The organism is Streptomyces sp. NPDC003943, assembly GCF_053605265.1.
Map to the genome: position 1 here is coordinate 1 of NZ_JBSGIW010000003.1, position 114040 is coordinate 114040.

Sequence of the window (114040 nt, forward strand, 5' to 3'; positions counted from 1 at the left end):
CGGGGGGGGGGGGGGGGCCCCCCCCCGCCCCGGGCCCCCCCCCCGGGGCGCGCGCCGGGCCCCCCGCCGCCCCGCCCGCCCCACCCCCGTTTCGCGGTGCGGTCAGGCCCGGCGGGCGGCCAGGGCCAGGACGCGGCGGGCGCGCGTGACGACGGCGGCGTCCACGAAGCGGCCGTCGGCGAGTGCCAGGGCGCCCGCCCGGGCCTCGGCGGCCTTGACGACCTCCTCGGCCGCCGCGAGCTCGTCGGAGGTGGGGAGGTAGGCCCGCTCGATGACCGGCAGCTGCCGGGGATGGATCGCGGCCCGGCCCAGGAAGCCCAGGGCCCGGCCCCGGGCGCAGCTCTCGGCCAGGGCGTCGAGGTCGCGGACGTCCGGGTGCACGGACTGGACCGGGGGAGGGAGCGCGGCCGCCCGGGCGGCGACCACGACCCGGCTGCGCGGCCAGTCGAGGCCGCGGTCCTCCCGTACCCCCAGGTCGGCGGCGAGATCGGCCTCGCCGAGGGCGATGCCGTGGACCGAGCGGTGGGCGGTGGCGATGGCGAAGGCGTGCTCCACGGCCAGGGCGTTCTCCAGGAGCGGGTAGAGCGGGAGCCCCGCGGAGACCTCGGCGATCCGGGCGATGTCAGTGGCGTGTGTCACCTTGGGAACACGGAGAGCGACGAGTCCGGGGAGGGAGACCAGGGATGGGATGTCGCGAGGTGTGTGGACGCGGACGTGGACCGGTACGGGCTGGGGGTCGGCGAGCAGTTCGGCGGTGGCGGCCAGGGCGTAGGCCCGGCGGTCCGGCGCCACCGAGTCCTCCAGGTCGACGATGACGACGTCGGCGCCGGAGACGAGCGCCTTCCGTACCACGGCGGGCCGGTCGCCCGGCGCGTAGAGCCAGGTGAGGGGCGGCGCGGCGGTCATACGGCTCCTTGCGCGCGCAGGGTGTCGATCTCGGTGCCGGTGAGGCCGAGTTCGGCGAGGAGTTCGGTGGTGTCGGCGCCGTGCGGCCGGCCGGCCCAGCGGATCGCGCCGGGGGTCTCGGAGAGCCGGAAGAGGACGTTCTGCATGCGGAGCGGCCCGAGTTCGGGGTCCGGGACCTCGGTGACGGTGCCGAGGGCCCGGAACTGGGGGTCGTCGAGGACGTCCCGGACGTCGTAGACGGGGGCGATGGCCGCCTCCGCCTTCTCGAAGGCGGTCATGGCCTCCTCGCGGGTGTGCCGGGCGATCCAGGAGCCGACGGCCTCGTCGAGGACCTCGGCGTGCGCGGCCCGGCCGGTGCCGTCGGCGAACCAGGGCTCGTCGATCAGGTCCGGCCGGCCGACCAGGCGCAGCACGCGCTCGGCGATCGACTGGGCGGAGGTGGACACGGCGACCCAGGAGCCGTCGGAGGTCCGGTACGTGTTGCGCGGGGCGTTGTTGCGGGAGCGATTTCCGGTGCGCGGCTGGACGTAGCCGAGCTGGTCGTACCAGAGGGGGTGAGGGCCGATGACGGAGAGCATCGGTTCGATGATGGCCATGTCGACGACCTGGCCGTGGCCGGTGGTGTGCCTCGCGGTGACCGCGGTCATCACGGCGTACGCGGTGGCGAGCGCCGCGATGGAGTCGGCGAGGCCGAAGGGCGGCAGCGTCGGCGGGCCGTCCGGTTCGCCGGTGATGGCGGCGAAGCCGCTCATCGCCTCGGCCAGCGTGCCGAAGCCGGGCCGGTGGGCGTACGGGCCGAACTGGCCGAAGCCGGTGACCCGGGCCAGGACCAGGCGCGGGTTGACGGCCGACAGCTCCTCCCAGCCGAGCCCCCAGCGCTCCAGCGTGCCGGGCCGGAAGTTCTCCACGACCACGTCCGCGCCGGCCGCCAGCCGCAGCAGCGTGTCGCGGCCGCCCGGCGTGGACAGGTCCAGGGTCATCGTGCGCTTGTTGCGGCCGAGGACCTTCCACCACAGACCGACGCCGTCCTTGGCGGGGCCGTGGCCGCGGGACGGGTCGGGCTTGCGGGGGTGCTCGATCTTGACCACGTCCGCGCCGAAGTCGCCGAGCATAGTCGCGGCGAGCGGGCCCGCGAAGAGGGTGGCGAGGTCGAGGACCCGCAGTCCGTGCAGGGGCGGGGCCGGCGTCTGTGCCGGGGCGTCGGTGCCGGTGTTCATGCGGGCTCGGCCTCCGGGTTCCCGGCGGCGCCGAGGGCCGCCTCGATCTCGGTGCGGTACGGCATCGAGGTGGACGCACCCGCGCGCTGGACCGACAGCGCGGCGGCCGCCGACGCCCAGGCCAGCGCCTCCGGCATCGGCCTGCCCTCGGTGACCGCAACGGCCAGCGCGCCGACGAACGTGTCACCGGCGGCGGTGGTGTCCACGGCCTTCACCCCGGGCGCGGGCACGGCCACCGGCTCCCGGCCGCGCGCCAGATACAGACAGCCGGCCGCGCCCAGGGTGACCACCACCTCGGGCACGGCGTCGAGCAGGGCGAGGCCGGCGGCGCGCGGGTCGGCGAGGTCGGTGAGGGCGGCGGCCTCGTGCTCGTTCGGCACCAACAGATCGGTGAAGGAGAGGAGTTCGGGCGGTAGCGGCCCGGCCGGCGCCGGGGTGAGGACGGTCCGCACGCCGTGCTCCCGGGCGTAGCGGGCGCCCTCGACCACCACGGAGAGGGGGAGTTCGAGCTGGAGCAGCAGGGCGTCGGCGGTCGCGATCAGCGCCTCGTCGCCATGGTCGAGGGAGGTGACGGTGCCGTTCGCGCCGGGGACGACGACGATCGCGTTGCCGCCCTCGTCGTCCACGACGATGTGCGCGGTGCCCGACGCGCCTTCCACCGTGCGCAGCAGGTCCGTGTCGACCGAGCTGTGGTCGAGTGCGGCCCGCAGCCGCGTGCCGAAGTCGTCGGTGCCCACCGCGCCGATCATCGACACCTCCGCGCCCGCCCGCGCGGCGGCCACCGCCTGGTTGGCGCCCTTGCCGCCGGGGACGGTGCGGAACTCGCGGCCGGTGACCGTCTCTCCGCGGGCGGGGGCCCTGGACACATAGGCCACGAGGTCCATGTTGGTGCTGCCGAGCACGACGATGCCGGGCGGATTGCTGGGGGCGGTGGGGCTGGTCATGGGCGTACTGCCTCCGAGTGCGTCAGTGCGGCCAGGGTGTCGAAGCCGATGCCGTCGAAGGACGGCACCGAGGTCGCGAGCCGGTTCTTGAGAGGGGAGGTCCAGCGCTCGGGCAGCCGGTCGGGGTGGCCGGCGAGCAGCCCGGCGACCGAGCCGGCGGTGGCGCCGTTGGAGTCGGTGTCCCAGCCGCCGGAGACCGCCGCGCAGATCGAGCGAGTGAAGTCGCCGTCGGCGTGGGTGAGCGCGGCGGCGAGCAGAGCGGCGTTGGGGACGACATGGACCCAGTGATACCCGCCGAACTCGGCATGGAGCCGGTCCACGACGGCGTCGAAGTCGCGGTCGGCGCGGGCGGCGGCGACGCCGAAGCGGACGGCGTGCGCCAGCCGTGACTCCGGTGGTACGACCGCGAGCCCGGCCGCCAGCGCACGGTGCACGTCCGCCGTGCCGCTCGCGGCCTCCGCGAGGCTCGCCGCGACGAACATCGCGCCGTACACCCCGTTCCCGGTGTGCGTCAGGACCGCGTCCCGGTGCGCCTGGCGAGCCGCCCCCGCTGGGTCTCCCGGGTGCGTCAAGCCGTGCACATCCGCCCTGATCAGCGCGCCGATCCACTCCCGGAACGGGTTGCGGCGGGTGGCGGTGTGCGGGGGTTCGACGCCGTCGAGGAGGTTGCGGTACGCGACCCGCTCGGCGGTGAACGTCCGCCCCGCGGGCAGCTCGTCGAGCCAGAGCCGGGCGACGTCGGCGGTGGTGAAGGCGCGGCCGTGGCGCCGCAGGAGGAGCAGGTTGAGGAGCGGGTAGTTGAGGTCGTCGTCCTCGGGCATGCCGTCGATGTTCTCGGCGAGGGAGGTGTGGGCGGAGCGACGGTTCCACGGGTGCGCGGCGAGGAGGTGCGGGTCGACGCCGCGGGCCGTGAACCAGTCGGAGAGCGGCCAGTTGCCGGTGGCGCGGGCGAGGGCGCGGATGGCGGCGAGGGGCAGTTTCTCGACGGGCTTGCCGAGGAGGCAGCCGGCGGCGCGGCCGAGCCAGGCGGCGTGCAGGCGGTTGAGAAGGGCGCCGGATTCCTCCATCCCTCCCTCTGCGCCTGGCGTCGTGGCGGGGCCGGACGGCCAGTCGGGGCAGGCGGCGGTGATCGCCGCCAGATCGGTGGGCTCCTGAGCGGTCAGGGGACCGGGGAGTTCGGCCAGGGCGTCGAGGATGTCCTCGGCCAGGGGGCGCAGGCCGGGCGCGGGGGTGGGGGAGGCGCCGGCGGTGGCCGGGGCGGGGCGGCCACCGGCGGCGTACCAGCGGGCGGCCAGTTGGCGGGCGTCGCGGCCGTCCTCGGCGGCCTGGCGGAGTTCGTGGCCGACCAGGTCCTCGGGCTGGACCCAGGTGAGGCGGACCCGGTCGACGGCGGCCGAGCGGTCCGGCGGCCCGGCGCCGTTGCCTTCCGCCCGGGCGGCCCCGTCGGGGGAGGGGCCTGTGTCGTGGGTCATCGTGTCGTGCCCGTCAGCGTCGCGTACGCCGACTCGTGGGCGCGGCGGCGGGCGGTGTCGCGGGTGAAGACCTCGTGGGCGACGGCGGTGAGGGTGGTCGCCGGGGCGTGGAGGTCGAGGCGGCTGGCCTCGGCGACCTGCTTGGCCCAGTCGCGCGGGACGGCGGATTCGCCGTGCAGCGCGCCCGCGAGCGCGCCCGCCATGGTGGCGATGGAGTCGCAGTCGCGGCCGTAGTTGACCGAGCCCAGGACCGTACGGCGGTAGTCGCCCGCGCCGACGAGGAGCATGCCGAGGGCGATGGGCAGCTCCTCGATGGCGTGGACGCGGGAAGGGCGGCGGGCGTCGAGGGAGGGGGCGCGGTAGTCGGGGCCGACAGAGTCGAAGGGGGCGACGGCGCGGCGGAGCGGGGTGAGCGCGGGCTCGAAGTCCTGGTGGGCGTCGGCGACTTCGGCGACCGCCTCGATCGCCGCGCGGGTGCCGTCCTTGGCCAGGGCGAGCGCCGTGTCGACGACCGAGCGCGGGGTCGCGCCCGGGACGCAGGCCGCCGCCACGGCCGCCGCGAAGACGCCGGCCGCCTCGCGTCCGTACGAGGACTGGTGGGCGCCCGCGATGTCGAGGGCCTCGGCGTAGGCGGCGGCCGGGTTGGCGGCGTTGACCAGGCCGACGGGCGCCATGTACATCGCGGCACCGCAGTTGACGATGTTTCCGGTGCCGGCCTCGCGCGGGTCGGCGTGGCCGTAGTGGAGCCGGGTGACGATCCACTTCTCGGCGAGGAAGACGCGCTGGAGGGGCAGGGCCTCGGCCTCCAGTTCGGGGATCCAGACCGTGCGGTCCATGAGTTCGGGGACGAGGTGCTCGGCGACCGCGTACGCGTCGAGGTGGTCGCGGACCTTGTCGTACACCCTGATCAGCGCATGTGTCATCAGGGTGTCGTCGGTGACGTGTCCGTCGCCCTTGTGGTACGGGGCGATGGGGCGGGCGGTGCGCCAGGCGTCGCCGTTCCAGGGGCCGACGATGCCGGTGACGCGGCCGCCGTGGCGTTCGAGGATCTGCTCGGGGGTGTAGCCCTCGACCGGGCCGCCGAGGGCGTCGCCCACGGCGGCCCCGACCAGGCTGCCGGTGATCCGGTCATCCAGCGGGGGTGTGAGGGGTGTCATGTCGGAATTGTCCACCCGGGGCGGCCGGTTCCGTGGCTGCGAGGAGCCCGGCGAGTTCGACCAGGTCGGTGCCCGCGAGCCGGGGCAGCGCGCAGCCCGCGAGGGTCCGGCACGCCTCCCGCCAGGTCGCCGGGACCGCCGTACCGCCGCCCAGCGCGCCGGTGAGCGCGCCCACCAGCGCCGGGGCCGAGTCGGCGACCCGGGAGAGACAGGCCGCGGCGGGCACGGCGAGGGTGACGTCGCCGCGGGCGGCGAGGGTGAGCGCGAGAGCGACGGGGACGGTCTCGGCGGCGGCGATGCCGTAGCTGTAGACGTGGTCCACGATCTGGTGCTCCAGGAGCGGGACCAGCTCGAAGGCGGTGGCGGCGGTACGGGCCAGCTTGACCGCGTGGCGGCCGTTGCGGCCGATCTCCGTGGCGGGCGGGAGCTGCTCCAGGGCCGCCTCCACCGCACCGTCCGGGCCGGCCCCGCCGATCGCGGCCGCCGTGGCCGCCGCCATCGCGCGGGCGCCGTGGACGCCGTCGCCGTCCTGGGTGTACCGGGCGTCGAACTCGGCGAGTTCGGCGGCCGTGACCGGGTCCCCGGGGTGGACGAGGGCGAGCACGGCGGCGCGTACGCAGGCGGCGTCGTCGAAGTAGTGCGGGTTGTCGTGGCCGGTGGCGGGCGGCCGCAGCCCGGCGGCGAGGTTGCCGAGACCGGCACGCACCGAGATCCGGGCGCGCAGCGGCAGGACGGCGGACTCCACCTCGGGCGCGCGGTCGGCCGCGGCGGCGACCTGGCTCGCGAGGGAGTTCCAGGCGAGGTCGACGGCGGCGCGCAGCCGGCGCTCGGGCGTGAGCGTACGGAACAGGGGCCCCGGGCCGGTGGCGGCGAGCAGCGCCTCCGCGGTGAACACCGCCCACTCGGCGTCGTCGGAGGGGCCGAGGCGCAGGGGCTCGGGAGGCTGGTTGAGGGCGATGGGCACGGGCAGGGTCGTGGTCGCGTTCTCCTCCGCGAAGGTGTCGAGCTCGCGGGTGAGGCGGCGGGTCCACTCGGGCATCCGGGCGGCCCGGTGCCGGGCGGCGGGCCAGCCGGCGGCGTCGCCCGCCGCGAGACCGAGCAGGAGGCCCTCGATCCTGTCGCGGCGGGCGGCCGCGGAGCGGGTGCGGTCGCGGGTGTGCGTGGCGGTGCCGAGTACCGGGGCGCGGCGCCCGCCCTGTACCGCGGGCGGGTCCGCGGACGCGCCGTCCGTCGTATCGGCACCCGCCGTCGTGGGCTGTGCCCACCCTCCCCCAGACTCCGTCCGGGGGTACCCCCATCGCCCAGCGGAGCGATTGCCCACAGCACTCATCGGTCTTCCTCCTCTTCCGGGCTCAGCAGGTCCGCGATGTCGAGCACGTGGTAGCCACGCATCGACGGCAGGCAGCTCCCCCTCAGCGGCCCGATCGCCGCCCCCCACTCCTCCGGGATCGCCGCCGTCCCGCCCAGCGCCCCCGCGAGCGCGCCCGCCACCGCCGCCGTCGTGTCGGCGTCGCGGCCCATGTTGACGGCGGTGAGGACGGCGGTGCGGAAGTCGCCGCGGGCCGCGGCGAAGGCACCGAAGGCGAGGGCGACGGCCTCGGGGGCGAGGTCGGTCCAGGGGTAGCCGCCGATCACGACGGCCGAGCGGACGGCGCGTTCGCGTTCGAGGGGGTCGGGGATGACGCGCCGGGCGGCGACGACCGCGCGCCGCATGGAGCGGGCGGTCCAGGAGTCCATGGGGACGACGGACAGCGCGGCGGCGATGACGGAGGTGACGGACGCGCCGCCCATCGCCGCCGCCACTCCCGCGGCGACGGCCTGGCCGCCGTAGATGCCCTCGCCGTCGTGGCTGACGGTGCCGTCGACGGCGACGAGCCGGGCCGCCTCGGCGGGGCGGCCGGCGGCGAAGACGCCGAAGGGGGCGGCGCGCATGGCGAGGCCGTCGCTCCAGGCGTGCCGGTGCTGGGCGGAGATGGGCGCGGCGAGACCCCGGCGGAGGTTCTCCAGGGTGCCGCGTTCGGAGAAGCCGGCGCCGCGGAAGGGGCCCTCGTCGAGGTCGGCGATCCAGTGGTGCCAGGCCTGTTCGACATGGGCGACGGTGAGGGCGGAGCCGTGCCGGGCGAGCAGCAGACCGGAGAAGACGGCGTACTCGGTGTCGTCGGTGCCGGCCGGACTGTCCGTCACGAAGCCCTCGATCCGGCCCCAGCGGGCCCGGATCTGCGAGGGGCGCAGGTTTTCGGCGGGCGCGCCGAGCGCGTCCCCCACCGCGAGTCCGAGCAGCGCGCCCCGCGCCCGCCCGCGCAGATCGGCCAGCGTCGTTCCGACCATCTTCACTCCCCTTTCGCGCTCCTCTTCGCGCTCCTCCGATCTGTGCCACGCGGGCGGCCCGAGCCTTCACAGAAACGTTTCTGTCACCCGGGTGACGCCACGTCAGACACGAGGTAAGGCAGTCCTCAGACAGGTACGCCTCACTAAGACGAGCCTTACTAAGTACGGCCTACCTTGCTGGCGCGCCCCTTACATCGGGCGTATTTTCGATGAGGTCAGGAGGGGGCGGGCACGCCGAACCCGCAGGAATGACAGGGGAGAAGCATGTCCATCATCGAAGCCGTCGCACCGCTCCACGAGGCCCACCGCGACAACCACACCCACCGCGACGTCAACGGCGGCTGGCTGCGCCCCGCGGTCTTCGGCGCGATGGACGGACTCGTCTCCAACCTGGCGCTCATGACCGGTGTCGCCGGCGGCGCCGTCTCCTCGCAGACCATCGTCATCACCGGCCTCGCCGGACTCGCGGCCGGCGCCTTCTCGATGGCCGCCGGCGAGTACACCTCGGTCGCCTCGCAGCGCGAGCTCGTCCAGGCCGAACTCGACGTAGAGCGGCGCCAGTTGCGCAAGCACCCGGTCGACGAGATGGAGGAGCTGGCCGCGCTCTACGTCTCCCGGGGCGTCGAGCCCGCGCTCGCCCGCGAGGTCGCCATGCAGCTGTCCCGCGACCCGGAGCAGGCGCTGGAGATCCACGCCCGCGAGGAGCTGGGCATCGACCCCGACGACCTGCCGTCGCCGACGGTCGCCGCGGTGTCCTCGTTCGGCTCCTTCGCGCTCGGCGCGCTGCTTCCCGTACTGCCGTACCTGCTCGGCGCCACCGCCCTGTGGCCGGCGCTGCTGCTCGCGCTCTTCGGGCTCTTCGCCTGCGGCGCGCTCGTGGCCCGGGTGACCGCCCGCAGCTGGTGGTTCAGCGGGCTCCGCCAGCTCGTCCTCGGCGGCGCCGCGGCGGCCGTCACGTACGGGCTCGGCATGCTCTTCGGCGCGGCTCTGTAGCGCTGCCGCCCCGCTCCGCACCCAAGGCCCCCGGATCCTCCGGGGGCCTTTCCCGTACCCGCCGGGCCGGGGTGTGTCGCTGTGACGTATCTCCCTGAGCGGATTCCGCGATCCAGTGGGACAATATGCGGGCCGCCACATATCTAGCCGATTACCTGGCGGTTTCGAACGCCCGACCACCGGGCATGAGGCACAAGCGCCGCGGGCAATGAGGCCCGCCCCTGCGACGGGTCGCCGGAGATCCCCGGATCCCATCCCGGATCCCCCGGAACCCCTGACCCGTCCCCCGCGGGAACGCCGTAGTTCCCGCCCCCACGCCTGAACCAACGCTGCGCCGATTGCCGCAGCACACCATCACCGCCCGTATCGGCGGTGTCCGCATGCTGGAATGAGCTATCCACTTCGCGAGAAGCCAGCCATCATGTAACCTGCACGAAATTTCGCGGAGGGCCAGCGTCGTCCCTCGGCTTTCGCTCCCCCGGACCCCGTCCGGGAGACGCCCCCAGCCACTACGACGACGGGAGAGCCGATGCGTTCCGACGCCTGGTCGCCCATGGACGGTCGCCCCGCCCCGCAGGGGATGTACGACCCCCGTAACGAACACGACGCCTGTGGTGTCGGGTTCGTGGCCACCCTCACCGGTGTTGCCAGCCACGAGCTGGTCGAGCAGGCGCTGACCGTACTGCGCAATCTCGAGCACCGCGGCGCCACCGGCTCCGAGCCCGACTCCGGAGACGGCGCCGGCATCCTGCTCCAGGTCCCGGACGCCTTCCTCCGAGAGGTGGCCGGATTCGAACTCCCCGCCGCCGGCTCGTACGCGGTCGGCATCGCCTTCCTCCCTGCAGACGGCTCCGCACAGGCTGTCTCGCAGATCGAGACGATCGCGTCCGAGGAGGGTCTGAACGTCCTCGGCTGGCGCGAGGTCCCCGTCGCCCCCGAGCTGCTCGGCGCCTCCGCGCGCGCCACCATGCCGGTCTTCCGCCAGCTCTTCGTCGCGGACGGCACGAGCAGCGGCATCGCGCTCGACCGCAAGGCCTTCGTCCTGCGCAAGCGCGCCGAGCGCGAGGCCGGGACGTACTTCCCGTCGCTCTCCGCCCGCACCATCGTCTACAAGGGCATGCTGACCACCGGCCAGCTGGAGCCCTTCTTCCCGGACCTGTCGGACCGCCGCTGCGCCACCGCCGTGGCCCTGGTCCACTCCCGGTTCTCCACGAACACCTTCCCGAGCTGGCCGCTCGCCCACCCGTACCGCTTCGTCGCCCACAACGGCGAGATCAACACGGTCAAGGGCAACCGCAACTGGATGACGGCCCGCGAGGCCCAGCTCGCCGGCGACGTCTTCGGCACCGGCGCCGACGGCCGGGGCATCGAGCGGATCTTCCCGGTCTGCACCCCGGACGCCTCCGACTCCGCCTCCTTCGACGAGGTCCTGGAGCTGCTCCACCTCGGCGGCCGCTCGCTGCCGCACAGCGTGCTGATGATGATCCCCGAGGCGTGGGAGAACCACACCTCCATGGACCCGGCCCGCAAGGCCTTCTACCAGTACCACTCCACCCTGATGGAGCCCTGGGACGGCCCGGCCTGCGTCACCTTCACCGACGGCGTCCAGGTCGGCGCGGTCCTCGACCGCAACGGTCTGCGCCCCGGCCGCTACTGGGTCACCGACGAGGGCCTCGTCGTGCTCTCCTCCGAGGTCGGCGTCCTCGACATCGACCCCGCCAAGGTCGTCCGCAAGGGCCGGCTGCAGCCGGGCAAGATGTTCCTCGTCGACACCGCCGAGCACCGCATCATCGAGGACGACGAGATCAAGGCCGCCCTCGCCGCCGAGCAGCCGTACGCGGAGTGGCTGGAGACCGGCGAGATCGAGCTCTCCGACCTCCCCGAGCGCGAGCACATCGTGCACACCCACGCCTCGGTCACCCGCCGCCAGCAGACCTTCGGCTACACCGAGGAAGAGCTCCGCGTCATCCTCGCCCCGATGGCCCGCACCGGCGCAGAGCCGATCGGCTCCATGGGCACGGACTCGCCGATCGCCGCCCTGTCCGAGCGGCCCCGGCTGCTCTTCGACTACTTCACCCAGCTCTTCGCGCAGGTCACCAACCCGCCGCTGGACGCCATCCGCGAGGAGCTCGTCACCTCGCTGCTGTCCTCGCTCGGCCCGGGCAGCAACCTGCTCGACCCGACCGCGGCCTCCTGTCGCAGCGTCACGCTGCCGTTCCCGGTGATCGACAACGACGAGCTGGCCAAGCTCATCCACATCAACGCCGACGGCGACATGCCCGGCATGAAGGCCGTGACCCTCTCCGGCCTGTACCGGGTCTCCGGCGGCGGCGACACGCTCGCCGCCCGCATCGAGGAGATCTGCGCCGAGGCCGACGCGGCGATCGAGGGCGGCGCCCGCCTGATCGTCCTGTCCGACCGGCACTCCGACGCCGAGCACGCGCCGATCCCGTCGCTGCTGCTCACCGCGGCCGTCCACCACCACCTCATCCGCACCAAGCAGCGCACCATGGTGGGTCTGCTGGTCGAGGCCGGTGACGTCCGCGAGGTCCACCACGTGGCCCTGCTCATCGGCTACGGCGCCGCCGCCGTCAACCCGTACCTGGCCATGGAGTCCGTCGAGGACCTGCTCCGCGCCGGCACCTTCCTGTCGGACATCGAGCCCGAGCAGGCCATCCGGAACCTGATCTACGCCCTCGGCAAGGGCGTCCTCAAGGTCATGTCCAAGATGGGCATCTCCACCGTCGCCTCCTACCGCGGCGCCCAGGTCTTCGAGGCCGTCGGCCTCGACACCGCCTTCGTCGAGAAGTACTTCAACGGCACCGCCACCAAGATCGGCGGCGCCGGCCTCGACGTGATCGCCAAGGAGGTCGCCGCCCGGCACGCCAAGGCGTACCCCGCCACCGGCATCGCCTCGGCGCACCGCGCCCTGGACATCGGCGGCGAGTACCAGTGGCGCCGCGAGGGCGAGCCGCACCTCTTCGACCCGGAGACGGTCTTCCGCCTCCAGCACGCCACGCGCTCCAAGCGGTACGACATCTTCAAGAAGTACACGGAGCGGGTGAACGAGCAGTCCGAGCGCCTGATGACGCTCCGCGGCCTGTTCGGCTTCACCTCCGACCGCCCGTCGATCTCCGTCGACGAGGTCGAGCCGGTCTCCGAGATCGTCAAGCGCTTCTCCACCGGCGCCATGTCGTACGGCTCCATCTCCCGCGAGGCCCACGAGACCCTCGCCATCGCCATGAACCAGCTGGGCGGCAAGTCCAACACCGGTGAGGGCGGCGAGGACCCGGACCGCCTCTACGACCCGGCGCGCCGCTCCGCGATCAAGCAGGTCGCCTCCGGCCGCTTCGGCGTCACCTCCGAGTACCTGGTCAACGCGGACGACATCCAGATCAAGATGGCCCAGGGCGCCAAGCCCGGCGAGGGCGGCCAGCTGCCCGGCCACAAGGTCTACCCGTGGGTCGCCAAGACCCGGCACTCGACGCCCGGCGTCGGCCTGATCTCCCCGCCGCCGCACCACGACATCTACTCCATCGAGGACCTGGCCCAGCTGATCCACGACCTCAAGAACGCCAACCCGGACGCCCGCATCCACGTGAAGCTGGTCTCCGAGGTCGGCGTCGGCACGGTCGCGGCCGGTGTGTCGAAGGCCCACGCGGACGTCGTGCTCATCTCCGGCCACGACGGCGGTACGGGCGCCTCGCCGCTCACCTCGCTGAAGCACGCGGGCGGCCCCTGGGAGCTCGGTCTCGCCGAGACCCAGCAGACCCTGCTGCTCAACGGCCTGCGCGACCGGATCGTCGTCCAGACCGACGGCCAGCTCAAGACCGGCCGTGACGTCGTCATCGCCGCGCTGCTCGGCGCCGAGGAGTTCGGCTTCGCGACCGCGCCGCTCGTCGTCTCCGGCTGCGTCATGATGCGCGTCTGCCACCTGGACACCTGCCCGGTCGGCATCGCCACCCAGAACCCGGTCCTGCGCGACCGCTTCTCCGGCAAGGCCGAGTACGTCGTCAACTTCTTCGAGTTCATCGCCCAGGAGGTGCGCGAGCTCCTCGCCGAGCTGGGCTTCCGCTCCATCGAGGAGGCCGTCGGCCACGCCGAGCTGCTCGACACCAGCCGCGCCGTCTCCCACTGGAAGGCGCAGGGCCTGGACCTGGAGCCGCTGTTCCACGTGCCCGAGCTGCCCGCCGGCGCGGTCCGCCACGCCCTGATCGAGCAGGACCACGGCCTGGAGAAGGCCCTCGACAACGAGCTGATCGAGCTCGCCGCCGAGGCCCTGAACGCCGAGTCCGCCGAGGCCGCCCAGCCGGTCCGCGCCCAGGTCGCGATCCGGAACATCAACCGGACCGTCGGCACCATGCTCGGCCACCACGTGACGAAGAGGTTCGGTGGCGCGGGCCTGCCCGCCGACACCATCGACATCACCTTCACGGGCTCCGCCGGCCAGTCCTTCGGCGCCTTCCTGCCGGCCGGTGTCACCCTGCGCCTGGAGGGCGACGCCAACGACTACGTCGGCAAGGGCCTCTCCGGCGGCCGCGTGATCGTCCGCCCGGACCGGGGCGCCGACCACCTGGCCGAGTACTCCACCATCGCGGGCAACACCATCGGCTACGGAGCCACCGGCGGCGAGCTGTTCCTGCGCGGCCGCACCGGCGAGCGCTTCTGCGTCCGCAACTCCGGCGCCCTGGTCGTCTCCGAGGGCGTGGGCGACCACGGCTGCGAGTACATGACCGGCGGCACGGCGGTCGTCCTCGGCGAGACCGGCCGCAACTTCGCGGCCGGCATGTCCGGCGGCGTCGCCTACGTGATCGACCTGGACCGGAACAACGTCAACTCCGGCAACCTGGGTGCGATCGAGGCCCTCTCGGACTCCGACAAGACGTGGCTGCACGACGTCGTGCGCCGCCACCAGGAGGAGACCGGCTCCACGGTCGCCGAGAAGCTGCTGGCCGACTGGGACGCGGCCGCGGCCCGGTTCAGCAAGATCATCCCCACCACGTACAAGGCAGTGCTCGCCGCCAAGGACGCCGCTGAGCTCGCCGGTCTCTCCGAGGCCGAGACCACCGAGAAGATGATGGAGGCGGCGACCAATGGCTGACCCCAAGGGCTTCCTGACCACCGGGCGCGAGGTCGCCAAGACCCGGCCGGTGAGCGAGCGCGTCAAGGACTGGAACGAGGTCTACGTCCCCGGCTCCCTGCTGCCGATCATCAGCAAGCAGGCCGGCCGCTGCATGGACTGCGGCATCCCGTTCTGCCACAACGGCTGTCCGCTGGGGAACCTCATCCCCGAGTGGAACGACTACGCCTACCGCGAGGACTGGCAGGCGGCGTCGGAGCGGCTGCACGCGACCAACAACTTCCCGGAGTTCACCGGCCGCCTGTGCCCGGCTCCGTGCGAGGCCGCGTGCGTGCTCGGCATCAACCAGCCGGCCGTCACCATCAAGAACGTCGAGGTCTCCATCATCGACAAGGCGTGGGACGGCGGTGACGTGCGGCCGCAGGCGCCCGAGCGCCTCTCCGGCAAGACCGTCGCCGTCATCGGCTCGGGCCCGGCGGGTCTCGCCGCCGCCCAGCAGCTGACCCGGGCCGGCCACACCGTGGTCGTGTACGAGCGGGCCGACCGCATCGGCGGTCTGCTGCGCTACGGCATCCCCGAGTTCAAGATGGAGAAGCGGCACATCAACCGGCGCATCGAGCAGATGCGCGCGGAGGGTACGAAGTTCCGCACCGGCGTCGAGGTCGGCCGCGACATCACCGCCACCGACCTGCGCAAGCGATTCGACGCGGTCGTCGTCGCCGCCGGCGCCACCACGGCCCGCGACCTGCCCGTGCCGGGCCGCGAGCTGGCGGGCATCCACCAGGCGATGGAGTACCTGCCGCTCGCCAACAAGGTGCAGGAGGGCGACTTCGTCACCCCGCCGATCACCGCCGAGGGCAAGCACGTCGTCGTCATCGGCGGCGGCGACACCGGCGCGGACTGCGTCGGCACGGCGCACCGGCAGGGCGCGGCCTCGGTCACCCAGCTGGAGATCATGCCGAGGCCGGGCGAGGAGCGGAACGCGGGCCAGCCCTGGCCGACCTTCCCGATGCTCTACAAGGTCACCTCGGCCCACGAGGAGGGCGGCGAGCGGGTCTACTCCGTCTCCACCACCCACTTCGAGGGCGACGAGGACGGCAACGTCCAGTTCCTGCACCTCGTCGAGGTCGAGTTCGTCGACGGCAAGCTGACCCAGAAGCCGGGCACCGAGCGGAAGATCCCCGCCCAGCTGGTCACGCTCGCCATGGGCTTCACCGGCACGGACGTGGAGAACGGCCTGGTCGCGCAATTTGGTCTAGACCTCGATGAGCGAGGTAACATCGCGCGTGACGCGGACTTCGCCACCAACGTCGATGGCGTCTTCGTCGCCGGTGACGCCGGCCGTGGCCAGTCGCTGATCGTCTGGGCCATCGCCGAGGGCCGCTCGGCCGCCCGCGGCGTCGACCGCCACCTCACGGGCGCCAGCTCCCTGCCGGCCCCGATCCGCCCGACGGACCGTTCCCTGACGGTCTGATCCGGCCGGGCCCGCTCTCGGGCGGGCCCCCACCAAGACGTCCCGTACAACGACGTACGGAACTGAGCGCGGCGCTTGCCCCACTGTCCCCGACCTGGACGACTGGGCGAGCGCCGGTGCGCGTTTCAGACGAGGGACGTCAGCCAGGCCGCCGCCGCGTCCAGGGCCGCGTCCGCCTCCGGCAGTACGCCGAGCCCGCCCAGGAAGCCGTGGAACATGCCCGTGTGGAGCTGGACGTGGGCCGGGACGCCGGACGTCGAGAGGCGGCGGGCGTAGGCGAGGCCCTCGTCGCGCAGGGGGTCGCAGTCGGCGAGGACGATCAGGGTCGGCGGCAGGCCGGAGACGTCGTCCGCCAGGCCGGGGGAGGCCGCGACCGGGTCGCCGTCGGGCCCCAGGTACTGCTGCCAGTACCAGCGCGTATGGGCCGTGGTGTGGAAGAAGCCCTCCGCGTACGTGTCGGCCGACCCGCCGTCCAGGCGGTGGTCCAGGACCGGGTAGACGAGCAGCTGGCCCGCGAGGGCCGGGCCGTGGTGGTCGCGGGCGCGCAGGGCGCAGGCCGCGGCCAGGTTGCCGCCGGAGGAGTCGCCGGCCAGGACCAGCGGCCGGCCGGGATACTTCGCCGCCGCCCACTCCAGGGCCGTCCAGACGTCGTCCTCGGCCGCCGGGAAACGGTGCTCGGGAGCCCGGCGGTAGCCGACCGAGACGACCGTCGCGCCGGTACGGGCGGCCAGCGCCCGGCACAGCCGGTCGTGGGTGTCGAGGTCGCACAGGACCCAGCCGCCGCCGTGCGCGAAGATGACGACCGGGCCGGCCTCGCCCTCGTATACACGGACGGGGACATCCTTCGCGTACGTGTCGGTGGCATCGGGCGGGACCTCTCCCAGGTGCGCCCGCGCCGCCGCCCGCAGTGCCGCCGCGCCCGCCTCGGGGCGCGGGAAGCCCGCCGACATCGCGTCGCACAGGGCCCGGGCCGCGGGAGTGAGCGGATCCGTCGTCATGCGGTGAGCCCTCCGTCCACCGTGAACTCCGCGCCCGTCACGTACGAGGCCGCGTCCGACAGCAGGAAGGCGACGAGCTCCCCGACCTCCTGCGGCCGGCCCATCCGGCCCAGCGGCACGTGCGACCAGTCCTTGTCCGCGACCGCCGCCGTCATGGGCGTGTCGACGGCGCCCGGATGGACCGTGTTGACGCGGATGCCGTACGGCGCGAGGTCCCGGGCGGCCGAGCGGCTCAGCCCGCGCAGCCCGAACTTGCCCGCCCCGTAAGCCGCGTGGCCCGGGACGCCGACGAGCCCTGCCGTCGACGACACGTTCACGACCGAGCCCCCGCCCGCCTCGCGCAGTACCGGCAGCACCGCCTGCATGCCGAGGAACGGCCCCAGGAGGTTGACCCGCAGCAGGAGTTCGAAGTTCTCGTACGTCTCCGACCCGACCGGCGCGGTCCGCCACAGAGCCGCGTTGTTGACCAGGCCGTCGAGGCGTCCGTACGAGGCGAGGGCCGTGTCCACGACCGTCGTCCAGCCTTCCGGAGACGTCACGTCGTGCCGTACGAACACGCCCTGGTCCGCGCCGAGTTCGGCCGCGACCGCCCGGCCCTCCTCCTCCCGTACGTCGGTGAGGACGACCCGCGCCCCGGCCGCCGCCAGGAGCCGCGCCTCCGCGGCTCCCTGGCCCCGGGCCGCGCCGGTGACGACGACGGTCTTCCCGTCGAGGGCGCTCACGCGGTCGCCTCGCGGGCGCGGAAGTGCGGGATGACCTTCTCGCCCCACTGCCGGATGGTCTCCAGGCACACCTCCTGCGGCACCGTGCCCATCTGGATGAGGCACATCACCTCGTCGACCCCGGTCTCCCGCAGCCGCTCCACGTACGCGACGGCCGTGTCGGCGTCCCCGTAGGCGTGGTCGGCGTTGTACGTGCCGGTGTCGACCGGGCGGGCCGGGATGTTCGCCTCGTGCAGCCGGGCCACCAGCTCCTCCCGCTCCCGGGCGAGCGCGGCGACGTGGTCCTCGTCCTCGGCGTAGCCGGTGGGCGCGGGCGCGTTGCCGTACCAGTGCGCGATGGACTCGGCGAAGAAGCGCTGGCCGCGGGTGCCGAGCCGGAGCGCGCGGGCCGCGTCGTCCAGGACGATCGTCGGGCAGAGCGCCGAGAAGTGGTCGTTGACCTCGGTCGAGACGAGCCGGGAGCCGTCGCGCACGGCGATGGCCTCGTCGTACACCTTGCGCATCGCGCGCACGTCGTCGGCGCCCGCGAAGCCCATCACCAGCGCGCCGATGCCGAGTTCGGCGGCCAGCTTGAGGGTGTCGTGCTTGGAGCAGGCCATGAAGAGCGGCGGGTGCGGGTCCTGCACGGGCCGGGGCAGGATCGCGCCGGGGCCGATGTCGAGCGAGCCGTGCCACTCGAAGTCCGGCTCGCGCCAGGCGGCGGAGAAGATCCGCAGCGCCTCCTCCATCTGCGGATACGTGTCGTCGGGGCGCACCCCGAACATGCGCATCTCCTGCTTGGTCGCCCCGCGCCCGGCCCCGATGTCGACCCGGCCGCCGGACAGCACGTCGAGCATGGCGGCCCGCTCGGCGACCCGGACCGGGTGCTGGTAGCCGAAGGGCATGGTGACCACGCCGTGGCCGATGCGGATGTGCTTCGTCCGGGCGGCGACCCAGGTCAGGAAGATCTCGGACGCGCTCATGTGGGCGTACTGGGTGAGGGAGTGGTGCTCGACCGCCCAGATCCGGTCGAAGCCCATCTCCTCGGCGAGAACGGCCTGTTCGACGCAGTCGTGGATGACCTGGCGTTCGCGCTCGGGGGTGGGGTCGACGAGCTGGGCCTCGAAGATCATCGAGAACTTCATGCTGAGCTCTCCTTCGCTCCGGGTTCTTCGAACCCTGGGAAGCTATTTCGAATAGGAATACTTCTAGCAGGCATACATAGACCCTGGAAGGGGGTCGTAGACTTCGGTCCGTGGCGGACGACAAGACAGAGGAACCGGTGGAGCTGCCCGGGCTCCCGGCGACCAGCTGGGCGGTGCTCGGGCTGCTCTCCTTCGGGCGGGAGCTGTCCGGCTACGACCTGAAGAAGTGGTCGGACTGGTCGCTGCGCTTCTTCTACTGGAGCCCGTCGTTCAGCCAGATCTACGGCGAGCTCAAGCGCCTGGAGAAGGCCGGCTACGCCACCTCGCGGCTCGTCGCGCCCGAGGTCGGCACGCGGGACAAGCGGGTCTACCGCATCACCGACGAGGGCCTGGCCGCCGTGCGCACCTGGGCCCGCACCGCGCCGCTCGACCCGCCGGTGCTCAAGCACGGGCCGATGCTGCGGCTCTGGCTCGGCCACCTCCTCGAACCCGAGCAGATGCGCGAGATCCTCGCCGGGCACCGGGAGTTCGCCGAGACCATGCGGCAGCGCGCCGAGGCGGACGTCGAGGGCGCCAAGGCGGACGAGGCGTGGGCGTACCCGACGCTCACCCTGAAGTGGGCCGAGCGGTACTACGCCTCCGAGCGCGACCTCGCCGACGCCATGCTCGCCGACATCGAGGAGCTGGAGTCGGAGCGGGAGCGGCGGCGCGGCAAGCGCCCGTAACCGCGCCGGAAGTAGAGCAGGGGGCCGGCGCCGGAGCGGTGCGCGGTCAGAGCCGTGACCCGTCCGAGGGTGATGGCGTGGTCGCCGCCGTCCAGGACGTCGTCGAGCGCGCACTCGACCGTCGCGAGCGCGCCGTCGAGCAGCGGGGCGCCGTTGCCGCCCGGCCGCCAGGCCGTGCCCGCGAACTTGTCGCCGCCCGTCACCGCGAACCGCCGGCACAACTCCTCCTGGTCGGCGGCGAGGGCGTTGACCGCGAAGGCGCCGGCCGCCCGGATGCGCGGCCAGGTCGTCGAGGTGTGCGCCGGACAGAAGCAGACGAGTGGCGGGTCGAGCGAGACGGACGAGAAGGACTGCACGGCCATGCCGACGGGCTGTCCGTCGGGTGTGACGGCCGTGATCACGGCGACGCCTGTGCAGTGGCCGGCCAGGGCGTTCTTGATGTCGCCGATGTCGATGGGTTCCATGGGAAGACCTCCCGAGAATGTTCCTACTAGGTATATGCCTAACCGAAACGCCTGTGATTGGATACCGGCCACGCCCGTACGTCAAGTAGGGAGGAAGCTTCCTTGCAAGGCCGTACACCCCCTCACCGGGCAGCCCAACAGCTGCCGCTGCTCGCGGCGGCCGCACGGTCCGCCGCCTCGGAGGCGTACCGGCGGGCGGCGTCCGAGATGGTCCAGCTCCACGGCGGCATCGGTATCACCTGGGAGCACCCGGCCCACGACCACCTCAAACGCGCCCACGCCGCCGCCTGTCTGCTCGGCGCCCCCGCCGCGCACCGGGGCCGCATCGCCGCCGGAATCGGCCTGGCCTAAACGGATGGTCAGGGGCGCCGCAGGTGGGCGAACATGACCGCATGACCTCTCTCGTGCGACACGTCACCATCGACTGCTCCGACGCCTACGCCCTGGCCTCCTTCTGGGCCCAGGTGCTCGACGGCCGCCTCGCCGACGACGACAACCCCGGCGACCCCGAGGCGACCGTCGACTCGGCCGGCGCGTGCCTGCTCTTCGTCCGGGTGCCCGACAAGAAGTCGGTCAAGAACCGCGTCCACCTCGACCTCCAGCCGCAGGACCGCACGCGGGACGAGGAGGTCGAGCGGGTGATCGGACTCGGCGCGAGCCTCGTCGACGACCGGCGCCGGCCGGACGGCACGGGGTGGGCCACCATGGCCGACCCCGAGGGGAACGAGTTCTGCATCGAGCGCAGCAAGGCCGAGCGCGCGGCGACCGAGCGTGCGGAGTAGTCCGGAGTAATCCAGACAGAAGGCGTCGGGTTTCCGGTGTTCCCTGGAGGCATGGGAGACAACGGAAACACCCCGACCGCCGGCTGGGCGGCCTTCGAGGCCGCCGAACCCGATCTCGCGGCCACCGTCCGCGAGCGCTTCGGCCAGTACACCCACCACGCCCTCGCCACCCTCCGCAGGGACGGCTCGCCGCGGCTGAGCGGGATCGAGGCGGAGTTCCGGGACGGTGAGCTGTGGCTCGGCATGATGCCGAACTCGCTCAAGGCCCGGGATGTGCGCCGCGACCCGCGCTTCTCGCTGCTCGCCAACCCGGGCGAGGGCACGGGCATGGGCGGCGGCGACGTCCGCGTCTCCGGGCGCGCGGTCGAGGTCACGGACCCGCGGACCCTGGACTGGTACGCGAAGGTGGCCGGCGCGCCGCAGCCCTTCCACCTCTTCCGGGTCGAACTGACGGAGGTCGTGCGGACCTCGGTGGAGGGCGAGGAGATCGTCTTCCGGACGTGGGCGCCGGGACGGGCGGTGCGCACGCTCCGGCGTGGGAACGACGACTCCCCGACCCGGGAGGATGCCGTCTAGCGGTCCGTCAGCACCCGGGCCCGGCACCAGGACGGACTGCCCCAGGCGTCCCTCAGGGGCCGGGCCCTGCGCAGCCAGAGGGAGAGGTCGAGCTCCTCGGTGTAGCCGATCGCGCCGTGGACCTGGAGGGCGGTGGCGGCGGCCGCGTGGGCGGCCTCGCCGGCCGTCACCTTCGCCGCCGCGAGATCGCCGCTCTCGAAGGTGAGCGCCGCTCCGAAGAGCAGCGGCCGGGCGAACTCCAGGCCGATCAGGGTGTCCGCGAGCCGGTGCTTGACCGCCTGGAACGAGCCGATCGGCACTCCGAACTGGGTGCGCTGCCTCGCGTACGCCACCGTTCGGTCGAGCAGCGCGAGCCCGAGCCCGAGGGACTGCGCCGCCGTCGCGAGCAGCGCCCACTCCCGTGCCCGCCCGGCCGCCGCGACGACCTCCGGCCCGGCCGCGAGCAGCTCCCCGCCGGGCGCCGGCCGGGCGAGCCGCCGTACCGGATCGGCCGAGACCCGGACCTCCTCGTGCCCGGGCGCGATCCGCAGCTCCTCGCCCCGGACGGCGAGCACGAGATCGGCGGCGTCCGCGTCCAGGGCGTACGGCGATGCGCCGTCGAGCGCCAGCGTCGCCACCGTCCCGCCCGTCACGAGCCCTGGCAGCAGCCGTTTCGCCGGTCCCGGCTCGCCCCGTTCGGCGAGCTCCGCGAGCAGCGCCGTCGCCGCGACCGTCTCCACGACCGGCCCCGGGACGGCGTGGCGGCCCAACTCGACGAAGGCGTGGGCGAGTTCGACGGGAAGCGGTCCCATCCCCTCGTACGCCTCGGGCGCGGCGAGCGCGAACACGCCCGCCTCGCCGAGCCGGGCCCACAGCGCCCGCCCGGGCCCGGGATCGCCCGCGGCCCAGGCACGTATCGCCGTCGGGGTGCCGGCGGCGGTCAGCATCGCGTCGAGCGAGCGCGCGAAGTCGCGCTGTTCGTCGGTCGGCAGGAAACGCATCAGCGGCGGCCCTTCGGGAGGCCGAGCAGGCGCTCGGCGATGATGTCGCGCTGGATCTCGTTGGTGCCGGCGTAGATCGGCCCGGCGAGCGAGAAGACATGGCCCTCGGCCCACTCGCCGTCCGACAGCTCGCCCTCCGCGCCCAGCAGGTCGAGTGCCGTCTCGTGCAGGGCGATGTCGTACGTCGACCAGAACACCTTGTTGAGGCTCGACTCGGCGCCGACGGTCGCCCCCGCCGCGAAGCGCGAGGCTCCGGCCGCGGTGAACAGCTGGTACGCCCGCGCGCCGATCACCGCGTCCGCGACCCGGTCGCGCAGCGCCGTGTCGGCCGGGTCCGCCCGGTCCCGCCACAGCCGTACGAGACGGTCGGCGGCGGCCAGGAAGCGGCCGGGGGAGCGGAGGGTGAGCCCGCGCTCGTTGCCGGTGGTGGACATGGCGATCCGCCAGCCCTGGCCGGGCTCGCCGATCACGTCCTCGTCCGGCACGAACACCTCGTCCAGGAACAGCTCGGCGAAGGCCGGCTTGCCGTCGAGCCGCCCGATCGGCCGCACGGTCACGCCCGGCGCCCGCAGGTCGAACATCAGGTACGTCAGGCCCCGGTGCGGCCGGCCCTCCGACGCCGGGCCCGGGTCGGTGCGGAAGATCCCGAAGGCCCGGTCGGCGAACGCCGCCCGCGACGACCAGGTCTTCTGCCCGGAGAGCAGCCAGCCGCCCGCCGTCCGCACCGCCCGCGAGCTGAGCGAGGCCAGGTCGGACCCGGCCTCCGGCTCCGACCACGCCTGCGCCCAGACCGTCTCGCCGGTCGCCATGGACGGCAGGATCCGGACCCGCTGCTCCTCGGTGGCGTGGTCGAAGAGGGTGGGGGCGAGCAGGTTGATGCCGTTCTGCGAGACCCGGCCGGGCGCCCCCGCCGCGTAGTACTCCTCCTCGAAGGCCAGCCAGCGGAAGATGTCGGCGCCCCGGCCGCCGTACCGCTCCGGCCAGGAGACCACCGACCAGCGGTCGGCGGCGAGTTCGGCCTCCCAGGCGCGGTGGGCGGCGAAGCCCTCCGCCGTCTCCAGGGACGGCAGCGGCTCGGCGGGCACATGGGCGCGCAGCCAGGCCCGGGCCTCGGCCCGGAACTCCTCCTCGGCGCTCGAACAGGCCAGATCCATCAGCGCGCCGCCTCCTTCATCCCCGCGACGTCCATCCCGCCGAGGGAGTCCGCCGCCGTCTCCGCGTTGTGCGCGTGGGCCAGGTGGTGCAGGCCGAAGACCGAGTCGAGGCCGGAGTGCAGGCCCTGGAGGTCCTCGGCCTGGTTCACCGCGCGCTTGGTCAGCGCGAGCCCGAACTGCGGCATCTCCGCGACGCGCAGCGCCAGCCGCTCGGTGGTGGCGTCCAGTTCGTGGCGCGGCACGACCCGGTTGACCATGCCGAGCTCGTACGCCCGCCCGGCCGGCATCCGGTCGCCGGTGTAGAGGAACTCCTTGGCGATCCGCGGCGGCATCACCCACGGGTGCGCGAAGTACTCGACGCCCGGGATCCCCATCCGCACCACCGGGTCGGCGAAGAAGGCGTCCTCGCTGGCCACGATCAGGTCGCAGACCCAGGCGAGCATCAGGCCGCCCGCCACACAGGCCCCCTGGACCGAGGCGATCACCGGCTTCGGCAGCTCGCGCCAGCGCCGGCACATGCCCAGGTACACCTCCGACTCGCGGGCGAAGCGCGACTCGCCGCCGCGCCGCTCCGAGTGGTCCCACCACAGCCCGGCGCGCCGCTCGAACGGCAGGTGCGCGTCGCGCTCGGGGGTGCCGATGTCGTGCCCGGCGGAGAAGTGGTCGCCCGCCCCGGCGAGCACCACGACCTTCACCCCGGGGTCCTCGGCGGCCCGGTAGAAGGCGGCGTCGAGGGCGTAGGTCATGGCCGAGTTCTGGGCGTTGCGATAGCGGGGGCGGTTCATCGTCACGTACACGACCGGGCCGCGCCGCTCGTACAGGACAGGGGTGCCAGACAATGTCTCATCCTTCCCTAACAAGTGTTTGGTAGGTTACCGTGCAGCCATGAGCAGCGCCATGAGCAGCGTCGAGGAGTTCCGCACCGAGATACGCGACTGGCTGAAGGTCCGGCTCGGCGGGGAGTTCGCCGCGCTGAAGGGCCTCGGCGGCCCCGGCCGGGAGCACGAGGCCTTCGCCGAACGGCTCGCCTGGGAACGGCACATGGCCGCCCACGGCTGGACCTGCGTCGGCTGGCCGAAGGAGTACGGCGGGCGCGGCGCGAGCATCGAGGAGCAGATCGCCTTCCACGAGGAGTACGCCCTCGCCGACGCCCCCGCCCGGGTCAACCACATCGGCGAACAGCTCCTCGGCCCCACCCTCATCGACCACGGCACCGAGCAGCAGAAAGCCCGCTTCCTGCCCGCCATCAGGGCCGTCGAGGAGCTGTGGTGCCAGGGCTACAGCGAACCCGGCGCCGGCTCCGACCTCGCCGCCGTGCGCACCCGGGCCGTACGGGAGGGCGACGAGTGGGTCGTGCACGGCCAGAAGATCTGGACCTCGCTCGCCCACGAGTCCCAGTGGTGCTTCGTCCTCGCCCGGACGGAGTCACGCGCCCCCGGCGCCCGACCGCACGCCGGGCTCTCCTACCTCCTCGTCCCGCTCGACCAGCCCGGCGTCGAGATCCGGCCGATCACCCAGCTCACCGGCACCAGCGAGTTCAACGAGGTCTTCTTCGACGGCGCCCGCACCCCGGCCGGCCACGTCGTCGGCGCCCCCGGCGACGGCTGGCGGATCGCCATGGCCACCCTCGGCTACGAGCGCGGCGTCTCCACCCTCGGCCAGCAGGTCGGCTTCCGCCGCGAGTTCGAGGCGCTCCTCGACCTCGCCCGCGCCAACGGCGCCGCCGCCGACCCGCTGATCCGCGACCGGCTCGTCCGCGCCTGGATCGGCCTGCGCACCATGCGCGCCAACGCCCGGTACGGCGCCGACCCCTCCATGGCCAAGCTCTACTGGTCCCACTGGCACCGCGACCTCGGCGAACTCGCCATGGACGTCCGCGGCGCCGCCGGCACCCTCGCCGCCGGAGCGCCGTACGAACTCGACGACTGGCAGCGCCTGTTCCTGTTCTCCCGCGCCGACACCATCTACGCCGGGTCGAGCGAGATCCAGCGGAACATCATCGCCGAGCGGGTGCTCGGCCTCCCGAAGGAGCCCCGCGCATGAGCCCCCGTACCCCGCCGCCGCCCTACGTCGCAGGCCACGGCCTGCTCGCCGGGCGCACCGCCCTCGTCACCGCCGCCGCCGGCGCCGGCATCGGCGGCGCCACCGCCCGCCGCCTCCTGGAGGAGGGCGCCCGCGTGCTGATCAGCGACGCCCACGCCCGCCGCCTCAAGGAGACCGAGACCGCGCTCGCCGCCGAGTTCGGCGCCGGCAAGGTCGCCGCCCTGCCCTGCGACGTCACCGACGAGAGCCAGGTCCAGGCCCTGTACGACACGGCCGTACGGCTCCACGGCGGCCTCGACGTCCTCGTCCACAACGCCGGCCTCGGCGGCACCGCCGAGCTCGCCGACATGACCGACGAACAGTGGCACCGGGTCGTCGACGTCACCCTGAACGGCACCTTCCGCTGCACCCGCGCCGCGCTGCGCCACTTCCGCGACACCGGCCGCAAGGGCGTCATCGTCAACAACGCGTCCGTCATCGGCTGGCGCGCCCAGGCAGGCCAGGCCCACTACGCCGCCGCCAAGGCCGGCGTCATGGCCCTCACCCGCTGCGCCGCGGTCGAGGCCGCCGCCCTCGGCGTCCGCGTCAACGCCGTCGCGCCCTCCCTCGCCATGCACCCGCACCTGGTCAAGGTCACCTCGGCCGAGCTGCTCGACGAGCTGACCGCGCGCGAGGCGTTCGGGCGGTACGCCGAGCCGTGGGAGGTCGCCAACGTCATCGTCTTCCTGGCCAGCGACTACTCCTCCTACATGACCGGCGAGACGGTCTCCGTCAGCAGCCGGCACCCGTAGGACAACAATGGACGCGTGCCAACGACCAAGCCTTCCCCCAAGAACCCGAAGAAGAAGCCCCAGGTGACCGCCTCGCCCGAGCGGCGCCGCGAGCTGCTCGGCATCGCCGCCGAGGTGTTCGCCGCCCAGGGGTACAACGCCACCACCGTCCGCAAGATCGCCGACGAGGCGGGCATGCTCGCCGGCAGCCTCTACTACCACTTCGATTCCAAGGAATCGATGCTCGACGAGATCCTCTCGACCTTCCTGAACGAGCTCTGGGACGGGTACGACACCGTGCTCGCCGCCGGACTCGGCCCCCGGGAGACCATCGAGGCCCTCGTCACCGAGTCCTTCCGGGAGATCGACCGGCACCGCGCCGCCGTCGCCATCTACCAGAAGGAGTCCCGCCACCTCGCCGACCAGCCGCGCTTCCACTACCTCGCCGACTCGCAGGTGAAGTTCGAGAAGGCGTGGCTCGGCACCCTGGAGCGCGGGGTCGAAAGCGGCGCCTTCCGCGCCGACCTCGACATCCGGCTCACCTACCGCTTCGTGCGCGACACCGTCTGGGTCGCCGCGAGCTGGTACCGCCCGGGCGGCCGGCACAGCCCGGAGGAGATCGCCCGCCAGTACCTGTCGATGGTGCTCGACGGGATCGCCGTACGCACGTAACCCGTTTCGATCCTCAGGAGGAACAGTCATGGCCGAGGCATACATCGTCGACGCGGTCCGCACCCCGGTGGGCCGCCGCAAGGGCGGGCTCGGCGCCGTCCATCCGGCGGACCTCGGCGCCCACGTCCTGAAGGCCCTCGTCGCGCGCACCGGCATCGACCCGGCCGCCGTCGAGGACGTGGTCTTCGGCTGCCTCGACACCGTCGGGCCGCAGGCCGGCGACATCGCCCGCACCTGCTGGCTCGCCGCCGGCCTGCCCGAGGAGGTCCCCGGCGTCACCGTCGACCGCCAGTGCGGCTCCTCCCAGCAGGCCGTCCACTTCGCCGCCCAGGGCGTGCTCTCCGGCACCCAGGACCTGGTGGTCGCGGGCGGCACCCAGAACATGACGATGATCCCGATCGCCTTCGCCTCCCGGCAGGCCGCCGAGCCGCTCGGCCTCACCCAGGGCCCGTACGCCGGTTCCGAGGGCTGGCGCGCCCGGTACGGCGACGCGCCGGTCAACCAGTTCCACGGCGCCGAGCTGATCGCCGCCAAGTGGGGCATCACCCGGCGCGACCAGGAGGAGTTCGCGCTGCGCTCGCACCAGCGCGCGCTGCGCGCGATCGACGAGGGCCGCTTCGCCCGCGAGACCGTGGCCTACGGGGACGTGACGGTCGACGAGGGCCCGCGCCGCGACACCAGCCTGGAGAAGATGGCGGGCCTCAAGACGGTCGTCGAGGGCGGCACGATCACCGCCGCCTGCTCCTCCCAGGTCTCGGACGGCGCGGCCGCGATGCTGATCGCGAGCGAGCGCGCGGTGCGCGAGCACGGGCTCACGCCCCGGGCCCGTATCCACCACCTGTCGGTGCGCGGCGAGGACCCGATCCGGATGCTGTCCGCGCCGATACCGGCGACCGCGTACGCCCTGAAGAAGACCGGCATGACCATCGACGGCATCGACCTCGTCGAGATCAACGAGGCCTTCGCCCCGGTCGTCCTCGCCTGGCTCAAGGAGACCGGCGCCGACCCGGAGCGCGTCAACGTCAACGGCGGCGCCATCGCCCTCGGCCACCCGCTGGGCGCGACCGGCGTGAAGCTGATGACGACACTGCTGCACGAACTGGAGCGCACGGGCGGCCGCTACGGGCTGCAGACGATGTGCGAGGGCGGTGGCCAGGCGAACGTGACGGTCATCGAGCGGCTCTGACCACGAGGTCGCAGCACCCCCACCGTCCGGCCGGAGGCCGGCGCAGGCGTTGTCGAGCGGCTCTGAGCAACGGCGGTGGCCCGCACCCCGGGCGGGGTGCGGGCCGTCTGCTTGTACGGGGACGGTCAGGCCACCAGGCGGTCCCGGAGACCGGCCATGGTGCGCAGGTCCAGGCCGAGGCCGTCGGTGAGATACCGGAAGAGGCCGCCGTAGCGGGCGCGGACCTCGTCGAGGGCCGCGTCCAGGTACTCCTGGCGGACCTCCTGGAGCGGGACGATCAGGTCCGGGTTCTGCATCGTGCCGCTCTGCCGGAGGCCCTCGCGCACCCGGGCGTCGTAGGCGGCACGGAAGGTGTTGGAGGCCAGGTAGTCGTCCGTGGCGACGGGCTCGGGCACGCCGAGCAGCTGGAGCAGCAGCCAGCTCTCCCAGCCGGTGCGGTCCTTGCCCGAGGTGCAGTGGTAGAGGACCGGGGCGGCGCCGGGCGCGGCGAGTTCGCGGAGGGTCGTGCCGAGGCGCTCGCGGTTGGCGGCGCTGGTGACGAAGGTGCGGTACACCTCCGTCATGAAGGCCGCGGCCCGGCCGCCGCCGAGCATCTCCTCCTGCCGGACCGGGTCGCGCGAACCGATGGCGGCGAGCAGCTGCCCGTACAGACCGTTGTCCGTGACGGACCTGGAGACCCCGGCGACGCCGGCCGGCAGCCGGTCGGCCCCGTCGTACTGCACCTCCAGCGGGATCCGGAAGTCGATCACCCGGCCGAGACCGAGGCCGGCGACGGTGGTCACGTCGGCGTCGGTCAGCTTGCCCAGGTGGTCGCCGCGGTAGACGAGCCCGTACCGGACCCGCTTGCCGTCGTACGTGCCGTAACCGCCCAGGTCACGGACGTTGACCGCGCCCTGGAGCGGGATCTGGCGGATCCCGCTCGTGGTCGCGCGGACCCGTGGCCGGGCGAGGCCGGGCGGGGCGGCGACCGCGAGGAGCGCGGTGGCGCCGGCGGTGCTCAGCAGTGCGCGTCTCGACAGTGCGTGGCTGGCCAGAGACATGGCTGACTCCCTCACGAGGATGGAAGGGTACGGAGCACGTGCGCGGCCTCGGACATGATCCGGGTGACGAGTTCCGCGCAGCTGGGCAGGTCCTCGATCACCCCCGCGACCTGTCCGGAGGCCATGACGCCGAGGTCGGTGCGGCCCTCGACCATGGCGGCCTTCAGGAGCATCGGCGTGTTCGCGGCGAGCAGGACCTGGCTCCAGGACAGGTCCTTGCCGTGGCGCATCGCGAGGCCGTCGCGGACCATCGCCGTCCAGGACATCCCGCTGAGCCTGCGGAAGCCCGCGGCCCGGCGCACCGCCTGCGCCAACGCCCTCACCGGGCCCGCCTTCTCGAGCGCGGCGACCATCTCGGTGCGCAGCATCCGGTGCGGCAGGCCGTCGACGGCGGTGGTGACGGTGACGTCCCGGACCGTCGCGGCCAGGTACCTCGCCTTGACCGCGTCGGGCACGGTCGAGTCGGAGGTGAGGAGGAAGCGGGTGCCCATCGCGACGCCCGCCGCCCCGTAGGCGAGCGCGGCGACCAGGCCGCGCCCGTCGTGGAAGCCGCCGGCCGCGATCACCGGGATGCCGACGGCGTCCACCACCTGCGGCAGGAGCACGGTCGTCGCCACCTCGCCGGTGTGCCCGCCGCCCTCGGCGCCCTGTACGACCACCGCGTCCGCGCCCCACGCGGCGACCTTCTCGGCGTGCCGGCGCGCCCCGATGGACGGGATGACGACGACACCGGCGTCCTTGAGCTCGGCGATCAGCTCGCGGGAGGGCGCGAGGGCGAAGGAGGCGACCCGGACGCCCTCGTCGACGATGATCCGGACCCGCTCGCGCGCGTCGCCCGCGTCGGCGCGCAGATTGACCCCGAACGGCTGGTCGGTGCGGGACTTCACCTCCCGTACCGCGGACCGCAGTTCGTCGACGGTCATGGTCGCGGAGGCGAGGATGCCGAGCGCGCCGGCGTTGGCGGTGGCGGAGACGAGCCGGGGCCCGGCGACCCAGCCCATGCCGGTCTGGACGAGGGGGTGGCGGACGCCGACGAGCTTGGTGAGCGCGGTCTCCATGCCGGGGGTGGCGTCCATGCGGGCGGTGTCCGAGCCGGGTGTGTCCGTGCCGGCGGTGTCCGTGCCGGGGGTTTCCATCAGGACCTGACCTCGCGCTCGCGCACCCCGGCCGGGTCGATGACCTCGCGGATGAGCCGGAGCTCCTCGGCGCTCGGCTCACGCGTCGCGGGCACGTCGGCCTCGATCACGAGCTCGAAGCCGGTGGCCGCCCGTACGTCGTCGACGCTCACGCCCGGGTGCACGGAGGCGAGCCGCATCCGGTGGTCCGGCGTCGCGAAGTCGAGCACGGCGAGGTCGGTGACGACGCGGGGGAGGCGGTGGTACGGGCCGGTGGCGTGGTCGTAGCCGACGCCGCTGATCATGTCGACGCGCTCGACGAACACCCGGGGCGAGTGCCTGGGGATCCAGTAACTCACCGGATTGTTCAGGGTGTTGACGGGTGCGCCGCGCACGCCGAGGAGCTGGCGGGCGGGCCGCTCCCAGTCGCCGATGCAGGAGATGTTCTGGTTGCCGTAGCGGTCGATCTGGCTGGCGCCCATCATCACGTGCCGCTTTCCGCCCGTGACCATGGTCAGGTGCCGGCGGTACGGCAGCCAGCCCTCGGGCCGCCCGTCGAGGCCGACCAGCATCGCCTCGCCGTCGGTGAGGAGCAGGTCGGGGGAGAAGGTCCGCTTGGCGAGGCGGGCGCCGAGGGCGGGGATCAGGCCCATGGGGCTGGCGAGCACCTCGCCGTCGCCGCGCCATGCCTCGGCGCAGGCGATCACGCAGTACTCGGCCCGGGTGACGGCCGTCATCGTGAGTCGTCCTTTCGCTCGTCGTGCCAGGCGCGCACGGCGGCCTGGTAGTCGTCCTCGCTCTTGCCGGACAGGAAGCGTTCGGCGAACTCGGGCCAGGGGGTGGTCGCGTAGAGCTTCTGGAAGGGCTCGTCGCGGTCGTGGTCGGGGACGCAGGAGGTGAAGTGGGCGCCGTTCGGGGTCTCGACGACGCCGGTGACGCTGTGCCGGGAGACGAGCAGGCTCTGCGGCACGGTGTCCGGGCCGAAGCCGGTCTCGTCGTCGACGAGGCGTTCGCAGGAGACGTACGCGGTGTCGGCGGCCTCGCAGAAGAGGTCGTCGAAGTACGGGTCGGGGCCGAGGTACTGGGCGTTGCCGAGGCGGTCGGCGCGGTTGAGGTGGACGAGGGCGGCGTCCATGCGGAGCGCGGGCACGGCGACGAACTCCTCGCCGTCCTCGTACGGGGAGGTGACCGTCCGCAGGCCCGGGTTGACCCGCATGACGTCGGAGCCGAGGCCGGCCCGCACCGGCAGGAAGGGCAGCCGGTTGGCGGCCGCGTGCAGGCCCCACATGAACATGGCCTCGTCGAGCTCGGTGAGCTCGAAGGCGGCGCGCTCGCGGGCGGCCCGGAAGTGCGGTTCGAGGGGGATGGAGTCGAGGGTCGCGAAGGGTGTGACGAGGCGTCGGAGACGGCCGGCGGCGGCGAGCAGGCCCACGTCGGGGCCGCCGTACGAGATCACGGTGAGATCGGTGATCTCGGACCGGAGCAGCGCTCTGACCAGGGCCATCGGCTTGCGCCTGGAGCCCCAGCCGCCGATGCCGATCGTCATCCCGGAGCGGAGGCGCGCCACCACGTCCTCGGGCGTCATGGTCTTGTCGGTCACCGGTCCCCACCGTCCCTTCCGAAGGAGTCGCGGACCCGGTCGGCGATGCCGCTGAGGTTGGCCTCGAAGGTGAAGCCCTGCTCGTAGCGGTAGCTGCGGCGCACGTCGACCGGGTCGATGCCGTTGATGGCTGCCTTGGCGAGCCGGATGAGGGTGCCGTCCTTGGCCGCGATCTCGGCCGCCAACTCCAGAGCCGCCGAGTGGAGTTCCTCGCGAGGCACCACCTTCCACACCGAGCCGTGGGCGTGCAGCTCCTGCGCGGTGGCGGTGCGCGAGGTGTAGTACAGGGCGCGCATCAGGTGCTGCGGCACGAGCCGGGCGAGATGGGTGGCGGCGCCGAGCGCGCCCCGGTCGAGTTCGGGGAGGCCGAAGACGGCGTCGTCGGAGGCGACGATCGCGTCCGCGTTGCCGACGAGCCCGATGCCCCCGCCCAGGCAGAAGCCGCCGACCGCGGCGACGACCGGCACCTCGCAGTCGTAGACCGCTGCGAACGCCTCCGCGCAGCCGTGGTTGACGGCGACGAGCGAGCCGTGACCGGGGTCGCGCTGGAGCTCCTTGATGTCGACGCCCGCGTTGAAGCCGCGGCCCGCGGCGGCGAGCACGACGCAGCGGATCTCCGGGTCGCGCCCGGCGGCGCGGACGGCGTCGGCCAGCTCGTACCAGCCGCGCACGGGAAGGGCGTTGACGGGCGGGAAGTCGACGGTGACGAGTGCGATGCCCTTGTCCGGGCGTGAGGTGGAGACACCCATGAGCGGATCAGCTACCTTTCCACCAAACGTTTGTTAGGTGCAGTGGGAGGAAGGTAGCAGCCGATGGAGCTGGACGGGAGGGTCGCCGTCGTCACCGGCGGAACCCGCGGGATCGGCGCGGGCATCGCCCGGGCCTTTCTGCGGGCCGGGGCCGAGGTCGTCGTCTGCGCCCGCAGACCCCCGGACGAGCCGGTCGCGGACGGCGGTCGCGAGGCCGCGTTCCACGCGCTCGACCTGCGGCGATCCGAGGAGGTGGCGGACTTCTTCGCGGGGGTCGCCGAGCGGTACGGGCGGCTCGACACCCTCGTCAACAACGCGGGCGGGACCCCGTACCGGCTCCTCGGCGAAGGGCGTGGCGAACAGCACGCGCGGATCGTCGAGCTGAACCTCACCGCCCCGCTGGGCGTCTCCCTCGCCGCCTACGGGCTGCTGCGCGCCGCCCGCGGTTCGGTCGTCATGATCGGCAGCGTCAGCGGCACCCGCCCCTCGCCCGGCACCGCCGCCTACGGCGCCGCCAAGGCGGGCCTGGAGAACCTGGCCCGCTCCATGGCCGTCGAATGGGCCCCGGAGGTCAGGGTCAACACCCTGGTCCTCGGCATGGTCCGCACCGAACTGTCCCACCTGCACTACGGCGACGCGGACGGCATCGCCTCCGTCGGCCGCACCGTGCCGCTCGGCCGGCTCGCCGAACCGTCCGACATCGGCGAGGCCGCGGTCTTCCTCGCCTCCGACCGCGCCGCCTACGTCTCCGGGGCCTCGCTGCTCGTGCACGGCGGCGGGGAACGCCCCGCCTTCCTGGATGCCGCAACCGTCAACAAGTCGACCGCCGACAAGCCGACCGCCGACAAGCCGACCGCCGACAAGGAGAGCCGAGATGGGTCTGTGTGACGAACGAGTGGTGATCGTGACCGGTGCCGGACGGGGTCTGGGGCGCGCCCACGCCCTGGCCTTCGCCGCCGAGGGCGCCAGGGTCGTCGTCAACGACCTCGGCGTCGGCCTCGACGGACGGCCCGACGAGGACAGCCCGGCCGCCCGGGTCGTCGAGGAGATCCGGGCGGCCGGGGGAGAGGCCGTCGCCCACGGCGGCGACATCGCCACCGAGGAGGGCGCCGCCTCCCTCGTCCGGACCGCCCTGGAGACGTACGGCCGGCTCGACACCCTCGTCAACAACGCCGGTTTCCTGCGCGACCGGATGCTCGTCAACCTCGGCGAGGACGACTTCGACGCCGTGCTGCGGGTCCATGTGAAGGGCCACTTCCTGCCGCTGAGGCACGCCGCCGGGCACTGGCGCACCGAGGCGAAGGCGGGCCGCCCGGTCGCCGCCCGGGTCGTCAACACCACCTCCGGCGCCGGGCTGCTCGGCAGCGTCGGGCAGGGCAACTACGCCGCGGCCAAGGCCGGGATCGTCGGCCTCACGCTGGTCGCGGCGGCCGAGATGGGGCGGTACGGCGTCCAGGTCAACGCCATCGCGCCCGCCGCCCGGACCAGGATGACCGAGCAGACCTTCGCCGGGCTCGCCGCGCTGCCGGAGGACGTCTCGCCGCTGGTCGTCTGGCTCGGCTCGGCCGCCTCCGCCGGGGTGACCGGGCGGGTCTTCGAGGCGGAGGGCGGCCGGCTCACCGTCATGGAGGGCTGGCGCCCCGGCCCCACCGCCGACAAGGGTGCCCGCTGGACCCCGGCGGAGGCAGGCGAGGCCGCGCTCAAGCTGCTCGCGGAGGCGGAGCCGCCGCAGCCCGTCTACGGCTCCGGCGGCGCCGACGGGTGAGGCGGCGCGCGGCCCCGCGCTCTGGTCACCGCCCTCCCGGCCCTGCTCCTACCGCTTGTCGCCGCAGCAGCCCGCACCGCCACCGCAGTTGCCGCCTCCGCTGCCGCCCCCGCCCTCGTGCGGGCGCGGTCGCGGGTGGCCCTGGTCGTCGTGAGGGTGGTGCGGGTTGTGCGGGTGGTCGTCGCAGGGGTGCTGGGGCGGGCGGGTGAGGCAGCGGCACAGGGTGCGCAGCAGGCCGCGCAGGCAGTCGCAGGGGTCGCCGCCACCCGGGGACAACGGGGTGCCCGGGACGAGGACCGGCGGGCGGTCGGGCTGGGAGACGATGACCCCGGGGGCGCCCGGGGTGCCGGCGACCCAGGTGACGGGGACGGTGTAGCTCCCGTCGCCGTTGTCCCGCACCGGCCCGGTGAGCGTGGTGCCGGGGGCGGGGCTGACCGGGAGGGCGTCGGAGCGGCCGGGGCCGAGCTGGTTCCCGTACCGGTCGCGGGGCACGAGGGTGAGCGTGCCGCCGTCGGGGCCGCCGGCGACCGTGACGCCGGTCCGGCCGGGGTCCACGGAGACGTCGACGTGGACCGTCCACTGCGCCTCGCGGCTGGACGCGCAGCCCTCCCCGTACACCGCCCGTGCGTGGAACGTGTAGTTGCCCTCCATGGTGAGCAGTTCGGGCAGCGGGTTGCCGAACAGGCCGGCCGCTTCGAAGGCGCCGTCCGTGTGCGCCGCGTCGTCGAAGAGCGGGAAGGTGTCGGTCGCGTACGAGAACAGCGGCTTCCCGGCTGCCTTCTCCAGCGCCCGCAGCGTCGCCTGGCGCGGTGGGATCGTGTCGCCGCCGACGCTCGCCGGGGCGCCGAGGCCCGCCTGGGCGAGCAGGTTGCCCGCGCCCGTCGTGGGCCGGGTGACCGTGACGTCGACGCGGCCGCCGGGCGGGCTGCCGCCCTCCCCGTAGTGCAGGAACACCTTCGGGTTGACGACGTCGCCGGTGTAGAGGCGCACCGGCCCCCGCACCGGGTCAAGGCGCGGCCCGCCCGAGGCCACCACCTGCACGAAGTACCGCAGGTCCACGCCCGGCGGCGGGATCTCGCCGCCGCCCGGCCGGTACACCTGTACGGTCCACTGGCCGTCGCGCTGCTGCCCGTACGGCAGCGGCACCCGGACGAAGCACCAGGTCAGGCCGGAGGTGGCCGAGGCGGAGACGTAGTCGCCGGCCGGGGTGCGCAGCGCGATCAGGAGATCGCCCTCCGGGTTGTCCCAGCCGACGATCACGGTCAGCGCCTCCTCCCCGCACACATGGAACGGGATCGGGTCGCTGCGCCGGATCGCGGCCGGCATGTCGGCCTCGGGGTCCATCAGCGCGCCCGCCTCGAAGATGTTGCCGAAGGCGAGTCCGAAGAACTTCTTCAGCGCGAGCCCGTTCCCCGCCCGCGTGTAGAGCCCGTCGTGGTCCTGCGTGAGCCGGGTGAGCAGCGCCCCGTCGAGACTGGTCTCGGTGCCGAAGCCGACCGCGTTGACGCCGATGCCGGCCAGGGAGCCCTCCACGTCGGCGATCATCGGCGGTGTGTTCTGCAGGCCGTCGGTGAGCAGCAGGACCGAGCGCGGATTGGTCCCGGGCGCCGGGAACTGGTCGCGCGCCGCCCCGAGTCCGCCGCCGATCGTCGTCGCCCCGCCCGGCGCGAGCCCGCCGACCACGCCGCCCGTGAAGGGCGCCGGGCCGGTGAGCGTGTTCTTGGTGGCGTCGGTGACCGGGGCGAGGGCGAAGTCCACGGGCGAGCTCGCGGTGGTGGAGAACGACACCAGACCGAGCCGGTTCCCGGTCCCCGCGCGCACCAGTCGCACGAACAGCGAGGCCGCGTCCCTGGCCTCCTCGATCTTGGTGCGGTCGCGGCCGGTTCCGGACTTCTCCTGCATGCTGCCGGAGCGGTCGACGACCACCATCACGTCGCGGTTCACCTGCGGCCCCGGCGGGTTGGCGAGCCGGCCCAGCATGCTGGACGTCGGGTAGTAGTGCAGCAGACAGGCTCCGCCGTTGGAGAGGATGCCGACGATCCTTCCGGAGGAGTCGAAGAGCCCGGAGCCCGAACTGCCGCCCGACACGTCGAAGTCGACGTCGAGGGCGCGCGTCGAGCTCGCCAGGACCCCGCCGAACGAGGCGTGCGGCGGTGACAGCTTCTTCACCGCCCCGTTGGGGTGGTGCACGCCGAAGACGGACTCGCCGACGCCGGGCCGGTCCGGGCGGATCTGGACCGGCGTGATGCCGAGGCCCGCCGCCGGCACCTTCAGCTGCAGCAGGCAGTAGTCCACCCCGGTGCTCGGGTCGTAGGTGTGCCCGAGCACCTTCACGACCTTGTGGAAGCGCGCCGCGTACCCCGGCGGGCGGTTGCCCGCGCAGTCCGTCGCGTAGTCGAAGGTGACCGAGGCCGAGGCGGCCTCGGCCGCGACGTCCTCCAGGCAGTGACCGGCCGTCAGCACCACGTTCGGCTCGACCAGGGTCACCGAGCACGTCGACACCTCGGCCCCGATCATGAGGATCATCCCGACGCTCTTCGCGACCCGGGCGCGCACGTCCGCCGCGGGCGTCGCGCACGCCGCGTTCTCCCAGTTCGGCGGCGTGTGGCAGAACCAGAACGGGTCGTACTTCGGCTCCGTGTAGACCGCCTCGCCCAGGAACGGGTCGCTGTTGGAGAACGCCGTCGGGTCCTGCTTGCCCGCGTGCCGTTCCCCCCGGGCGTACCGGTCGATCGTCGCGCCGCCCGTGGTCGCGCCGTCCGTCACGTAACGGATCGGCACCCGGCCCGCCGGGAACGCGTACACGTTCACCGGGCGGCTCCAGAACTCCGGGCCGTCGGAGGACGTGAACACGTCCTTCCCGTAGCCGAGATCGACCTCCAGCCGGTTGTTCGCCGGCAGGCTCACGCCGCTGAAGTGCAGCACGACCAGCTTGGTGCCGGAGGGCGCGGGCACCCATGGGAAGTCGTAAGCCCAGGTGCCCGGCGAGGTCGGCGGGGCGCCCGACGCGGGCCCGACGGTGACGGGGGGCGACAGCGTCTGCACCGTACCGGTGATGTGCGACATGGCCTCTCCTGAGGTGGTGGCGGCTGCCCGCCGGTTGCCAAGAGCGGACACGACGAAACGTACCCGGGCAGCTACTCTACGTAATCATGCCTGGTGGGGGCGTGAAGGCGCACGAGAAGCACCCGCGGGAGCACGCCACGCCGCTTTCCCGGCCAGTGGGAACGCGCGCTCCCCCCGCACCACCACCCCGGCCTACCGTCGGCGCCCACCCGTGGGTCGACGGGCTCCGGGCGCCCCATCGGCCCCGCGATGGCCTTCGCCCGGGCGGCCGTCGACGCCATGGCGCGTGCCGACGACAGGGGCTCTAGCGGCACCGGGGCGCGGTCCACTCCAGACGCGTCCTGATCCGCGGATCCGGTACGTGTTCCAGGGCGGCCAGCGCCGTCTCGCGGGCCGGGCCCTCCGGGTCGCCGTCGGCCAGGATCCCGGCCAGCGCCTCGACGGCCCGCGGATCCTGACGGATCGCCAGGCCGCGCGCGGCCTCGGCGGCGGTCTCCGGGTCCGGGTCGGCGAGCCGCGCCGCCAGCGCCTCCCGTACCGCCGGCGTGTCGTCGGGCAGCTCGCCGAGCGCGAGGGTCGCCCAGTCCCGCACCCGCGGATCGGGATCCCGGCTCAGGCCCACCAGGACCCCGACGGCCTCCGCGTGTCCGGCGGGCACGAGCCCGGCGAGCGCCGCGCCCACCTGCCGCCGCACCTCCGCCTCCGGATGCCCGGCGAGGGCGAGCAGCTCCGGTACGGCGCTGCCGTCCCCGCACACCCCGAGCGCGGTCACGACGGACAGCGCGGGCTCCCGCTCGGTGGAGGTTCCCTCCGCGGCCAGCCGGCGCAGCACCGGCACCGCGCCGGCCGCGTACCCGGGCAGCGCGGCCAGCACCTGCGCGCCCAGGGCGCGAGCAGCGGGTCCGGGGCGGTGCACCAGGCGGTGGCGGTGACGAAGGCGGTCTCGTCGGGGCGGGCCGCGAGGGCGGCGACGGCCGTGGTCCAGTCGTCGCGGTGGGGGGCGCCGCAGCGCAGGGCGCGGGCGGCGAGTTCCTCGGCCGGGGCGGGCTCGCCGAGGGCGCCCTCCAGGAGCGTGGCGATCGCGGCGTGGGAGGTCTGGCGTTCGTCGCCGTGGCTCGGCGCGCCGTCCTCCCGCAGCAGCTCGACGACCACGGTGATCCCGCCGTCCTCGGGCACCCGCCGCACCACCGCCTCGTACGTGTCCGCCGTGCCCCGGCCCTCCACGAGCCCGCGCCGCAGCACCGCCGCCATGTCCGCGCCGATCCACCGCCGGGCCTCGGCCAGGGCCCGCTCCACGGACGCCCGGTCGCGGCCCGCGCCGTGCTCCAGCAGGGCCCGGACCAGGGACGCCGAGCCGCGCCGGGCGGCGGCGGACAGCGGGTCGAGCCCGTCCGGACCCGGCCGCCCGGGGCCGGCGCCCGCGTCGAGCAGTGCCCGCGCGGCCCCGGTGTGCCCGAGGCGTACGGCCCAGGCGAGCGCGGTGTACGCGTACGCCTCCTCCTGGTCCGGGTCCGCGCCGGCCGCGAGCAGTGCCCGTACGACCTCGGTGTGGCCGCCGCACGCGGCTCCGCACAGCGGCAGGTCCCCGCCGTCCGGGCCGCTCGGGCGGCCCGGGTCGGCCCCGGCGGCGAGCAGCACGCGGACGGCGACCGGCTGGTTCCCGACGGCCGCGCGGTAGAGCGGGGTCGCGCCGTCGGCGTCCCGCTCCTCGGGGTCGGCGCCCTCCCGCAGGGCCCGCACCACCCCGTCGTCGTCCCCGTCCCACAGCGCGTCGAACAACTTGCTCATGCGCCGACCCTCGCCCGAACTCCCCGAACGGCGCAAATGCCTGCGCCGCGGAGGCGCTACGGCGCGCACTCCAGGACCGTCCGGCACACTCCGCAGCGGGCCTTCACCCGCCGGGCCCCGGTCACCCGCAGCCGCTGCCCGCACACCGGGCACGGGAAGACGCCGTCACCGGCGGAGCGGGCGAGCCGCCGGGCGAGCCGGCCCGCACCGGCGAGCGGCGGGCGGCGCCAGTCCCGGGCGGCCTCCTCGCGCCCCTTCTCCCACGCCTCGTACGCCACCGTGCTGGTGAACCACGGCGAGGGGTCCTCGTGGAACACCTCGGCCCGCTTGGCGAGCACGTAGCCGAACTCGTCCGGCGTGAGATAGCCGAGCTTCTGCCCGGACAGCCGGTCCTGCCGGAAGGCGTCGAGGAGCAGCCAGCCCGCGCCGAGGTAGGTGGTGACGACGTCGGTGAGGATCTCGTTCTCGGCCGTCGTGGGGAAGGACAGCCCGAGGCGGTGGAGCAGGACGTGGGTGACCTCGTGGGCGAGGACCGCGCCGATGTCCCGGCGGTGGACGCGGAAGCGGTCGTTGAGCTCGACGAAGTACTCCGGTCCCGCGGACAGTTCGACGCTGCCCGCGTGCTCCATCGGGCGGAAGCTGACCACCATCCGGGCGTCGGGCAGCCGCAGGTGCCGGACCAGGGCGCGGGCGGCCCGCTGGGTGCCGAGGTGCAGACCGTCCTCGGGCGCGCCGAGGGCGTCTACGGCGACGTCGGAGGCCGGGACGCTCAGCTCGTAGCGGCGGACGCCGTCGGAGGAGAGCCGCCGGTAGAGGGCGGTGATGGACGAGCGGACCGTGTCGAGGTGCGGGAACCCGCGGACGACGCGGGAGACTGCATCGCTGTGCGGCACGTACGGCATGCCGGACCACCCCCTGCCTCCAGGGTACGGCCGGGTGCTCCGTGTCCCCCATCCCCCCATCTGGCCGAAAAGGCCTTCTTGTGACGTCTGTTGGGCGCTCTCCATAATCCGGAACGTCTTGACGGGCTCATGCCATCAAGATCAACCCCCCATGAAAGAAGGCAGTCGTATGCAGAAGAAGAACCGGCTGGTCCGCGCCCTGCAGAAACTCGCCGCGGCCGGCGCGGTCGCCCTCGCGGCGCTCAGCCTCCAGCCCACAAGCACCGCGTCCGCCGCGCCCGCTCCGGTCGTCGGCGGCACCCGCGCCGCCCAGGGCGAGTTCCCCTGGATGGTCAGGCTCTCCATGGGCTGTGGCGGCTCCCTGATCACCCCTCAGGTCGTCCTCACCGCCGCGCACTGCGTCAGCGGCTCCGGCGCCAACACGAGCATCACCGCCACCGCCGGCGTCGTCGACCTCCAGTCCAGCAGCGCCGTCAAGGTCCGCTCGACCAAGGTCTACCAGGCCCCCGGCTACAGCGGGCAGGGCAAGGACTGGGCCCTCATCAAGCTCGCCTCGCCCATCACCAGCCTGCCGAACCTCAACATCGCCGACACCACCGCGTACAACAACGGCACCTTCACCGTGGCCGGCTGGGGCGCCACCCGCGAGGGCGGCGGCCAGCAGCGCTACCTGCGCAAGGCGACCGTCCCGTTCGTCTCCGACGCCGACTGCCAGTCCGCGTACGGCAGCTCCCTCGTCCCCGGCGACGAGATCTGCGCCGGCTACAACGAGGGCGGCGTCGACACCTGCCAGGGCGACTCCGGCGGCCCGATGTTCCGCAAGGACAACAACGGCGCCTGGATCCAGGTCGGCATCGTGAGCTGGGGCGAGGGCTGCGCCCGGCCCGGCTACCCCGGCGTCTACTCCGAGGTGTCCACCTTCGCCTCCGACATCAGGGCAGCGGCGGCGGCCCTGTAGCACCGCGTGCACCGAGCGGGCCCGGGGTACTCGTACCCCGGGCCCGCCCCCGCGTCACGCCAGCTCCACCGCGCCCCCGGGCCCGCCCTCCAGCTCCAGGACCCACACCTCGTTCACGCCCTCCCGCAGCACCGGGCCCGGCACGAACAGCGCCTCCTGCGGGCCCGCGTTCCAGTAGCGGCCCAGGCAGAAGCCGTTCACCCAGACGAAGCCGCGGGTCCAGCCGGGCAGGCGGAGATACGCGTCGCCGGGGACCGGCACCGCAAGCCCGCCCGCGTACAGACCGGGCCCGCAGCCCTCCGGCACCTCCCCGAACGGCACCTTCGCCACCGCCGCCGGCTCGAACGCGTCGAGGCGCAGGCCCCGCGCCCGTACCCCGTGCAGATACTGGCGCTCGTGCCGCACCCCGCCCGTGACGCCCTTCGGCTCGGCGAGCCGCGGCCCGTAGTTGACCCGGCCCAGGGACTCCACCCACAGGTCCACCACCGCCGGCCCCGCGACCGGCTCCGGCAGCTCCGCGTCCTCCTGGTCCAGGACCCCGGCCCGCACCCCGTCCACGTACACCGTCGCCCGGTCCCGCAGCCCCGTCACCCCCAGCGGGTACGGCTGCCGCGCCCCCGGCACCGCCACCCGGTAGCGCACCAGGCCGCGGTCCACGCCCAGCTCCTCGAAGGTCGGCGGCACCGGCGACTCCGTCTCCGCGTCGCCCAGGACCTCCAGGACCTCGGCCAGCGGCGCCCAGCCGGTCACCGCGCCCGCCGCGGGCGCCCCGATCCGCGCCGGCGGCTCCGGCACCTGGGGCAGCGGACCCTCCGCGTACTCCGCGAGCACCTCGCGGAAGCGCCAGAACTTCTCCGTCGGCAGCCCCGCCTCGTCGACCGGCGCGTCGTAGTCGTACGACGTGACCGTCGGCCGCAGCGCGCCCCGGTGCAGCCCGCCCGCCCGGTTCGCCCCGGCCCAGCCGGCGAAGCTCGTACCGCCGTGCGCCATGTAGACGTTGACCGAGGCGCCGCACTCCAGGATCTCGCGCAGCACCGCCGCCGCGTCCGCCGCGTCCCGGCCCACGTGGTCCGTGCCCCAGTGGTCGAACCAGCCGCACCAGAACTCCATGCACATCAGCGGGCCGGCCGGCCGGTGCCGCCGCAGCGTCGCGAACGCCTCGCGCGCGCCCGAGCCGAAGTTCGCCGTCGCCAGCACCCCCGGCACCGAACCGCCCGTCAGCATGTGGTCCTCCGGGCCGTCCGAGGTGAACAGCGGCACCTCCACCCCGCACGCCACGAGCAGGTCCGCCACCCACCGCAGATACCCGGCGTCCGTGCCGTAGCTGCCGTACTCGTTCTCCACCTGCACCATGAGCACCGGCCCGCCCCGCCCGAGCTGCCGCTCCACCACCTGGGGCAGCAGCCGCCGGAACCAGCGCTCGACATGACGCAGGTACTCCGGGTCGGCCGTCCGCACCCGCCGCCCGAGCGGCCCCGTCAGCCAGTGCGGCAGCCCGCCGTTCTCCCACTCGGCGCAGATGTACGGGCCCGGCCGCACGATCGCCCACAGTCCGGCCCGCGCCACCGCGTCCAGGAAGCGGCCGAGCGCCGCCACGTCCCCGTACCGGCCCGGCTCCGGCTCGTACAGGTTCCACGGCACGTACGTCTCGACACAGTTGAGGCCCATCGCGCGCAGCATCCCGAGCCGGTGCTCCCACTGCTCCTCGTGCACCCGGAAGTAGTGCAGCGCGCCCGAGAGCAGCCGCACCGGCCGCCCGTCGAGCAGAAAGTCCTCGTCACCCACCACGAACCGGCGGGACTCGCTCATGTGCCTCTCGCTCATGTGGCTCACCTTCACCCCTGGCGGCGGACCGGTCCATGGACAAAGATCGTCGCAGTTTGGACCTTCGGTTCACGTCCCGTACGAGGTCAGGGAGGCGGCCGCGCCGTGTACCACACCTGGATGCGCTACTTCACGCCCGGGCCCGTCCACCACCGCCTCGGCCTGGTCTGCCTCGGCGTCGGCCTCCAGCACGGCACCCTGCCCACCGTCGGCCCGCGCACCCTCGACCACCACGTCGCCGTCGTCGTCGCCTCCGGCAGCGGCTGGTACCAGGGCCCCGACGGGCGCCGCACCACCGTCACCGCCCCCGCCCTGATCTGGCTCACCCCCGGCGTGCCGCACCACTACTCCGCCGACCCCGGCACCGGCTGGGACGAGTGCTTCGTCGACTTCTCCGGCCCCGCCACCGCCACCTACACCGAGCTCGGCTACATCGAACCCGACCGGCCCGTCGTCCCCCTCGCCGACGCCGCCCCCGCCCGCGCCGTCGTCAGCCGCATCGCCCGCGCCGCCCGCCGCGGCAACCCGCTCCTGGAGGTCGAGACCGGCGCCGCCGTCCACGAACTCCTCGTCGCGCTGCGCCGCGCCCGCGCCGACACCAACGCCGACGGCGACCCCGTCCTCGCCGCCCTCGCCCGGGACGCCTTCGCCCGGCTCTCGGTCGCTGAGCACGCCGCACGGCACGGCATGACCCCCGCCGAGCTGCGCACCGCCGTCCGCCGCGCCGCCGGATGCAGCCCCAAGGACTATCTGCTCACCGTCCGGCTCGGCCGCGCCAAGGAACTCCTCGCCGGCACCGACCTGCCCGTCGCCGCCGTCGCCCGCCGGGTCGGCTACGACGACCCGGCCTACTTCTCCCGGCTCTTCACCCGCCGGGTCGGCACGGCGCCCGTCCGGTTCCGCGAGCAGCAGGGCAGAAACGTTCCCGGAGGCTGGTCCACCACCGTTCCGGATTCCGAACACCCGCCCACCGTCCTCACCGGATCCGGATAGGCTCGCGCCTCATGAGCGACATCGACGAGTCCGTACGGACCGAGCTGACCCGGCTGCGCGAGAGCATCGACAACATCGACGCGGCGGTCGTCCACATGCTCGCCGAGCGCTTCAAGTGCACCCAGCAGGTGGGCGTCCTCAAGGCGCGGCACAACCTGCCCCCCGCCGACCCGGCCCGCGAGGCCCGCCAGATCGCCCGGCTGCGGGAACTGGCCGAGAGCGCGAAACTGGACCCGGCGTTCGCGGAGAAGCTGCTGAACTTCATCATCGCGGAGGTCATCCGCCACCACGAGACGATCGCCGACGAAGCACGCTGACCCAGCACGCCGAGGAAGCAGGCGGACGAAGCACGCTTGAACGGAGCAGCCCGGCGAAGCGGGCTGAGGAACGGGGAACCGGCATGAGGCGCGTCACCGTATTCACCCTCGGCGGCACCATCTCCGCGCGGGGCGGTGACCAGGCCCGGATGAGCGGCGCCGAGGTGCTCGCCGAGCTCGGCGTGAGCCCCGCCGGCGTGGACGTGACCCTGACCGACTTCCGGCGGGTGCCCAGCTCCTCCCTCGGCTTCGAGGACCTGACCGCCCTCGCCGACGAGATCGGCAAGGCCGTCGCGGCCGGCTCCGGCGTGGTCGTCGTCCAGGGCACCGACACCCTGGAGGAGACCGCCTTCCTCCTCGACCTGCTCTGCACCACCGAGGAGCCCGTCGTCGTCACCGGCGCCATGCGCCGCCCCGACCTGCCCGGCGCCGACGGCCCCGCCAACCTGGCCGCGGCCCTCGCCGTCGCCGCCGACCCCGGCTGCCGCGAGCTCGGCGTGCTCGTCGTCCTCGCCGACGAGATCCACGCCGCCCGCTTCGCGCACAAGGCCCACACCACCTCCATCGCCACCTTCCGCTCGGCCGGCGCGGGCCCGCTCGGCGCCGTCGTGGAGGGCGAGCCGCGGATCTGGCTGCGGCCCGCCGTACCCAGCCGGATCTGCCCGCTCCGCATCGACCCGGCCGTCCGGGTCGCCCTGCTCACCCTCTCCCTCGGCGACCGGGGCGAGCTCCTCGACGCGATCGCGGACCGGTTCGACGGCCTGGTCGTCGCCGCCTTCGGCGCCGGGCACGTCCCGGCCTGGCTCGTCGAACCGCTCGCCGAGCTCACCACCCGCATGCCCGTCGTCCTCGCCTCCCGCACCGGCGCCGGCGCGACCCTCTCGCACACCTACCGCAGCCCGGGCTCCGAGTACGACCTGCTGCACCGCGGCCTCATCCCGGCCGGACCGCTCGGCCCCGCCAAGGCCCGGCTGCTCCTGCACGCCCTGCTCTCCAGCGGCGCCAAGGGCCCCGCCGGCTACGACCGGCCGCGGATCACCGCCGCCTTCGCGCACCTGGACGGCGCGGGCCTCGCCTGAGATCCCGGCCTGAGCTGTCGGTGAACTCCCCTCCCCCGGGAGGGGAGCATCAGGCAGCATGGCCCCCATGTCCGTACTGACGCGCGACGAAGCGCAGACCCGTGCCCAGCTCCTCGACGTCCACCACTACGCCGTGGACCTCGACCTCACCACCGGCGACGAGACCTTCGAGTCCACCAGCCTCATCCGGTTCACCGCCCGCGCCGCCGGGGACACCTTCGTCGAACTCAAGCCGGAAGCCCTGCACTCCGCCGTCCTCGACGACGAGCCGCTCGACACCGCCCGCCTGGACGGCAACCGCCTCCCGCTCACCCTCACCGAGGGCGAGCACACCCTGCGGATCGCCACCACCATGCGCTACTCGCGCACCGGCGAGGGCATGCACCGCTTCACCGACCCCACGGACGGCGAGGCGTACGTCTACACCCAGCTGTTCATGGAGGACGTCCAGCGCGTCTTCGCCGCCTTCGACCAGCCCGACCTCAAGGCCGTCTTCGACGTCTCCGTCACCGCCCCCGAGGGCTGGACCGTCCTCGCCAACGGCATCACCGAACAGCAGGCCGACGGAAGCTGGCGGGCCGCCACCACCCCGCTGCTCTCCACCTACTTCGTCTGCGTCGCCGCCGGCCCCTGGCACTCCGTGCGCACCGAGCACGCCGGACTGCCCTTCGGCATCCACTGCCGCCGCTCCCTCGCGCCGCACCTCGACGCCGACGCCGACGAGATCCTCGACGTCACCAAGGCGTGCTTCGACCGCTTCCACGAGAAGTTCGACGAGCCGTACCCCTTCGACTCGTACGACCAGGCGTTCGTGCCCGAGTTCAACGCCGGCGCTATGGAGAACCCCGGACTCGTCACCTTCCGCGACGAGTTCGTCTTCCGCTCCGCCGTCACCGACACCGAGCGGATGACCCGCGCCATGGTCATCGCCCACGAGATGGCGCACATGTGGTTCGGCGACCTCGTCACCCTGCGCTGGTGGGACGACATCTGGCTGAACGAGTCCTTCGCCGAGTACATGGGCTACCAGACCGTCAACGAGGCGTGCGCCGACCGCTTCGCCGACACCTGGATCGACTTCGGCGTCACGCGGAAGTCCTGGGGCTACGAGGCCGACCAGCGGCCCTCCACCCACCCCGTCGCCCCGGACCCGGACGCCGTCCCCGACACCGCCTCCGCGCTGCTCAACTTCGACGGCATCTCCTACGCCAAGGGCGCCTCCGCACTGCGGCAGCTCGTCGCCTGGCTCGGCGAGAAGGACTTCCTCGCCGGCATCAACATCCACTTCAAGCGCCACAAGTTCGGCAACGCCACCCTCGCCGACTTCATCGACAACCTCGCCGCCGCCACCGACCGCGACGTGCACGGCTGGGCCGACCAGTGGCTGCGCACCACCGGCGTCGACGTCCTCACCCCGCGCCTGGAGGGCGAGGGGCAGCAGTGGCGGCTCACCGTCGACCGCAAGGGCAGCCGGCCGCACCGCGTGTCGGTCGGCGTCTACGACCGCGACGCCGCCGGCGACCTCGTGCTCCGCGAGCGCACCTGGGCCGACGTGCCGCAGGCCGCCCCGCTCGACCTGACCGGCCCGCGCCCCGCGCTCGTGGTCCTCAACGAGGAGGACCTCACCTACGCCAAGATGCGCTTCGACGAGGTGTCCGAGGAGTCCGCGCTGCGCGCCCTCTCCCGGATCCCCGACGCCCTCACCCGCGCGGTCGTCTGGAACGCGCTGCGCGACATGGTCCGCGACGGCCAGCTCGCGCCGCTCGCCTACCTGGAGACCGCCGCGGCCCACCTGCCCGAGGAGACCGAACTCGCCGTCGTCCAGGGCGTGCTCGGCTTCGCCCGCACGCAGATCGCCGACCGCTACGTCTCCGAGGCCGACCGCCCCGCGGCCCTCGCCACCATCTGCGGCATCGCCCGCGACCTGCTCCGCCGCACCGAGGACGGCGAGGCCCCCGGCCTGCGCCTCACCGCCGTCCGGACGTACGTCGACAGCGCCACCACCCCGGACAAGATCGCCTCCTGGCTGGAGGAGGGCACCGTCCACGGCGGCCCCGAGCTCGACCCCGAGCTGCGCTGGCGGATCCTCGCCCGGCTCGCCGTCCTCGGCGCCACCGACGAGGCCGCCATCGCCGCCGAGCTGGAGCGCGACCCCAGCGCCACCGGCCAGGAGGGCGCGGCCCGCTGCCGTGCCGCGCTGCCGACCCCGGAGGCGAAGGAGGCCGCCTGGGCCGCCATGTTCGACTCCGACGACCTGTCGAACTACCTGTTCACGGCCACCGCCTCGGGCTTCTGGAAGCCCGAGCAGGCCGAGCTCGTGCGCGACTACGTGGCCCGCTTCTACCCGGCGGCCGTCGCCATGGCCGGCCGCCGCGGCCCCGCCATGGCCGAGGCGGCCGGACGCTCCGCCTTCCCGCACTACGCCGTCGACGCCGACTCCCTCGCCCTCGGCGAGCGGCACCTCGCCGAGGACGACATGATCCCGGCGCTGCGCCGCAAGCTGGCCGACCAGCTCGACGACCTGCGCCGGGCGCTGCGGGTGCGGGGCCAGGGCTGAGGCCCTGAGCGGCCGCTAGACCGGGCCGGCCGCCCAGTCCCAGCCGGTGAGCGTGGCGTGCAGCAGGCGCGCCGCGCTCGTCGGGCGGGTGGTGGCGCCGCGGAGCAGGGTGAGCGTGCGCAGACAGTCCGGGCTGTCGACGCGGAGCCAGGCGACCGGGGCGCGGGTGGCGCTGCGGCGGGCCATGTCCGGGACGAGCGCGATGCCGAGCCCGGCGGCCACCAGGATCGCGGTGGCGCTGGGCTCGTCGCCCTCGCAGACGATCCGCGGGGCGGGCAGGCCGTGCCCGGCGAACAGCCGGTCCAGGAGCCGGCGCTGCCAGTGCCCCGCGCGGGTGGTGACGAAGGGCTCGTCGGCGAGGTCGGCGACGCCGACCGGGCCGCGCTCCGCGAGCGGCGCGAGCCGATGGTCGAGCGGGGTGATCACCCACACCGGCTCGTCGAGCAGCCGCACCGCCTCCAGGCCCTCCGCGGGCACCGGCTGCGAGGCGACGCACAGGTCGACCTCCTGCGCGCGCAGCCGGCGGGCCATCTCCCCGGCCTCCAGCTGGTGCAGCTCGACCTCGACCGACGGATGGGCCCGCTTGAACGCCGCCAGCGGACCGGTCAGGGTCAGGAACGTCTCCGAGGCGAGCCGTACGGTGCCGAACCCCTCGCCCGCCCGCTCGGCGAGCGCCCGCCGCCCCGCGTCGAGCTCGCCGAGGGCGCGCTCGACATGGCCGAGGAAGAGCCGCCCGGCGTCGTTCAGCCGCAGCCGCCCGGCCCGGTCGAAGAGCGGCGTGCCGAGCTCGTGCTCCAGGCGGGCGACCGTGCGGCTCAACGAGGGCTGGGCGACCCGGAGTTCCTCGGCGGCGCGGCTCAGGTGCTCGAGGCGCGCGACGACGGCGAACTGGCGGAGTGCGTGAAGATCCATCATGTCCCCCGGGCATAGCGCCATAGTGATATGGATCTTGGCCAGGATATCGCTCGGCTCACAGCAGCGACCGACCACAGTCGCATGCCCCGCGTCCCCTCCCACCGACCTGCCCGCCCGGCCCCGCGAAGACGCCGTCCGCGTCCGCCACTTCGCCTCCCGCGCCGGCCGCACGAGGACATGGGCATGATGGCGAACCCGGAGGTGACCCGACTCCGTCGTCTGTCCCTCGTTCGGGTCACACCGCCCCACTCTCCGGACACACCACCGAAAACCCCGGCACCCTGTCGTCCATGCGTGCCGCACCCCTCGCCGGAGGCGCCCCCGGGCCCGACGCCCTCCGTCCCCTCCTGCTCACCGTCCTCGACGCCCTCCGCGACGGAGCCGAGGCCCGCGGCGGGCCGCTTCCCGCCGGAGGACCCGACAAGGTCGCCCATCAGATGCGGGAGGCCCTCGGCCCGGTGCTCCCGGACCACGGCACCGGCGCCGAGGAAGCCCTCCGCACCCTCGTGCACGCACTGGCCGCCGGCGCCGCCGACCCCGCGCACCCGCTGTGCGCCGCGCACCTGCACACCCCGCCGCTCGCCCTCTCCGCCGCCGCCGACCTCGCCGCCTCCGCGCTCAACCCCTCCATGGACTCGTGGGACCAGGCCCCGGCGGCCTCCGCCCTCGAAGCGCTGGTGACGGCGACGCTCGCCACCGAGGCGTACCCGGCGGCGCCCGCGCCCGACGCGCTCGTCACCACCGGCGGCACCGAGTCCAACCAGCTCGCCCTGCTCCTCGCGCGCGAGCGCCACGCCCGCCACGGCACCGTGCAGACCCTCGTCGGCGCCAACGCCCACCACTCCTTCCACCGCGCCGCCTGGCTGCTCGGCCTGCCCGAGCCCGTCGTCGTCCCCGCGCCGGGCGGCGTCATGGACCCGGTCGCCCTCGACGAGGCACTCACCGACCTCCCCGGCCCCCTCCTCGTCGCCGCGACCGCGGGCACCACCGACGCCGGGCTGATCGACCCGCTCCCCGAGATCGCCGACCTCTGCGCCGCGCACGGCAACGCCGACCTCCACGTCGACGCGGCCTACGGCGGCCCCGTCCTCTTCAGCGACACCCACCGCCGCCTCCTCGCCGGGCTCGACCGCGTCCGCACCGTCACGATCGACCTGCACAAGCTGGGCTGGCAGCCGGCCGCCGCGGGGCTGCTCGCCGTACGGGACGGCGCCGACCTCGCCGTACTGACCCACACCGCGGACTACCTCAACGCGGACGACGACACCGAGGCCGGCCTCCCCGACCTCCTCGGCCGCTCGCTGCGCACCACCCGCCGCCCCGACGTCCTGAAGACCGCCGTCACCCTGCGCGCCCTCGGCCGCGAAGGGCTCGGCGGGCTCGTCGACGCGTGCATGGACCTCGCAGGACACCTCGCCGACCTGGTCGAGAAGGCCCCGGGCCTGGAGCTCTACGCCCGCCCCACCCTCACGACCGTCCTGTTCCGCCCCTACGACGCACCCGACACGGCCGTCGCCGGGATCCGCCGCACCCTGCTCACCCAGGGCCGCGCCGTGCTCGGCCGGGCCGCCGCCGACGGGCGGCTGTGGCTGAAGGCCACCCTGCTCAACCCCCACGCCACCCCCGGCGACCTGGCAGAGATCATCACCCTCGTGGAAGGCAGCACCGACCGATGACGGGCAGCACCGGCAGCACCGGCCCCACCGAAGGCCACACCACCGTCCCCCAGCGCGACCTCGACCACCCGTACGACCTGGTGGGCGTCGGCATCGGCCCGTTCAACCTCTCCCTCGCCGCCCTCGCCCACGGCATCCCCGGCGGCCTCGCCACCGCCTTCTACGAGCAGCGGCCCGCCTTCACCTGGCACCCCGGTCTGCTCATCGAGGGCGCCACCCTCCAAGTCCCCTTCCTGGCCGACCTGGTGACCCTCGCCGACCCGGCCAGCCCCTGGAGCTTCCTCAGCTACCTCCGCTCCCGCGACCGGCTCTTCCCCTTCTACTTCGCCGAGAGGTTCCACATCCAGCGCGCCGAGTACGACGCCTACTGCCGCTGGGTCAGCGAACTCGTCCCCGGCCTGCACTTCGGCCACCAGGTCGACTCGGTCCGCTGGAACCCCGAACGGCGCCTGTTCGAGGTCGACTTCACCCAGCTCGACGCCGACGGCGAGGCCGCCGCGCTCGGCCGCTCGTACACCCGCAACGTCGTCCTCGGCGTCGGCACCGAGCCGTACGTCCCCGAGCCGCTCCGCCCGCTCGCCGACGCGCCCGGCGTGCCGGTGATCCACTCCGCGGACTACCTCGCGCACCGCGAGACACTGCTCGCCGCCGAGCACGTCACCGTCATCGGCTCCGGGCAGTCCGGCGCCGAGGTCTTCCTCGACCTGCTGCGCGCCCGCCCCGCCGGCAAGGAGCGGATCCACTGGCTGGCGCGCACCGAGGCGTTCGCCCCGATGGAGTACTCCAAGCTCGGCCTGGAGCACTTCACCCCCGACTACACCCGCTACTTCCACGCCCTGCCCGAGCGGGTCCGCGGCGAACTCGTGCCCCGCCAGTGGCAGCTGCACAAGGGCATCGACGCCGAGACCATGTCCGCCATCCACGACGAGCTCTACCGCCGCAGCCTGCACGGCGGCTGGCCGGACGCCGTCCTCACCCCCGGCGTGCGGGTCCGCACCGCGGGCCGGGTCGCCACGACGCGCATCGAGCTGCACCTGGAGCACGTCCAGCAGTCCACCCGCTCCCGGCTGACCACCGACGCCGTCGTCCTCGCCACCGGCTACCGGGAACGCCCGGTCGACCGGATGCTGGCCGGCCTCGACCCGTACCTGCGCCACGACGCCGCCGGCCGGCCCCGCATCGACGCCGAGTACCGCCTCGTCCTCGACGACTCCGTCACCGGCGCCGTCCACGTCCAGAACGCCGAGCGGCACACCCACGGCGTCGGCGCCCCCGACCTGGGCCTGGCCGCCTGGCGCAGCGCCGTCATCCTCAACGCGGTCACCGGCAAGGAGCCGTACCCGTTGCCGCGCCGCACCGCCTTCACCAGCTTCGGCCTGACCGAGGGGAACGCGCGAGAGGCGCCGAGCATCCCGGTCCAGGACCGGAAGCTGACGCCTCTCGTGCAGAGCTAGCGGATCAGGAGGAACGGACTAGAACACCGGCACGCCGTCCCGGGTCAGCTTCCAGTCCACCGACGCGAAGGTGCCCGGGTCGACCGTCCCCTTCGCCTTCACCCACCCGATGATCGTGTTGCGGATCTCGTCCGAGTTGGCCCACAGCTGCGGGGCGGCGGCGACGTGCGGGAACGCGCCGCCGCCGTTCGCCCGGTAGTTGTTGACGGCGAGCACGAACTGCGCCGCCGGGTCGAGCGGCTTGCCCTGGAAGGACAGGTTCGCGATCCGCGAGCCGACGGGCTTGGCGATGTCGATCTCGTACGTCAGACCCGACAGCGCGTCGTAGTTGTAGTCCGGGGTGTTGTCCGCGTTGGTCAGCTTCGCGGTGTCCACGGGCGCCCCTGCCGGGGTCTGGACGTAGTACTTCGCGGAGTACTCCAGGTAGTCCTTCAGCTGGGCGCCCGTCATCAGACGGGCCTCCAGGGTGTTCTCGAAGACGTAGAGCCCGGCGGCGTCCTTGATGGAGATCTCACCGGCCGGGATGCGGGCGGTCCGGGAGAAGCAGGATGCCTGCGAGACCACCGGCAGGTTCGCGTACTGGCCGCCCGCGAGGGCCGCCTTCACCGTCTCGGCCTGGACGACGTTGATCAGGTCGATGATCGGCTCGTCCTTCCACGGCGCGTCGGCCGTGGTCATGGCGGCCGTCGAGGTGCCGATCACCTGGTTGACGTAGGCGACGACCTTCTTGTGCTCGTCGGCGAGCAGCCCGGTGATCTCCGGGTCCTCGGCCACCGTGTTCGAGTTCAGCACCTGGGCGCCGACCTTCTCGACGACCCAGCTGCCCTTCTCCCACACCAGGTCGAAGGAGAAGAGGGTGAGCCGCTGGCCCCACTTGAGCGGCTCGGACAGCACGACGTCCTTGCCGGTCTCCTTGTTCGTGACCTTGTACTCGGGGATCTCGGTGTGCGCGTGGCCGACGAGGATCGCGTCGATGCCGGGCACCTGCTCGGCGACGAGCGCGGCCGCGTTCTCGATGTACGGCAGCTGGTCACCGTACGAGGAGGTGCCGCTGGAACCGGAGTGGGCGGAGACGATCACCACGTCGGCGCCCATCGAGCGCAGCTTCGGCACCCACTTCGCCGCCTGCTCCTCCAGGCCGGGGAAGACCATCTTGCCGGTGACGTTGGCCTTGTCCCAGATGGCGATGCCGGGGTTGGTCAGACCGAGCACGGCGACCGTGACGTCACGGCCGTGCGGGGTGCGCAGGCAGTGCAGGCTGTACGGCGGGAAGGCCGGGCGCAGCGTCTTCGCGTCGAGCGCGTTGGCGCCGAGCAGCGGGAAGTCGAGCTGCTCCTGGAACTTGCGGAGCACCGGGATGCCGTAGTTGAACTCGTGGTTGCCGAGCGCGGCGGCGTCGTAGCCGATGGCGTTCATGGCCTGGGCCATCGGGTGGACCGGGCCGCCGGCCTGGGTGATCGGGTCGACCTTGGCGTAGTAGTAGGACAGCTGGGTGCCCTGGATGGTGTCGCCGGCGTCGATGAGGAGCGTGTTCTCCTCGCCCTTCTCCGCGCGGACCTGGTTGACCAGGGTGGAGATCTTGGCGAGGCCGACGTCGTTGTGCGCCTTGTCGTCGAACTCCTTGTCCGTGAAGTAGTCCCAGTTGAAGACGTTTCCGTGCAGGTCGGTGGTGCCCATCACGGTGAACGAGTGCCGCTTGGCCGGCCGGGGGCGGGCTTCACGGGCCTCGGCGGGGGCGGCGACGGCCCCGGTGGCGAGAGCGGCTCCGGCTCCGACGACGACGGAGCTCTCAAGGAAGGCCCGGCGGTTCAGCGGCATGTGTTTCTCCCCTTGGTTCGGCGCCTGCCATGGCGCACAACGCGCGTAGATTCTGGCTCAGACCGCACTGTCGCAACAGTCCTTTCGGGTTACGGAGTGGGAAAGTGTTCGGTATGACACAGCCGCACCCCACCCCCGACGCACCCCAGGTGACCGTCCGCGGCGAGGGCCGCCTGGAGGTCGAGCCCGAGTTCGCCCGGATCGGCGTGGCGGTACGGGCCCGGGGCACCGACCGGGCCTCGGTGCTCGCCGCCCTGACGAGCCGTAACGCCGACGCGATCGCCCTGGTCAAGTCGTACGGGGACGCCGTCGCCAACCTGGAGACGGGCGCCCTCTCCGTCACCCCGGAACCGGCCCGGCACGGCCGCGGCGAACGCGTCCGCGGCTACCAGGGCTGGGTGCACCTCTCGGCCGAGCTGACCGACTTCACCGCGCTCGGCGAGCTGACCACCCGCCTCGCCGACCTGGAGTGGACCCGGGTCGACGGCCCCTGGTGGGCGCTGCGCCCGGACTCCCCGGCGCACGCCGAGGCGCGCCGGCAGGCGGTGAAGGAGGCGGTGCGCCGGGCCCGGGAGTACGCGGAGGCGCTCGGCTCCTCGCTCGTCGCCCTGCTCGAACTCTCCGACACCGGGCTCGCGCCCGGCATGCCGACGCCGGTCGCCGGAATGCGGATGGCGTTCGCGGCCGAGGCGGTGGACGCGCCGGCTCCACTGGACCTCGAACCGCAGCGGCAGACGGTCACGGCGGAGGTCGCGGCGCGCTTCGTGATGGCCCCGCCCGCACTCTGAGACGAACTGCTTTTCGGCCCGTAACCCGCTCATCGGAGCAATGGCCCGCACAAATTCAAGTCTTGTCAACAACCTTTCACGGAAAGGTTGTTGAGTAGTCATGCCGGGCCCCTTCGCTACCCGTCGGTAAGCCCTACTCTCGACTTATGCGCCGAGCGAAAATCGTTTGTACCCTTGGGCCCGCCACCGAAACATACGACCAGATCAAGGCGTTGATCGAGGCCGGAATGGACGTGGCCCGCTTCAACCTCAGCCACGGCGGCTACGCCGAGCACGAGGAGCGCTACCGGCACGTCCGCAAGGCCGCCGAGGAGACCGGCCGGAGCGTCGGCGTCCTGGCCGACCTTCAAGGCCCGAAGATCCGCCTCGGCCGCTTCCGTGAAGGTCCCGTACTGCTTGAACGCGGCGACGAGTTCACCATCACCGTCGAGCCGATGGAGGGCGACCGGCACTGCTGCGGCACCACCTACGGCGGCCTCGCCGCGGACGTCACCACCGGCGAGCGCATCCTCGTCGACGACGGCCGCGTCACCCTCGAGGTGACCGGCGTCGACGGCCCGCGCGTGCAGACCCTGGTCATCGAGGGCGGCCTGGTCTCCGACAACAAGGGCCTCAACCTGCCCGGAGTCGCCGTCTCCGTCCCCGCCCTGTCCGAGAAGGACGTCGAGGACCTGCGCTGGGCCCTGCGCACCGGCGTCGACGTCATCGCCCTCTCCTTCGTCCGCAGCGCCCGGGACGTCGACGACGTCCACCGGATCATGGACGAGGAGGGTCGCCGGGTCCCGGTCATCGCCAAGATCGAGAAGCCGCAGGCCGTCGAGAACATCGACGAGATCGTCGCCGCCTTCGACGGCATCATGGTCGCCCGCGGCGACCTCGGCGTCGAAATGCCCCTGGAGCAGGTGCCGATCGTGCAGAAGCGGGCCGTCAAGCTCGCCAAGCGGAACGCCAAGCCGGTCATCGTCGCCACCCAGATGCTCGACTCGATGATCGACAACTCCCGCCCCACCCGCGCCGAGGCCAGCGACGTCGCCAACGCCGTCATCGACGGCACCGACGCCGTGATGCTCTCCGGCGAGACCAGCGTCGGCAAGTACCCGATCGAGACCGTGCGCACCATGAGCCGCATCGTCGAAGCGGCGGAAGAGGACATCCTCGCCAAGGGCCTCCCCCCGCTGACCGACCGCAACAAGCCCCGCACCCAGGGCGGCGCGGTGGCCCGCGCGGCCGCCGAGATCGGCGACTTCCTCGGCGCCAAGTTCCTGGTCGCCTTCACCCAGTCCGGCGACACGGTCAAGCGGCTCTCCCGCTACCGCTCACCGATCCCGCTGCTCGCCTTCACCCCCGACCCGGCCACCCGCTCCCAGCTCAACCTCACCTGGGGCGTCGAGACCTTCCTCGGCCCGCACGTCGACTCGACCGACGCCATGGTCGCCCAGGTGGACGAGGAACTGCTGCGGATCGGCCGCTGCAAGAAGGGCGACATCGTGGTCATCACGGCCGGCTCCCCGCCGGGCGTCGCGGGCTCCACCAACCTGGTCCGGGTGCACCACATCGGGGACCCGGTGACGAACTGAGGGTTGTCAGTGCTTGGGGCCGACGTGGGCGTCCATGAGGGCGACGGAGGCTCTGCGGGCGACGGAGATGTTGTACGGCCTGCCCGCGCGCGTGCAGTGCGTCCACTCGACGCCGAGCTTGTCGAAGGTGTCGGTGCAGAGACGACGGATGTCGTCCGACACGTTGGTGAAGAAGTAGCGGACGTACTCGTACCGCTTCTTCTCGCCCTTGACGACGCGGCTCGTCCAGTTGGTGAGGCGGCACCCGTCGGAATGGATCAGCCCTCGCACGAACTCCCACGGGTGCGCGTCGACGATCCGCTGCTGCCAGGGTTCGAGCGCGATGCGCCGCTCGTGCTTCTTGCCGGGGCCGTGCTGGGGGAACATGCAGAGCCAGTGTCGGGTGTAGGACTTCACCTCGACGCAGCCGGTCTTCTGTCGCCTACCCGTGCGGGGCTGGGGCATCACCTTGCGCATGGCGTCCTCGGCCGCGTCGATCAGGCCGGTTTGGGTGGCGTCGCAGTAGATGGACAGGTGGTGCTGCTTGTGCCGGGAGACGATGTGGCCGTCACCGAGGTAGAGGCCCAGCAGGTATGCGTACGCGACTTCGTCGAACTCCGTCCCCTCGCATCGGGGGCATTGCGAACTCGCGACGTGTCGGCCCGGACGCTCGCCGCGCTTGGCCAGGTCCATGTGTTTCCAGTAGCTGATCGTGCCGCTCGGCACATTTAGCCTCCGGGCGACGTCGCAGTTCCGGGCGCCGCCTCGGAGGAGGGAGAGTGCGCGCTGTCGTACTTCAGTCTTATGGAAGTTCATACGCCCACATTGCGTGACCGACCGCACCCCGTGTGTAACAAAAAGTGGAGGTTCGCGAGAATGTGAACCTCCACTTCAGCTGTACCGGGTGCGGGACTCGAACCCGCAAGCCCTCACGGGCAGAGGTGTTTGAGACCTCCGTGTATACCGTTCCACCAACCCGGCCAGACAGCTGATCGGAGTGTACCCGGTGCGGAAGCGCTGTGGCAGCTAGGTACCCTTCATGTGCAGCACCGCCTTGCATCGAGGCCAGCAACGAGGAGCCCCCGTGACCGCCCCCGAGTCGCCCCAGCCCGCCGCCGACGAAGACGCCGCGTCCCACGTCCCGCCGCTGACGACCCGTGTCGTCATCGCCGAGGACGAGGCCCTCATCCGTCTCGACCTCAAAGAGATGCTGGAGGAGGAGGGCTACACGGTCGTCGGCGAGGCCGGCGACGGGCAGCGGGCCGTGGAGCTGGCCCGGGAGCACCGGCCCGACCTCGTCATCCTCGACGTGAAGATGCCGGTCCTCGACGGCATCTCGGCCGCCGAGCAGATCGCGGCGGACTCCATCGCCCCGGTCCTCATGCTCACCGCCTTCTCCCAGCGCGAGCTCGTCGAGCGCGCCCGGGACGCCGGCGCCATGGCGTACCTGGTCAAGCCGTTCAGCAAGAGCGACGTGGTGCCGGCCATCGAGATGGCCGTCTCCCGCTTCGCCGAGCTGCGCGCCCTGGAACAGGAGGTCGCCGACCTCAGCCAGCGCCTGGAGACCCGCAAGCTGGTCGACCGCGCCAAGTCGATCCTGCAGACGCAGTACGGGCTGACCGAGCCGGCCGCGTTCCGCTGGATCCAGAAGACGTCTATGGACCGCCGGCTGTCGATGCAGCAGGTCGCCGAGGCGGTCATCGAGGACGCCGAGGAGAAGAAGGCCGCGAAGGCCAAGGAGCAGTAGGCCGTCAGGTCGCTTCCGGTACGTAGGAGAAGGCCCGCCCCGCGCGATGCGGGGCGGGCCTTCTTCGTACCCGTACGGGTGGTGCGTCCTACTCCTCGCCGAGGTACGTCTTGCGCACGTCGTCGTTCACGAGCAGGTCCCGGCCGGTGCCGGACAGCTTGATCTTGCCGACCTCGAGCACATAGCCGTAGTCCGCGAGGGACAGGGCGGCCTGCGCGTTCTGCTCGATGAGCAGGATCGTCATGCCCTCGGCCTTCAGCGTGGCGATCGTCTCCATGATCTTCTGCATCATGATCGGGGAGAGACCCATCGACGGCTCGTCGAGCATCAGCAGCTTGGGCTGGGACATCAGCGCCCGGCCCATCGCCAGCATCTGCTGCTCACCGCCGGACAGCGTGCCCGCCGCCTGCTTGCGACGCTCGCCCAGGATCGGGAAGAGGTCGTAGGCCCGCTGCACGTCCCGCTCGATGCCGTCCTTGTCGCTGCGCAGGAAGGCGCCCAGCTGGAGGTTCTCGGCGATGGTGAGCCGGGGGAAGATGTGCCGGCCCTCGGGGGAGTGGGCGAGGCCCCGGGCGACCACCTTGTGGGCGGGGACGTCGTTGACGACCTCGCCGTCGAAGGTGATCTTGCCCGCGGTGGGCTTGATGAGCCCGGACAGGGTCCGCAGGGTGGTGGTCTTGCCGGCGCCGTTGGTGCCGATCAGGGCGACGACCTGGCCGGCCTCCACGGAGAAGGAGATGCCCTTGACGGCCTCGATCTTGCCGTAGGCGACCCTGAGGTCCTCGACTTCGAGGAGTGCGGTCACTTGGAGTCTCCTTCGGTGGTGCTGTCCGCGGTGCCGGCGGCGTCGGCGGCCGGGGCCGCGGCGGCGTCGTCCGCGTCGTCCGCGGGGGTGTCGTCCACGTCGGCCGGGGCGTCCGCGTCGTCCGCCGGGGTGTCGTCGGACGCGGCGGCCTCGGTGGTGGCCTCGGCCTCCTCGGCGTCCGCGGTCTCGGCCTCCTCGGTGGTGGCCTCGGCCTCCTCGGCGTCCGCCTCCTCGGCCTCCGCCTCCGCGGTCTCCGCGTGCTCGGCGGCCGCGTGGGCCTCCGCCGCCTCGACCTCGGCGACCTCGGCCGCGCCGGGCGCGTCCTCGTACGGCGTGCCCAGGTAGGCGGCCACGACGCGCTCGTCGCCCTGGACGACCTCGGCCGTGCCCTCGACGAGCTTCTCGCCCTGGACGAGGACGGCCACCCGGTCGCACAGCTTGAAGATGAACTTCATGTCGTGCTCGATGACCAGGACCGCGATGCCGCGGTCGCGGATCGCGAAGACGAGCTCCTCGGTGGTGCGCGTCTCGGCCTGGTTCATGCCGGCCGTCGGCTCGTCGAGCAGCAGCAGACCGGGGTCGCTGGCGAGCGCGCGGGCGATCTCCAGCTTGCGCTGCTCGCCGTACGGCAGGTTGCGCGCCAGGTGCTCCGCCTTGTTCGCGAGGCCGACGAACTCCAGGAGTTCCATGGCCCGTTCGCGGGAGGCGGCCTCCGCGCGCTTGAAGCCGGGGCCGCGCAGCAGCGCGGACCACAGGCCCTCCTTGGTCCGGGTGTGCCGTCCGACGAGGACGTTCTCCAGGACCGTCATGTTGGAGAAGAGGCGGATGTTCTGGAAGGTACGGGCGATGCCGGCCTGGGTGACCAGGTGCGGCTTCGGCGGGAGCACCGTGCCCTTGTAGGTGACCTGGCCCTCGGTGGGCACGTACAGACCGGTCAGGCAGTTGAAGAAGGTCGTCTTGCCGGCGCCGTTGGGGCCGATCAGACCGACGATCTCGCCCTCGCGGACGGTCAGGTCCACTCCGCGTACGGCGGTCAGGCCGCCGAAGCGCATGGTGACACCGCTGGCGTTGAGGACGGTGGCCGCCGTGGCGGTCTCGGTGCCGCCGGTCTCGGTGGTGGTGGTCGTCGTCATGCCGTTCACGCCCCTGCCTTCGCCGTACCGTCGGCCGCCGCCGCGTCCGCTTCCACGGACTGCCGCTGCTCCGGTACGTCGGGCTGTTCGTCGTTCTCGTGGAATTCCAGCCGCGCCCGCTTGTTGGCGATGAGGCCCTCGGGGCGGAAGCGCATCAGCAGGATCAGCGCGATGCCGAAGCCGAGCAGCTGGTAGTCCTGGAGGAACGACAGCTTGGCCGGGATCAGGAAGAGGAGCGCGGAGCCGACGATGGGACCGGTGATCGTGCCCATGCCGCCGAGGATGACGGCCGCGAGCAGGAACGCGGAGTTCGGCGGGACGGGGCCGGCGAACACGTAGTTCTCCGGGACCACGGTGGTGTTGACGTGCGCCTGCACCGTGCCGGCGAGGCCGGCCAGGGACGCGCCGAGGGCGAAGGCGACGAGCTTCACCCGGAAGCCGTTGATGCCCATGGCGGTGGCGGCGGTCTCGTCCTCGCGGATGGCGACCCAGGCCCGGCCGATGCGGCTGTTGCCCGCGCGGGAGAAGACGACCACGACCAGCGCCATGATGAGGATCATGAGCAGGTAGTAGTTGGCGTAGGCGCCGAGTTCGATGCCGAACACGGTGTGGGACTCGCCGAAGTTGTATCCGAAGAACTCCAGCTGCGGGATGTTCGGGATGCCGTTCGGGCCGTTGGTGATCTGCGGGCCCGAGGTGCCGTCCAGGTTGCCCATGGCGATGCGGAAGATCTCACCGAAGCCGAGGGTCACGATGGCGAGGTAGTCGCCGCGGAGCCGCAGGGTCGGTGCGCCGATGACGACACCGAAGACCAGCGAGGCGGCCATGCCGGTGAGGGCCGCGGCCCAGAAGGGGAACTGGACGCCGAAGGCGGAGGAGGTGGCTCCGGAGACCAGGGCCGCGGTGTAGGCGCCGACGCCGAGGAAGGCGACGTAACCGAGGTCGAGCAGGCCCGCGAGGCCGACGACGATGTTCAGGCCGAGGGCGACGGTCGCGAAGATCAGGATGTTGACCGCGATCAGCGTGTACGTGTCGCCGCTCTGCTGGAGGAACGGGAAGGCGATCGCCATGACGAGGCTGGCGGTGATCGTGACCTGGCGGTTGCGCGCGGTGATCTGCGAAAGGCGGGTGGTGAGCCCGGACTTGACCAGGGCCGTGGCGGAGAAGCCGACGAGGATCAGGTAGGCGACGAAGAGCTGCGGCTCGTTGTCGTCGGTGTCGATGCCGAAGGTGACCACGAGGAGGCCGACGGTGAAGACGGCGACGATGATCAGGATCTCGGCCCAGGACGGCAGCTGCTTGGCGGGGGCCGCCTTGCGGGTGTCGTCGGCCAGCTTGAAGGCGGCGATCGCCGGAACGGCGGCGGCCACGACGGCGACGACGGCACCGGGCTCCAGGTCCACCAGGTGGCCCAGCTCCACGATGATCGCGATCGCCGTGAAGAGGGTGGTGGCGAAGGTGCCGAGGGCGAGGATCCACAGCGGCTTGCGGGCGCCCGTCGGGGTCAGCCAGCCGAGGCCCTTGATGCCCAGCGCGGAGAGCGCGTACAGGCCGGTGAGCACGGCTCCGACGAGCGTGAGCAGCTGGAGCGGGGCGGGGTTGCCGTAGATCGTGAGGTCGCCGGGGAACTCGGCGGTCCACGTCCAGGCGAGGAAGGCGGAGGCGACGGTCGCGACGGAGCCGGCGACGGCCGTCCAGAGCAGTCCGGTGGCCTTGGCCGGAGCCTCGGCCGCGGGAGCGGTGATGTTCTCGGTCGTCATGCTGCTCACGCCCTGTCCGCGACACGCTCGCCGAGCAGACCCTGGGGCCGCACGAGGAGGACGACGATGAGGAGGACGAAGGCCCACACGTTGGACCAGGCGCCGCCACCGAGCTGGTGCATGCCGGGTATGTCCTCGATGTAGGCGATCGAGAGGGACTCGGCTATGCCGAGGACCACGCCGCCGACCATGGCGCCGTAGATGTTGCCGATGCCGCCGAGGACGGCCGCGGTGAAGGCCTTGAGGCCGAGGATGAAGCCCATCTCGAAGTTGATCTGGCCCTTGTCGAGGCCGTAGGCGACGGCGGCGACGGCGGCGAACGCGGCACCGATGGCGAAGGCCATGACGATGATGCGGTCGGTGTTGATGCCCATCAGCTTCGCGGTGTCCGGGTCCTGCGCGGTGGCCTGCATGGCGCGGCCGCTGCGGCTCTTGGAGACGAAGAGGCCGAGGGCGAGCATGCACAGCGGGGCGAGGACCAGGACGAAGAGGTCGGCGCGCTGGATGGAGAGGTTCTTGGTGATCTCGAAGGCCTCGCCCTGGAACTCGGGGAAGGAGACGGCCTTCTTGGCGTCCGGGTAGAACTGCCACACCAGCTGCTGCAGCGCGATGGACAGACCGATCGCGGTGATCAGCGGGGCGAGCCGGGGCGCGTTGCGCAGCGGCCGGTAGGCGAACCGCTCGGCGGCGGTGGCGACGGCCACGGAGGCGATGGCGCCACCGACGATCATGAGCGGGATCGCCACCAGCAGGGACGTTCCGCTCGGCAGAACGGAGTAGGTGGTGAGGGCGCCGAAGCCCCCGATCATGAAGATCTCGCCGTGGGCGAAGTTGATGAGCTGGACGATGCCGTAGACCATGGTGTACCCGATGGCGATGAGGCCATAAAGGGCACCGAGGGCCAGACCGTTGGCCAGCTGTTGCGGCAGTTCGTTCACCGCGGGCCTCCGATGAGCTTGTCGGATATGACACCGCGCGAGGGCGCTGTTTGCGCCCTCGCGCGGGCTGGTTCAGGTGTTGCGGTCGTGCGGGGCTCCCGGCCCGGGGCCGGGACGGTGCTTACTGGTTGAAGGTGTCGCTCTTGACGTCGACCCACTTGCCGCCCTCGACCTTGTAGACCGTGAGCTGCTTGTTGGTGGTGTCGCCGTACTCGTCGAAGGAGACCTTGCCGGTCACGCCGTCGAAGGAGACCTTGCCCAGGGCCTCGGTGACCTTGGCGCGGGCGTCGGACGGGAGCTTGCCGCCGTTGGCGGCGACGACGGCCTTGACGGCCTGGATGATGGCCCAGCCGGCGTCGTAGGAGTAGCCGCCGTAGGCCGCGTACGGATCCTTGAAGCCGGCCGCGTTGTAGTCCTCGATGAACTTCTTGGCGGTCGGGAGCTTCTCGACCGGGTAGCCGATCGAGGTGGCCAGGTCACCGTCGTTGGCCTCGCCCGAGGCGCTGATGAAGGCCGGGTCGTAGATGCCGTCGCCACCCATGGTGGGGATCTTGGCGCCGGTCTTCTTGATCTGGTCGGAGAGGAGGCCGCCCTCGGGGTACTGGCCGCCGAAGTAGACGGAGTCGGCGCCGGAGGCCTTGACCTTGTCGGCGGTGGAGGAGAAGTCGGTCTCCTTCACGGTGACGTGGTCGGTGCCGACGACCTGGCCGCCGAGGCGCTTGAACTCGTCGGAGAAGATCGTGGCGAGGCCGGCGCCGTAGGTCTGCTTGTCGTCGACGACGAAGACCTTCTTCTTGCCCGCGTCCTTGAAGAGGTACTGGGCGGCGAACTTGCCCTGGACCACGTCGGTGGCGGCGGTGCGGAAGTAGGTCTTGAAGGGACGCTTGAAGTCGCCCTTGCCCCAGTTGTCGCCCTGGGAGAGCGACGGGTTGGTGTTGGCGGGGGAGACCTGCGCCAGGTTGGCGGCGGCGAAGACGCCCTGCATCTGCTGGGAGACGCCGGAGTTCAGCGGGCCGACGACACCGACGACGTCCTTGTTGCCGACCAGCTTGGTGGCGTTGGCCTGGCCGGAGGCCGGGACCGCCTGGTCGTCGAGGCCCTCGATCTTGAAGGTGACGCCCGGGACTTCCTTGTTCTTGTTGGCGGTCTGGACCGCCAGGTCCACGGAGTTCTTGATGCCCTGGCCCAGAGCGGAGAGCGAACCGGTGAGCGGGGCGTCCACACCGATCACGACGGTGGTCGTGCCGCCGGCGTTGTCGCCGCCGCCCTTGCCCTCGTCGCGCGAACCGCAGGCGGTGAGGGTGAGCGCTCCCGTGGTGAGCACGCTGGTGAGGATGAGCAAAGAACGGTGTCGCACGAAAAATCCTTTCCCTGGCGCGGCCCCCTCAGCTGAGGCGGTGCCGTAAAGCTGTGAAGCGAGAGGTGCCGTTTTCGATGCCGGGCCGTACTGGGTCGAGCAGGGCCGTGCAGTGGAAGCGCCCGGCGGCGCGGTGACTGGCCGTGACTCTAGGCGCAGGTGGGGAAGGACTGGGAGCGCGGACGTCAGGATGTGACTGTCTTGTTATGCCGACGGGCAGAGACGGTGTGCAGGCCAGGGGCAAACTCGGGCATAACGGTCGGTAGTGCGGTGTTCACATGCTGAGAACGCGCAGTTCCGCTAAGGGGCTTGAGTGGATCACGGTCCTGACCGAGCCCCTGTGAGGGTGTCCGGTTATCGGACAGCGCCTCGTGCGCCAGCGGACGAAGGGTTGACCGGAACGTTCCGTTCCGTAATTTGTCCCACCACGTGAAAATGTCACGCTGAGTTACGTCGGTGATGGCCGGGAACCGACGCTCGGTTGCCCGGTCGGATGCGTGGAGGTGCCCCCGGACGGAGTCCGGGGGAGGGTCTTCTGCTCGCCCGGCGGGCGCCAGTTCTCCGAGCTGCCCGTCGCCCCCTTCGCCTCCTCGCAGCGCCGCCGCGTCTCCCGGTCCGTGTACGCGAAGGCCGCCTCGCGACCGGCCCGCGCCTCCTCCGCCCGCGCCGCGACCAGGACCGCGTCATGGATCTCGTACTGCTCGTTCGACATCCCCTTCTGCTCCCAGTCGAGCCCGGCCCACTTGCTGCCCTTGAGCGCTTCCTTCACCCAGTACGACACCAGGTTGGTGCACACGTCGGCGGGCGAACTGGTCTGCGGTTCGGCGGAACTCGCCTGTGTGTCAGGGGAGTTGGGCGCCGGCTCGCAGCCGGCGGACAAGGTCAGCGCACAGCCGGTCAGGGCCGCGACGAGCGCGGCCCTGGCCGGGGCGATCGGCCTGCGGGTCACGGGAGCCGGACGTACGGCTTGAGGAAGTCGCGGGCGCCCGGAGTGTCCAGGCGATAAACCACGTTGGTGGCGTAGCAGGGCGTGTCACCGGTGATCGTGGTGGCCACCAGGGTGCGCCGGCCGTCGAGCGTCGCGAAGTTCGGACCGCCCGAATCCCCGTAGCAGGCACCGCCGTTGCCCTGCGGCGCCGTCATCCCGAGGCGGATCCAGGCGTTGTTCAGGGCGTCGAACGTCACCGGCGCCTTCATCCGCACGCCACCGCCGGGGTGGGTCTGGCCGCCGGGGCCGCGCAGCGCCTCCTCGGTGCCGTAACCGGCCGCGAAGAAGTCGGTGCCGTTCAGCCCCTGCGGTCCCAGCGCGTCGAGCGCGCCCGCCGCCGGCAGGCTCGCGGGAGTGAAGCTCCAGCGCTCCTTGACCTTCGCCGCAGGCAGCTCGATCACCGAGATGTCGTGCGGATCGGACGCCGGGCCCGGGTACGCGGGGTGACTGTGCGCGGTCCCCTCGACGGCGACGGCCCGCGCCACGGCGGCCGGGTCGCCCGGGTGCTCGGCGGCGGCCCGGTCCAGGCCGGACTGCACGTCCTGGTCGAGGGAGACGTAGAAACGCACGTTCTCCGGCCAGTCGGTCGTGCAGTGCGAGGCGGTCAGGAAGGTGTCCTCGTCGATCATGGTGCCGGAGCAGACCCAGTCCACCCGGTCCGGGGTGCTCGGGTCGCCGTCGTTGTCCCAGGTCGCCACCAGGGCGCCCACCTCGGTGCGCTCGGGCGCCGGGGTGGCGTTGTACGAGTTGATCGCCGCGGACGGGATCGCGGTGGCGAGCGCGGCGGCGCAGACGGCGGCGGTCACGGCGGTCGCCACGGTGGTGGTGCGGATCGCGGTCAAGGAAATCCCCTCGGTGTGTGAGTGGACCGCCAGTGAAGCCGCTGTCCTCCGGCCCGGACAAGAGCCCGTGGGGAAAAGGGAGTTCAAGAACGCCGCGGCCCCGGACGGGTCTTCCGTCCGGGGCCGCGGCTCAGCTCGTCGCACGCGTCGTGGCGTACGGGTCGGGCGTACGGGTCAGGCGTGGGCCGTACGGGTCAGGCGCCGGCGCCGTCGAGGCGGCCGGACTCCGGGAGGTCGTTCGCGTCCTTCGTGCCGACCTCCTTGAGCATGCAGGTCAGCCGCGCCGAGCAGACCCGCTTGCCCTGCTCGTCGGTGATCACGATGTCGTACGTGGCGGTGGACCGGCCCCGGTGCACCGGCGTCGCCACGCCCGTCACCAGACCGCTGCGCACCCCGCGGTGGTGCGTGCAGTTCAGGTCCACGCCCACGGCGATCTTGGTGACGCCGGCGTGCAGCATCGAGCCGACCGATCCCAGCGTCTCGGCGAGCACCGCCGAGGCGCCGCCGTGCAGCAGCCCGTACGGCTGGGTGTTGCCCTCCACCGGCATCGTCCCGACCACGCGGTCCGCCGACGCCTCCAGGATCTGCAGACCCATCCGGTTGCCCAGGTGTCCGGCCGAGAAGAGCGCCGGCAGGTCCACGCCGAGCGACGCGTACTCGTCGATGACCTCCTGCGGGAACTTCACGTGCTGCTGCTCACCCATGGTCCGGCTCCGTTCGTCCGTTCGTCTTCGTACGGCTGGTCTTCCGGCACTCTTCCGAGTTCCGTCGCTCTTCCGAGCTGCCTGAGCAAACGCTTAGGCGGTAGCGGATTCTTCCAGACGCACGATCACGGACTTGCTGGCGGGGGTGTTGCTGATGTCGGCGGTCGACTCCAGCGGAACCAGCACGTTCGTCTCCGGGTAGTACGCCGCCGCGCAGCCCCGGGCCGTCGGGTAGTGCACCACCCGGAAGCCGGGCGCCCGGCGCTCGCTGCCGTCGGTCCACTCGCTCACCAGATCCGCGTACGAGCCGTCCGCGAAGCCCAGCGCCGCCGCGTCCTCGGGATGGATCATGACCACCCGGCGGCCGCCCGTGATGCCCCGGTAGCGGTCGTCCAGACCGTAGATCGTGGTGTTGTACTGGTCGTGCGAGCGCAGCGTCTGCAGCAGCAGCCGGCCCTCCGGGACCTTCGGGTACTCGACCGGGGCCGCCGTGAAGTTCGCCTTGCCGGTGGCCGTCGGGAAGCGGCGCTCGTCGCGCGGGGCGTGCGGCAGCGCGAAGCCGCCCGGGTTCGCCTTCAGGCGCGCGTTGAAGTCCTCGAAGCCGGGGATCACGTGTGCGATGCGGTCGCGGATCAGCGCGTAGTCCGCCTCGAACGCCTCCCATGGCGTCGCCGAGTCCGTGCCGAGCACCGCCCGCGCCATCCGCGCCACGATCGCCGGCTCGGACAGCAGCTGCGGGCCCGCCGGCGGCAGGTTGCCGCGCGAGGCGTGCACCAGGCCCATCGAGTCCTCGACCGTCACGACCTGCCTGCCCGACTTCTGCACGTCCCTGTCCGTGCGGCCCAGCGTCGGCAGGATCAGCGCGCGCGTGCCCGTGACCGCGTGCGAGCGGTTCAGCTTCGTCGACACGTGCACCGTCAGGCGCGCGTTGCGCATCGCCGCCTCGGTGACCTCCGTGTCCGGCGTCGCGCCGACGAAATTGCCGCCCATCGCGAAGAACACCTTCGCCTCGCCGTCCCGCAGCGCCTCGATCGAGCGCACCACGTCGAAGCCGTGGTGGCGCGGCGAGACGATCCCGAACTCCTTGTCCAGGGCGTCCAGGAAGGCAGCCGACGGCCGCTCGAAGATCCCCATCGTGCGGTCGCCCTGCACGTTGGAGTGACCGCGCACCGGGCACACCCCGGCGCCCGGCCGGCCGATGTTGCCGCGCAGCAGCAGGAAGTTGACCACCTCGCGGATGGTCGGCACCGAGTGCTTGTGCTGGGTCAGGCCCATCGCCCAGCAGACGATCGTCCGCTCCGAGGCGAGCACCATCTCCAGGGCCCGCTCGATCTCCGCCCGGGAGAGACCGGTCGCGGCGAGCGTCTCGTCCCAGTCGGCCTCCTTCGCGGCCGCCGCGAACTCCTCGTAACCATGCGTGTGCGCGGCGACGAACTCCTCGTCCACGGCGCCCGGGGTCTCCAGGACCAGCTTGTTGAGCAGCCGGAACAGCGCCTGGTCGCCGCCGATGCGGATCTGCAGGAAGAGGTCGGTGAGCGCGGCGCCCCTCAGCATGCCCTGCGGCGTCTGCGGGTTCTTGAACCGCTCCAGACCCGCCTCCGGCAGCGGGTTCACCGAGATGATCCTCGCGCCCGCGGCCTTCGCCTTCTCCAGGGCCGAGAGCATCCGCGGATGGTTCGTCCCCGGATTCTGTCCGGCGACGACGATCAGGTCCGCCCGGTGCAGGTCCTCCAGGGAGACGCTGCCCTTGCCGATGCCGATCGTCTCGCTCAGCGCCGAGCCAGAGGACTCGTGGCACATGTTGGAGCAGTCCGGCAGGTTGTTCGTACCGAACTCGCGGGCGAAGAGCTGCAGCAGGAACGCGGCCTCGTTGCTGGTCCGGCCCGAGGTGTAGAACAGCGCCTCGTCGGGGGAGCCGAGCGCGGTCAGCTCCTCCGCGATGATCGCGAACGCCCGCTCCCACGACACCGGCTCGTACGCGGTCGCGCCCTCCGGCAGATACATCGGCTCGGTGATCCGGCCCTGCTGCCCCAGCCAGTAGCCACTGCGGGTCGCCAGGTCCGCCACCGGGTGCGCGGCGAAGAACTCCGGCGTCACCCGGCGCAGCGTCGCCTCCTCGGCGACGGCCTTCGCCCCGTTCTCGCAGAACTCGGCCACATGCCGCTTGTCCTCCTCGGGCCAGGCACAGCCGGGACAGTCGAAACCGTCCTTCTGGTTGACCTTGAGCAGGGTCTGCGCCGTGCGGCGCACGCCCATCTGCGCCTGGGCGATCCTCAGTGTGTGCGCGACGGCGGGCAGGCCGGCGGCGGCGTGCTGCGGCGCCCCGACCCGCGGTGCGTCCTGGACCGGGTCGCCGACGGGCGGCTTGCTGACCATCACGCTCTCCCTTGAGCGGAACCTGTGTCGTACGACTCCGATCCTGTCACGCGCCACCGACAACGGACCACGCACGGTCGGCCACGCCCGGGTCCGTCGGCGTTCGTCGGCGGCTGGGCGGCGTCTGTCGGCGTCCGTCGACGTCGGTGGACGTGGACGGGAATGTCAGTGGCGCGTGGCAGGATCGTTCCGTGGCCGAGACAGCAGCGAAGAAGACCGATATGACCGAAGAGAACCGTCCGCGCCTGCTCCTCATGGACGGGCACTCCCTGGCGTACCGGGCGTTCTTCGCGCTGCCCGCGGAGAACTTCACCACCGCGACCGGGCAGCCGACGAACGCGATCTACGGATTCGCGTCGATGCTGGCGAACACGCTCCGCGACGAGGCGCCCACGCACTTCGCCGTCGCGTTCGACGTGTCGCGCAAGACCTGGCGCTCCGAGGAGTTCCCCGAGTACAAGGCGACCCGCTCCAAGACCCCCGACGAGTTCAAGGGCCAGGTCGAGCTCATCGGCGAGCTGCTCGACGCCATGCACGCGCCGCGCTTCGCCGTCGACGGCTTCGAGGCGGACGACGTCATCGCCACCCTCGCCACGCAGGCCGAGGCCGAGGGCTTCGAGGTCCTGATCGTCACCGGCGACCGGGACTCCTTCCAGCTGGTCACCGACCACACCACCGTGCTCTACCCCACCAAGGGGGTCTCCGAGCTGACCCGCTTCACCCCGGAGAAGGTCCAGGAGAAGTACGGGCTCTCGCCCTCGCAGTACCCCGACTTCGCGGCCCTCCGCGGCGACCCGTCGGACAACCTGCCCGGCATCCCCGGCGTCGGCGAGAAGACCGCCGCGAAGTGGATCAACCAGTTCGGCTCCTTCGCCGAGCTGGTGGAGCGCGTCGAGGAAGTCAAGGGCAAGGCAGGCCAGAACCTCCGTGACCATCTGGAGTCGGTGAAGCTCAACCGCCGCCTCACCGAGATGGTCCGCGACGTCGAGCTGCCCAAGGCCGTCCCGGACCTCGCCCGCGAGCCGTACGACCGCAAGGCCCTCGCCCTCCTCCTCGACACCCTGGAGATCCGCAACCCCTCGCTGCGCGAGCGCCTCCTCGCCGTCGACCCCGGCGCCGCCGAGGAGACCGCCCCCGCCCCGGCCCCCGGCGTCGCGCTCGACTTCACCGTCCTCGGCTCCGGCGAGCTGGCCGGCTGGCTCGCCGAGCACGCCGGACAGCCGCTCGGCATCGCCACCGTCGACGCCTGGGCGCTCGGCACCGGCAGCGTCACCGAGATCGCCCTCGCGTCCGGCGAGGGAGCAGCCGCCTGGTTCGACCCGAGCGAGCTCGACGAGGCCGACGAGCAGGCGTGGGCCGCCTGGATCGCCGACCCCGAGCGCCCCAAGGTGATGCACAACGCCAAGGGCGCTATGCGGGTCTTCCCCGAGCACGGCTGGAGCGTCGCCGGCGTCACCATGGACACCGCGCTCGCCGCCTACCTGGTCAAGCCCGGCCGCCGCTCCTTCGCCCTCGACGCGCTCTCCCTCGAATACCTGGGCCGCGAGCTCGCCCCCGCCGCGCCCGCCGACGGCCAGCTCGCCTTCGGCGCCGACGACACCGCCGAGGCCGAGGCCCTGATGAGCCAGGCCCGGGCCGTCCTCGACCTCGGCGCCGCCTTCGAGGACAAGCTCGCCGAGGTCGGCGCGAAGGAGTTGCTCCACGACGTGGAGCTGCCCACCTCCATCCTCCTCGCGCGCCTGGAGCGGCACGGCATCGCCGCCGACCGGGACCACCTGGAGGCCCTGGAGCAGCAGTTCGCCGGTGCCGTGCAGCAGGCCGTCAAGGAGGCCCACGCCTCCGTCGGCCACGAGTTCAACCTGGGCTCGCCCAAGCAGCTCCAGGAGGTCTTCTTCGGCGAGCTCAACCTGCCCAAGACGAAGAAGACCAAGACCGGCTACACCACGGACGCCGACGCGCTCGCCTGGCTCGCCGGCCAGACCGAGCACGAGCTCCCGGTCATCATGCTCCGCCACCGCGAGCAGGCCCGGCTCCGCTCCACCGTCGAGGGCCTGATCAAGACCGTCGCCGCCGACGGCCGCATCCACACCACCTTCAGCCAGACCGTCGCCGCGACCGGCCGCCTCTCCTCCACCGACCCGAACCTGCAGAACGTGCCGGTGCGGACGGACGAGGGCCGCGCGATCCGCCACGGCTTCGTCGTCGGCGAGGGCTTCGAGGCCCTCATGACCGCGGACTACAGCCAGATCGAGCTGCGCGTCATGGCCCACCTCTCCGAGGACGAGGGCCTCATCGAGGCCTTCACCTCCGGCGAGGACCTGCACACCACCGTCGCCTCCCAGGTCTTCGGCGTCGAGCGGACCGCCGTCGACGCCGAGATGCGCCGCAAGATCAAGGCCATGTCGTACGGCCTCGCGTACGGGCTCTCCGCCTTCGGCCTCTCCCAGCAGCTCGGCATCGACCCCGCCGAGGCGCGCGGCCTGATGGACACCTACTTCGAGCGCTTCGGCGGCGTCCGCGACTACCTGCGCCGCGTCGTCGACGAGGCCCGGGCCACCGGCTACACCGAGACCATGCTCGGCCGCCGCCGGTACCTCCCCGACCTCAACAGCGACAACCGCCAGCGCCGCGAGGCCGCCGAGCGCATGGCCCTCAACGCCCCCATCCAGGGCACCGCAGCCGACATCGTCAAGGTCGCCATGCTCAATGTCGACCGCGCCCTCACCACAGCCGGCCTCGCCTCCCGCATGCTCCTCCAGGTCCACGACGAAATCGTCCTCGAACTGGCCCCGGGCGAGCGCGACCAGGTGGAGACCCTGGTCCGCGAACAGATGGCGAACGCGGTGCAGCTGCGCGCACCGCTGGACGTCTCGGTGGGCGTGGGCCGGGACTGGGACTCGGCGGCGCACTGACGAAGGGGGGGTGGGCGGGGTCGCCCCCGCTCACCCTCGCCCCCGTTGTGGGCATTCGTCCCGCATGGGGTCCCCCCAGGGGCTTAGAGGGAGGGACGAGTGGGCACACGGGACGGCGCCCTTGGCCGGGCGCGTTCCGCTTCTGTGCCTGCCGCCACCACGAGGGCACTGGGCCTTCAAGGCGCCGTCGCGCCCCAGGGGTCAGCGCGCCCCCGGCCGGGAGCGCTCCGGCACAGGCCGGGCCGCCGGGCCGTCCTGGCGGCCCGCCCCGCGCAGGACCCGCACCCCGGCCCCGTACAGCACCACACCCACGAACAACCCCGCCCCGGCCCCGAAACAGACCGTCGGAATGATATCGAGCGGCGTCTCGATCCGCCCCCAGTACGCGTACCACCGCACCACCCGGTGCACCGCCCCGGCCACCACACACGCCCCGATCACCGCCAACGCCACCAGCAGCCCACGCCGTTCCGGCACCGGCACCCCCGCCGGCAGCGGCGTGTCCGCGGGCACGGCACGCAGCGCCCGTACGGTGAACCAGGCCAGCGCGACGAGGGCCAGCGCCGAACTCCCGTACTGCGTGTACAGATAGAGCGGGAAACCCGCCACCACCTCGCCGAGCACCGGGACCAGCCGGGTGCCCCACCGGTCGAAATGGGTGAACGCGTCCCACACCACGTGCGTGGTCGCCCCGATCACCGCCGAGACGACGAACCAGCCGGCCAGCGCCGCCGGCGGCCGCTCCCGCCACGGCCGGCCGCGGACCGCCTCGTACACCCGCCCCCGCAGCCCCCGCGGCAGAAGCGCGACCAGCGGCTCACGCACCATCAGCCACAGCGCCACCAGCAGCGCGGTGATGAGCACGTCGACGGTGACGACGCCGAGCGGGGAGTGCGTGACGTCCCCGAAGAACATCGCGTCGGGCACCGCACTCGCCGCGAAATACGTCATGTCGGGCGAGAAGGAACCGGCGACGAGCGCCGAGGCCACCAGGGGTCCGCGCGCCCTGCCACCGCGGCGGATGCCCGGCAGTACCGCGGCGGCATGGCTGAGCGTGAACGGCACGGAAATCCCCCTGGAGCCTGTCCTCGTCCGGTGTGCCCCCAGTATTGATCACCGATCGTGGGCGAAAGCACGGACGGCCAAGTGGTGACGAAACCGTGAAACACGGTCAGGGCGCGGTATCGGCGTGCCGGGAGTTGGCATAGGGTCGGCGGGTCGGACCCGCGCGGGGAGCGCGGAAGCGGGACACGGGGAGGGACCACACACATGGCAGCGCACTTGGGCCGCCGGCTGCGCAGGGGAGCCACCAGCGGTGCGATCGTCGCCGCGACCGTCGCCGCGCTCGCCGCGTCGCAGGCACCGGGAACCCCGCCGCCGCCCGCCGACAACGCGAGCGGTGACACGCCGATCGGCGCGGGCGACGCGACCACGCCTCCGGACGGCGGCTCGGCCTCCGGCGACACGCAGTACTTCACCGACCTGCCGCCGCTGAACACGCCCAACAGGCCGGGCGCGCCCACCGCCAACGTGCCGGTCGTCACCGGCCCCGCCGAGGCCGGCATACCCGCGAGCGTCCTCGCCGCCTACAAGCGCGCCGAGGAGTCGATACGTTCCACCGACCCGGGCTGCAACCTGCCCTGGCAACTCCTCGCCGGCATCGGCAAGGTCGAGTCCGGCCAGGCGCGCGGCGGCAGGGTGGACGCCAACGGCACCACCACCGAGCCGATCCTCGGCCCCGTCCTCAACGGCGTCGGCTTCGCCAACATCTCGGACACCGACCACGGCGCCTACGACGGCGACCGCGTCCACGACCGGGCGATCGGCCCGATGCAGTTCATCCCGTCCACCTGGGCCACCTGGGGCCAGGACGCCAACGGCGACGGGAAGAAGGACCCGAGCAACATCTACGACGCGGCCCAGGCCGCCGGCCTCTACCTGTGTGCCAACGACCGCAACCTCGCGCTCAAGGCCGACCTGGACCAGGCCGTCCTCAGCTACAACCACTCGACCGAGTACCTGAACACGGTGCTCTCCTGGTTCGAGTACTACAAGCGCGGTTCGCACCAGGTGCCCGACGGCACCGGCGTCCTCCCCGTCCACCGCAGCGACGACCTGGGCCGGGGCAACACGCCCGGCCGGACCGTCCCGACGCCGCCGGTCACGCCGCCCACCCCGAAGCCGAAGCCGTCGAAGCCCGGCCCCACGAAGCCGCCCACGCCGCCGAAGACCGACCCGGCGCTCACGGTGGTACGGCTCAAGAACGCCGCCTCCGGCGCCCTCGACGCCACCGCGGGCACCACCTTCACCACCCGCCCGGCCGTCCTGGCGCTCGACACCGCGGGCAAGCCGGTCGCCGGCGTCAAGGTCCGGTTCCGGATCGGCGACGGCACCGACACCCGCTTCGCCCTCGGCGGCGTCCGCGAGATCACCGCCGTCACCGGCAGCAGCGGCAAGGCCGTCGCCCCGAACCTCAAGGCCGGTGAGCGGACCGGTGACTTCACCGTCAGCGCCACCGTCGTCGGTCGCAGCCTGAACGCCCTGTCGTTCAAGGCGACCGTCACCGAGCGCCGCGCCGACACGCTCGCCCGCCTCGACGAGAAGGACCTGACGGCCACCACCGGCGGCTCGTTCGCCGACGAGGTGCAGGTCAAGGCCACCGACGGCGGCGCGATCGCCTCCGGTGTCGCCGTCACCGCCACCTTCGTCACCTCGGCGGACGACCCGAAGCCCGCCACCGACGGCCCCTTCTTCAAGGCCGCCGACGGCACCGCCGTCCGCACCCTCACCGGTCTGAAGACGGGCGCCGACGGTGTCCTGAAGCTCCCGGAGATCTTCGCGGGCGACCAGGCCGGCACCTTCACGCTGAAGCTGACCGCGCCCGGCGGCGGCACGCTGACCGTCCAGCTCAAGGTCACCGCCCCGGCCCCCGACCCGACGCCGACCCCCACGCCCACGACGCCGAGCCCCGCGCCGACCCCCTCCGGGTCGACCACCCCGTCTCCGTCGGAGCCGTCGTCCACGGGTACGCCGGAGACCACGCCCAGCGCCTGACGTCCGGAGCCTTCGACGCCTGTAGTCCGGCGTACGCCGCTGCTCGCCGCCCCCGTGTCCCCGCCGGACACGGGGGCGGCGCCCTGTGCGCGTCCTGGGCCCGAAGTGCCTTCTGGGTGCGACCTGTTCTCATCTCACGGCCGCGTTGCTACGGTGCCCCCGCCCTGACGATGTATCAGATCGAGCACCGGGAGGCCGACCTTGCGCGCCCTAGTTGCCGCCGCCATCGGACTCGTCCCCGTTCTCCTGTTCATCCTGCTCGTCTCCTTCGTCGATCTGCCGCCCGACGGGCCCACCTCGCCCCAGCCCCTGCTGACCGCCGACCCCGGCCCCCAGAAGTAGGGGGACCCGTGCGCCGCCGAGCCAGCCTCGTCCTCCTCGCCCTCGCCGTCTTCTTCGCGGCCATGGCCCCCACCCTGCGCTGGTACGCCTTCCCGCGCCTGGCGAAGATCCCGCCGAACCAGTACCAGGTGACCGTCCTGGAGGCGAAGCCCGCCACCCTGCTCAACTACTCGACCCTCAAGTCCGAGAAGGTCGACAAGATCACGATCATCCAGACCCTCAAGGGCAACGTCGAGGAGTCCAGGAAGGTCGAGCGCGACGCCGGCCGCGACGTCGTCGTCTGGGACTCGCTCTCCTATGTGACCGGCCCCGACGGCAAGATGGTCTCCAAGATCCCCGAGCGCTACATCTTCGACGCCCACACCCAGGACCCCGTCCACGCCACCGGCGAGATGGTCGACGGCGACCCGGTCCGGCGCGAGGGCATCGAGTTCAAGTGGCCCTTCCTCACCGAGAAGCGGGACTACCAGTACTTCGACGCCCAGACCCGCACCTCGGCCCCCATCCACTACAAGGGCACCCGCACCTTCCGCGGCCTGGACGTCTACTACTTCGAGCAGACCATCCCCTGGACCAGGGTCCCCATGCCCAAGACGATGCCGGTCAAGGGCATCACCCCCGACGTCCTCGCCAGGACCGGCCTCACCCGCTGGTACAGCACCAAGCGCATGTTCTGGGTCGACCCCGTCACCGGCGCCCCCGTCAACGGCGAGGAGATCCACAAGGAGGAGCTCCGGAACGCCCGCGCCCTGATGGGCCAGGACACGATCACCGTCTTCGCGGGCCACGTGAAGATGCGCGAGGACTACATCACCAGCGTCGTCGACCTGGTCAAGTCCAACCGCCTCATGGTCCTCCTGCTCGTCTCCTATCTGCCCTGGACCTTCACCGTCCTCGCCCTCCTCCTGCTCGCCCTCTCCCTCTGGCTCGAAGCCCGCTCCCGTGTCGGACGGGCCCCGGACACCAGCCCCGAGCCGGCCCCGGTCACCGCTCCCGTCTGAGCCGGGCACTGGTGTGCCGGGTGGCCTCGGCCGCCGAGGGGTCCTCCGGCCACGGGTGCTTCGGATAGCGGCCCCGCAGCTCCGCCCGCACCGAGCGATAGCCGTCCCGCCAGAACGAGGCCAGATCCGAGGTCACCGCCGCCGGCCGCCCGGCGGGGGAGAGCAGATGCACCAGGACCGGCACCCCCGCCACCCGCGGCGTCTCGGCGAGCCCGAACATCTCCTGCAGCTTCACCGCGAGCACCGGCCGCTCCCCGCCGTAGTCCACCCGTATCCGCGAACCGCTCGGCACCTCGATCCGCTCCGGCGCCAGCTCGTCGAGCCGCCCCGCCTCGCCCGACGCCCACGGCAGCAGCCGCCGCAGGCCCTCCCCGGCGTCGATCCGGCCCAGATCCGCCCGCCGCCGCGCCCGGGACAGCTCCGGCTCCAGCCACTCCCCGGCCCGGTCCAGCAGCGCCTCCTCCGCCACGTCCGGCCACGGCTCGCCCAGCTCCCGGTGCAGAAAGGCCAGTCGCTGCCGCAGCTCCGCCGCCTCCCGGCCCCACCGCAGCAGCGCCGTGCCCTCCCGGCGCAGCCCGTCGAGCAGCGCCTCCCGCACCAGGCCGGCATCGGCCTCCTCCCGCAGCGGACGGACCGTCAGCTCCACCGCCCCCAGGCACTCCACCGACCGGGCCACCACGTCCCCGTCCTCCCAGTGGACCTCCTCGCCCGCCCGCAGCAGATGCCCCGCCGCTCGCCGCGCCACCTCCTCGTCCACCACGGCCGCGAGCCGCACCCGGGCGGTGGCACTCTGCGCCGTCCGGTCCGCCACCGCGACCGCGAGCCACGCCGGGGATCCGAGCCGCGAGCTCTCCGAGAGCCGCGCCCCCGTCCCCGACGCCATCAGATAGCCGCCCTGCTCCCGAGCCCGAGCCACCCGCTCGGGAAAGGCGAGCGCGGTCACCAGCCCCGCCACCGCGTCCTCGGCCAAGCCCCCAGAAGCCCGACCGCCCCCGCCGGCCCCGGCCGCGACACGGTCGGCCCCGGCCCCGCCTGCCCCAGCCCCGGCATTCCCGGCACCGGTCCCGTCAGCTCGGGCTTTCGCGCCAGCCCCGGCACCGGTTCCGTCACCTGGTGCCCCAGCCCCGCCGGTCCCAACCCAGTCGGCCCCCGTGCCGGTCCCGCCGGCTCCGGCCGCGGCGCCGCCTTGCTCGGCGTCGGCCGCGCGCTCCAGGCGGCGCACCTCCGCGCGCCAGCGCGCTCCGTACCCGTCGCCGCCCCGGCGCGCCTCCCGCCAGGCGGCGGCCAGATCGTCCCCGTACTCCCGGGGCGGCTCCTCACTCAGCAGTGCCACCACCTCCGCCGCCCGCCGGACCCCCACCTCGGCGGCGCCGTCGAGCAGTGCCCGGGCCAGTCGCGGATGCAGGCCCAGCCGGGCCATCCGCACCCCCCGGTCCGTCGCCCGGCCGGCCTCGTCGACCGCGCCCACCGCCGTGAGCACCGCACGGGCCGCCGCCATCGCTCCGGCAGGTGGCGCGTCCAGGAGGGCGAGCCCGGAAGCCGTCGGATCGCCCCAGCAGGCCGCCCGCAGAGCGAAGTCGGTCAGATCGGCGACCTTGATCTCGGGGGAGGGGAACCGCACCTGCCGCGCGTCCTCCGCCGCGGACCAGCAGCGGTAGACCGTCCCGAAACCCTCACGCCCCGCCCGGCCCGTGCGCTGCGTGGCGACCGCCACCGACACCGGCACTGTGGCGAGCGAGCCCAGGCCCCGGGCATGGTCCATCCGCGGCTCCCGGGCGAGCCCGGAGTCGACCACGATCCGCACTCCCGGCACGGTCAGGCTCGACTCGGCCACCGAGGTCGTCAGGACCACCCGCCGCCGGCCGCCCGGCCCTGCGCCCCGCAGTACCGCGTCCTGCACCGCCGCCGGCGCCCGCCCGTGCAGCTGGAGGACCTCGGCGTCCACGTCGGAGAGCAGTCCCGCGGTCCGGGCGATCTCGCCCGTCCCGGGCAGGAAGCAGAGCACGTCGCCCTCGTGCCGCTCCAGGGCCTCCCGGACCGTCGCGGCGACGTGCCGGAGCAGCGCGGGATCCACCCAGGTGCCGTGCGCGGGCCGCACCCCGGCCGGCGGCGGCGCGAAGTGGATGGCCGAGCCGTGGATCGTCCCCTCGGCCCGCACGACGGGCGCCGGGCCGCTGCCGTCCAGGACCGTCAGCAGATCCGCCCACGCCTCCGCGTCGCTCGTCGCCGACGCGGCGATCAGCTTCAGCTCGGGTCGCAGGGTCGCCCGCACGTCCACCAGGAACGCCAGCGCCGTGTCCGCGTCCAGATGCCGCTCATGGCACTCGTCGAGCAGCACCACGTCCACCCCGGCCAGCTCCGGATCGCGCTGGAGCCGCTGGAGCAGCACACCTGTGGTCACCACCTCGACCCGGGTCGCGGGCCCGGCCCGCCGCTCCCCGCGCACGGAGAATCCGACGGCCCCGCCGACCTCCTCGCCCAGCAGCCACGCCATCCGCCGGGCCGCGGCCCGTACCGCCATCCGGCGCGGCTCCGCGACCAGCACCCGGCGCGCCGGCCCGTCCCCTATAAGACCCGCGAGAGCCAGCGGGACCAGCGTGGTCTTGCCGGTCCCGGGCGGCGCGTGCAACACCGCCGTGCCGCGCTCCTCGAGCGCGGTCAGCAGCTCGGGGACGGCATGGCGGACGGGAAGACGGTCGAGTGCGTCGTTTCGGATCACACGGCAAGTCTCGTACGCCGGGCCGACCCGCCGCGCCGCGTTGTCCACAGGCCCGCCGATCAGTAGTACTAATCGACCGAGGTGAGCCCACCCTGGCCAGCCGGGCGGAGCGGGACCAGCCGCGCTGGGCCGACCGCGCCAGCCAGCAAGCCGGCCGCGCCGGGCCGGCCAGGCCAGCAAGGCCGAGCAGCCCTAGCGAGGCCGCGTCGCGCCGCACTGGCTGCCTCAGCTGAGCGAGCCGCGCCGACCCGGCCCAGCCGGGCGGAGCCGGACCGGCGGGCCGCACCGGCCCCCCGGCCGCGCCGGGCCGAGCCAGCCGAGGCGGCCGCCCCGCGCCAGCCAAGCCGAGCTCAGCGGACCGCCCGGGCCGGCCGGGCGCAGCCGGACCGGGGGCCGGACCAGCGGGCGGACCAGTCGCGACCGGCCGGCCCCAGCCCTGCGCGCCGCCCGCCCCCAGCCGCCCGCCGCCACCCAACCCCTCTTACCCGTCGACGCGCTCGCAGACGAAGATCGCCGTGCCCGGGATCAGATTTCCCCGCAGAGGGGACCAGCCGCCCCACTCCTGGCTGTTCCAGGCCGGCCACTCCGGCTCGACCAGGTCGACCAGCCGGAAGCCGCCGGCCACCACGTCCCGGACCCGGTCGCCGATCGTCCGGTGGTGCTCGACGTAGACGGCGCGGCCGCGCTCGTCCTGCTCCACGTACGGCGTCCGGTCGAAATACGAGGCCGCGACCGACAGCCCCTCGGGCCCGGGCTCGTCCGGGAACGCCCAGCGGATGGGGTGGGTCACCGAGAACACCCAGCGGCCGCCCGGCCGCAGCACGCGGTGCACCTCGCGGAAGACCCGTACGGGATCGGCCACGAACGGCACCGCTCCGTACGCCGAGCACGCCATGTCGAAGGAGCCGTCGCGGAACGGCAGCGCCCCCGCGTCGGCCTCCACCAGCGGCACGTCCTCGCCGATCCGCAGCGCGTGCTGCAGTTGCCGGTGCGAGAGGTCGAGCGCCACCGGCCGGGCGCCCTGCGCCGCCAGCCAGCGCGCGCACTGCGCCGCGCCCGCGCCGATCTCCAGGATGTCCAGGCCCTTCAGCGCCGCGGCCGGCCCGAGCAGCCCGGCATCCGCCTCGTCGAGCCCCTCCGGACCCCAGACGAACCGGTCGTCGCCCAGGAAGGCTCCGTGCTCGGTCTGGTACTCGTCGGCGTTCCGGTCCCACCAGCCCCGGCTCGCGCGGCTGCTCTCCGCGTCCCCGGCGTCACGCCGGGTGGCCTCCGCCTCTTCCTCGGGAGCCTCTTCGTGTCCGTACTCTTGGTTCATCTCGCCCGTCGATGTAGTTTGCGCTCAGAGCCGCGCGCCATGAACGCGACACGGCTTCCCGTGGCCAGGATGGCCTGGGCTGACACGAGTTGTGCCGGGTATGCGGCGATCCGCCCCTGGTGTGCGCTTCGCGCATTGACCCTGTCCGGCCGCCCCCGTATGCTAAAGGTTGCGCTGCGGGCCTGCGCGCCTCAGACGGAGCAGGCCGCGCTCGCATCTGTTGTATGTCCCCTCGGTTTTCGAGGCGTCCCCCGTTCTCCGGGCCAGGCGCTTCCTTGGCTGTCCGGCTTCTTCAGCTGCGATACGGGCTCTCGGCGTAGCAGTACCTACGACTTCAATGTCCGTACCGGAGCCCTTTCCCACATGACGAGCAGCACCGAGACCACCGCCACCACCCCGCAGGTTGCGGTCAACGACATCGGTAACGAGGAAGCCTTCCTCGCCGCGATCGACGAGACGATCAAGTACTTCAACGACGGCGACATCGTCGACGGCGTCATCGTGAAGGTCGACCGGGACGAGGTCCTGCTCGACATCGGTTACAAGACCGAAGGTGTCATCCCGAGCCGCGAGCTCTCGATCAAGCACGACGTCGACCCGAACGAGGTCGTCAAGGTCGGCGACGAGATCGAGGCCCTGGTTCTCCAGAAGGAGGACAAGGAAGGCCGCCTGATCCTCTCGAAGAAGCGCGCCCAGTACGAGCGTGCCTGGGGCACCATCGAGAAGATCAAGGAAGAGGACGGCATCGTCACCGGTACCGTCATCGAGGTCGTCAAGGGTGGTCTCATCCTCGACATCGGCCTCCGCGGCTTCCTCCCGGCCTCCCTGGTCGAGATGCGTCGCGTCCGCGACCTCCAGCCCTACGTGGGCAAGGAGCTCGAGGCGAAGATCATCGAGCTGGACAAGAACCGCAACAACGTGGTCCTGTCCCGCCGCGCCTGGCTCGAGCAGACCCAGTCCGAGGTCCGCCAGACCTTCCTCACGACCCTCCAGAAGGGTCAGGTCCGCTCCGGCGTCGTGTCCTCGATCGTCAACTTCGGTGCCTTCGTGGACCTGGGTGGCGTCGACGGTCTGGTTCACGTCTCCGAGCTGTCCTGGAAGCACATCGACCACCCGTCCGAGGTTGTCGAGGTCGGCCAGGAGGTCACCGTCGAGGTTCTCGACGTCGACATGGACCGCGAGCGTGTCTCCCTGTCGCTGAAGGCGACCCAGGAGGACCCGTGGCAGCAGTTCGCCCGTACCCACCAGATCGGCCAGGTCGTTCCGGGTAAGGTCACCAAGCTGGTTCCGTTCGGTGCGTTCGTCCGCGTGGACGAGGGCATCGAGGGTCTGGTCCACATCTCCGAGCTGGCCGAGCGCCACGTGGAGATCCCGGAGCAGGTCGTCCAGGTCAACGACGAGATCTTCGTCAAGGTCATCGACATCGACCTCGAGCGTCGCCGGATCTCGCTGTCCCTGAAGCAGGCCAACGAGTCCTTCGGTGCCGACCCGGCGTCGGTCGAGTTCGACCCGACCCTGTACGGCATGGCCGCGTCCTACGACGACCAGGGCAACTACATCTACCCCGAGGGCTTCGACCCCGAGACCAACGACTGGCTCGAGGGCTACGAGAAGCAGCGCGAGGAGTGGGAGCGCCAGTACGCCGAGGCGCAGCAGCGCTTCGAGCAGCACCAGCAGCAGGTCATCAAGTCCCGCGAGGCCGACGAGGCCGCCGCTGCCGAGGGTGGCGCCGCCGCTCCGGCCGCCGCGCCGACCGGTGGCTCGTACTCCTCGGAGTCGGACGACACCGCCGGCGCCCTGGCGTCGGACGAGGCGCTTGCCGCCCTGCGCGAGAAGCTGGCCGGCGGCCAGAGCTGAAACGGCTCACCGCTGAGCTCCAGTAGCTAGCGTCGAGGCCCGTCTCCCTTCGGGGAGGCGGGCCTCGTTCGTTTTCCCGGCCACGGCGCCACGGCCGCGACGCCACGGGTGCGGACGGAAATCCCTGGCGCGGGGAATGGCGGTGCGTCAGGAGGTGTTGTGGCTGAAGAACGCGAGGAGGAGCGGAAATCGTGCTTGATCCCCAGGATTTGTACGAATGGGACCAGAAGGGCCTGGCCGTCGTGGACATGGCCCTGGCGCAGGAGTCGGCCGGACTGGTCATGCTCTACCACTTCGACGGGTACATCGACGCCGGTGAGACCGGCGAGCAGATCGTTGACGGGCTGCTCGACACCCTGCCCCACCAGCTGGTGGCCCGCTTCGACCACGACCGCCTCGTGGACTACCGGGCCCGCCGCCCCCTGCTGACGTTCCGCCGCGACCGCTGGACGGCGTACGAGACCCCTTCGATCGAGGTCCGTCTCGTCCAGGACGCCACCGGCGCCCCCTTCCTGCTGCTCTCCGGGCCCGAGCCCGACGTCGAGTGGGAGCGGTTCGCCGCCGCCGTCGCCCAGATCGTCGAGCGCCTCGGCGTCCGCCTCGCCGTCAACTTCCACGGCATCCCCATGGGCGTCCCGCACACCCGTCCGGTCGGCCTCACCCCGCATGGCAGCCGCACGGACCTCATGCCCGGCCACCGCAGCCCCTTCGACGAGGCCCAGGTGCCCGGCAGCGCCGAGTCACTCATCGAGTTCCGTCTCACCGAGGCCGGTTTCGACACCCTCGGCGTTGCCGCCCACGTCCCGCACTACGTGGCCCGCTCCCCGTACCCGGACGCCGCCCTGACCGCTCTCGAGGCCGTCACCGCCGCCACCGGACTGGTCCTGCCCGGCGTCGCCCACGCCCTGCGCACCGAGGCCCGGCGCACCCAGACCGAGATCGAGCGCCAGATCGGCGAAGGCGACGAGGAGCTGACGACGCTCGTCCAGGGCCTCGAGCACCAGTACGACGCCATGGCCGGCGCCGAGACCCGCGGAAACCTGGTCGCCGAGCCCGTCGACCTGCCCTCCGCGGACGAGCTGGGCCGCGAGTTCGAGCGCTTCCTCGCGGAGCGGGAGGGCGACGCCTAGCCGCCCGGCCGTGGGATCTAAGCTGCCGCTCATGCTGAAGGTGGGCCTGACCGGCGGAATCGGCGCCGGCAAGAGTGAAGTTTCCCGGCTGCTCGTCTCGTACGGAGCGGTCCTCATCGACGCCGACCGGATCGCCCGCGAGGTGGTGGAGCCCGGTACGCCCGGGCTCGCCGCCGTGGTCGAGGAGTTCGGTCCGGAGATCCTCACCCCCGAGGGCGCCCTCGACCGGCCGAGGCTCGGCTCGATCGTCTTCGCCGACCCCGAGCGCCTCGCCGCCCTCAACGCCATCGTCCATCCGCTCGTCGGCGCCCGCTCCGCCGAGCTGGAGGGCCAGGCCGGCCCGGACGACGTCGTCGTCCACGACGTGCCCCTGCTCACCGAGAACGGCCTCGCGCCCCTCTACGACCTGGTCGTCGTCGTGGACGCCGCCCCGGAGACCCAGCTCGACCGCTTGGTCCGGCTCCGCGGCATGACCGAGGACGAGGCCCGGGCCCGGATGGCGGCCCAGGCCACCCGCGCCCAGCGCCGTGCCGTTGCCGACCTCCTCATCGACAACGACGGCCCCCTGGAGGCGTTGGAGCCCCAGGTGCGCAAGGTGTGGGAGGAGCTCCGGCAGCGCGCCGCCGGCAACGCCTAGCGGAGGCCGGCGGGCTCGGCGCTGCGCGAGCCCTCGCGAACGGGGTAGGGAGGCGCCCGCGCGGAAATACCCCACAGGGGGGTGCTCCGCGGAATGCGGTCGCCGTGCCCGCTGTTGAACTGCCGGAGCGAGGGAAGGAAGCCGCCGTGCCCGAGAGGAACCCCGAGACCCACGTCATCGACTTCCGCGCCGCCGAGCAGCTGCTCGCCGCGCGGGATCCGAGAGGCGCGGTCAAGCTGCTCGACTCGGTGATCGCCGCCCACCCCGAGAACACCGCGGCCCGGCTGCTGCGCGCCCGCGCCTTCTTCGCCGCCGCGCAACTGCGACCCGCCCAGCTCGAGTTCGAGCTGGTCCTGGAGCGCGAGCCGGACAACGCGTTCGCCCACTTCGCGCTCGCCCGCACGTACGAGCGCTCCGGCCGCGAAGACCAGGCCACCCGCCACTTCCGGCTCGCCGCCGCACTCGACCCGAAGCCGGAGTACCTGGAAGCGGCCCGCTTCGGACCGGCCGGCCCCGGCGTGCCGGAGGAGTAGGCCCCGGCGCTCGCGGGGTGGTGCTCACGGCCGCGGGCCCGGGCCCGTACCCGGTCGGCGTCTCCGGCCGCCGTGATCCGGTTCGTACGGAGGGATGTCACGCCCCGGCTGCCAGTGCGGCCCCTGCCGGAGGTGGCGCACCACCACGGTCAGGTCCACGGCGGCCACCACGAACAGCACCGCGCACGCCGCCGCCCACCCCGGACGCTCGACCAGCGAGAAGACGGTCGCGCCGAACGCCGCCCACAGCACGCCCCACAGGCTCAGCCAGAAACGCATCCGCAGCGCACTGCGCGCGGTCGCCGGTTCGCTCCCGGTACGCATGAGATCGCATCTCCCGGGTCAGGGATCCCCCCGCGGGCACATCCAGCTTCTACCCGCGGCGCACCATCCGAAAAGGCCCATCGGGCCCCCGGCGAGAGGATGTGAGGCATGAGCGAAGTCGGAGACGACGGCGGCGGCGCCGACCCGATGCGCGACGGTCACGAGGGCACCGGGCCCGGGCCGATCACCCCCGACGGCTGCGCCGTCGAGCTGTACCGGCGGCTGTCGGTCGGCACCGAACCCGACGTCATCGCGGCCGCCGTGCCGGCCGGCGCCGCGCTCCTCGAACTGGGCAGCGGCGCCGGCCGGGTGACCGTGCCCCTCGCCGAACGCGGCTTCGCCGTCACCGCCGTCGACGAGTCGGCGGAGATGCTGGCCGTGGTCGGCGAGCGCGCCCCGGGCGTCGAGACGGTGCGCAGCCCCATCGAAACGCTGGACCTGCCGCGCAGGTTCGACGCGGTCGTGCTCGGCTCGTTCCTCGTGCACACCGCCGACCCCCGGACCCGGCAGGCGCTCCTGGAGACCTGCCGGCGTCATGTGAAGGACGACGGCCGCGTCCTGATCCAGCGCGAGGGCGCCGACTGGCACCTCGACGTGCCGCGCGAGCGCCGCGACCCGGGCGGGTACACCGTCCGGATCCTGTCGGCGGAACCGGTCGGCGACGGCGTGAACTCGGTCCACGCCGAGTACGTCTTCCCGGACGCGCGCTGGACCCAGACCTTCCTGTCCCGGCCACTGACCCGCGAGGCGTTCGAAGGCCACCTCGCCGAGGCCGGGCTCGCCGTCGACGGCTATCTGACCGACGACGGCACCTGGGCGCTCGCCCGCCCGCGGCGGACGCCGGAGGTCAGTGGATGACGCTGTAGCTGCGCCAGGGAAGCGTGCCCGGCACGATCTCGTCGCCGCTGTTGCTGGGCAGGTAGGTGTTGTGGGGGGCGTCGCAGTCACGGGTCCGGTAGAGCCTGATGTCCAGCAGCGACGAGTTCTCCACCTTCGTCGCTCCCGTCGGCGCCAGCCTGTGGCAGCCGTTCACGGAAGGACTGGTCACCACCACCCCGAGCCCGCGCCCGGTCTCGTACGAGATCGTGCCCACCGCGCTGCGGCCGAGCCCGGAGCAGCCCGTGACGGCGAGCGAGAGCAGGACGGCACCGGTGGCGATGGTGAGACGCCGGTGAACGGACATGGCGGAATCCTCGTCTGTCGGGTCGGGAGGGCATGGGCGGGCATGGGCGGATATGGGCGGGCATGGGCGGAAGCCTGTTGCCCGCCACCCTGCCCCCTCCCGTGCGGCCTGTCACGTACTGCTGGGCCGCCCGGGGGAAGCGCCGCTGGGCGGCATTGTCAGACCCCACCCGTAAGGTCGGAGATCCAGTCGGATTCCGTCGCGGATCGGGAGGTGAGCAGCGCCATGACCCATACCTGGAGCGCCCTGTGCGGTCTCGCGGCCGTCTTCCTGCCCGCCGACCTGCCCCGCGCGGGCCGGGTCGCCTTCTGGGCCCCCGACGGCGGGCCGCTGCCCGGTGCCGGGCCCGTGCGGCCCACCGGCTCCGAAGACCGGCCGACGGAGGGCGGCGTGGGGGATATGCCCGGCTCCGCCGAGCGCGGCGAGCTGACCGTCGTACGCCGGCACGGCACCGGAGTGCGCGGCCGGACCGTGCCCGCCGTGATCCTGCCCGTCGCCGACGCCCTGCCCGTCCTGGTAGCCGCCCGCCGGCACCCGGCGGCGCACCCCGCGGCCACCTGCTGGGGCGCCGCCGCCCTGCACGCGCTCCATCTGGTGGCCCGCGCCCGGCTCCTTCCCGGCCTCACGGCCGACGACCACGACGCCTGGCGGGCCGGACCGCTCGACGCCGACGACATCGCCCATCTGAGGGCGATCGCCGCCGCCATGCCGTACGAGGCCCACGCCACGCCCGTGCCCGGCCGCGGCCCGCTGCGCCTGCCCGAGCCCGAGGCGCTGGTGCGCGCCTTCCTCGACGCCGTCGCCGACACCCTGCCCCGCACCCCCGCCGCGCCGCACGCCGTCGGTGCGCCCTTCGCCGCCCGCGAGCCCCGCCACCTGCCCCGCGCGCGAGCCTGGGCCGCCGAGGCCGCCGCCGGCATGGACGCCGGGGTACGCGTCTCGCTGCGCCTCGACCTGTCCGCATACGAGCTCTTCGACATCTCCGACCCGGCCGGCCACGCCGACGGAACCGGGACCGGGACCGGGGCCGCGGACGGCGGCGGTGTCGAGCGGCGGCAGGCCTCGGCCGCCCTCCTTCAGGTGCACAGCCTCGCCGACCCCACCCTCGTCATCGACGCCGCCACCCTCTGGGCCGGCGAAGGCGACGAGCACTTCGGGCCCCGCGCCCGGATCGACGCCGTCCTCGCCCTGCGCCGCGCCGCCCGCGTCTGGCCTCCGCTCGGCCGCCTGCTCGAACGGGAGGTGCCCGACGTCCTCGCGCTCTCCGAGGACGAGCTGTACGAGCTGCTCGGCCCCGCCGCCGCCCGGCTCGCCGACGCCGGGGTCGTCGTCCACTGGCCCCGCGACCTCGTCCGCTCGCTGACCGCCTCCGCCGTCGTCCGCCCCGCCCGCACCGCGCCCGGCTCCGCGACCGACGGCACCGGCTTCTTCGACAGCACCGAGCTGCTCCGCTTCAACTGGCAGCTCGCCCTCGACGGCGACCCGCTCACCACCCGCGAGATGGACGCCCTCGCGGAGGCCCACCGACCCGTGGTGCGCCTCCGCGACCAGTGGGTGGTCGTCGACCCCGACCTCGTCCGCAAGGCCCGCAAGCGCGAACTCGGACTTCTGCAACCGGTCGACGCGCTCGCCGTCGCCCTCACCGGCACTGCCGACATCGACGGCGAGACCGTCCCCGCCGTTCCCGTCGGCGCCCTCGCCACCCTGCGGGACCGGCTCCTCGCCGGCCCCGAGGACATCACCCCGCCGCCCGGGCTCGACGCCACCCTGCGCGACTACCAGCTGCGCGGCCTCGCCTGGCTCGACCTCATGACCTCCCTCGGCCTCGGCGGCTGCCTCGCCGACGACATGGGCCTCGGCAAGACCGTCACCCTCATCGCCCTCCACCTGCGCCGCGCCCACCGCCACCCCACCCTGGTCGTCTGCCCGGCCTCGCTCCTCGGCAACTGGCAGCGGGAGATCCAGCGCTTCGCGCCCGGCGTGCCCGTCCGCCGCTTCCACGGCACCGGCCGCACCCTGGAAGGACTCGACGGCGGCTTCGTCCTCACCACCTACGGCACGCTGCGCACGAGCGCGCCCCGGCTCGCCGAGCAGCAATGGGGCATGGTCGTCGCCGACGAGGCCCAGCACGTCAAGAACCCCTTCTCGGCGACCGCCAAAGCACTGCGCACCCTCCCAGCCCCGGCCCGGGTCGCACTCACCGGCACGCCCGTCGAGAACAACCTCTCCGAGCTGTGGGCGCTCCTCGACTGGACGACCCCGGGCCTCCTCGGCCCGCTGAAGGCGTTCCGCGCCCGGCACGCCCGCGCCGTCGAGAACAGCGAGGAGCTCGACAACGAGGAGGCGGTCGAGCGTCTCGCCCGCCTGGTCCGGCCGTTCCTCCTGCGCCGCCGCAAGTCCGACCCGGGCATCGTCCCCGAGCTGCCGCCCAAGACCGAGTCCGACCACCCCGTCCCGCTCACCCGCGAACAGGCGTCCCTCTACGAGGCGGTGGTGCGCGAGACGATGGCACAGATCGAGAGCGCCGAGGGCATGGCCCGACGCGGACTGATCATGAAGCTGCTCACCTCGCTCAAGCAGATCTGCAACCACCCCGCCCAGTACCTCAAGGAACCGGCCGCGCAGGCCCCGCAGGGCAGCCGGGCGGCCGCGACCGGGCCCCGCACCGCACGACTCGCCGGCCGCTCCGGCAAGCTCGCCCTCCTCGACGAGCTGCTCGACACGATCCTGGCCGAGGACGGCTCCGTCCTCGTCTTCACGCAGTACGTGTCCATGGCACGGCTCCTCGCCGACCACCTCGCCGGCCGGGGCATCCCCGCCCAGCTGCTGCACGGCGGCACACCCGTCGCCGAGCGCGAGCGGATGGTCGACCGCTTCCAGAACGGCGAGGTCCCCGTCTTCCTGCTCTCCCTGAAGGCCGCGGGCACCGGCCTCAACCTCACCCGGGCCGGCCATGTCGTCCATTACGACCGCTGGTGGAACCCGGCCGTCGAGGAACAGGCCACGGACCGTGCCTACCGCATCGGCCAGACCCAGCCCGTCCAGGTCCACCGCCTGATCGCCGAGGGCACGGTGGAGGACAGCATCGCCGAGATGCTCCGCGCCAAGCGGGCCCTCGCCGACGCCGTCCTCGGCTCCGGCGAAGCCGCCCTCACCGAACTCACCGACCGCGAACTGGCCGACCTGGTGTTGCTGAGGAGGCCCGCATGACGCCCCGCCTCCCCGGCCGCCCCGGTCCCCGGACCGGCGCCCTGCCCCGCCACGACGACCGGCGCCGCACCTTCCCCCAGCTCGCCCCGCACAGCGCACCCGACGGACGGTTCGCCGCGACCTGGTGGGGCAACGCCTGGGTCGACGCCCTGGAGGACACCGCCCTCGACGCGGCCCGGCTCGCCCGCGGCAAGGCGTACGCCCAGCGCGGCCACGTCGACGCCATCACCGTCACCCCCGGCCGGGTCGTCGCCTACGTCCACGGCACGCGCCCCCGCCCGTACCGCACCGAGATCCGGCTGCGGACCCTCGGCGACGACGACTGGGAGCGGTTCCTCGACGAGGCCGCCGCCCGGCCCGAGCACATCGCCGCCCTCCTCGACAAGGACGTCCCGCACGCCCTGGAGGCGGTCACCGGACTCCTGCCCGCGCCCGGCGACCTCGTCCCCGACTGCTCCTGTCCCGACGACGGCTACCCCTGCAAACACGCCGCCGCACTCTGCTACCAGTCCGCGCGCCTCCTCGACGAGGACCCGTTCGTCCTCTTCCTGATGCGCGGCCGCGGCGAACAGGAACTCCTCGCCGCCCTCACCCGCCGCAACGCCGCCCGTGCCGCCGCCGAGCGCACCGGGACCGGCACGGCCGGCCCCGCCCTGCCCAGCCTCCCGGCCCGCACCGTGCTCGCCCCCACCACCGGCCACACCCTCCCGCCCCTCCCGCCCCTGCCGCCCCCGCTGCCCGCACCCGCGCAGCCGGGCCGCCCCGCCGTGTTCCCCGCCGACCCCGACGCGCCCGACCCGCTCGCCCTCGACCTCCTCGCCACCGAGGCCGCCGCCCGCGCCCACACCTTCCTCATCACCGGGCACGACCCCGTCGCCGCCCTCACCCCCTGGCAGGACGCCGTACGGCTGGCCGCCGCGCACCCCGGCTCCGGCCTCACCGCATCCACCCGCGCCCTCTACCGCGACCTCGCCTACGCCCTCGACCGCACCCCCACCGACCTCGCCCGCGCCGTCGCCGCCTGGCGCCAGGGCGGACCCGCCGGACTCGCCGTGCTGGAAGAGCCCTGGGACCCGCCCGCCGGCCCCTTCGACCGGGCCAGACCCGCCCTGCTCGCCGCGGACCTCCCGGCCTTCCGGCCCTGGCGCAACCGCCTGTCCACCCGCACCCTCCAGCTCCGCCTCGGCCGCGACGGACTCTGGTACGGGTACGAGTCGGACGCCGACCGCGAGGACTGGTGGCCGCGCGGCACCCCCGACGCCGACCCGGTGGGGGTGATCACCGACCTGCTCGGCAGGTGACCGTTAGGCTGGACAGGGACGCACGACGCTTCGAAGGGGGCCTGGTGGAAGCCGAGTTGGTGGCACTGGCGACGACGGGGGCGACCGCCCTCGTCCAGCAGATGGTGAGCGACGGCTGGGAGCGGGCCCGCACCCGGATCGCCGCGTTCTTCGCCGCGCGCTCCGGAGCCGACGAGGAGGCGGTCGGCGCCGAACTGGAGGCCGCGCGCGACGAACTGATCCGCGCCGAGCAGAGCGGCGACGAGGAGACGGCACACGAGGCCCGGACCGAGGCCCATGTCGAGTGGCGGGCGCGGATGCGGCGCAGCCTCCTGGCCGATCCCGAGTCGGCGCGGGAACTCCAGGAGATCCTGGATGAGTTGGCGGGTGACGAGCGCAGGCCGGCCGAGCCGGCCGCCACCGTCACCAACGTGATCAGCGGAGGAGTGCAGCACGGCTCCGTGATCCAGTCCCACACCATCCAGAACCTCAGGATCGGCGGCCAGGACGGCTCCCGCCCATGACCCCCGACCCCGTCGTGCGCAACGACGTCGGCGGCACGGTCCACGGAACCGTCGTCCAGGCCGGGCGGATCGACACGCTCACCGTGGAGGCCGTCGTCCCGGCGATCGTCCCGGGCAGCCCGCCGCCCGGGTTACTCCCGCCGCCGACCCGCCACTTCACCGACCGTCGTGACGAACTCGACCGGCTCACCGCCCTGCTGGACGGTACCGACGACGACCCGGCGCCCCGCGTGGTCGTGCTCACCGGCACCGGCGGCATCGGCAAGTCCGCCACCGCGCTCCACTTCGCGGCCCGCCTGCGCCGCCGCTTCGACGGCGGCCAGCTCCACGCGGACCTGCGCGGCGACGCCACCGCCACGGCCGCCACCCCCTCCGTCATCCTGGTCCGCTTCCTGCGGGCCCTCGGCGTCGCCCCGCAGTACGTGCCGGCCGACGAGCAGGAGCAGATCGACTGGTTCCGCACGCTCACCGCGGACCGCCGCCTGCTCACCGTGCTCGACAACGCGCACTCGGCCGCCCAGGTGCTCCCCCTGCTGCCGACCGGTCCCGGCTCGCTCACCCTGGTCACCAGCCGCCGCCGGCTCGACGGACTCACCCGCGAGGTCGGAGCCCACCGCCTCGCCCTCACCCCGCTGGGCCCCGCCGACTCCGCCCTCCTCCTCACCCGGCTGTCCGGCCGCGACGGCACTCACGCCCACACCGGCGCACAGGCCGTCGCCCGGCGTTGCGGCGGACTCCCGCTCGCCCTCTGCATGGCCGGCGAGCGCCTCGCCGTACGGACCCACCTCACCTGGCAGCAGCTGGAGCACGACATGGCCACGTCCGCGGCGGACGCCCCCGGCCACGACGGCCCCGAGGGACGCGACCTTGTCGCCGCCACCGCCGACACCTCCTACGAGGACCTCACGGCCGACGCCGCCCGCCTCTACCGGCTCGGCGGACTGCGCCCCTGGGCCGGACTCACCGCCCCGGCGGCCGCCGCGCTCGCCGAGGTCCCGGTGGAGCGGGCCGCCGCGCTGCTCGAAGAACTGGCCTCCCTCCACCTCGTGGAGGAGTACGAGTCGGGCCGCTACCGCTACCACGACCTGCTCCGCGCCCACGCCGAGCGCCGCGCGCTCGAAACCGACGGACCCGGCCGGTGCGCCGCGGCCGTCGGGCGGCTCCTGCGCCACCACCTGGCCGCGGCCGCCGCCGCGGACGCCCGCGTCATGCCCGGCCGCTGGCGCCTCGGCCCCGTCTACGAGCGGCTGCCGCACGGCCCCGAGGTCCCCACCACCCCCGCCGCCGCGACCGACTGGCAGCTCACCGAGCGCGAGAACCTCGTCGAGGCCGTGCGGACCGCTGACGCGTACGGACTCGACGACCTCACCTGGCAGTTGTGCGAGGCGCTCTGGAGCCTGTTCTTCCGGCAGGGCTTCCACGAGGAGTGGCTGGCCACCCACCGCCTCGGCATCGCGGCTGTCACCCGCTGCCCCACGCCGCCCGGCGCCGAGGGCCGCATGCACACCCAGCTCGGCTTCGCCCTCCACGGCCTCGGCCGGTACGACGAGGCGGAGGCCGCGTTCACCGCCGCCGCCGAGGCCGACCGGCGCGCTGCCTTCCGTACGGGAGAGGCGACGGCGGTGGAATCCATCGGCCTGGTACGGCTCGCCCAGGGCCGCCACGACGAGGCCGCCGACTCCTTCCGCACCGCGCAGACCCTCACCGACGACCCCCGGGCCCAGGCACTCCTCGCCCACCATCTGGGCCGTGCCCTCTCTGGCCAGGGCCGGCACGCCGACGCCGTCGCCACCCTGGAGCGGGCCCGGGAGCTGATGGCCGCGCTGCCCGACCCGTACAACGAGGCCCGCGTCCTCACCAGCCTCGGCGAGGCGGCCCTCGCCACCGGCGACCGCGAGCGCGCCGCCGGCGTTCTCGCCGACGCGGCCGGGCGGATGGCGCGCGAGCGGGTCCCGGTCCAGGAGGCGGCCCTCGCGGCGCTGCGCGCCAGGGCCGCGGCGAGCGTGGAGGAGCGCAGAAGCTTCCTGACCGAGGCGATCGAGCGGTACGAACGCCTCGGTGCGCCTCAGGCGACCGCCCTGCGCGCCGAACGGGAGGCCCTCGCCTAGCCGACGACGCGCGGCACGGCCCGCACCGCGACCTGGTGGCGTACCGAACCCGTCGCCACGACGAGGGCACCGGCGGCGACGAGCGCCGAGAGCGGTCGGCCGCTCGCGCGCCAGGCATGCACGGCCGAGGCGTACGCGAACGGGTCGCACGGATCGGTGAAGCCGTCCGGGCGGGGCAGCGCGGTCAGTTCGAGGACCGTGCCGTCCCGGTCGTGGACCAGACAGCGACCCGGTCCCGTGGCGACGGCGGCGAGCGCGGCGTACGGGCGCTGGGCCAGGAGCTCCGCGGCGCGCGGACCGGGAGGGTCGCCGGTCCGGCCGCGGTCGGTGACGACGTCCGCGAGGGCGAGCCGCCCCGCGTCGGCGGTGCCGTCGTCGACGGCGGTGTGCGCGTCGTCCGCCGCGGGGATCTCGGGCTCCGCGACCGGATCGGCATAGCGGGTGACCGCCACCTCGGGCGGACCGCCGGGGGAGTCCCGGACCGTGGTGAGGACCCGGACCGGCACGGTGACCTGAGGGGTCTCCGTTCCTGCCGGGACCGGGACCGGTACCGAGACCGGGACGGCGACCTGCGGTGTCTCCGTTCCTGCCGGGAGCGCGACCGGGACCGGCAGCGACGGCAGCCGGGCCGGGCGTACGGGCTCGGGCAGGGCGAGCATGGTGTGGAACAGCGTCCGCAGCAGCGCCGCCGACGCGCCCGGGTCCGAGGTGGCCGCCGCCGCGAACCCGTCGTACCGCCCGGGCACATGGCCGTCGATCACCGCGTCGAGCTGCGCCCGCAGCGGCGACCCCGGGCGCAGGGCCGGAGCCGCCCGGCCCAGCGCGGCGACAGGTGACGCGGGGTCGAGCTCGCCCTGCGGGAAGGTCCCGAGCAGGACCGGCAGACCGAGCGCGGCCGCGTAGTAGGTGACCGAGCCGTGGTCGCCGATGACGCAGTCGGCCGCCGCGACCGCCTGCCGCCAGTGCTCGACCGGGTCGACGAGGAGGACCCCGGAGTCGGCGGCCCGGCGCAGCCAGGCGCGGACCTGGCCGGGCCCGTGTCCGTACCAGATGTTGGGGTGCAGCACGGCGCACAGCCGGTACTCGTCCACCGGCAGGGTCTCCGTCAACTCCCGCAGGAGGGCGGGGAAGGCGTCCGATCCGGCGAGGGAGGCGCGGCCCCAGGTGGAGTTCAGGACGACGAGCCGGCGTCCGTCACCGGCGCCGAACGCCCGTCGCAGCGCCGGGCGCCGGTGGCGGAGTCCGAGCATCCGGTCGAAGCAGGGGTCACCGGCGAGGACGGCGGTCTCGGCCGCCTCGGGGCAGGCGTGCCGCAGCCGGTCGAGTTGTTCGGGGTGGGAGAGCACGGTCGCCGCGGCGAGCGGCTTGCCCTCGTGGAGCAGCCACTCCGGGTCCATGCCGAAGACGGGCGCACCGCCGTTTCCGCCCCACGCCCCGAGCCCGGTGTCCGGTGTCCGGTGTCCGGTGTCCGGTGTCGCCAGCCTCTTATTGTATCCGGCGCCGTGTGAGAGGATGATCAACTTACCCTGGAACGCCTGGAGTTCACCGCCGTAGCTGGCGCTGATGGCGAGGTCGACGTCTCCGGCCGCGGCCAGTTCCTTCGCCTGCTCCCACGGCACCACCGGCAGCCCCGCCCGGTCGAGCAGCTCCGGCACCCCGGCCAGGAACGGCGAGGAACCCGTGCAGGTCGCGAGAGTCTGCACGTCGAGGGCGTCGTCGAAGAGCGGCAGCACATCGAGCAGCCGGGTGGCCGAGGTGACGTTGTGGACGACGAACAGCACCGTACGCGCGGGCTCCCGGGTCCGCCAGCGCGCCGCGTCCCGGCCCACCGGTACCCGCAGCCACTCCCGCCCCACGGTCACCACGCCCCCTCCGGACCCCCGAACCCTCTCCGGTCACGTGCGTGTCACCGTAACCCACCGCGAACACCCGACGTCGGGACATGATCCGCCCGGTTCACACTCCCTCGATGGAGTGAAACCCGCCGGGCTTCGGATCCGGGCACCTCGCGGATGGCGTTGTGTCGGGTACGGGCGAGTGCCCGTGAAGACATCCGGAAGGCAGGAAGCCATGAGGCAGATTCGCCGAAGTGGTCTGGCCACACTGTTGGTCACCGGTGGCGCGCTGGCGCTCTCGGCGGGCGCCGCCCACGCCGACTCCGCGGCGCAGGGTGCCGCCGTCGGCTCGCCGGGGGTCGGCTCCGGCAACGCTGTTCAGCTGCCGGTGCACGTCCCCGTGAACGTCTGCGGGAACACCGTCAACGTGGTCGGGCTGCTCAACCCCGCGGCCGGCAACAGCTGTGCCAACCGCTCCGGCGACCAGGGTTACGGCTCCGAGGACAGCGGCCCGGCGCACAAGGACCTGCCGGGCACCCCGCGCACCGGCTCCTCCGGCAGTGGTTCGCACGGCGGCGGTTCCCACGGTGGCGGCGCGTCCAACGGAGGCGGCGCCACCGCCGAGAGCCACGCCGAGGGCTCCCCGGGCGTGCTCTCCGGCAACGGGCTCCAGCTGCCGATCGACCTCCCCGTCAACCTCAGCGGCAACTCGGTCAACGTCGTCGGCATCGGTAACGCCGCTACTGGCAACACCTCGGTCAACGAGTCCCAGGAGGAGTGCGAGCACCCCGAGATCCCGACCCCGCGCCCGCCGGCCCCGGCCCACCACGTGCCGCCCGCCCACAGTGCCGGCCAGCACCGCCCGGCCCCGCAGTCCGAGTCGGTGCAGCTCGCCAGCACCGGCGCGGACTCCCTCGGCTTCGCCGCCCCGGCGAGCGCCGCGCTGCTCCTCGGCGGCGCGCTGCTGTACCGCAGGGCCCGCCGCGCGTCGGCCGACCAGGGCTGAACCGACGCCCGCACCGCCGACGTACCAGCCGTACAGAGCCGTACAGCGCCGTACAGCGCCGTACAGCGCCGTGCCGAGCCGTCCCCAGCCGTAGCGGCGGTACGGCTCGCGAGGTGAACCAGAGGTGGACCAAGGGCTGAGCTCAGGGCGCCGCGTCGCCGCGCCCCTCAGCCCGTACGCCAGGCCCGGATAACCGCCTCGATGGCAGGCGCGATTCTCGCCCGGGCCTGGTGCCGTGGCACCCCGGCCATGAGCAGCGTGTCGTACTCGGTGTCGACATGCCGTACGGCGGCCCGCACCGCCGCCGCGACCGCGCCCGGGTCGAGGGCCCGGCCGGCGGCCGTGCGTCCCACCCGCCCGCTGCCCTTGGCCGAGGCGTGGGCGGCGATCTCCGCCGCCCGGTCGGCCGGGCAGCCCGGGAAGAGGCGCCGGATCTCCGCCTCCAGGGTCGCGGTGATCTCCGCGTCCCGCTCGGCCCGGCGCGCCGCGTCCCTGGCCCGGCGCCGCGCCCGTGCCTCGGCGTCCGCCAGACATGCCGTCTCCGCCCGGACCAGCGCCGGCTCCTCGACGAGCAGGCCCTGACGCTCATAGCGGGTGCGCCGGCGGTTGTGCCGTACCACCACCGCCCACAGCGAACTGCCCTCGCGGGCCCGGCGGGTGAGGGCCGTGTCGCCGCGCCGCAGGAAGACGAGATGGCCGAGATCGGCGCAGTCCAGACAGACGGGCGCGTTGAACTCGACGATCATCCGCTCCAGCGGCCCCTGGTGGCACTCCGAGCAGCGGCGCCGTCTGAGCGGTTCGACCACGACGGGGGCGACGAGATCCACGACGGTCTTCTACCCGTACGGGGCCGGGCCGATGCCCCGGAGCGGGGCCGGTGCACGTCGCTCGCGCCGGGGTGGGCGCGCCGGTTCGCGCTCAGCGCACGCCCGGCGCGGCCGCCGCCACGAACACGGCGAGGGCCTCCTTCGCCTCGTCCGAGCGCCGCGTGCGCTCGGCGTCGTCCGCGGCCTCGTGCATGCAGTGGGTCACCTCGAACGCGGACTCGGCGAGCCGCCGGACGTGCGGGTCGTCGCAGATGAGCTGCACCAGGAAGAGCGCCTGCCGGGCGGTGGTGCGCTGCCGGTACGAGGCGAGCCGGGACTGCTCCGCCTCCTCCGAGCCCGGCTCGAGGTGGGCCTTGAACCAACGGTCGTTCTGGCTCTGCCGGTAGTCCACGACCGCGCCCGCGAAGGCGCTGTAGGTCGCGATCCGCTCCTGGCGCAACTGCTCGGTCCTGGCGAGCGCGGCGGTGCGCTCGGCGGCCCGGCCCTGGAACCAGTGCGTGGCGACCACGCCCAGCAGGGTCCCGACGACGGCTATCAGCGCCGCATCCATGACGGATCCGCTCCTCTCTCCTGCGATGAACCGTCAGATCATCGCAGGAGTACGGAACTTCTCCCATCCCGCTCCCGGGCTGGGGGCCGGGCGGAGGCGGCTACTGCCGGTATCCGCCGAGGAACCGCCCGATGCGGCTGATGGCGGCGTCCAGGTCGTCCACGTACGGCAGCGTGAGGATGCGGAAGTGGTCCGGGCGCGGCCAGTTGAAGCCGGTGCCCTGCACGACCTGGATCTTCTCGCGCAGCAGCAGGTCGAGGACGAACTTCTCGTCGTCGTGGATCGGGTACACCGCAGGATCGAGGCGCGGGAAGGCGTAGAGCGCGCCCTTCGGCTTGACGCAGGAGACGCCGGGGATCTCGTTGAGCTTCTCCCAGGCCCGGTCGCGCTGTTCGCGCAGCCGGCCGCCGGGGGCGGTGAGCTCGTGGATGGACTGCCGGCCGCCGAGCGCGGCCTGAATGGCGTACTGCGCGGGCGCGTTGGGGCACAGCCGCATGGAGGCCAGCATGCCCAGGCCCTCCAGATAGCTCTTGGCGTGCTCCTTGGGGCCGGTGACGACGAGCCAGCCGGAGCGGAATCCGGCCACCCGGTAGGTCTTGGACAGGCCGCCGAAGGTGAGCACGACCAGGTCGGGGGCGAGCGAGGCGGCCGGGTAGTGGACGGCTTCGTCGTAGACGATCTGGTCGTAGATCTCGTCGGCGAAGACCATCAGGTTGTGTCGGCGGGCGAGGTCGAGGATGCCCTCGACGATCTCCTTCGGATAGACGGCGCCCGTGGGGTTGTTGGGGTTGATGACGACGACGGCCCGGGTCCGGTCGGTGATCTTCGAGGCCATGTCTTCGAGGTCGGGGTACCAGTCGGCCGACTCGTCGCACAGGTAGTGCACGGGCTTGCCGCCGGCGAGCGTCACGACGGCGGTCCACAGCGGGTAGTCCGGGGCCGGGATCAGGACTTCGTCACCGTCCTCCAGGAGGGCCTGGGTGGCCATGGAGATCAGTTCCGAGACGCCGTTGCCGAGGTAGATGTCGTCGACGTCGACGTCCGGCAGTCCCATCGACTGGCAGCGCTGGGCGACGGCGCGGCGGGCGGAGAGGATGCCGCGGGAGTCGGTGTAGCCGTGCGCCCTGGGGAGCATCCGGATCATGTCCTGGACGATCTCCTCCGGCGCCTCGAAGCCGAAGAGCGCGGGGTTGCCGGTGTTGAGGCGGAGCACGCTGTGACCCGCCTCCTCCAGGGCGTTGGCGTGCTCGATGACCGGGCCGCGGATCTCGTAGCAGACCTCGCTGAGCTTGCTCGACTGCCGGAACTCCATGTGCCGACCTCCCCAGAAGTGTTGATGCTTGGTTTTACCAAGTTCGAGCTTGGAAAGTCCAACAACATGTCTAGACTGCGTCGCATGCCCGCTCAGTCAGCACAGTCACGTCCGCCGCGGCAGGCCCGCCGCCGAAGCTACGACCAGTACTGCGCCGCAGCCCGCGCCCTCGACGCCGTCGGTGACCGCTGGACGCTGCTGATCGTCCGTGAACTCCTCGCCGGACCGCGCCGCTACACCGATCTGCACGCCGATCTCCCCGGCGTCAGCACCGACATGCTCGCCGGCCGGCTCAAGGACATGGAGGGCGCCGAACTCGTCACCCGCCGTCGGCTGCCGCCCCCCGCCTCGGCGTACGTGTACGAGCTCACCGACCGCGGCCGCGAACTGCTCCCGGTGCTGCGCGCCCTCGCCGCCTGGGGCGCGCCCGCCCTCGACGAGCCCCGGCCGACCGACGCCGTGCGCGCCCACTGGTTCGCGATCCCGCTGCTCGGCGTCCTGGAGGGGCTCGGGGCGAGGGTCGTCCAGGTCACCCTGGACGAGGGGGAGTTCCACGTACGGGCCGGGGGCGACGGGCAGGGCGAGCACGGAGGTGTGGCGTACGGGGACGGGCCGGCGGCCGACGCGGAGGTACGGCTGCGGACGGACGCCGCGACCTGCCGGGCGCTCGTGGCGGGCGAACTGACGCTAGCGGAGGCGGTCGAGTCGGGCCGCGTCGAACTCGCGGTCGAGCCGGGCCGCGGCGGACTCCAGGAGCCGGCCGAGATCCCCGTGCCCTGAGCGCGTGTCGTGCTCTGCGCGACCTATCCGCTGCCCAGGCGCGCACCGGTGCCCGTCGACGAACCCGCCCCGGCCCGCTCGGCGGACACGGCGAGCCGAGCCTGTGCATGGGAGGCCAGGGCGGCGGCGAGCCGGTCCCTGGCCTCGGTCTGCGCCGCGATCCGCGCGTCGAGGACCGCGAGCCGCTCGCGGGCGATCGCCAGACCGCGCGGGGAGGGTTCGGCTGCCGGCATGTCGCCGTCGAGGCAGGCGGCGAACGCCGTCACGTCCTCCAGCGTCAGGCCCGCGCCCAGCAGATATCGGATATTGGATACACGCACCACGGCGCTCTCGTCGTACACCCGGTACCCGTTGGCCGCGCGCACCGAGGAGATCAACCCCGCCTGCTCGTAATGGCGCAGGGCGCGAGCCGTCGTCCCGGTCCTCCGGGCCAGTTCACCGATGCGCAAGGCCCCCACCTCCCCACGCAGTCGTATCACGAGACCAGCGCGCCTCCGTCCACGGGCAGCACCGTGCCCGTCAGGTACGCGGCGTCCGGCGCGGCCAGCGCGGCGATCGCCCACGCCACGTCCTCCGGGCGGCCGATCCGGCCCAGCGGGATGTGCGCCAGCTGCCAGTCCCGCAGGGCCTTCCGCTGCTCGGGGCCGAGCCCCATGTGGTCGGCGATCGGCGTCTCGATCGCGCCGGGCGCGACCGCCACCACCCGCACCCCGCGCGGAGCGAGCTCCACGGCCCAGCAGCGCGTCAACGTCTCCAGAGCGCTCTTCGTGGCCGGGTAGAAGGAGTTGTTCGGCCAGCCGCGCTGCCCGATCGTGGTCGTGACGTTGACGACGACGCCCCGCGCGGCCTCCAGCGCCGGCACGGCCGCCTGCGTGAGGAGGACCGGAGCGACGAGGTTGGTCTCCAGGAGTGGGTCGATCACCCCGCGGTCGAGCGTGCCGAGCGGCCCGCCGCTGCCGATCCCGGCGTTGTTGACCAGCACGTCGAGCCGTCCGTACGCGTCCACCGCCGCGCGCACGATCTCCTCGGGCGCGCCCGGCGCGGTGATGTCCGCGCCCAGCGGTCGGATGCCCGGAAATCCCGTCGCCGTCTGGTCGAGCGGCTCCGGCCTGCGGCCCACGGCGAGGACGGTGGCGCCCTGCCGCGCGAAGGCCCGTGCGGTGGCCCGACCGATTCCGGTGCCGGCGCCGGTGACCACGACTACGCGGTTGTTCTGCTGCTCCTGCTTGCTGTCGCTCATGCGCCGATCGTCGAACCCTGCCGCCAGTGACAAGGTCAAATACGGGATCCAAGATCCAAGATCCAAGATCCAAGATCCGGGATCGCGGATCCGGGATTGCGGAGGCTGGATCCAACCTCCAACCTCCAATCGCCAACCTTCGACCTCCGATCTCCAGCCTCCAACGCCCTGGGTCCATGCGGCAGGATGGGACGGATGCGATTCCAAGCGATCACCTGGGAGCGGCTCGCCGACACCGTCGCCGACCGCGTCGACCGAGCCGAGCCCGGAGACGGCAGCGACTGGCTCAAGGTCGGCATCGACGGTGCCCCCGCCGCCCAGGGCGCGGAGTTCGCCGAGCGGGTCGCCGAGGTGCTGCGGCTGCGCGGCCGGTCCGTGCTGGTGGTCGGCACCGGCGGGTTCCTGCGGCCCGCGTCGCTGCGGTTCGAGTACGGCAAGCAGGACCCCGACGCGTACTACAGCGGCTGGTTCGACACCGGGGCGCTGTGGCGGGAGGTGTTCGGCCCGCTGGAGCCGGGTGGCAGCGGACGGGTGCTGCCCGACCTGTGGGACCCGGTCACCGACCGGGCCACGCGCAGCCCCGCCGTACCGCTGCAGCCCGGCGGGGTGCTGGTGCTTCACGGCCCTTTCCTGCTCGGCCACTGGTTCCCCTTCGACCTGAAGGTGCACCTGCGCCTTTCCCCCGGCGCGCTCGCCCGCCGGACCGAACAGCCCTGGACCCTGCCCGCCTTCGCGCGTTACGAGCAGGAGGTCGGCCCGGCCGACACCGCGGACGCCGTCGTGCGCGTCGACGACCCGCGCCGACCCGCCTGGACGGGCTTCAAGGAGTAGCGGGCCGTCCGCCCACCACGGTCACCGCCAGGGCGCCGGCCCGGCAGCCCGCGGCGGCCGCCTCGGACGGGTCCGCGCCGGCGAGGCGGGCGGCCAGGAAGGCGCCGGTGAAGGCGTCGCCCGCGCCCGTGGAGTCCACCGGACGGACCGGCGGCGCCGGAACCCGGGCGGTCACGCGGCCGTTCGCCGCGACGACCGCGCCCTCGGCGCCCAGCGTGACCGCGACCAGCGGGAACCGGCGGCTGAGCACCACCGCCGCGTCCGCCGGGTCGGTGCGGCCGGTGAGGAGGCGTGCCTCGTCCGCGTTCGGCAGCAGGCACTCCGCACCGTCCACGGCCGCGAGGAAGGACTCCGTACCCAGCTCCTTCAGGAAGCCGGCCGAGGCCGGGTCCACGCTCACCGGCACGCCCGCCGCCCGCGCGTCCCGCAGCACCCGCCCCGCCGTGTCCCGGCTCGCGGCGGCGAAGAACAGATAGCCGGACAGATGCACCCGGGCGACCCCGGCCAGCAGCTCCGGCGCCCAGTCGTCCGGCGCGAGCCGCAGCGCCGCCCCGCTGTCCGTCAGGAACGTGCGCTCCGCGTCCGGGCCCACCAGCGCGATCACCGCCGCCGTGGACGCCTCCGGATCCCGGACGAGCAGCGGCCGTACGCACGCCCGGCGCAGCTCCTCGGCATGCCACGCCAGCGCCTCCCCGCCCACCCGCGCCAGGATTCGGGTGTCCGCGCAGCCCGAACGCGCCGCCCAGCAGGCCACGTTCGCCCCAGCGCCGCCCGGCAGCGTACGGATCTCCGCCGCCGTGTCGGTCGCGGGCACGAGCGGCGTACGGTGCCGGGCGACGACGTCCGTGACGACGTCACCGACGACCAGGAGCGCGCCCGGCCCGCCTTCCGGGCCGCCTGCCGGGCCACCTCCAGGCCCGGTCACGGCAGCTCGCGGTAGGCGGCCGCGATCCGCGCCGCGAGCCACACATTGCCCCGTACCGCCGCCAGATTCGCCTCCAGCGACGCCCCTTCCGTGTGCACCATCAGGTGGTCGAGCAGGAACGGAGTCACGGCCTGCCCGGTGATGCCCTTCTCGCGCGCGGCCGCGAGTCCCTGCGCGAGCACCCGGTCGTGCAGCTCCGGATCCAGCTGCTGATCGGCCGCGACCGGGTTGCCGACGACCAGCGCCGAACGCGGCCCGCCCAGCTCGTCCCGGGCGCGCATCACCCGCGCCACGCCCTGCGGCGTCCGCACCGTCCAGTCGACGGGCTCCCCGGAGGACGACAGATAGAAGCCGGGAAACCGGTCCGTGCAGTAGCCGACGACCGTCACTCCCAGCGTCTCCAGGCGCTGCAGTGTCGCCGGCACGTCGAGGATCGACTTCACGCCGGCGCACACCACCGTGATCCCGACCTGGGCGAGCAGTCGCAGGTCCGCCGACTCGTCCTGCGTCTCGGCCCACTCCCGGTGCACTCCGCCGAGGCCGCCGGTCGCGAACACCCGTATACCGGCGGAGTCGGCGAGCCAGGCCGTCGCCGAGACGGTCGTCGCCCCCGTCGCCCCCGCCGCGAGCGCCGGGGCCAGATCGCGGTGGCCGAGCTTGCGCACCGACGGATCCTCCGCGATCCGGATCAGCGCCGCCTGGTCGAGGCCGATCCGGGCCGTGCCGTCGATCACCGCGATCGTGGCGGGTACCGCTCCGCCGTCCCGTACGAGGGCCTCCAGCTCGTGCGCCACGGCCAGGTTGCGCGGGCGGGGCAGGCCGTGGGCGATGATCGTCGACTCGAGCGCGACCACGGGACGCCCCTCGTGGAGCGCCTCTCGCACCTCTTCGGACACCTGTGTGGACATGTTCGATGTCTGGCGCACCGGCACCTCTCGCAAACCTCGTCGGCGGACATCAGCCACAGCCGGACAGCCGGGTCAGCCGGGCCGTGTCCACCGCCTGGATCACGGTCCGGGCGGCGGCCGCCTTGGCGTTTCCGAGGCTGTACGCGAGCGCCAGACCGGTCCCGGAGGCCGCGGCGTACCCGTACGCGGGCGTGATCGCCGTGTAGGCGCCCGAGCCGGGGTCGAGCGCGTACGAGGTCTCCGGGGTGCGCCAGACGACCAGGCGCCCGGCGATCCGCAGCTGGTCCACGCCGTCCGCGGCGGGCGAGCCCGTCACGGCGGCCGTGGGCCGGGCCTCGCCCGCGCGCCACACCATCAGGCGGGGCGCGCTCTCGCCCGCCACCCATGCCCAGGTGGTGCCGTCGGAGGCGAGACCGCGGACGTCGCGGAGCGCGGCGATCGGTGCGGGCAGCGCCGCCGGCCGCCCGTCGACCGCGGAGACGGCCGCCAGGCGGGTGCCGCCGCCCACGGCCTCGCGCCACACCACGAGCCCGCCCGCGGCGAACGGCGTGTCGAGCACACCCGTGTGCCACGCGCGCGCCTCCCCGCCGCCCGCCGACGCGGCGAAGAGCGTGGCCTTGCCCGAGCCGGTGCCCTGCGCCCACACCACGGTGCCGTCGTGAACGGCCGGGCGGGGGAGCGGGCCCGGCAGGTCGGCGTGGGCGAGGCGCCGCGTCCGGCCGGTGGCCGAGTCCCAGCCGTACAGGCTCCACGGGCTGTCCAGCGTCCGGCCCTCCAGGACCACGAACGCGGCCCACCGGCGCCCGTCGAAGTCGGCGGCGAGCAGCTGGTGTTCGACCGGGTCGGCGAACCGCAACAGGGTACGGGGCGCAGCCCCGCCCGTCCGGACGAGGACCGCCCGGCGCCCGTCCGCGCCGCTGAGCTGGAGCGCGGTCCAGCCCGGGCCCGCGTCCGCGAGGACCGGACGCGATCCGGCCGGCGGTCGGTACGTGCCCGCGGCGAAGGCCGCGCGCCACGCGGCGGGCAGCGGCACCTCGCAGGCCGGCTCGGTACCCCGCGGTGCTGCCCGTACGGGCGCGGGAGTGCCGTCCGTCGTACAGCCGGTGGCGAGGGCGCCGACCAGGCCCAACAGGAGGGCGCCCAGACCACATAGGGAGCGGCGGTGTCTACCAGACGTACCCACGGCCGCCCATGATGGTGGTGAGGGTGTCGGAGGAGATGTGCGCGGACTTCGGCACCGACCCCGCCCACGAGATGACGCTGGTGCTCACCCCGCCGACCGGATCCAGGTAGTCGACCTCCGCGGCCGCCGTGTCGGTGTTGTAGCCGTCGATGGTCACCCAGTGGAAGATCTCGATGTTGGGGTGACCCACGAGATGCGGCCCGCCCGGTACCTCCCAGGCGTTGCCCGCGATGGCGTAGTCGTAGTCCGTGTTGTGGGTGATGTGCTGCCTGAAGGCGGTCTTGTCGGTGGCCGTCGGGGTGTAGGGCAGCGCGTTGGGCACGTAGCCGGCGCCCGGCAGCCGGTAGTTGAGCGCGTCCGCCATCGGGTAGCCGGTGGGGCTCGGCACGTTGATGTCGATGCCGTACCACGCCGTGCCCGAGGTGGTCGTCCTGAGCAGCGTCGCCGCGTCCTGCTGTGAGCGGCCGCCGACCTCGTCATGGGCGGACTGGGCGATGACCAGAGTGGCCGGGCCGCACCAGTAGGAGGTCTGCTGCGACTGGTGGATGCCGCCGGACAGCTTGTACCCGGCGAGGACGCCCGAGGCACTCAGGGTGCGTGCGCTCTCGTACGTTCTCGCCGCCTCGGCCTGCTTGGCGGCGGCCAGCCGGCGCTGGGCCGGGGTGAGCCGCTGCGGCCCGAGCGTGTCGTGGGCGGCCTTGTACGAGGCGCCCGGCGCGGGATCGGAGGCGGGGACGGCGGTGGCCGTGGCGGTGGGGGCGGCCGTGGCGGCGGTCAGCAGGGCCGCCGCCGTGAGGACGGCCGCTCGGAGCAAAGTGGGGGTGGCCGACATCGCACTCTCCTGTCGGGAGTGGGGGGCGTGGGGGAGTGGCTCGATGGGGAGTGTGACGCTCCGGGGCTCGCATGTCAGGGGGTATGACGCCCCTCGCGCGAGCATCATTAGGCCCACCAAAGGCGCCGCGTGCGACCAGCGGCGACCCTCGCGGGCGTCGTCCGCCCGGGCGCGGTTTTCAGCGCGCAGGAGCGGAGAATGCGCCTCCGCCTCCGTCCTCGCCGCCGAATCCGCCGACCCGCCCGCGTGCGCCGGCGACGACGGAATCGGTGCCCCGCGGTCTCTTCCCGCGCCGGTGGTCCACCGCTCCCGCCGCAGCCGCGCGGCAAACCCCTGCTGCGGATTCCGTCGCGTCCCCGGGCGGGTCAAGTGCCCTGGTGGGGCGGCGAAACGGAGCTTCCCCCTCCACGCCGTCCCCGCCGTGGAACGGCCTCCGGGCCCCGCTACAGTCACCGCCCATGACCACTCACGAGCAGCCTTCCTTCGCCGTCCACATCCCCGACGCCGACCTCGAAGCCGATCCCCTCGACCCGGCCCAGATCGTCTCCGGCACCCCCGAGGTGACCGGCAAGGTCCTGTGGGAGTCCGCCGACGGCAAGCAGATCCGGGGCATCTGGCAGATCACCCCCGGCGTCGTCACCGACACCGAGGCGAACGAGCTCTTCGTCGTCGTCAGCGGCCGCGCCACGGTCGAGGTCGAGGGTGGCGAGACCCTGGAGATAGGCCCGGGCGACGCGTGCGTGCTGCGTGAGGGCGACCGCACCACCTGGACCGTCCACGAGACGCTGCGCAAGGCGTACCACATCAGCCTCTGAGCGTCCGTGGCGTCCGCTTCTCCGGGATGTTGGATCCAGGATGCTGAATCCGGCAGGCGGGATCCGGCATCCCGGACCCGGGAGGTTGGATCCGAGAGGTTGGATCCGGCATCCCGGATCCGGGAGGTGGATCCGATATCCCGGATCCGGGCGGTCGGATCCGGGATTCGACATCCGACCTCCCGGATATTGGATCCAGCCGCCCGCCTCTCCCAGACGCTCAGCCCCGCCGCACTCCCGTCCGCACCGCGAGCAGCGTCATCGGCATCAGCAGGCACGCCGCGACCAGGTTCAGCCAGCCGTAGCCCGCCTGCGAGACGATCAGGCCCGCGGCGAGGCCGCCGAGTCCGGCCGAGGTGTTCATGATGAAGTCGGAGAGCCCCTGGACGGCGGCGCGGGCGGCCTGCGGGACGGAGTCGGTGAGGAGCGCCGAGCCCGAGACCAGGCCGGCGGACCAGCCGAGGCCCAGGACGAAGAGGCCGAGCGCGGTCTGCCCGTGGCCGGCGCCGGACGTGCCGGCGAGGAGCGCGGCCACGGCGATCAGCGCGACCGCGAGGCCGATGACGGAGAGGCGGCCGAGCCGGTCGGAGAGCCAGCCCATGACGGGCGAGAAGGCGTACATGCCGGCGATGTGACCGCTGATCACCAGGCCGATCATCCGGATGTCCGCGCCGTGGTGGCTGAGCGCGACCGGGGTCATCGACATGATCGACACCATCGCGGTGTGCGAGCCGGCGACGGTCACCAGGGCGAGCCGGGCGCGGGATGACGCCCGTACGGCCCGCAGGCCGGCCTTGAGGGAACGGCTTTCGGCGGCCGCGGCCTCCTCCGGGCCGGCGAGGACGCGGGCGGTGAGCAGTGGGTCGGGGCGCAGCAGCAGGGCCACCATGGCCGCGGCGAGGACGAAGACGCCGGACGCCCAGACGAAGGGCCCGGCGGCGACGGGGATGCCGAGGCCGGCGACGCTCTCGCCGGCCGGGGCGGCGACGTTGGGGCCGAGGACGGCGCCGATGGTGGTGGCCCATACGACGGTGGAGATGGCCCGGGCCCGGCGGTCGGGCTCGGCGAGGTCCGCGGCGGCGAACCGGGCCGCGAGGTTGGCCGAGGAGCCCGCTCCGAAGCCGACGAGGCCCAGCAGGAGCACGGGGAAGCTGTCGACGACGGCGCCGAGCACCGCGACTCCGGCGCCGAGCGCGCCGACCAGGTAGGCGAGGACGAGTCCGGCGCGCCGGCCGCGCCGGCCCATCAGCGAGGCGAGTGGCATCGCGAGGAGGGCCGGCCCGGCCACCGTCGCCGTCGACGCGAGACCCGACAGCGCCTCCGTGCCGCTGACCTCCTTGGCGAGGACGGCGGAGAGGGCGACGCCGATCGCGATGCCGAGTCCGCCGAGGATCTGGGTGGCGATGAGCACGGCCTGGATGCGGCGCCGCAGCGCCGGGAGCCGCTCGGGGGAGACGGGGGCGGGGGCGGATATCGCGGTCGACAGTACGGCGTCAGGGGCGCTGGAGCTGTTGGTCACTTACGCATAGTGCCAGCGTTCCCACCATGTGGGAACGCCCGGACGGCGAGGCGTCCCATAACGGCGGCTCAGAACTGCGGCCCCGAACAGGCCCCGGAAGGGCGGCTCAGAACAGCGGCTCCGGCAGCACGCCCTCCAGGGCCAGCAGCTTCCGCTTGGTCTCCAGACCGCCGCCGAAGCCTCCGATCCCTCCGTCGCTCTCCACCACCCGGTGGCACGGCACCACCACCGGCAGCGGATTGGATCCCATCGCCGCGCCGACCGCCTGCGCGGCCGAAGGCTGCCCGACGCGGCGAGCCAGCTCCCCGTACGCCACCACCGTCCCGTACGGGACGCCGTCCGCCAGCTCGCGCAGCACCTGGCGGTTGAATCCGGTCACCAGCGACCAGTCGAGCTTGACGTCGAAGCTCTGCAGGGTCCCGTCGAAGTACGCCCGGATCTGCCGTATCGGCTCGGCGAGCCGATCCGTCTCGCACCGCACGAGCTCCACTCCGAGCGCGGCCGCGAGCCGCTCCAGGACGCGCTCCAGCACCCGTCCGTCGGCATGGAAGTTCACGCTCACGAGGCCCCGGTCCGTCGCGGCGAGCAGCAGTGGACCGATGCCGCTCGGCACCACCGTCCACTCCACGCGCCCCACCGGCCGCTCCGCCCCCGGCTTCTCCTGTCCCATGCCGATCACCATACGACCCGGCACTGACACCGGGGCGGGCAATTCCAGGACCGCATGGCCGGAGGGCCCCGGCGGGCGCCATAATCCGTTAGCACTACTCAGCGGTACCGACTGTTTTCGGACGACGTTGCACCCAGGGGTGGAGGACGGACGCTCATGCAGGGCACGGTCGACGGATTCAGCTACGGCCTGGTCACACCGGTGGCGGCCTTCCTCATGGCCTGCCTCGGCGGCGCGCTCGGACTGCGCTGCACCACCAGATCGCTGCGCCACCGCGACAGCTTCAAGGCCGGCTGGCTTGCCCTCGGTGCCACCTCCATCGGCACCGGCATCTGGACCATGCACTTCATCGCCATGATGGGCTTCTCCGTCCGGCAGGCCCCGATCAGCTACGACCGCCCGATCACCTTCGCCAGTCTCGGCGTCGCCATCCTCATGGTCGGCATCGGCATCTTCATCGTCGGGTACCGCGGCGCGACCCCGCTGACCCTGATCACCGGCGGCACCATCACCGGCCTCGGCGTCGCCACCATGCACTACCTGGGCATGGCCGGGATGCGGCTGCACGGACAGATCCAGTACGACACCCTCACCGTCGGCCTCTCCGTGGTCATCGCCGTGGTGGCCGCGACCTCCGCCCTCTGGGCGGCCGTCTCCGTGCACGGCTTCCTGGCCAGCCTCGGCGCCAGCCTGGTGATGGGGCTCGCGGTCAGCGGCATGCACTACACCGCCATGGCGGCGGTCCAGGTCGAGCTGCACGGCACCCCCGCCCCGGGCAGCGGCGACAGCGCCACCTCGCTGCTGCTGCCCATGCTCGTCGGCCCCGGCGTCTTCCTGCTGCTCGCCGCCGTCGTGGTCATGTTCGACCCGCTGCTCGTCATGGGCGAACCGGACTGGCAGCGGCCCACCGCCCGTGGCGGCTACCGCCACGGTGCCCCCGGCGTCCCGGTCCCGCGCCGCGTCGCCGCCTACGGCGAGCCCGCCAACTGGTCCTCCGCCCGCCCCGCCGCCCGCGGCGGGCGCCGGGCCGTGCACCGCGACGCGTACCGCTCCCAGGACTGGTGAGCGACGGGCCGCCACCGCCCGGCCGGCACCCGCCGGGCCGATCACACGCCCGCTGTCAGTGCCGGGTCGTACGGTGGTTGCATGCGGCCAGTCTCCAAGATCGAACGTACGGTGGCGCCCTTCGAGGTCGTCAGCCCCTACCAGCCCAGCGGCGACCAGCCGACGGCCATCGCCGAGCTCGACCGGCGCATCCGCGCCGGCGAGAAGGACGTCGTGCTGCTCGGCGCCACCGGCACGGGCAAGTCGGCCACGACCGCCTGGATGATCGAGAAGCTCCAGCGCCCCACCCTGGTGATGGCGCCGAACAAGACGCTGGCCGCCCAGCTGGCCAACGAGTTCCGTGAGCTCCTGCCGAACAACGCGGTCGAGTACTTCGTCTCGTACTACGACTACTACCAGCCCGAGGCGTACGTCCCGCAGTCGGACACCTACATCGAGAAGGACTCCTCCATCAACGAGGAGGTCGAGCGGCTGCGCCACTCCGCCACCAACTCGCTGCTGACCCGGCGGGACGTGATCGTGGTCGCCTCCGTCTCCTGCATCTACGGCCTCGGCACGCCGCAGGAGTACGTGGACCGGATGGTCTCCCTCAAGGTCGGCGACGAGATCGACCGGGACCAGCTGCTCCGCCGCTTCGTCGACATCCAGTACACCCGCAACGACGTGGCGTTCGCCCGCGGCACCTTCCGGGTGCGCGGCGACACCATCGAGATCTTCCCGGTGTACGAGGAGCTCGCCGTCCGCATCGAGATGTTCGGCGACGAGATCGAGGCCCTCTCCACCCTCCACCCGCTCACCGGCGAGGTCATCAGCGACGACCAGCAGCTGTACGTCTTCCCCGCCAGCCACTACGTCGCCGGACCCGAGCGCATGGAGCGGGCCGTCAACGACATCGAGGCCGAGCTGGAGCAGCGCCTCGCGGAGCTGGAGAAGCAGGGCAAGCTCCTGGAGGCCCAGCGGCTGCGCATGCGGACCACGTACGACATCGAGATGATGCGCCAGATCGGCTCCTGCTCCGGCATCGAGAACTACTCGATGCACTTCGACGGCCGGCTGCCGGGCTCCCCGCCCAACACCCTCCTCGACTACTTCCCCGAGGACTTCCTGCTCGTCATCGACGAGTCGCACGTCACCGTGCCGCAGATCGGCGCCATGTACGAGGGCGACGCCTCCCGTAAGCGCACCCTCGTCGACCACGGCTTCCGGCTGCCGTCGGCGCTCGACAACCGCCCGCTGAAGTGGGAGGAGTTCCAGGAGCGGATCGGCCAGACCGTCTATCTCTCCGCCACCCCCGGCACCTACGAGCTGTCCCGCGGGGACGGCTTCGTCGAGCAGATCATCCGCCCGACCGGCCTCGTCGACCCCGAGGTCGTCGTCAAGCCCACCGAGGGCCAGATCGACGACCTGGTGCACGAGATCCGGCTGCGCACCGAGCGCGACGAGCGCGTCCTCGTCACCACGCTCACCAAGAAGATGGCCGAGGACCTCACGGACTACTTCCTCGAACTGGGCATCCAGGTCCGCTATCTGCACAGCGACGTCGACACCCTGCGCCGCATCGAGCTGCTGCGCGAGCTGCGCTCCGGCGAGTACGACGTCCTGGTCGGCATCAACCTGCTCCGCGAGGGCCTCGACCTGCCGGAGGTGTCGCTGGTCGCCATCCTCGACGCCGACAAGCAGGGCTTCCTGCGCTCCGGCACCTCGCTCATCCAGACCATCGGCCGAGCCGCCCGTAACGTCTCCGGCCAGGTCCACATGTACGCCGACACGGTCACCCCCGCGATGGCGCAGGCCATCGACGAGACCAACCGGCGCCGCGAGAAGCAGATCGCCTACAACAAGGCCAACGGCATCGACCCGCAGCCGCTGCGGAAGAAGATCAACGACATCGTCGCCACCATCGCGCGCGAGGAGATCGACACCGAGGAGCTGCTCGGTACGGGCTACCGCAAGTCGAAGGACGGCAAGGGCGCCAAGTCCCCGGTCCCCTCGCTCGCCGCGCACGCGCCCAAGCGGAAGGGCGCGAAGGCGGGCGCGACCATGGAGCTCGGCGACCGCCCGGCGACCGAACTGGCCGGAATCATCGAGGAGATGACCGACCGCATGAAGGCCGCCGCGGCCGAGCTGCAGTTCGAGGTCGCCGCCCGGCTGCGCGACGAGGTGTCCGAACTGAAGAAGGAGCTGCGCCAGATGAAGGAGGCCGGGCTGGCCTGACGGGCCTCCAGAGGGGGGGCGCGGACGCGGCCCGGTGTGTTGCAAGACCGACACAAAACCGGGCCTGTCCGGGCGGGTTGTCAGTGCCCCTGCGTAGGGTGCTGAACACACCGATGAGAGGGGCAGCGCGTGACGGTCAACATGACCAAGGGACAGGCCATCAGCCTGGAGAAGCAGGGCGGGGGCAGCCTCACCTCCGTGCGGATGGGCCTGGGCTGGCAGGCGGCGCCCCGCCGCGGCCTGTTCGGCTCGCGCACCCGTGAGATCGACCTGGACGCCTCGGCCGTGCTCTTCGCCGACAAGCAGCCCGTGGACGTGGTCTTCTTCCGCCACCTGATCAGCGACGACGGCTCCGTCCGCCACACCGGCGACAACCTGGTGGGCGGCGTCGGCCAGGGCGGCGACGACGAGGCGATCCTGGTGGACCTCCAGCGGGTCCCGGTCCACATCGACCAGATCGTCTTCACGGTGAACTCCTTCACCGGACAGAGCTTCCAGGAGGTGCAGAACGCGTTCTGCCGCCTCGTGGACGAGACCAACGGCCAGGAGCTCGCCCGCTACACGCTCAACGGCGGCGGCCCGTACACGGCGCAGATCATGGCGAAGGTGCACCGGGCCGGTTCCGGCTGGCAGATGACGGCCATCGGCAACCCCGCCAACGGCCGCACCTTCCAGGACCTGATGCCGGCGATCTTCCCGGTCCTGTAAGCAGCGGTCCGGCAAGCGGCCGCAGCGCACACCTGCATACGGAGAGACGGAACAGATGACCGCCGAGCTGGTCCGGGGGCAGAACCACCCCCTGTCCCACACCCGCCTGGAGATCCGGGTCTCGGCCGGTCATCCGGTCGTCGCCGCGGCCACCCTCGCCGACGAGCAGGGCCGGATCGCCGGCCCCGAGGCCGTCGTCCACCCCGGGGTGGCCGCGCTGCCGGGGATCGAGGTGCCCCGGCAGGCCGCGGAGAGGCACCGGCTCGCGGTCGACCTGGAGGCCGTCCGCGACACCGTCCACCGGGTCTCCGTCCTCCTCGCACTGCCCGTCGGAGCGGGCGGCCCCACCCGCTTCGGCGCCACGGCCGCCCCCGTCGTCACCGTCACCGCACCCGACGGCACCGGCATCGCCGCCTACACGATCACCGGCCTCGACCGCGAGTCCGCGCTGATCGCCCTCGAGCTCTACCGCCGCCAGGGCGCCTGGAAGGTCCGGGCCGTCGGCCAGGGGTACGAGGGCGGGCTCGCCGCCCTCCTCGCCGACCAGGGGCTCCCGCGCGCCGGGGAACTCGCCGGCACGGTCCTGGAGGCCGTCGCCCAGGGCCTCGCCCGCTCGGTCGCCGCCCCGCCGCCGCGGCTCCCCGAGACGGACCGGGCCCGCCAGACCGCCCCGTCTCCGCACCCGGGTTCCACCCCCTCCCCGACCTCCAGCCCGTCCCCGGCTCCGGGGTCCGCCCCGGCCGCGCAGCCGCCCGCGGGCACCGGCCCCATCGACTACACCCACCCCGGCCGCCGCCCGGCTCCCGGGCCCGCCCCGGCGCCTCCGCCGCCGCAGGACGCCGAGCCCAGCGCGTATCCGACGCCCGTCGCCGGGGACGCCACCGGCTGGACGATGGACGAGCGGCTCTACAACCAGGTGTGGGGCATGTTCGAGGATCTGGCGCGTGCCACCGCCGCGTACCGCAGCGCCTGCCAGTTCGCCGAGTCCCGCCTCGACCAGGAGCTCGACCGGGCCCTGTCCGACCCGCGCGCGAGGATCGGCGGGGCCGGCGACGCCGCCCGGGCCGAGGCCCGGGCGAAGCACGACGAGCTCACCGCCCGCGCCCGGGAGGCCCTGGACCGCGATCTCGCCCAGCTCACCGCCGAGTCGGAGGTCGTCGAGCCCGCGCTGCCGGCGGCCTACGCCCGCTGGGACAGCCCCGTCTGGCAGGCGTACCACGTGCCCATGGAGGCGCCCATGGCCGTGCGGCTCGGCGATCTGCACCTCCCCGAGCGGACCGGGCTGCGCATCCCGTTCCTGGCCCGGCTGCCGCTCGCCCGCGGGCTCTGGGTGGACTCGGGCCGCGGCGACTCCCTGGCCGCCTCGCTGCTCGACGAGGCCGAGCTGCGCCGGGCCGCTGTGGAGTGCGCCGTCGCGCACGCCGTCCGGCTGCTCGCCGTGCACCCGGCGCACCGCTTCCGGGTGCGGGTGATCGACGCGGCCGGAGCGGGCGCGGCCGCGTTCGCCCCGCTCGTCGAGGCGGGCGTGACCGAGGGGCCGCCGGCGGCCGGAGCGGCCGGGGTCTCGGAGGTCCTGGCGCAGCTCACCGAGCGGGTCGACCTGCTGCAGATGGCGCTGCGCGCCGACGCCTCCGAGGACCTCCCGCCCGGCCTGGACACCGCGGAGGAGCTGCTGATCGTGCACGACTTCCCGCACGGTTTCGACGACCGCGCGGTCAACCGGCTGCGCTATCTCGCCGACGAGGGCCCGGCGGTCGGCACCCATCTGATGATGGTCGCGGACCGGGCGGACGCGGCGGCGTACGGGCCGGTGCTCGACCCGCTGTGGCGCTCGCTGACCCGGCTCACGCCGGTGCCGGACGACCACCTCGCCGACCCGTGGGTCGGGCACGCGTGGACGTACGAGCCGCCGGTCTTCCCGGCGGGCAGCGGGGTGCTCCGGCAGGTGCTCGCCCAGGTGGCCGACGGACGTCGGCAATGGGGACCGGAACGGCTCTGACCTGCGCTTTTGAGGTGACTTTACCCTTCTCTTTACCGTTTCTTGGTTCTTCGGGTACTCTTTTTCCTGCGGAGGGGAGTACTCCCCAAGCGCGGCGTACCCGTCAATACGGACAGGTCGGACACCTGATCCCGGGGCGCCGGCCCGTGGCCGGCGTTGAGCGGCCGGCCCGGGTGGAAGAGACCTCCGGCAACGAGAGGCTCCATGTGAGCCGTGCGACGCCGGAGGCGCAGTGGACGTTTCGATGACCCTGTGGGTGCTGACCGTTCTCGGTCTGGCCGCCCTCATCTCGGTCGACTTCTTCATCGGGCGCAA

The 114040-nt window shown here is 73.1% G+C and carries 98 protein-coding genes and 1 tRNA gene (1 of these 99 cut by a window edge); 45 read left to right on the forward strand and 54 right to left on the reverse strand.

Features of this window, described 5'->3' with window-relative positions; translation table 11 throughout:
• Positions 1-102: 102 nt before the first annotated feature.
• From ACWEV0_RS01945 to ACWEV0_RS01975, 7 genes are read right to left on the reverse strand one after another with little or no spacing between them, the layout of a single operon-like run.
• Positions 103-906 carry an HpcH/HpaI aldolase/citrate lyase family protein gene (locus ACWEV0_RS01945; protein ID WP_453145562.1) on the reverse strand — a complete coding sequence of 268 codons (804 nt, stop codon included), beginning with the start codon at positions 904-906 and terminating at the stop codon, positions 103-105.
• Positions 903-2123 carry a CaiB/BaiF CoA transferase family protein gene (locus tag ACWEV0_RS01950; RefSeq protein ID WP_453145563.1) on the reverse strand — a complete coding sequence of 407 codons (1221 nt, stop codon included), beginning with the start codon at positions 2121-2123 and terminating at the stop codon, positions 903-905. Before ACWEV0_RS01950 ends, ACWEV0_RS01945 begins: the two co-directional genes overlap by 4 nt.
• Positions 2120-3067: a ribokinase gene (gene rbsK, locus ACWEV0_RS01955; RefSeq protein WP_453145565.1), complete on the reverse strand. Its 948-nt coding sequence runs from the start codon at positions 3065-3067 to the stop codon at positions 2120-2122. Before rbsK ends, ACWEV0_RS01950 begins: the two co-directional genes overlap by 4 nt.
• The gene (locus ACWEV0_RS01960; RefSeq protein ID WP_453145567.1) at positions 3064-4539 is read right to left on the reverse strand and encodes an ADP-ribosylglycohydrolase family protein; all 1476 of its coding nucleotides are present in this window, start codon (positions 4537-4539) and stop codon (positions 3064-3066) included. The genes rbsK and ACWEV0_RS01960 overlap by 4 nt, the downstream gene beginning before the upstream one ends.
• Positions 4536-5696, reverse strand: coding sequence for an ADP-ribosylglycohydrolase family protein (locus tag ACWEV0_RS01965; RefSeq protein WP_453145569.1), 1161 nt, complete (start codon positions 5694-5696; stop codon positions 4536-4538). The genes ACWEV0_RS01960 and ACWEV0_RS01965 overlap by 4 nt, the downstream gene beginning before the upstream one ends.
• Entirely contained in the window at positions 5668-7026 is a 1359-nt protein-coding gene (locus ACWEV0_RS01970) for an ADP-ribosylglycohydrolase family protein (RefSeq protein ID WP_453145570.1), read from the reverse strand. Before ACWEV0_RS01970 ends, ACWEV0_RS01965 begins: the two co-directional genes overlap by 29 nt.
• Positions 7023-8024: an ADP-ribosylglycohydrolase family protein gene (locus ACWEV0_RS01975; RefSeq protein ID WP_453145571.1), complete on the reverse strand. Its 1002-nt coding sequence runs from the start codon at positions 8022-8024 to the stop codon at positions 7023-7025. Before ACWEV0_RS01975 ends, ACWEV0_RS01970 begins: the two co-directional genes overlap by 4 nt.
• Before the next feature lie 264 nt (positions 8025-8288).
• Here ACWEV0_RS01975 and ACWEV0_RS01980 point away from each other — a divergent pair, with 264 nt between their 5' ends.
• The 3 genes from ACWEV0_RS01980 to ACWEV0_RS01990 all read left to right on the forward strand — a co-directional run bounded on the left by ACWEV0_RS01980 (position 8289) and on the right by ACWEV0_RS01990 (position 15571).
• Complete coding sequence (locus tag ACWEV0_RS01980; RefSeq protein WP_453145573.1) at positions 8289-9017, forward strand: VIT1/CCC1 transporter family protein; 729 nt, start codon at positions 8289-8291, stop codon at positions 9015-9017.
• Positions 9018-9546: 529 nt separating this feature from the next.
• Positions 9547-14118: a glutamate synthase large subunit gene (gene gltB, locus ACWEV0_RS01985; RefSeq protein ID WP_453145574.1), complete on the forward strand. Its 4572-nt coding sequence runs from the start codon at positions 9547-9549 to the stop codon at positions 14116-14118.
• Positions 14111-15571, forward strand: a complete 1461-nt coding sequence (locus tag ACWEV0_RS01990) for a glutamate synthase subunit beta (protein WP_453145577.1) — start codon at positions 14111-14113, stop codon at positions 15569-15571. Before gltB ends, ACWEV0_RS01990 begins: the two co-directional genes overlap by 8 nt.
• Before the next feature lie 125 nt (positions 15572-15696).
• On the opposite strand, the gene ACWEV0_RS01995 is transcribed toward ACWEV0_RS01990, so the two are convergent.
• Genes ACWEV0_RS01995 through ACWEV0_RS02005 form a run of 3 tightly spaced genes read right to left on the reverse strand, consistent with a single transcriptional unit; the run spans position 15697 to position 18415 of the window.
• Entirely contained in the window at positions 15697-16569 is an 873-nt protein-coding gene (locus ACWEV0_RS01995) for an alpha/beta hydrolase (protein ID WP_453145579.1), read from the reverse strand.
• On the reverse strand, positions 16566-17291 hold the full coding sequence (locus ACWEV0_RS02000; protein WP_453145581.1) for an SDR family NAD(P)-dependent oxidoreductase: 726 nt from the start codon (positions 17289-17291) through the stop codon (positions 16566-16568). The genes ACWEV0_RS01995 and ACWEV0_RS02000 overlap by 4 nt, the downstream gene beginning before the upstream one ends.
• Positions 17288-18415, reverse strand: a complete 1128-nt coding sequence (locus ACWEV0_RS02005) for an LLM class flavin-dependent oxidoreductase (protein ID WP_453145582.1) — start codon at positions 18413-18415, stop codon at positions 17288-17290. The genes ACWEV0_RS02000 and ACWEV0_RS02005 overlap by 4 nt, the downstream gene beginning before the upstream one ends.
• Before the next feature lie 110 nt (positions 18416-18525).
• Here ACWEV0_RS02005 and ACWEV0_RS02010 point away from each other — a divergent pair, with 110 nt between their 5' ends.
• Entirely contained in the window at positions 18526-19140 is a 615-nt protein-coding gene (locus tag ACWEV0_RS02010; RefSeq protein WP_453145584.1) for a helix-turn-helix transcriptional regulator, read from the forward strand.
• Here ACWEV0_RS02010 and ACWEV0_RS02015 read toward each other — a convergent pair.
• Positions 19047-19604 (reverse strand): flavin reductase family protein, encoded by a 558-nt coding sequence (locus ACWEV0_RS02015; protein WP_453145585.1) that lies wholly within the window; start codon positions 19602-19604, stop codon positions 19047-19049. The two genes, ACWEV0_RS02010 and ACWEV0_RS02015, sit on opposite strands and share 94 nt — an antisense overlap.
• 102 nt (positions 19605-19706) lie before the next feature.
• On the opposite strand from ACWEV0_RS02015, the gene ACWEV0_RS02020 reads away from it, so the two are divergent.
• The 3 genes from ACWEV0_RS02020 to ACWEV0_RS02030 are packed head-to-tail and all read left to right on the forward strand — an operon-like array spanning position 19707 to position 20962.
• On the forward strand, positions 19707-19955 hold the full coding sequence (locus ACWEV0_RS02020; RefSeq protein ID WP_453145587.1) for an acyl-CoA dehydrogenase family protein: 249 nt from the start codon (positions 19707-19709) through the stop codon (positions 19953-19955).
• Between the two features lie 41 nt (positions 19956-19996).
• A complete protein-coding gene (locus ACWEV0_RS02025) occupies positions 19997-20386 on the forward strand; it encodes a VOC family protein (protein ID WP_453145589.1) in 390 nt (129 codons plus the stop codon).
• A 51-nt stretch (positions 20387-20437) separates the two neighbouring features.
• Entirely contained in the window at positions 20438-20962 is a 525-nt protein-coding gene (locus ACWEV0_RS02030) for a pyridoxamine 5'-phosphate oxidase family protein (RefSeq protein WP_453145591.1), read from the forward strand.
• Here ACWEV0_RS02030 and ACWEV0_RS02035 read toward each other — a convergent pair.
• The 3 genes from ACWEV0_RS02035 to ACWEV0_RS02045 are packed head-to-tail and all read right to left on the reverse strand — an operon-like array spanning position 20959 to position 23935.
• The gene (locus ACWEV0_RS02035) at positions 20959-21942 is read right to left on the reverse strand and encodes an acyl-CoA dehydrogenase family protein (RefSeq protein WP_453145593.1); all 984 of its coding nucleotides are present in this window, start codon (positions 21940-21942) and stop codon (positions 20959-20961) included. The genes ACWEV0_RS02030 and ACWEV0_RS02035 overlap by 4 nt on opposite strands.
• Positions 21942-23096 carry an acyl-CoA dehydrogenase family protein gene (locus ACWEV0_RS02040; protein WP_453145595.1) on the reverse strand — a complete coding sequence of 385 codons (1155 nt, stop codon included), beginning with the start codon at positions 23094-23096 and terminating at the stop codon, positions 21942-21944. Before ACWEV0_RS02040 ends, ACWEV0_RS02035 begins: the two co-directional genes overlap by 1 nt.
• Positions 23096-23935: an enoyl-CoA hydratase gene (locus tag ACWEV0_RS02045; RefSeq protein ID WP_453145597.1), complete on the reverse strand. Its 840-nt coding sequence runs from the start codon at positions 23933-23935 to the stop codon at positions 23096-23098. Before ACWEV0_RS02045 ends, ACWEV0_RS02040 begins: the two co-directional genes overlap by 1 nt.
• Before the next feature lie 46 nt (positions 23936-23981).
• On the opposite strand from ACWEV0_RS02045, the gene ACWEV0_RS02050 reads away from it, so the two are divergent.
• Genes ACWEV0_RS02050 through ACWEV0_RS02065 form a run of 4 tightly spaced genes read left to right on the forward strand, consistent with a single transcriptional unit; the run spans position 23982 to position 27767 of the window.
• Positions 23982-25139: an acyl-CoA dehydrogenase family protein gene (locus ACWEV0_RS02050; protein WP_453145598.1), complete on the forward strand. Its 1158-nt coding sequence runs from the start codon at positions 23982-23984 to the stop codon at positions 25137-25139.
• On the forward strand, positions 25136-25930 hold the full coding sequence (locus ACWEV0_RS02055; RefSeq protein WP_453145600.1) for an SDR family oxidoreductase: 795 nt from the start codon (positions 25136-25138) through the stop codon (positions 25928-25930). Before ACWEV0_RS02050 ends, ACWEV0_RS02055 begins: the two co-directional genes overlap by 4 nt.
• Positions 25931-25945: 15 nt before the next feature.
• Complete coding sequence (locus tag ACWEV0_RS02060) at positions 25946-26581, forward strand: TetR/AcrR family transcriptional regulator (protein WP_453145602.1); 636 nt, start codon at positions 25946-25948, stop codon at positions 26579-26581.
• A gap of 28 nt (positions 26582-26609) precedes the next feature.
• Positions 26610-27767 (forward strand): acetyl-CoA C-acetyltransferase, encoded by a 1158-nt coding sequence (locus ACWEV0_RS02065; protein ID WP_453145604.1) that lies wholly within the window; start codon positions 26610-26612, stop codon positions 27765-27767.
• Between the two features lie 125 nt (positions 27768-27892).
• On the opposite strand, the gene ACWEV0_RS02070 is transcribed toward ACWEV0_RS02065, so the two are convergent.
• From ACWEV0_RS02070 to ACWEV0_RS02090, 5 genes are all read right to left on the reverse strand, one after another.
• Positions 27893-28807, reverse strand: coding sequence for a tyrosine-protein phosphatase (locus ACWEV0_RS02070; RefSeq protein WP_453145606.1), 915 nt, complete (start codon positions 28805-28807; stop codon positions 27893-27895).
• Positions 28808-28818: 11 nt separating this feature from the next.
• On the reverse strand, positions 28819-29865 hold the full coding sequence (locus ACWEV0_RS02075) for an NAD(P)H-dependent flavin oxidoreductase (protein ID WP_453145769.1): 1047 nt from the start codon (positions 29863-29865) through the stop codon (positions 28819-28821).
• 77 nt (positions 29866-29942) lie between these two features.
• Positions 29943-30659 (reverse strand): CoA-transferase subunit beta, encoded by a 717-nt coding sequence (locus ACWEV0_RS02080; protein ID WP_453145607.1) that lies wholly within the window; start codon positions 30657-30659, stop codon positions 29943-29945.
• A complete protein-coding gene (locus tag ACWEV0_RS02085; protein WP_453145608.1) occupies positions 30656-31522 on the reverse strand; it encodes a CoA transferase subunit A in 867 nt (288 codons plus the stop codon). Before ACWEV0_RS02085 ends, ACWEV0_RS02080 begins: the two co-directional genes overlap by 4 nt.
• Complete coding sequence (locus tag ACWEV0_RS02090; RefSeq protein ID WP_453145610.1) at positions 31519-32271, reverse strand: enoyl-CoA hydratase family protein; 753 nt, start codon at positions 32269-32271, stop codon at positions 31519-31521. The genes ACWEV0_RS02085 and ACWEV0_RS02090 overlap by 4 nt, the downstream gene beginning before the upstream one ends.
• 63 nt (positions 32272-32334) lie before the next feature.
• Here ACWEV0_RS02090 and ACWEV0_RS02095 point away from each other — a divergent pair, with 63 nt between their 5' ends.
• Together ACWEV0_RS02095 and ACWEV0_RS02100 are read left to right on the forward strand one after the other, a co-directional pair.
• Complete coding sequence (locus ACWEV0_RS02095; protein WP_453145612.1) at positions 32335-33159, forward strand: SDR family oxidoreductase; 825 nt, start codon at positions 32335-32337, stop codon at positions 33157-33159.
• On the forward strand, positions 33146-34036 hold the full coding sequence (locus ACWEV0_RS02100) for an SDR family oxidoreductase (RefSeq protein ID WP_453145613.1): 891 nt from the start codon (positions 33146-33148) through the stop codon (positions 34034-34036). Before ACWEV0_RS02095 ends, ACWEV0_RS02100 begins: the two co-directional genes overlap by 14 nt.
• A gap of 48 nt (positions 34037-34084) precedes the next feature.
• Here the strand turns inward: ACWEV0_RS02100 and ACWEV0_RS02105 are convergent, their stop codons facing one another.
• The 4 genes from ACWEV0_RS02105 to ACWEV0_RS02120 form a co-directional block, all read right to left on the reverse strand.
• Entirely contained in the window at positions 34085-37102 is a 3018-nt protein-coding gene (locus ACWEV0_RS02105) for a trypsin-like peptidase domain-containing protein (protein WP_453145615.1), read from the reverse strand.
• A 304-nt stretch (positions 37103-37406) separates the two neighbouring features.
• Positions 37407-37874: a HEAT repeat domain-containing protein gene (locus ACWEV0_RS02110; protein ID WP_453145616.1), complete on the reverse strand. Its 468-nt coding sequence runs from the start codon at positions 37872-37874 to the stop codon at positions 37407-37409.
• A complete protein-coding gene (locus ACWEV0_RS02115) occupies positions 37871-38890 on the reverse strand; it encodes an ankyrin repeat domain-containing protein (RefSeq protein ID WP_453145617.1) in 1020 nt (339 codons plus the stop codon). The genes ACWEV0_RS02110 and ACWEV0_RS02115 overlap by 4 nt, the downstream gene beginning before the upstream one ends.
• 56 nt (positions 38891-38946) lie before the next feature.
• Positions 38947-39792, reverse strand: coding sequence for a hypothetical protein (locus ACWEV0_RS02120; RefSeq protein ID WP_453145619.1), 846 nt, complete (start codon positions 39790-39792; stop codon positions 38947-38949).
• A 169-nt stretch (positions 39793-39961) separates the two neighbouring features.
• Between ACWEV0_RS02120 and ACWEV0_RS02125 the strand changes: the two genes are divergently transcribed.
• Positions 39962-40750 (forward strand): S1 family peptidase, encoded by a 789-nt coding sequence (locus ACWEV0_RS02125; protein ID WP_453145620.1) that lies wholly within the window; start codon positions 39962-39964, stop codon positions 40748-40750.
• 54 nt (positions 40751-40804) lie between these two features.
• Here the strand turns inward: ACWEV0_RS02125 and ACWEV0_RS02130 are convergent, their stop codons facing one another.
• Positions 40805-42574: a glycoside hydrolase family 35 protein gene (locus tag ACWEV0_RS02130; RefSeq protein ID WP_453145622.1), complete on the reverse strand. Its 1770-nt coding sequence runs from the start codon at positions 42572-42574 to the stop codon at positions 40805-40807.
• A gap of 105 nt (positions 42575-42679) precedes the next feature.
• On the opposite strand from ACWEV0_RS02130, the gene ACWEV0_RS02135 reads away from it, so the two are divergent.
• From ACWEV0_RS02135 to pepN, 4 genes are all read left to right on the forward strand, one after another.
• Complete coding sequence (locus tag ACWEV0_RS02135; RefSeq protein ID WP_453145624.1) at positions 42680-43567, forward strand: helix-turn-helix domain-containing protein; 888 nt, start codon at positions 42680-42682, stop codon at positions 43565-43567.
• Between the two features lie 11 nt (positions 43568-43578).
• Positions 43579-43884 (forward strand): chorismate mutase, encoded by a 306-nt coding sequence (locus ACWEV0_RS02140; RefSeq protein WP_403798072.1) that lies wholly within the window; start codon positions 43579-43581, stop codon positions 43882-43884.
• 83 nt (positions 43885-43967) lie between these two features.
• The gene (locus tag ACWEV0_RS02145; protein ID WP_453145626.1) at positions 43968-44963 is read left to right on the forward strand and encodes an asparaginase; all 996 of its coding nucleotides are present in this window, start codon (positions 43968-43970) and stop codon (positions 44961-44963) included.
• 67 nt (positions 44964-45030) lie between these two features.
• Positions 45031-47520, forward strand: a complete 2490-nt coding sequence (gene pepN / locus ACWEV0_RS02150; protein ID WP_453145627.1) for an aminopeptidase N — start codon at positions 45031-45033, stop codon at positions 47518-47520.
• A 15-nt stretch (positions 47521-47535) separates the two neighbouring features.
• Here the strand turns inward: pepN and ACWEV0_RS02155 are convergent, their stop codons facing one another.
• Positions 47536-48435 carry a LysR family transcriptional regulator gene (locus ACWEV0_RS02155; RefSeq protein ID WP_453145629.1) on the reverse strand — a complete coding sequence of 300 codons (900 nt, stop codon included), beginning with the start codon at positions 48433-48435 and terminating at the stop codon, positions 47536-47538.
• Between the two features lie 290 nt (positions 48436-48725).
• On the opposite strand from ACWEV0_RS02155, the gene ACWEV0_RS02160 reads away from it, so the two are divergent.
• Together ACWEV0_RS02160 and ACWEV0_RS02165 are read left to right on the forward strand one after the other, a co-directional pair.
• Positions 48726-50111, forward strand: coding sequence for a pyridoxal phosphate-dependent decarboxylase family protein (locus ACWEV0_RS02160; RefSeq protein WP_453145631.1), 1386 nt, complete (start codon positions 48726-48728; stop codon positions 50109-50111).
• Positions 50108-51565: a lysine N(6)-hydroxylase/L-ornithine N(5)-oxygenase family protein gene (locus tag ACWEV0_RS02165; RefSeq protein ID WP_453145632.1), complete on the forward strand. Its 1458-nt coding sequence runs from the start codon at positions 50108-50110 to the stop codon at positions 51563-51565. Before ACWEV0_RS02160 ends, ACWEV0_RS02165 begins: the two co-directional genes overlap by 4 nt.
• Before the next feature lie 18 nt (positions 51566-51583).
• Here the strand turns inward: ACWEV0_RS02165 and ACWEV0_RS02170 are convergent, their stop codons facing one another.
• Positions 51584-53383 carry a bifunctional metallophosphatase/5'-nucleotidase gene (locus tag ACWEV0_RS02170; RefSeq protein ID WP_453145634.1) on the reverse strand — a complete coding sequence of 600 codons (1800 nt, stop codon included), beginning with the start codon at positions 53381-53383 and terminating at the stop codon, positions 51584-51586.
• 113 nt (positions 53384-53496) lie between these two features.
• On the opposite strand from ACWEV0_RS02170, the gene ACWEV0_RS02175 reads away from it, so the two are divergent.
• Together ACWEV0_RS02175 and pyk are read left to right on the forward strand one after the other, a co-directional pair.
• Positions 53497-54171, forward strand: coding sequence for an SIMPL domain-containing protein (locus ACWEV0_RS02175; RefSeq protein ID WP_453145636.1), 675 nt, complete (start codon positions 53497-53499; stop codon positions 54169-54171).
• Positions 54172-54317: 146 nt separating this feature from the next.
• Positions 54318-55748, forward strand: a complete 1431-nt coding sequence (gene pyk / locus ACWEV0_RS02180) for a pyruvate kinase (protein WP_453145637.1) — start codon at positions 54318-54320, stop codon at positions 55746-55748.
• 6 nt (positions 55749-55754) lie between these two features.
• Here pyk and ACWEV0_RS02185 read toward each other — a convergent pair whose 3' ends face one another.
• Together ACWEV0_RS02185 and ACWEV0_RS02190 are read right to left on the reverse strand one after the other, a co-directional pair.
• The gene (locus ACWEV0_RS02185; RefSeq protein ID WP_453145639.1) at positions 55755-56543 is read right to left on the reverse strand and encodes a helix-turn-helix domain-containing protein; all 789 of its coding nucleotides are present in this window, start codon (positions 56541-56543) and stop codon (positions 55755-55757) included.
• Between the two features lie 82 nt (positions 56544-56625).
• Positions 56626-56708, reverse strand: a tRNA-Leu gene (locus ACWEV0_RS02190).
• Positions 56709-56811: 103 nt separating this feature from the next.
• Here ACWEV0_RS02190 and ACWEV0_RS02195 point away from each other — a divergent pair.
• Positions 56812-57474, forward strand: a complete 663-nt coding sequence (locus ACWEV0_RS02195) for an ANTAR domain-containing response regulator (RefSeq protein ID WP_453145641.1) — start codon at positions 56812-56814, stop codon at positions 57472-57474.
• Positions 57475-57562: 88 nt separating this feature from the next.
• Here ACWEV0_RS02195 and ACWEV0_RS02200 read toward each other — a convergent pair whose 3' ends face one another.
• From ACWEV0_RS02200 to ACWEV0_RS02240, 9 genes are all read right to left on the reverse strand, one after another.
• Positions 57563-58279, reverse strand: coding sequence for an ABC transporter ATP-binding protein (locus ACWEV0_RS02200; protein WP_453145643.1), 717 nt, complete (start codon positions 58277-58279; stop codon positions 57563-57565).
• Positions 58276-59412: an ABC transporter ATP-binding protein gene (locus ACWEV0_RS02205; RefSeq protein WP_453145645.1), complete on the reverse strand. Its 1137-nt coding sequence runs from the start codon at positions 59410-59412 to the stop codon at positions 58276-58278. Before ACWEV0_RS02205 ends, ACWEV0_RS02200 begins: the two co-directional genes overlap by 4 nt.
• Positions 59413-59417: 5 nt before the next feature.
• A complete protein-coding gene (locus ACWEV0_RS02210; RefSeq protein ID WP_453145647.1) occupies positions 59418-61172 on the reverse strand; it encodes a branched-chain amino acid ABC transporter permease in 1755 nt (584 codons plus the stop codon).
• Between the two features lie 5 nt (positions 61173-61177).
• Positions 61178-62110, reverse strand: a complete 933-nt coding sequence (locus tag ACWEV0_RS02215; RefSeq protein WP_453145649.1) for a branched-chain amino acid ABC transporter permease — start codon at positions 62108-62110, stop codon at positions 61178-61180.
• Positions 62111-62231: 121 nt separating this feature from the next.
• Positions 62232-63467: a branched-chain amino acid ABC transporter substrate-binding protein gene (locus tag ACWEV0_RS02220; RefSeq protein ID WP_453145651.1), complete on the reverse strand. Its 1236-nt coding sequence runs from the start codon at positions 63465-63467 to the stop codon at positions 62232-62234.
• Positions 63468-63915: 448 nt separating this feature from the next.
• A complete protein-coding gene (locus ACWEV0_RS02225) occupies positions 63916-64416 on the reverse strand; it encodes a hypothetical protein (protein WP_453145653.1) in 501 nt (166 codons plus the stop codon).
• On the reverse strand, positions 64413-65297 hold the full coding sequence (locus ACWEV0_RS02230; RefSeq protein WP_453145655.1) for a trypsin-like serine protease: 885 nt from the start codon (positions 65295-65297) through the stop codon (positions 64413-64415). Before ACWEV0_RS02230 ends, ACWEV0_RS02225 begins: the two co-directional genes overlap by 4 nt.
• A gap of 194 nt (positions 65298-65491) precedes the next feature.
• Complete coding sequence (locus ACWEV0_RS02235) at positions 65492-66001, reverse strand: PaaI family thioesterase (RefSeq protein ID WP_453145657.1); 510 nt, start codon at positions 65999-66001, stop codon at positions 65492-65494.
• A 93-nt stretch (positions 66002-66094) separates the two neighbouring features.
• Complete coding sequence (locus ACWEV0_RS02240; protein WP_453145659.1) at positions 66095-68377, reverse strand: FdhF/YdeP family oxidoreductase; 2283 nt, start codon at positions 68375-68377, stop codon at positions 66095-66097.
• Positions 68378-68568: 191 nt separating this feature from the next.
• On the opposite strand from ACWEV0_RS02240, the gene polA reads away from it, so the two are divergent.
• Positions 68569-71289: a DNA polymerase I gene (gene polA / locus ACWEV0_RS02245; RefSeq protein WP_453145660.1), complete on the forward strand. Its 2721-nt coding sequence runs from the start codon at positions 68569-68571 to the stop codon at positions 71287-71289.
• A 201-nt stretch (positions 71290-71490) separates the two neighbouring features.
• Here the strand turns inward: polA and ACWEV0_RS02250 are convergent, their stop codons facing one another.
• Positions 71491-72354, reverse strand: coding sequence for a DUF4184 family protein (locus tag ACWEV0_RS02250; protein ID WP_453145661.1), 864 nt, complete (start codon positions 72352-72354; stop codon positions 71491-71493).
• 204 nt (positions 72355-72558) lie between these two features.
• Here ACWEV0_RS02250 and ACWEV0_RS02255 point away from each other — a divergent pair, with 204 nt between their 5' ends.
• The 3 genes from ACWEV0_RS02255 (at position 72559) to ACWEV0_RS02265 (ending at position 75686) form a co-directional block, all read left to right on the forward strand.
• Positions 72559-74343, forward strand: a complete 1785-nt coding sequence (locus ACWEV0_RS02255; protein ID WP_453145663.1) for a lytic murein transglycosylase — start codon at positions 72559-72561, stop codon at positions 74341-74343.
• Between the two features lie 201 nt (positions 74344-74544).
• On the forward strand, positions 74545-74685 hold the full coding sequence (locus ACWEV0_RS02260) for an SPW_0924 family protein (protein WP_453145665.1): 141 nt from the start codon (positions 74545-74547) through the stop codon (positions 74683-74685).
• Positions 74686-74693: 8 nt separating this feature from the next.
• On the forward strand, positions 74694-75686 hold the full coding sequence (locus ACWEV0_RS02265; RefSeq protein ID WP_453145667.1) for a DUF3068 domain-containing protein: 993 nt from the start codon (positions 74694-74696) through the stop codon (positions 75684-75686).
• Here the strand turns inward: ACWEV0_RS02265 and ACWEV0_RS02270 are convergent.
• On the reverse strand, positions 75670-78405 hold the full coding sequence (locus tag ACWEV0_RS02270) for an ATP-dependent RNA helicase (protein WP_453145669.1): 2736 nt from the start codon (positions 78403-78405) through the stop codon (positions 75670-75672). The genes ACWEV0_RS02265 and ACWEV0_RS02270 overlap by 17 nt on opposite strands.
• A gap of 481 nt (positions 78406-78886) precedes the next feature.
• Positions 78887-79720 carry a class I SAM-dependent methyltransferase gene (locus ACWEV0_RS02275; protein WP_453145670.1) on the reverse strand — a complete coding sequence of 278 codons (834 nt, stop codon included), beginning with the start codon at positions 79718-79720 and terminating at the stop codon, positions 78887-78889.
• Between the two features lie 363 nt (positions 79721-80083).
• On the opposite strand from ACWEV0_RS02275, the gene rpsA reads away from it, so the two are divergent.
• From rpsA to ACWEV0_RS02295, 4 genes are all read left to right on the forward strand, one after another.
• On the forward strand, positions 80084-81577 hold the full coding sequence (gene rpsA / locus ACWEV0_RS02280; protein ID WP_389216473.1) for a 30S ribosomal protein S1: 1494 nt from the start codon (positions 80084-80086) through the stop codon (positions 81575-81577).
• A gap of 191 nt (positions 81578-81768) precedes the next feature.
• Positions 81769-82707, forward strand: coding sequence for a PAC2 family protein (locus ACWEV0_RS02285; RefSeq protein ID WP_453145672.1), 939 nt, complete (start codon positions 81769-81771; stop codon positions 82705-82707).
• A 31-nt stretch (positions 82708-82738) separates the two neighbouring features.
• A complete protein-coding gene (gene coaE, locus ACWEV0_RS02290; protein ID WP_453145674.1) occupies positions 82739-83344 on the forward strand; it encodes a dephospho-CoA kinase in 606 nt (201 codons plus the stop codon).
• 146 nt (positions 83345-83490) lie between these two features.
• Positions 83491-83877 carry a tetratricopeptide repeat protein gene (locus tag ACWEV0_RS02295; RefSeq protein ID WP_453145676.1) on the forward strand — a complete coding sequence of 129 codons (387 nt, stop codon included), beginning with the start codon at positions 83491-83493 and terminating at the stop codon, positions 83875-83877.
• A gap of 24 nt (positions 83878-83901) precedes the next feature.
• On the opposite strand, the gene ACWEV0_RS02300 is transcribed toward ACWEV0_RS02295, so the two are convergent.
• Complete coding sequence (locus ACWEV0_RS02300) at positions 83902-84201, reverse strand: DUF6343 family protein (RefSeq protein WP_453145677.1); 300 nt, start codon at positions 84199-84201, stop codon at positions 83902-83904.
• 147 nt (positions 84202-84348) lie between these two features.
• Between ACWEV0_RS02300 and ACWEV0_RS02305 the strand changes: the two genes are divergently transcribed.
• Positions 84349-85059 (forward strand): class I SAM-dependent methyltransferase, encoded by a 711-nt coding sequence (locus ACWEV0_RS02305; protein ID WP_453145771.1) that lies wholly within the window; start codon positions 84349-84351, stop codon positions 85057-85059.
• On the opposite strand, the gene ACWEV0_RS02310 is transcribed toward ACWEV0_RS02305, so the two are convergent.
• A complete protein-coding gene (locus tag ACWEV0_RS02310) occupies positions 85049-85384 on the reverse strand; it encodes a hypothetical protein (RefSeq protein ID WP_453145679.1) in 336 nt (111 codons plus the stop codon). The two genes, ACWEV0_RS02305 and ACWEV0_RS02310, sit on opposite strands and share 11 nt — an antisense overlap.
• Before the next feature lie 225 nt (positions 85385-85609).
• Between ACWEV0_RS02310 and ACWEV0_RS02315 the strand changes: the two genes are divergently transcribed.
• Genes ACWEV0_RS02315 through ACWEV0_RS02330 form a run of 4 tightly spaced genes read left to right on the forward strand, consistent with a single transcriptional unit; the run spans position 85610 to position 92506 of the window.
• Positions 85610-88594, forward strand: a complete 2985-nt coding sequence (locus tag ACWEV0_RS02315) for a DEAD/DEAH box helicase (protein ID WP_453145681.1) — start codon at positions 85610-85612, stop codon at positions 88592-88594.
• Complete coding sequence (locus tag ACWEV0_RS02320) at positions 88591-89895, forward strand: SWIM zinc finger family protein (protein ID WP_453145683.1); 1305 nt, start codon at positions 88591-88593, stop codon at positions 89893-89895. The genes ACWEV0_RS02315 and ACWEV0_RS02320 overlap by 4 nt, the downstream gene beginning before the upstream one ends.
• Positions 89896-89939: 44 nt before the next feature.
• Complete coding sequence (locus tag ACWEV0_RS02325) at positions 89940-90398, forward strand: hypothetical protein (RefSeq protein WP_453145684.1); 459 nt, start codon at positions 89940-89942, stop codon at positions 90396-90398.
• A complete protein-coding gene (locus tag ACWEV0_RS02330) occupies positions 90395-92506 on the forward strand; it encodes a tetratricopeptide repeat protein (protein ID WP_453145686.1) in 2112 nt (703 codons plus the stop codon). Before ACWEV0_RS02325 ends, ACWEV0_RS02330 begins: the two co-directional genes overlap by 4 nt.
• Here ACWEV0_RS02330 and ACWEV0_RS02335 read toward each other — a convergent pair.
• Positions 92503-94371 (reverse strand): hypothetical protein, encoded by a 1869-nt coding sequence (locus tag ACWEV0_RS02335; RefSeq protein ID WP_453145688.1) that lies wholly within the window; start codon positions 94369-94371, stop codon positions 92503-92505. The two genes, ACWEV0_RS02330 and ACWEV0_RS02335, sit on opposite strands and share 4 nt — an antisense overlap.
• A 205-nt stretch (positions 94372-94576) precedes the next feature.
• Here ACWEV0_RS02335 and ACWEV0_RS02340 point away from each other — a divergent pair, with 205 nt between their 5' ends.
• Positions 94577-95347: a chaplin gene (locus tag ACWEV0_RS02340; protein WP_453145690.1), complete on the forward strand. Its 771-nt coding sequence runs from the start codon at positions 94577-94579 to the stop codon at positions 95345-95347.
• A gap of 167 nt (positions 95348-95514) precedes the next feature.
• Here ACWEV0_RS02340 and ACWEV0_RS02345 read toward each other — a convergent pair whose 3' ends face one another.
• From ACWEV0_RS02345 to ACWEV0_RS02355, 3 genes are all read right to left on the reverse strand, one after another.
• Entirely contained in the window at positions 95515-96174 is a 660-nt protein-coding gene (locus tag ACWEV0_RS02345) for a DUF2293 domain-containing protein (protein WP_453145691.1), read from the reverse strand.
• A 91-nt stretch (positions 96175-96265) separates the two neighbouring features.
• On the reverse strand, positions 96266-96724 hold the full coding sequence (locus ACWEV0_RS02350) for a hypothetical protein (RefSeq protein WP_453145693.1): 459 nt from the start codon (positions 96722-96724) through the stop codon (positions 96266-96268).
• Positions 96725-96824: 100 nt separating this feature from the next.
• Positions 96825-98036 carry a pyridoxal phosphate-dependent aminotransferase gene (locus tag ACWEV0_RS02355; RefSeq protein ID WP_453145694.1) on the reverse strand — a complete coding sequence of 404 codons (1212 nt, stop codon included), beginning with the start codon at positions 98034-98036 and terminating at the stop codon, positions 96825-96827.
• A gap of 84 nt (positions 98037-98120) precedes the next feature.
• Between ACWEV0_RS02355 and ACWEV0_RS02360 the strand changes: the two genes are divergently transcribed.
• Positions 98121-98816 (forward strand): winged helix-turn-helix transcriptional regulator, encoded by a 696-nt coding sequence (locus ACWEV0_RS02360; RefSeq protein WP_453145696.1) that lies wholly within the window; start codon positions 98121-98123, stop codon positions 98814-98816.
• Positions 98817-98839: 23 nt separating this feature from the next.
• Here ACWEV0_RS02360 and ACWEV0_RS02365 read toward each other — a convergent pair whose 3' ends face one another.
• Together ACWEV0_RS02365 and ACWEV0_RS02370 are read right to left on the reverse strand one after the other, a co-directional pair.
• Entirely contained in the window at positions 98840-99265 is a 426-nt protein-coding gene (locus ACWEV0_RS02365; RefSeq protein WP_453145698.1) for a MerR family transcriptional regulator, read from the reverse strand.
• A gap of 26 nt (positions 99266-99291) precedes the next feature.
• Entirely contained in the window at positions 99292-100056 is a 765-nt protein-coding gene (locus ACWEV0_RS02370) for an SDR family NAD(P)-dependent oxidoreductase (protein ID WP_453145700.1), read from the reverse strand.
• 195 nt (positions 100057-100251) lie between these two features.
• On the opposite strand from ACWEV0_RS02370, the gene ACWEV0_RS02375 reads away from it, so the two are divergent.
• Positions 100252-100887, forward strand: a complete 636-nt coding sequence (locus ACWEV0_RS02375) for a uridine kinase (RefSeq protein ID WP_453145701.1) — start codon at positions 100252-100254, stop codon at positions 100885-100887.
• On the opposite strand, the gene ACWEV0_RS02380 is transcribed toward ACWEV0_RS02375, so the two are convergent.
• From ACWEV0_RS02380 to ACWEV0_RS02395, 4 genes are read right to left on the reverse strand one after another with little or no spacing between them, the layout of a single operon-like run.
• Positions 100877-101812: a carbohydrate kinase family protein gene (locus ACWEV0_RS02380; protein ID WP_453145703.1), complete on the reverse strand. Its 936-nt coding sequence runs from the start codon at positions 101810-101812 to the stop codon at positions 100877-100879. The two genes, ACWEV0_RS02375 and ACWEV0_RS02380, sit on opposite strands and share 11 nt — an antisense overlap.
• A complete protein-coding gene (locus ACWEV0_RS02385; RefSeq protein ID WP_453145705.1) occupies positions 101809-102720 on the reverse strand; it encodes a pseudouridine-5'-phosphate glycosidase in 912 nt (303 codons plus the stop codon). The genes ACWEV0_RS02380 and ACWEV0_RS02385 overlap by 4 nt, the downstream gene beginning before the upstream one ends.
• A 49-nt stretch (positions 102721-102769) precedes the next feature.
• Entirely contained in the window at positions 102770-103903 is a 1134-nt protein-coding gene (locus ACWEV0_RS02390; protein WP_453145707.1) for a hypothetical protein, read from the reverse strand.
• Positions 103887-104735 carry a hypothetical protein gene (locus ACWEV0_RS02395; RefSeq protein ID WP_453145709.1) on the reverse strand — a complete coding sequence of 283 codons (849 nt, stop codon included), beginning with the start codon at positions 104733-104735 and terminating at the stop codon, positions 103887-103889. Before ACWEV0_RS02395 ends, ACWEV0_RS02390 begins: the two co-directional genes overlap by 17 nt.
• 458 nt (positions 104736-105193) lie before the next feature.
• Here ACWEV0_RS02395 and ACWEV0_RS02400 point away from each other — a divergent pair, with 458 nt between their 5' ends.
• Positions 105194-105550: a cupin domain-containing protein gene (locus ACWEV0_RS02400; protein ID WP_453145710.1), complete on the forward strand. Its 357-nt coding sequence runs from the start codon at positions 105194-105196 to the stop codon at positions 105548-105550.
• A 220-nt stretch (positions 105551-105770) separates the two neighbouring features.
• On the opposite strand, the gene ACWEV0_RS02405 is transcribed toward ACWEV0_RS02400, so the two are convergent.
• Complete coding sequence (locus tag ACWEV0_RS02405; RefSeq protein ID WP_453145712.1) at positions 105771-107069, reverse strand: MFS transporter; 1299 nt, start codon at positions 107067-107069, stop codon at positions 105771-105773.
• A gap of 106 nt (positions 107070-107175) precedes the next feature.
• Complete coding sequence (locus tag ACWEV0_RS02410; protein ID WP_453145713.1) at positions 107176-107739, reverse strand: methylated-DNA--[protein]-cysteine S-methyltransferase; 564 nt, start codon at positions 107737-107739, stop codon at positions 107176-107178.
• Positions 107740-107895: 156 nt separating this feature from the next.
• Here ACWEV0_RS02410 and ACWEV0_RS02415 point away from each other — a divergent pair, with 156 nt between their 5' ends.
• The 5 genes from ACWEV0_RS02415 to ACWEV0_RS02435 form a co-directional block, all read left to right on the forward strand.
• Complete coding sequence (locus ACWEV0_RS02415; protein WP_453145715.1) at positions 107896-108804, forward strand: MHYT domain-containing protein; 909 nt, start codon at positions 107896-107898, stop codon at positions 108802-108804.
• Between the two features lie 81 nt (positions 108805-108885).
• The gene (gene uvrB / locus ACWEV0_RS02420) at positions 108886-111018 is read left to right on the forward strand and encodes an excinuclease ABC subunit UvrB (protein ID WP_453145717.1); all 2133 of its coding nucleotides are present in this window, start codon (positions 108886-108888) and stop codon (positions 111016-111018) included.
• Positions 111019-111147: 129 nt separating this feature from the next.
• Positions 111148-111726: a TerD family protein gene (locus tag ACWEV0_RS02425; protein WP_403797916.1), complete on the forward strand. Its 579-nt coding sequence runs from the start codon at positions 111148-111150 to the stop codon at positions 111724-111726.
• A 55-nt stretch (positions 111727-111781) separates the two neighbouring features.
• Positions 111782-113725, forward strand: a complete 1944-nt coding sequence (locus ACWEV0_RS02430; RefSeq protein ID WP_453145719.1) for a TerD family protein — start codon at positions 111782-111784, stop codon at positions 113723-113725.
• A 232-nt stretch (positions 113726-113957) separates the two neighbouring features.
• Positions 113958-114040: the start of a TerC family protein gene (locus tag ACWEV0_RS02435; RefSeq protein WP_453145721.1), read on the forward strand. 904 nt of this gene lie beyond the right edge of the window; only the first 83 of its 987 coding nucleotides appear in the window; its start codon is at positions 113958-113960; the stop codon falls past the right edge of the window.

Coding starts and splice junctions, on each gene's coding strand:
- ACWEV0_RS02105 (WP_453145615.1), bottom strand. CDS start 37,102: ATGTCGCACATCACCGGTACGGTGCAGACGCTGTCGCCCCCCGTCACC.
- ACWEV0_RS02140 (WP_403798072.1), top strand. CDS start 43,579: ATGAGCGACATCGACGAGTCCGTACGGACCGAGCTGACCCGGCTGCGC.
- ACWEV0_RS02075 (WP_453145769.1), bottom strand. CDS start 29,865: ATGGAGACCGCGCTCACCAAGCTCGTCGGCGTCCGCCACCCCCTCGTC.
- ACWEV0_RS02255 (WP_453145663.1), top strand. CDS start 72,559: ATGGCAGCGCACTTGGGCCGCCGGCTGCGCAGGGGAGCCACCAGCGGT.
- ACWEV0_RS01990 (WP_453145577.1), top strand. CDS start 14,111: ATGGCTGACCCCAAGGGCTTCCTGACCACCGGGCGCGAGGTCGCCAAG.
- ACWEV0_RS02080 (WP_453145607.1), bottom strand. CDS start 30,659: ATGACGGCCGTCACCCGGGCCGAGTACTGCGTGATCGCCTGCGCCGAG.
- ACWEV0_RS02310 (WP_453145679.1), bottom strand. CDS start 85,384: ATGTCCGTTCACCGGCGTCTCACCATCGCCACCGGTGCCGTCCTGCTC.
- ACWEV0_RS02300 (WP_453145677.1), bottom strand. CDS start 84,201: ATGCGTACCGGGAGCGAACCGGCGACCGCGCGCAGTGCGCTGCGGATG.
- pepN (WP_453145627.1), top strand. CDS start 45,031: ATGTCCGTACTGACGCGCGACGAAGCGCAGACCCGTGCCCAGCTCCTC.
- ACWEV0_RS02235 (WP_453145657.1), bottom strand. CDS start 66,001: ATGGGTGAGCAGCAGCACGTGAAGTTCCCGCAGGAGGTCATCGACGAG.
- ACWEV0_RS02355 (WP_453145694.1), bottom strand. CDS start 98,036: ATGGAGTTCCGGCAGTCGAGCAAGCTCAGCGAGGTCTGCTACGAGATC.
- ACWEV0_RS01965 (WP_453145569.1), bottom strand. CDS start 5,696: ATGACACCCCTCACACCCCCGCTGGATGACCGGATCACCGGCAGCCTG.
- pyk (WP_453145637.1), top strand. CDS start 54,318: ATGCGCCGAGCGAAAATCGTTTGTACCCTTGGGCCCGCCACCGAAACA.
- ACWEV0_RS02340 (WP_453145690.1), top strand. CDS start 94,577: ATGAGGCAGATTCGCCGAAGTGGTCTGGCCACACTGTTGGTCACCGGT.
- ACWEV0_RS02145 (WP_453145626.1), top strand. CDS start 43,968: ATGAGGCGCGTCACCGTATTCACCCTCGGCGGCACCATCTCCGCGCGG.
- ACWEV0_RS02175 (WP_453145636.1), top strand. CDS start 53,497: ATGACACAGCCGCACCCCACCCCCGACGCACCCCAGGTGACCGTCCGC.
- ACWEV0_RS02160 (WP_453145631.1), top strand. CDS start 48,726: ATGCGTGCCGCACCCCTCGCCGGAGGCGCCCCCGGGCCCGACGCCCTC.
- ACWEV0_RS01970 (WP_453145570.1), bottom strand. CDS start 7,026: ATGAGTGCTGTGGGCAATCGCTCCGCTGGGCGATGGGGGTACCCCCGG.
- ACWEV0_RS02400 (WP_453145710.1), top strand. CDS start 105,194: ATGACCACTCACGAGCAGCCTTCCTTCGCCGTCCACATCCCCGACGCC.
- ACWEV0_RS02090 (WP_453145610.1), bottom strand. CDS start 32,271: ATGGGTGTCTCCACCTCACGCCCGGACAAGGGCATCGCACTCGTCACC.
- ACWEV0_RS02055 (WP_453145600.1), top strand. CDS start 25,136: ATGAGCCCCCGTACCCCGCCGCCGCCCTACGTCGCAGGCCACGGCCTG.
- ACWEV0_RS01960 (WP_453145567.1), bottom strand. CDS start 4,539: ATGACCCACGACACAGGCCCCTCCCCCGACGGGGCCGCCCGGGCGGAA.
- ACWEV0_RS02095 (WP_453145612.1), top strand. CDS start 32,335: ATGGAGCTGGACGGGAGGGTCGCCGTCGTCACCGGCGGAACCCGCGGG.
- ACWEV0_RS01995 (WP_453145579.1), bottom strand. CDS start 16,569: ATGACGACGGATCCGCTCACTCCCGCGGCCCGGGCCCTGTGCGACGCG.
- ACWEV0_RS02070 (WP_453145606.1), bottom strand. CDS start 28,807: ATGTCTCTGGCCAGCCACGCACTGTCGAGACGCGCACTGCTGAGCACC.
- ACWEV0_RS02330 (WP_453145686.1), top strand. CDS start 90,395: ATGACCCCCGACCCCGTCGTGCGCAACGACGTCGGCGGCACGGTCCAC.
- ACWEV0_RS02410 (WP_453145713.1), bottom strand. CDS start 107,739: ATGGGACAGGAGAAGCCGGGGGCGGAGCGGCCGGTGGGGCGCGTGGAG.
- ACWEV0_RS02315 (WP_453145681.1), top strand. CDS start 85,610: ATGACCCATACCTGGAGCGCCCTGTGCGGTCTCGCGGCCGTCTTCCTG.
- ACWEV0_RS02035 (WP_453145593.1), bottom strand. CDS start 21,942: ATGCGTTTCCTGCCGACCGACGAACAGCGCGACTTCGCGCGCTCGCTC.
- ACWEV0_RS02210 (WP_453145647.1), bottom strand. CDS start 61,172: ATGACGACCGAGAACATCACCGCTCCCGCGGCCGAGGCTCCGGCCAAG.
- ACWEV0_RS02360 (WP_453145696.1), top strand. CDS start 98,121: ATGCCCGCTCAGTCAGCACAGTCACGTCCGCCGCGGCAGGCCCGCCGC.
- ACWEV0_RS02130 (WP_453145622.1), bottom strand. CDS start 42,574: ATGAGCGAGAGGCACATGAGCGAGTCCCGCCGGTTCGTGGTGGGTGAC.
- ACWEV0_RS02025 (WP_453145589.1), top strand. CDS start 19,997: ATGACCTCTCTCGTGCGACACGTCACCATCGACTGCTCCGACGCCTAC.
- rbsK (WP_453145565.1), bottom strand. CDS start 3,067: ATGACCAGCCCCACCGCCCCCAGCAATCCGCCCGGCATCGTCGTGCTC.
- gltB (WP_453145574.1), top strand. CDS start 9,547: ATGCGTTCCGACGCCTGGTCGCCCATGGACGGTCGCCCCGCCCCGCAG.
- ACWEV0_RS02350 (WP_453145693.1), bottom strand. CDS start 96,724: ATGGATGCGGCGCTGATAGCCGTCGTCGGGACCCTGCTGGGCGTGGTC.
- ACWEV0_RS02170 (WP_453145634.1), bottom strand. CDS start 53,383: ATGCCGCTGAACCGCCGGGCCTTCCTTGAGAGCTCCGTCGTCGTCGGA.
- ACWEV0_RS02015 (WP_453145585.1), bottom strand. CDS start 19,604: ATGGAACCCATCGACATCGGCGACATCAAGAACGCCCTGGCCGGCCAC.
- ACWEV0_RS02395 (WP_453145709.1), bottom strand. CDS start 104,735: ATGTCGGCCACCCCCACTTTGCTCCGAGCGGCCGTCCTCACGGCGGCG.
- ACWEV0_RS01945 (WP_453145562.1), bottom strand. CDS start 906: ATGACCGCCGCGCCGCCCCTCACCTGGCTCTACGCGCCGGGCGACCGG.
- rpsA (WP_389216473.1), top strand. CDS start 80,084: ATGACGAGCAGCACCGAGACCACCGCCACCACCCCGCAGGTTGCGGTC.
- ACWEV0_RS02185 (WP_453145639.1), bottom strand. CDS start 56,543: ATGAACTTCCATAAGACTGAAGTACGACAGCGCGCACTCTCCCTCCTC.
- ACWEV0_RS01950 (WP_453145563.1), bottom strand. CDS start 2,123: ATGAACACCGGCACCGACGCCCCGGCACAGACGCCGGCCCCGCCCCTG.
- ACWEV0_RS02115 (WP_453145617.1), bottom strand. CDS start 38,890: ATGAGCAAGTTGTTCGACGCGCTGTGGGACGGGGACGACGACGGGGTG.
- ACWEV0_RS02100 (WP_453145613.1), top strand. CDS start 33,146: ATGGGTCTGTGTGACGAACGAGTGGTGATCGTGACCGGTGCCGGACGG.
- ACWEV0_RS02165 (WP_453145632.1), top strand. CDS start 50,108: ATGACGGGCAGCACCGGCAGCACCGGCCCCACCGAAGGCCACACCACC.
- ACWEV0_RS02155 (WP_453145629.1), bottom strand. CDS start 48,435: ATGATGGATCTTCACGCACTCCGCCAGTTCGCCGTCGTCGCGCGCCTC.
- ACWEV0_RS02275 (WP_453145670.1), bottom strand. CDS start 79,720: ATGAACCAAGAGTACGGACACGAAGAGGCTCCCGAGGAAGAGGCGGAG.
- coaE (WP_453145674.1), top strand. CDS start 82,739: ATGCTGAAGGTGGGCCTGACCGGCGGAATCGGCGCCGGCAAGAGTGAA.
- ACWEV0_RS02385 (WP_453145705.1), bottom strand. CDS start 102,720: ATGTCCACACAGGTGTCCGAAGAGGTGCGAGAGGCGCTCCACGAGGGG.
- ACWEV0_RS02030 (WP_453145591.1), top strand. CDS start 20,438: ATGGGAGACAACGGAAACACCCCGACCGCCGGCTGGGCGGCCTTCGAG.
- ACWEV0_RS02205 (WP_453145645.1), bottom strand. CDS start 59,412: ATGACGACGACCACCACCACCGAGACCGGCGGCACCGAGACCGCCACG.
- ACWEV0_RS02240 (WP_453145659.1), bottom strand. CDS start 68,377: ATGGTCAGCAAGCCGCCCGTCGGCGACCCGGTCCAGGACGCACCGCGG.
- ACWEV0_RS02375 (WP_453145701.1), top strand. CDS start 100,252: ATGCGATTCCAAGCGATCACCTGGGAGCGGCTCGCCGACACCGTCGCC.
- ACWEV0_RS02430 (WP_453145719.1), top strand. CDS start 111,782: ATGACCGCCGAGCTGGTCCGGGGGCAGAACCACCCCCTGTCCCACACC.
- ACWEV0_RS02120 (WP_453145619.1), bottom strand. CDS start 39,792: ATGCCGTACGTGCCGCACAGCGATGCAGTCTCCCGCGTCGTCCGCGGG.
- ACWEV0_RS02040 (WP_453145595.1), bottom strand. CDS start 23,096: ATGGATCTGGCCTGTTCGAGCGCCGAGGAGGAGTTCCGGGCCGAGGCC.
- ACWEV0_RS02370 (WP_453145700.1), bottom strand. CDS start 100,056: ATGAGCGACAGCAAGCAGGAGCAGCAGAACAACCGCGTAGTCGTGGTC.
- ACWEV0_RS02005 (WP_453145582.1), bottom strand. CDS start 18,415: ATGAAGTTCTCGATGATCTTCGAGGCCCAGCTCGTCGACCCCACCCCC.
- ACWEV0_RS01980 (WP_453145573.1), top strand. CDS start 8,289: ATGTCCATCATCGAAGCCGTCGCACCGCTCCACGAGGCCCACCGCGAC.
- ACWEV0_RS01975 (WP_453145571.1), bottom strand. CDS start 8,024: ATGGTCGGAACGACGCTGGCCGATCTGCGCGGGCGGGCGCGGGGCGCG.
- ACWEV0_RS02320 (WP_453145683.1), top strand. CDS start 88,591: ATGACGCCCCGCCTCCCCGGCCGCCCCGGTCCCCGGACCGGCGCCCTG.
- uvrB (WP_453145717.1), top strand. CDS start 108,886: ATGCGGCCAGTCTCCAAGATCGAACGTACGGTGGCGCCCTTCGAGGTC.
- ACWEV0_RS02065 (WP_453145604.1), top strand. CDS start 26,610: ATGGCCGAGGCATACATCGTCGACGCGGTCCGCACCCCGGTGGGCCGC.
- ACWEV0_RS02305 (WP_453145771.1), top strand. CDS start 84,349: ATGCGCGACGGTCACGAGGGCACCGGGCCCGGGCCGATCACCCCCGAC.
- ACWEV0_RS02415 (WP_453145715.1), top strand. CDS start 107,896: ATGCAGGGCACGGTCGACGGATTCAGCTACGGCCTGGTCACACCGGTG.
- ACWEV0_RS02125 (WP_453145620.1), top strand. CDS start 39,962: ATGCAGAAGAAGAACCGGCTGGTCCGCGCCCTGCAGAAACTCGCCGCG.
- ACWEV0_RS02050 (WP_453145598.1), top strand. CDS start 23,982: ATGAGCAGCGCCATGAGCAGCGTCGAGGAGTTCCGCACCGAGATACGC.